We start from the raw sequence: 115,343 nt of genomic DNA on the forward strand, positions 1-115,343 counted from the left end.
GTGCGGTGGACCAGCTCCATGCCGGTGACCATCACCACCGCGGCAATCCCGGCCCCCAGGTAAGGTGAAAAACCGAAAATCACCGAGGCGGCAATGCCGGGAACGACGGCGTGGACGAACGCGTCGCCGAAGAAACTCATCCCGCGCAAGACCAGCCACACGCCAACCACGGCACTCATCACCGCAGCCAGCATGCCACCGATGAGAGCGCGTTGCTGGAATCCGAGCGCAAACGGGTCTAACAACCATTCCACGCCGTCGATCACCTCTCTTGAGTTACCACCTGAACACCGGCACGCAGTTGCGCGAGGAAGGCTACTGCTCGCCGTTCAATCCATCACGCAACTGTTCTGCGTTGTAGATCATGGCGTCCTGATAGGTAGATGCTTCCGAATCGGGCTCACCCAATCCACCTTCGTACAGGTGGATCAGCGGAACCTCGCCGTGGTCTTCAGCCAGTCCTTCCAACGTCGGATTGGGGCTAAGCTTATCGGTCACAGCGGCGTCGGCGTCTTCGTCTTCTAGCACCTGAGCAAGTTCACTCAATGCAGCGCTGGAAGGCTCCGCGTCGGTGGAACCACCAGGAATCACGATACCGCGAATCTCGAAACCATACGCATCAGCAAAGTACTGGTAGGCTGCGTGGTCGGTGACCAAGGAGGGCTCGTCAGTCTCGATCTCGTCGAGGATATCGCGAACCTCTTGATCGGTTTCCTCAAGGTCAGCCTTAACATCGCTGGCGCAACTGGTGTACTGCTCGGCCAGCTCCTGATCGTCAGTGTGCTCAGCCAGCTGATCACCGATCAGCTCGGCTGCGGTAGCCATCCGAGATACGTCCATCCACACGTGCGGATCTTCATCACCATGGTCATGGTCGTGATCATGGCCATGCTCTTCATCACCATGATCATGGTCGTGATCATGGCCATGCTCTTCATCACCATGATCATGGTCGTGATCATGGTCGTGCTCTTCATCACCATGGCCATGTTCGTGATCATGGTCATGGTCTTCATCACCATGATCATGATCGTGGCCGTCATTGTGCACATGATCATCGCCGATCGGTAGTGGCTCGAGCTCTTCACCCACCTCGTAGATGTCAGCACCATCGGATTCCGCGTTGTCCAGAGAATCCTGCATAGCGGCTTCGAGGCCCAAGCCGACGGAAACCACCAGGTCTGCATCGACAACATCGGTGACCTGCTTGGAAGATAGCGAGAACTGGTGCGGGTCATCACCGGGGCCCATCAGGACCTGGGTTTCACCACCGGCGCAATCAGTAATTTGTGAGGTAATGGAACCAACCTGGGTCGTGGTAGCAACGACCGACAGTCCCTCTTTCTGTTCTCCTTGCCCGGCGTTGGCCTCAGAATCGGCGTTGTCGTTGGAGCAGGCACTCAACCCGAGAGCAGCAATAATACCCAGTGAGCCGAGGGCCATAGCAGCCCGGCGATGAGGCGAGCGCAGGTTAATGTGATCGCGACGCATATGCTGTGTCCTCCTGAAATCACGTCAATCTGACAAATAAAACAGTCCCCGCACCATCTTCATGGAGGGGTTCGTATCCAGTCGTGAACACACTATCATATTGAAAACAGTTCTCATTATCAGAAAACAACCCTCGTCAAGCCCTCAAGAGGACTGTGACGTGTCAGTGGCGGACGTGGGCTGAGTAGCGTCGTGAATTTCACCCACCAGCACTTCCAGGACGTCCTCAAGGAACAGCACACCGATGGTTTCTCCTTGCGGCGAAATCACGCGCGCGACGTGCGAACCGGTGCGCTGCATCACTTCCAGAGCATCTTCGATCTCTTCGCTGGCTGCCACATTCGACATCGATCGGATCTTTGATAGAGGTAGCGGGTCCTCGTAGCGGAATTCTGGGACGGTCATCACGTCTTTCAGGTGCAAGTAGCCGAGATAGGCTCCGTCGTTGGTGTCTTCAATCAGGAACCGAGAGAACCCGGTGTGGCGCACCGCGTCGTCGAAATCCTCCGCCGAGGAACCCAGGGGCAGGGTGATGACATCGTCCAAAGGAAGCATGACTTGTTCCGCGGTGTAGTCAGAGAATTCCAGGGCGCCCGAGAGTAAACCGGTGTTGTCGTCTAAGAGCCCGGAACGCGTGGATTCTTCAACGATGGATTGGACCTCTTCCAAGGTATAGGTCGAGTTGACCTCGTCTTGGGGTTCGACTTTGAACAATTTCAGCACGACATTGGCCGCAAAGTTCAAAAACAACACCAGCGGACGTAATACTTTGTCCAGGGCCACCAGCGGTACAGCAAGCACCAGAATCGCCCGATCGGCCAGGGTCACAGCCGCATTTTTGGGCACCATCTCACCAAAAGTCACGTGCAAGAAGGTCACGATCAACAACGCCAAGATAAAGGCGGTGGTATCGGCGACCGGATCAGGGAGTCCAGTAGCCTGCAGCGGAATACTAAACAGATGGTGGATAGCCGGTTCGGAGACATTGAGGATCAGCAGCGAACAAACCGTAATGCCCAGCTGACAGACCGCCAGAATGTGGGTGACGTGTTCCATCGCATACAGGGCGGTATTGGCCAGCTTTGACCCGTTTTCGGCCTTAGGTTCAATCTGCGAGCGCCGGGCACCCATGACCGCAAACTCACCGGACACAAAGAAAGCGTTGCCCAGCAAGAGAACAACGAGCCAGATGATACCTGAGACGTGCTCATCCATCGTTAGCTCTCACCCGCCTCTACGGAAGGAGCGCCTGACATTGAGGTACCCGTCTTCGTTTTAGAGGTATCCGGAACCGCCGGGATATATTTCAAACGGTCGACTCGGCGACCGTCCATTTTGATGACTTCTACAGTGCCGTCATCGAGGGTCACCTGATCCCCGATATCGGGCACACGCCCCAGGGCGGCCATGATGAACCCGCCAACGGTTTCATAGGCGCCGTTTTCGGGAACTTTTAATTCTGGAATCTGAGCCATCAATTCGTCGGGACGCAACAGTGCAGGGAAGAACCAGTGCCCCGATGCTGTCTGCAACACTCCCGGACGAATTTTGTCGTGTTCGTCCGAAACCTCTCCAACGATTTCTTCCACGAGGTCTTCTAGTGTCACGATACCGGCGGTGCCACCGTATTCATCAACGACGACAACCATCTGCAGACTCACCGCGCGCAATTCAGTCAACAGCGAATCGAGGTGCATGGTTTCTGGAACCCGAGCCAAATCGGTCATGATATCGGCAGCCACCATGTCACCGCGTTGGTCTTTGGGAACGGCGATTGCTTTCTTCACGTGCAACACGCCACGAATCGTGTCGGCAGAATCCTCAATCACCGGGAACCGAGAGACGCCGGTTCGCCGGGCAGCATCGATGACTTCCAACAGCGATTGGTCGACCTCCACAGTTTCAACTCTCATGCGCGGTGTCATCACATCGGCGGCGGTGCGGTCAGCGAAACGCAATGTGCGGTCCACAAAGAGCGCGGTGTCCCCGTCGAGTGTGCCCATCTCCGCGGAGCGACGAACCAAGGAGGAAAGTTCCTCGGGGGTCCGGGCCCCGGAAATCTCCTCTTCAGCTTCCAGCCCCAGGGTTTTGAGCACGCGGTTCGCAAAGCCGTTGAGTAGCAGAATCACCGGCTTGAAAATCGCGGTGAAAATCAGCTGTGCCCGAGCCACCGTGAGCCCGACATCCAGAGCCTTCGCGATCGACAGGTTCTTGGGGACCAGCTCTCCCATCAGCATCGACAGGATTGTCGCGATCACCATAGAGATCAGCAGCGAGACCGAGGAAGAGATCGCATCGGGTAGTCCCAAGGCCTGCATCGGGGTTTCCAAAATGGTGCCCAGCGCCGGTTCCATAACGTAACCGGTCAATAGCGTGGTCAACGTGATCCCCAGCTGACAACTCGACAACTGGGTGGAGAGTGACTTCAGGCATTTCAGCAGGGGAATGGCTTTGCGGTTGCCGTTATCGACCATGCGTTGCACGGTCGGAACATCCAAGGAAATCATGGAGAACTCCACGGACACAAAAAAGCCGTTACCACCGATCAGCAGTAAGCCAAGTCCGAAAAGTAACCATTCCATCAAAAATCACCGCCAGCCTTGTAGGACGGTGGTCACCGACAGGATCAAAGCATGAGGCACGCACGGCCAACTAGAAGGCTCCGATCCTCGGGCGGACTGCTGCGTTGCCCGGTGAGAGTTTTTACGCGGGGATCTATGCATGATAAGTACAGTATAAGCATTGATTCTGGTTGCGGTGGCCCTGCCCGCAACCAACAGGGCCACCAGCCGGGACTACCAAGATTGAGCCACTGCCCGTCCTTCTTCGTACCCGGAGGCCGACTGCACTCCAAAGACCGCGCGCTCGTGGAATTCTTCCAGTGTTGAGGCGCCGGCATAGGTCATCGAAGATCGCACACCCGAGGTGATCCTATCCAGCAGGTCCTCCACCGAAGGGTGGTCGGGATCAATGTACATTTTCGACCCGGAAATACCCTCTTCAAACAACGCTTTACGAGCGCGCTCGTAGGCGGAATCTTCCCGGGTGCGTGCCGAGACGGCCCGGGACGAGGCCATCCCGAAGTTTTCCTTATATTTACGCCCCGAGGAGTCCACTACGATGTCGCCCGGAGATTCGTAGGTACCTGAAAACCAGGAGCCGATCATGACCTGCGAGGCGCCAGCCGCCAAAGCAAGAGCCACATCACGGGGATGCTTTACTCCTCCATCGGCCCAGACCGAGGCCCCGCGAGCCCGCGCGGCTGCTGCACATTCCAGTACCGCCGAGAGCTGAGGACGCCCCACTGCGGTCATCATCCGGGTGGTGCACATCGCCCCGGGACCCACACCGACCTTAATAATGTCGGCCCCAGCATCGATCAGGTCATTGGTGCCATCTGCGGTGACAACGTTTCCGGCGACCAGGGGCACCTTCAGGTGCGAAACCTGGCTCAAGGCATCAAGCATTTTCTGTTGGTGACCATGTGCGGTGTCCACCACGAGACAATCAACACCGGATTCCACCAATGCTTCGGCCTTGCCTTTAACATCACCATTGACGCCGATGGCGGCAGCGACGTGAAGGCGTTGCTGATCGTCAACGCCCGGAGCGTAGAGGCTGGAGCGAAGTACACCGGACAGTGTCATCACCCCGACAAGCCGGTCCCCATCCAGGACCGGGGCGTAGTCGACCTGGGCTTGGTGCATCCGCTGATATAGCTCACTGAGAACGTCAGCGCGTTCCGCCATGGGAGTGCTAATGGCAGGAAGCTCGTCAGCGCCTAAGGTCATCACCGGTGCACGCATCAGTTCAGATACTGAGGTGAAGTGGTCAACACCTTCGACGTCGGTCACCAGCACCACACCACGGAAGGTCCGGCTCTCGGGGTCATCAATGACAGCAACGGCCGGATGATTGCGTTTGGCCGACAAATGCAGCACGTCCAACACCCGATCCTGCGGGGTGACCCACAATGGGGTCTCGAAGATCGGGTGGCGAGATTTGATCCAGGACGTCACTGAGGCAACCTCATCCAGGGGCAGATCCTGTGGGAGCACGCCGAGCCCGCCGCGCCGGGCAATCGTCTCCGCCATCCGCCGACCAGTGACCGCGTTCATATTCGCTGCCACCACCGGTATCTGCGAGCCCGTGCCGTCCTGGGCCGAGATATCAACAGCGGTCCGAGACGTAATCTCAGACCGGGAGGGAACAAGGAAAACATCTGAATAAGTCAGATCAGTCCGAGGTTGGGTTAAAAACTGCATACCTCTATCATGATCTACCGCACATCATCTCTCCACCTCACCACACCGATAATCCCTGGGGCGAGCACCACGTTTTTCAGCTGCCCCGGTTTATCCCGCTATTCGGGCCCGTGAAACCGCCATTGTCTAGAACTTGCGCTGTTGGCAAACAGCCTGACTTCTTCGTCGGACAGTACCTCCTGGCTGTGGCTTACGTGACGCGATCACAGCTATGATGAAAGAACGTGCTTTCGGCACGGTGTCGCGGACGATGACATGTCCGCAGGCACCTGCGCAGAGAGCTGAACAATACACGTGGCGGACTGTTTCTCAGCCACCCGTTGAGAGCGTCTCGCCCCAACACAAACTGACTACGGAAGAGGCTTTCACCGTGCCAGAACTGACATCGGCCCAGCTGTCAGAAGAATTCCCCGGCAATGAGTGGCTAGTGGCGGATATATACGAAAAGTACAAGGCCGATCGTTCATCTGTGGACCCCAAGTGGGCCGAGATCTTCGCTCGCCTTGAAGGAACTGCAGCAACACAGCAGAAACGGCATGGTGGTGACAGCGATAAGGGCACCTCACGCTCTGCTCAACCACAGCAGAAAAACGCGTCGACGAAGTCGAGCGCAACGTCAACGACCAAGAAGGAATCGAACTCTCAATCCTCCGCATCGTCGTCCTCTTCTTCGTCTTCGCCTTCCTCCTCAAAGTCTTCCGGCCCGAAGGTTCGTCGGGCTGAGGGCTCCAGCGAAAAGGCCATCCCGTCTGAGCCCCCGAAGTCCAAGCAGAAAAAGGACGAGGAGTCCCACCAGGGTGAGGACACGTGGACCCAGCTCAAAGGTGCCACCAAGGCCATTGCTTCCAACATGAACGCCTCGCTGTCGATGCCGACAGCGACCACCGTGCGCGATGTGCCGGTCAAGGCGCTCATTGATAACCGCGTGGTGATCAACAACAGCCTGAAGCGTGCACGCGGTGGCAAGGTCTCGTTCACCCACCTGATCGGGTATGCCGTCATCAAGGCCCTGGTCAAAAACCCGGGCATGAACACGCTGTACCGCGAAGAAGGCAATAAGAAGTACGCAGTCCAGCCCGCACACATCAATTTCGGCCTGGCCATCGACCTGCCCCAGAACGACGGGTCGCGCGTGCTGGTTCAGCCCAGCATCAAAAAGGTCGAGTCGATGAACTTCCGCGAGTTCTGGGAAGCTTATGAAGAGCTCGTCTCCAAGGCTCGCAACAACAAGCTCACGCTGGACGACCACTCCGGGACCACCGTCTCGCTAACCAACCCCGGTGGTATCGGAACCGTACACTCGGTGCCCCGCCTGTCGGAGGGTCAGGCCGCCATCATTGGTGTTGGCGCTCTGAACTACCCGGCGGCCTTCCAGGGCACCTCGCAGGAAGTGTTGTCGAGGTGGGCGGTGTCTAAGACCTTGACTTTGACCTCGACCTACGATCACCGTGTCATCCAGGGCGCTGCCTCTGGAGCCTTCCTCAACGACGTGCACCAGTACTTGCTGGGCGCTGATGGCTTCTACGACGAGATCTTCAAGACCTTGCGTATTCCGTACGAGCCAGTGCGTTGGAAGCCCGACGTGCAGGTCAACCCCGGTGACGAAATCGGCAAGGTCGCCCGCATCCAGCAGCTGATCGCCGCTTACCGGACCCGCGGTCACTTGATGGCCGATGTGGACCCGCTCGAGTACCGGATGCGCACCCACCCGGACTTGGACATTATCCAGCACGGACTGACGCTGTGGGATCTGGATCGTTCTTGGGCAACCGGAAATTTCGGTGGCAAAAGCTCGATGCTGTTACGCGATATTCTGGGCGTTTTGCGCGATGCTTATTGTCGCAATACCGGTGTGGAGTACATGCACATTGACTCCCCCGAAGAGCGTGAGTGGTTCCAGGACAAGCTGGAGCACCCCTACTCCAAGCCCAGTCGGGAAGAGCAGCTACACATTCTCAGCCGTCTTAACGCCGCCGAAGCGTTTGAAACCTTCTTGCAGACCAAATTCGTCGGCCAGAAGCGGTTCTCCTTGGAGGGCAGTGAGTCACTGATCGCTCTGTTGGACGCTGCCATCGGTGATGCCGCCGATGATGGTCTCGACGAGGTCACTATTGCTATGGCGCACCGGGGCCGGTTGAACGTGCTAACCAATATCGCCGGTAAGACCTACACCCAGGTCTTCCGCGAGTTCACCGGCAATATCGATCCGGAAACCGTGCAGGGCTCTGGTGACGTGAAGTATCACCTCGGTACCGGAGGAACCTTCACCTCCTATAACGGCAACACCACCAAGGTGTCGCTGGCTGCTAACCCCTCCCACTTGGAGGCTGCTGACCCGGTACTGGAAGGTATCGTGCGCGCCAAGCAGGATCGTCTGGACCGCGGTTCTGACTCACCGACTTCCTACTCGGTGATGCCGATTTTGGTCCACGGTGACGCCGCAATGGCCGGCCAGGGCGTGGTGTACGAAACCTTCGCCCTCTCGCAATTGCGGGGATACCGTACGGGGGGTACCATCCACGTGGTCGTCAACAACCAGGTTGGTTTCACCACTCCTCCCTCCCAAGGACGTTCCTCCACCTACGCCACCGATGTGGCCAAGTCGGTCAACGCTCCGGTCTTCCACGTCAACGGTGACGATCCCGAATCCGTGGTGCACGTGGCCAAGCTGGCCTACGACTACCGCGAGCGGTTCCACAAGGACATTGTGATCGACCTGGTCAGCTACCGCCGTCGTGGTCACAACGAGGGTGACGACCCCTCGATGACTCAGCCGCGGATGTACAACCTGATCGAAAATAAGCGCTCGGTCCGTAAGCTCTACGTCGAGACGCTGGTCGGTCGTGGCGATATCACTCAGGAAGAAGCCGACTCGGCCATGCAGGACTATAAGGATCGTCTGGAGCGGGCCTTCGCCGAAATTGGCGAAGCCGAAACCTCCCCGATCCCGATCTTGGGTTCAGCGCACGGTTCTCACGAAACCAGCGAAGAATACGTTCCGGAAAAGACCGCTATTTCCGAAGAAGTGTTGCGCCGGATCGGAGAAGCCCACACGGAGTACCCCGAAGGATTCACCGTTCACAAGAAACTCAAGTCGATGCTGGAAAAGCGCGCGAAGATGTCGGTCGACGGCGACATCGACTGGGGCTTTGCCGAACTGCTGGCCTTCGGTTCTCTCCTCATGGAAGGTACACCGGTGCGCGTGACCGGTCAGGACACCCGACGCGGTACATTCGTACAGCGCCATGCCGTGTTCTACGACCGCGAAACCAACGACGAATGGACCCCGCTGGCCAACCTGTCTGAGGACCAGGCGAAGTTCTGGATCTACAACTCGCCACTGAGCGAGTTTGCCTGCGTTGGTTTTGAATATGGCTACTCCGTGGAGCGTCCCGACGCGCTGGTGGCGTGGGAAGCCCAGTTCGGTGACTTCGCCAACGGTGCTCAAACCGTTGTGGATGAGTTCATCTCCTCGTCCGAACAGAAGTGGAGTCAGCACTCCTCCTTGGTGATGTTGCTACCACACGGCTACGAAGGACAGGGTCCTGACCACTCCTCGGCGCGTATCGAGCGCTACCTACAGCTGTGCGCACAGCACAACATGCGTGTGGTCCAGCCTTCCTTTGGTGCCAACCACTTCCACCTGTTACGTGAGCAGGCTTACTCCACGCCACGGCGTCCGCTGATCGTGTTCACCCCGAAGCAGCTACTACGTCGCCGTGAAGCCAGCTCGGAGATCGCCGACTTCACTCAGCACGGTTTCCGTCCGGTCATGGGAGACGACAAGATTGGCTCCAACGCCCAACGCGTTCTGCTGGTCTCGGGTCGTCTCTACTACGATCTGCTGGATCGTCGCACCAAGAACGAGGATTATTCCACCGCGATCGTCCGCGTCGAGCAGCTGTACCCGTTGCCGACCCAGGAGATCCAGGAAGAACTGAAGAAATATCCCGAGGCAAATCTCACCTGGGTTCAGGATGAGCCGGAGAACCAGGGGCCGTGGCCGTTCATGGCCGTCAACCTGGCCCCCGAACTGGATCGCGAGATTAACGTCATCTCCCGTCCAGCCTCAGCCTCCCCGGCAGCCGGCAGCAAGCCGCGGCACGATCAGGCGCTGGAAGAACTGCTCGACGAGGTCTTCGGAAAGTAAGTTCTCCTGCTGACCAGCTACGGCACGTGTCTCACCTTCCCATCACCGGGTTGATTGGGCCACGTGCCGTAGCTGTATCCCTTGCCGTGACCGTGGCCTGATTCGTAGCATCGAAGATATGCCCTCCATACCATCGTTGCCCGAGCTGACCCTGACACGACCGCTCGTTGTTGCCCCCATGGCTGGAGGCCCCAGCACTGCCCAGCTTGCCATCGCCGTGGCGGCAACAGGTGGGTTTCCGTTCCTGGCCGGTGGCTATCTCAGTGCCGAGGCGCTCAAAGCGCAAGTGGACGCCTACACCGAGGCCACCGATGCACCCGCTGGTGTGAACCTGTTCGTCCCCGACCCCGCGGCCCAAGAGATCGACGAAGACGTGTACCTCAAGTACCGCCACCAGATCATCTCGAAACTGAAGCTAGACCCACAACTCCTGCCAGAAGCGCCGATCTACTCCGATGACGCTTTCAATGACAAGCTCAACGTGACGCTGAGCTCCTCGATCCCGGTCATCTCCTTTACCTTTGGTTACCCGACAGCTCAGGTCATCGATCGTGTCCACCAGGCCAGGCGCTGGGTGGCGCTCAATGCCACCAGCTGTGCTGGTATTGATGCAGCTGTGCGCCACGGGGCCGACCTGCTCATCGTCCAAGGTCCTGATGCCGGTGGGCATCGGGCCAGTGTCCCCGATGCCGATCACTTCGACGCCTCACCCAGCACCGGCGAACTACTCGCTTATGCGGCCCGACACCACCGGGTGCCCGTTATCGCCGCAGGTGGGATCGCCGGCCCCCACGATGTGGCCGAATTATTGGCCGAAGGCGCAACAGCGGTTCAGGTTGGCACCTTATTCTTGGACGCAGTAGAAGCTGGCACCAAGCAGACCCACCGTCTCGGACTGCGCAACCTGATCGATCGCGATACCGTGATCACCCGGGCATTCACCGGCCGTCCAGCCCGGGCCATCCGCAACCAATTCACGGATGCTTTGTCTGATCAGGCCCCCGACCTATACCCGCAGTTGCACTATCTCACCTCAGGGATTCGCAAGCAGGCTGATCAGCAGCACAATCCCGAACACCTAAATCTCTGGGCAGGAACTGGTTTCCGCAACATTCAGCATCTGCCCGCTGCCGAAATTGTGGAACATTTGCTGAGCGCGTCCACGCTCGCTGACCATCCACAGCGGCTGGCCGGTTTGCGCTCATCAGGCTGATCACGCGGCACATAGCAGTGCTCATCGATTCTGCGCGAATCCGCGGTAGCGTTGAGACAATAACGGATTGAGACAGAAAGATACCAACAGCATGGAATTTCGGCAGATACGACTGGCCTCAGTGGGTGGAGAACACCTCGCCGGGCTGGGCGATCCACGTGCCATGGGGTGGTTGGGCAGAGTTCTCGCCAAGAGTCATCACCCCGACGTTTTGGTAGAAAGCTACGTCCTGGCCGCCCCCCAAGAGCCCATCGAGGCGATGTCCTATCGTTGGGAAGAAGAAGCACTACCCCGGTTCAGCAACGACACTGAAAACCGGTTGCTCATCGCGTTGAATAGTTCCGACACGAAGTATGTGCCTACCTCGGCACGAGCTCGGCTGAACTTGGCCAACATCATCGATAAAGCGACTCAACAAGGCCTCGAGGTATTTGTTGTTGGTCCCTTGCCCGGTCTGGATCAGGATGCCAACCAGAAGTTACGCGAACTTAACGCTGCCTACCGGAATGTGGCCCAGCGCCGCAACGTATTCTATGTTGATGTCTTTGAAGCATTGGTCGACCATAACCAGTACCAGCAGGATCTCGCATCAAACCAGGGTCTGCCCGGCCAGTCTGCCTACGGGCTGGTGGCGTGGCTGGTGCTACACCGGGGGTGGTATCGCTGGATGAATCTACCCGAGAACCTCGGATCGCAATCCTAATCGCGTCAAAGCGCAACAGGCACGGGTGCTAAAATTTACCAAGAATTCATTCACCACCGTCTTGAGGCGCTAGAAAGGAGTTGCGCCATGGGTAAGCGTGGTCGTAAGCGCAAGGATCGTCGCAAGAATAAGGCCAATGGCGGAAAACGCCCTAATGCTGGCTAACGTGGCGTGAGGCCACACAAGATTTTCCCGAAGGTGGACGAATTTTTTCGTCCACCTTCGTTGTATTTCGAAGGGTTAGTGTGAACTTTCTGCCCGAATCTCACTGATACGCACCATGATTTTCGACTTCAGCGAATCCGGGGCCTTTTCAGTACAGGACCGACGGACCACCGAGCGAATAATGCATTCCAAGTCATATTCTGCACTACACTCTTCGCACTCATTCAGGTGCCCCTGTACATCTTCAATATCACTGTGGGAGAGCACCCCATCAAGATACTCATAAATTCGTTGGATACGGGAATCGGAAGGATTACCACTCTCCCGGCAGCCTGTCACATTGCAGTGTGCATCGTCTGGTGTCTGCCCCATGAGCGAACCTTCCTCCTTACTTTTTCGTCTTCTGTTTCGTTTGGTCTTCCACTGCTGCTCGGATCCCCCGGTCCGCGGCATAGTCCGTAAGCCGTTCCCGCAACATTTTCCGACCCCGGTGCAGTCGCGACATCACCGTTCCAATGGGAACATCGAGGATCTCAGAAATTTCCTTATAGGCAAATCCCTCAACATCGGCGAAATACACCGCCAGCCGGAACTCTTCCGGAATCTCTTGCAGAGCTTTTTTCACATCAGCATCCGGCAACCGATCCAGGGCCTCTGTCTCCGCCGACCGCAACCCTGTTGAGGAGTGCTCGGCGGCTTGGACCATATGCCAGTCCTCGACGTCCTCGGTGCCCGATTCCTGAGGCGAACGCTGACGCTTGCGGTACAAGTTGATGTAGGTATTGGTCAGAATCCGGTACAACCAGGCCCGCAAATTCGTGCCCGGCTTGTACTGGTGGAACGAGGAAAATGCCTTGGTAAAGGCTTCCTGGACGAGATCTTCAGCATCGGCGGGATTCCGTGTCATGCGCAAGGCGCCAGCATAAAGCTGGTCCACGTACTGCATGGCGTCCCGCTCGAAGCGTTCTTTGCGCTGTTCGAGAGACTCGGTTTTCGGATCGATGCGGTCGGTGTCTGGCGAGGAGTCTGCGGACGGGGCAGGATCTGTCGTACTCATTACAGCCCAGTCTAAGCGCTGTTGAGTCCGTCCCGTGCCATGTGGCCGTGCCGGTGTCTTCGCTACTGCCGTTGGCATCGAGCTCCTCCTCCACATTCTCTGTCCGTCAGGTCCGATACGCCCAGCGAGCGGTGACCGACACTGTTCTACTAACCCGTATAGCTCTCCGGCGGTCTCAGATATTCCTCAGCATTCGGTTCGCTATGCCACAGTCGCTAGGCTAGAACCTAGTTCATCAGACGTCACCGGCTGAAACGAGATATCGTTCGTGTCCTCACCTTCCCTTGCTGATCATCCCGCCGACAAGCTCTGGCAGGCCCCCCACGCCAGGGGCCCCGTACGGGCCACCGTAGAGATCCCCGGCTCCAAATCACTAAGCAATCGCTATCTGGTGCTAGCGGCTCTGGCTAAGGCCCCGAGCGAATTGACCGGGGTACTCGACTCCCGCGATACCGCGCTGATGAGGGACGCCTTGGAAGCCCTGGGTGCAACCATCACCCCCGGCGATGCACCGGGAAGCTATCGCATCACCCCACTGAAACCCGGCACCCACTTCGCGGAACCGCTCACCATTGAGGTGGGCCTGGCCGGGACGGTGATGCGCTTTATTCCCCCTGTTGCCGCCCTGATGCAGGCTGAGGTCCACTGCGTGGGTGACCCCGAAGCCAGTGCCCGCCCGATGGGCCCCTTGCTGGAGGGGCTGCGTCAGGCCGGAGTGCGCATCACCGCAGAGACTACCCCGGTGGCTCATCTGCCTTTCACGGTCTACGGCACCGGCTCCGTGCCCGGCGGCACTGTTTGTATCGACGCGAGCGGTTCCTCCCAGTTTGTATCCGGTCTTTTGCTCTGCGCGGCCCACTACGAGCGCGGACTGTCGATCCGTCACACCGGGTCCAGGGTTCCCAGCCCAGAACACGTTGGCATGACTCTCAAGGTCCTCGCCGAGGTCGGCGTCGAGACCGCGTCCCCGGAGCCCGGGCACTGGATCGTCTCCCCTGGCCCCATCCGAGCCCGCAACACCGCGGTCGAGCCCGACCTGTCTAACGCTGGCGTGTACTTGGCCGCCGCGGTGATCACCGGTGGAAGGGTCTCCATCCCCCACTGGCCCCGGGAGACCACCCAGATTGGTGACCGGTGGCAGCAGATCCTGCCACGGTTCGGCGCCGATGTGCAGTGGGCTCCAAACCCCGAGGATGACGCCTCTGGCACCCTGACAGTCACCGGTCAAACAGATTCGACTGGGAAACCGATCATCCTCGGTGCCGGGGAAATTGCCGGCGCCGCCGAGTTGGTGCCGACCATTGCGGCCCTAGCCCTTGTCGCAGATTCCGAGACCGCACTGACCGGGATCGGTCATTTGCGCGGCCACGAAACCGACCGATTGCACGCCATCGTCACCGAGGCCACGAAACTCGGCGCCCGGGTTCATGCCACCGACACCGCCCTGTACTTCAGCCCGTCGGAGCAGTTGCGCCCGGCGACCTTGGATTCCTGGGCCGACCACCGGATGGCAACCTTCGGCGCGCTGGCCGGTTTGCACATCCCCGGGGTCAGCGTCCGTGATATCACCACCACCTCCAAAACCATGCCACGGTTCCCGCTGGCTTGGTCGGAGCTCTTCGGCCTCGAGGCCACGGCAGAGAGGACGATGGTACAAGGATGAGCCGGTTCACCATTGATTACTCCGATTTTGACGAGTCGTCGGCCCGCACTCGCCCATCCAAGCGGGGCTCCCGGCCGCGCACTAAGCAACGCCCTGAGCACCACGACGCCGCGTTGGGACGAGTCATCGCCGTAGATCGCGGTCGCTATACGGTCTACCTGCCCGCACAACAACCCGGAGGACGTTCCTCCACCCTGCATCAGCCACGTACTGTGGTCGCGATGCGCGCCAAAGAGATGCGCCGAACCGCGATCGTGGTCGGTGACCGGGTGGCTGTGGTCGGCGATCTCTCCGGGGCCGACGGAACCCTGGCCCGCATCGTGCGCCTAGCAGACCGCCAGAGCGTACTGCGCCGCTCGGCCGATGACTCCGACACCTATGAGCGCATCGTGGTCGCCAACGTGGATCTGCTCGTGATCGTCGTCGCCGCCGCTGATCCGGAACCGCGCACCGGTTTTATCGATCGCGCCCTGGTTGCAGCCTTTGATGCCGGCATTACACCCCTGTTGTGTGTAACCAAAACCGATGTGGCTTCTGCCCAACCCCTCGTCGACCACTACGCCGATGTTGATCTGGAGATCATTACCACCTCAGGGGATCCACACACTGCCGATCACACTGAGCTGAATGCCGAGGACGTCCACCGGCTCGCTGAGCGTCTCACCGGACACCGTAGCGCACTTGTGGGGCCCTCCGGCGTCGGCAAGTCCACCTTGCTCAACGCGCTGACCGGCGCTGACCGCGCCACCGGTCACATCAATCCCACCACCGGACGCGGCCGACACACCTCCTCCTCGGCGGTAGCGGTCCCATTGCGTGGCGAGCACACCGATGACACCGAACCGTCCTGGCTCATCGATACCCCCGGAATCCGTTCCTTTGGGCTCGGACTGGTCGATCCTGATGACGTGGTGGCCGGATTCCAGGAACTTCTGCCTGCTATTGCCGATTGCCCACGCGGGTGCACCCACCGTGAGCAAGCCCGCGAGTGTGCCCTGGATGACTGGGTGGACTCCGGTCACGCTGGAAGTTCTGGGCCGGCCCGGTTGGCCTCGTTGCGCCGATTACTCGCCAACCGTGTTTCCAGCCCCGGCGACGAGGTAGCAAGAGGGTAATCTAATGAGCATGGCACTCGACAACAGCTGGCAAGGCTACCGTGATGACCTGAATCTCGCGCTGACCATTGCCGATAGCGTAGACGCCGTCACGACCGCTCGCTTTCACGCTCAAGACCTTCAGGTCTCCACCAAGCCAGACCTCACCCCGGTCACCGATGCCGATCGAGCCGCCGAGCAGCACATTCGCAACCAGCTAGCCCGTGCCCGCCCCCGCGATGCGATCTTGGGTGAAGAATTCGGTACCGAGGGCAATTCCTCCCGACGCTGGATCATCGATCCGATCGACGGAACCAAGAACTTTGTGCGAGGGGTGCCCGTGTGGGCCACGCTCATCGCCCTGGTCGAAGACGGGATCCCTGTCGTTGGCGTCGTTTCGGCCCCGGCACTACACCGGCGCTGGTGGGCCGCTCAAGGAAGTGGTGCCTTCACCGGTCGGTCGCTGGCTCGAGCAACCCAGCTTCATGCCTCCAACGTGAGCGTGATTGATGACGCGTCGCTGTCTTTCTCCTCGCTGGAGGGCTGGCGCCACCGCGGTAATATTCGCGAATTTTTGGAATTGACCTCAACAGTCTGGCGGGTGCGGGCCTACGGGGATTTTTGGTCCTACATGCTCGTGGCCGAAGGCGCAGTCGACATCGCCTGCGAGCCAGAACTCGAACTCTACGACATGGCCGCGCTCGTGCCGATCGTGACCGAAGCCGGTGGTCGGTTCACCTCACTGGACGGAGAACCCGGACCCTACGGCGGACATGCACTGGCCACCAATGACCTGCTGCACGATGAGGTCCTGGAGCGTCTCAACCCCAGCCTGCGCGGACAACAACGAGCCCAATGACGAAAACTATCGGCACCAGGGTCCGAGCTCGACTACACCCCGCCGTCCTCTTGGCCGTGGGGCTAGCCGGTGTGACCGGAGCCGTGGTGCGCTGGCTGGTCACCGTGGTCTTCCCCAACCCCAGTCTCACCCCCGGTGGCCTGACCACAGTCCCCCATGGACTCGGGTTTTCCTCGACCATCTGGGAACTGATCGTCATTAACCTCATCGGATCTTTTCTCCTCGGCATCGTCAGCGGCAGGCTGGCGACCTCACCCCGAGTGCAACGCCAACACCTGCCCAGCTGGCTACCACCAGCACTCACCACCGGTTTTCTCGGGTCCTTCACCACTGTCTCCGCCATGATGGTCTCCTACACCACCGGAGTCTGGGTATTAGGCTCAGTCGTCGGGCCCTCACCTGCCACCACTGTTGTCATCGCGATGCTCAGTGGCGCGCTACTGCTAGCCGGTGTGCTCGTGGCCGGCACCGCAGTCGCGCTGTGGGGCTACCGGCTGGGTTCCCGCCACTGTGCTTCAAGGCCAAGTCACCCGGCGCCCAGCACAGAGGAGTCGGCGTGATCGCCATCGCGTTCGTGGTAGCCGCTTTTTTCGGAGCCGTTACCCGCTACGTGGCGGATGTTTTGCTTCCGCGCTACGGTATTTTGCTCGCTAACATCGCTGGGTCGGCCATCGCCGGTGTGGTCGGTGGTTTGATGCTCGGTTATGCGGATCTGGCCGAACAGGCCAGGCTGATTTGGATTACGGCGTTAGCAGGTTCGCTCACCACATTCTCCACGGTCTCCATGTCCACCGCCCACCACGTCATGGCTGGAAACCTTGGGCGAGCGGTTGGCACCTGGACTCTTCACATCGTCGCCAGTCTGGCCGTGGCCACTCTGGGATTCACCCTGGCTATCACGTCGTTTAGCTGATTTCGCACCCCCAAAGATTCGCAACGTTGCCAAGCGCTACTGATCCAATAAATTCGAACGGATCAAGAACCGTTTGCCTTCCGGGGCTTCCACCGAGAAGCCTGCGCCACGGCCGTCGACAACATCTAAACACAGCCGAGTATGTTTCCAGACCTGAAACTGTTCAGCGGATATCCAGAACGGTAGCGTCTGACCTTCGCGGTCAGGTCGGTGGCCTTCACCTGGCGGGCCGGACATCTCGAACGTGCCCAGTAAAACGTCTGAGGCGCCCGTCTTAAAATCTCCGATCGGGAAACACATCGGCGAGGAGCCATCACAACATCCGCCTGACTGGTGAAACAGCAGGGGACCATGAAAAGCCCAAAGCTTTTGCAACAGCTCAAAGGCAGATCGAGTCATCGATACCCGGGAAAAATCTTCTCCGCTTATTTCTGGGCGGGCGACCAAAAATATCTCTGGGTCCGCGTTCTTCTCGGCAGTGTCGCTATGTGACGACATGGTGCCCTCCTTTCAGGGTATGCTTCACAGAAGCGTTGACCGGGCCCAGAACGCCACAGCATCCGCAGGCCCGGTCTTGTTCACTCAGTTGCTTTCGCTCGCGTTTAGAAGAAACCTAAAGCGGAATCGGAATAGGACACCAATAGGTTCTTCGTTTGTTGGTAATGCTCCAACATCATCAGGTGCGTTTCGCGTCCAATACCGGAGGACTTATACCCGCCAAAGGCCGAGTGGGCCGGATAACTGTGATAATTATTCACCCACACACGGCCCGCTTGAATATCTCGACCAGCCCGATAGGCTCTCGTACCATTCCGCGACCACACGCCAGCGCCCAAACCGTAGAGCGTGTTATTTGCAATCGAGATTGCCTCGTCGTAATCCGCGAAGGTCGTGACAGCGACGACAGGACCGAAGATCTCTTCCTGGAAGACACGCATATCATTCTTCCCTTTAAAGATAGTGGGTTGGACATAGAACCCCTCCGCGAGGTCTCCCTCCAGTTCAGCACGGCCACCGCCTGTCAGGACTTCCGCGCCTTCCTTAACTCCAATGTCCAGGTAAGACAGGATCTTCTCGAGCTGATCATTGGAAGCCTGTGCACCAATGACCGTGTCCGAATTGAGCGGGTCACCGTGACTAATGCGCTGAGTGCGAGCTACCGCCTGCTCCAAGAAGTCATCGGCGATCGATTCCTGCACGAGCGCTCGAGACGGGCAGGTGCAGACTTCGCCCTGATTGAGTGCAAAGAGCACAAACCCTTCTTGTGCTTTGTCGAAGAACGCATCATCGGCAGCCATCACGTCCTCGAAGAAAATATTTGGGGACTTACCACCTAGCTCCAGGGTTACGGGGATAATGTTTTCTGACGCATACTGCATGATGAGTCGACCTGTGGTGGTCTCGCCGGTAAAAGCAATCTTTCGAATCCGCGGATTCGAAGCCAATGGCTTACCGGCTTCCAGCCCAAATCCATTGACCACGTTGACGACCCCCGCAGGCAGCAGGTCCCCAATTAACTCCAACAGCACCAGAATCGAAGCCGGAGTTTGCTCAGCTGGCTTGAGCACGACAGCGTTTCCTGCTGCCAGCGCTGGAGCCAGTTTCCACACCGCCATCAACAGCGGGAAGTTCCAGGGAATGATTTGCCCGACAACGCCCAGCGGTTCGTGAAAATGATACGCGGTGGTGTCATCGTCAATTTGGGACAGCCGACCCTCTTGAGCGCGTATCGCCCCTGCGTAATAGCGGAAGTGGTCAATCGCCAAGGGAAGATCTGCGTTTAGGGGTTCTCGGATGGCTTTACCATTATCCCAGGTCTCAGCCACCGCAAGCTCTTCAAGATGTTGCTCCATCCGGTCCGCGATCTTCAACAGAACTCCGGCCCGTTCGGCCGCCGAGGCTTTGCCCCACGCTGATGCTGCAGCTTGTGCCGCATCGATCGCGACGTCAATGTCCTCCGCGGTTCCGCGAGCGACCTCGGTGAAGACTTTGCCGGTCACTGGAGTAATATTCTCGAAGTACTGACCTTTGACTGGTGCAACCCACTCGCCACCGATGTAATGGTCGTATCGTGATTTAAATTCCACCAGCGCGCCAGGCTGGCCGGGGTGTGCATATTGTGTCATCCTGACCTCCTAAAAACGGGAGTCCGTTGTTACGGTTACTCTTCAGAGACTCCTTGAATATGATCCTAATCACATGCCGGTTGCAGGCGGGTTGCAACGCATCCCGTCGATTTCACCAGTGCGCTCGAGGTTCAAGACAATTTCCGTTCGGCGCGGATGCTGCTCGGGCAGAATTTTGAGTGCAAGCATCATGACTTGCTCGTCTTCCTCGTCGTGACACGTATCGAGATACTTCAGCACTTGCTCGGCATTGGCTCTCTCCAGAACGAGCTCTCGTAACCACGTCGCCACTCGATGGCGCACCTCAAATACCCCCGGCGCGCCACTCTCTGGCAAGAACGATTGACTGCCGAAACCCAACGCCTGGTCAAGATCACCAGAGCGCAAGGCGTTCCATAGTTCCACGACATCAAGCTCCAGCGACGCCACAAGCCGATAGGGTCGAGACTCGACTTCAACAGCAAGCGCCGGTCGCGCAGCTAGGAATTTTCGCAAGCGGGTCATTTCAGCGCGCACCGTGACCACGTGCTCACCAGAGCCGAAAAGTTGCTCACTCAGCTCTTCCGCGCTCATGCCTCGACCGCGCTGATGTGCCTCCCAGCACAACAAGAAAAGAATTTCCGCATGACGTTGGCTCAGCTCTACGGCATTTCCCGCACCATCGACCAGCAAGGGCTTGGCTCGGCCGACCGCACTCAGTGTCGTGGGCCCAAGCCCCGCCTGCACCCCACCGTGATAGAGACACGTTGGCATGCGGTCCGCGTAGAGCTCTCGCAGGTATCCTTCGCAAGCTAATCCGGTGGCTTTCATCAACGCCAGCGCATGCCCGGCAACGGCACGATCACCGCCCGTAATGTCCAGGGCCCCTAAGATCTTTCCGGTAATCGGGTCGCGAACAGGGACTGCGGTGCACGAGAAGCATTGGATATGGAGGGCAAAATGTTGTGTTCGTGCCACTTGAACCGGACGTCCGGTGACTAAAGCAACCGCAGGGGCGGACGTGCCCATGCTTTGCTCCGCCCAATTGGCGCCAGGACCGAAGGATAGATCCTCCGCAAGAGTCCGCGTGTGGTGGTCGCCCTCCACCCAGAGTAAGGTGCCGGCGTAATCGACGACGGCCACAATTAACCCTGACTCAGCCACGGAGTCCGTCAACACACTCCGCACCATTGGTAACAAAGCAGCAAGGGGGTGGTTTCTTCGATAGTCATCCAACTTCAGCCCGTCGTAGAACAACGGGGCGTCAGTCGACTCGGCGTCAAGAGAATGAGCGCGAGAGCGACGCCACGAGGCTTCCAACTCCGGAGGTAGCCCGCGGTAACTCGGACCACCGCTTGCGACCAGTCCTTCTCTCATCTGAGACCCACCTCAAAGAAGAGCGCTTGAATGTGATCATCATCACATACTCTAGGTGAGCCAAATACCCCTTGACAAGACCAACTCCCAGATCGAGACAGGTGAAGCTAGTTGGCTGTACTGACCGGACACGTTATTCGATGGACACGTAGACCGACTCCTCCACTGACCCTCTAACCAATTCGAGACGTCGGGAAATCTAGCTACCAATATCAGTAGCGTGAGCCACCAGACATTATCCTAAGGTGAGTCACTGCACCTCAGACGCTCAAGGATGGCCCCATCTATGGCTTCACCGACCACATTGTCGTCGAAGAAAACCGTCACAACAGTCTTCGCCGTTGGTTTGATGTTGTTCTCGATGTTTTTTGGGGCCGGGAACCTGATTTTCCCGCCCATGCTCGGTATCGAGTCCGGCGATCGGTTTGCGCCTGCAATCACCGGCTTCCTGGTGGCCGGCGTGGTCCTACCGGTCATCACGATCATTGCTGTCGCAGTGTCTGGTTCCGGCGTCAGGGATATGGCCTCTCGAGCTGGCGTCATTTTCGGTGTCATCTTCTCAGTGGTTGTCTATCTCTCCATCGGTTCGTTTTACGCCATGCCACGCGTGGCAGCGATCGGTTACGAACTCGGCATTGAATCCACCTTTGGACTATCCGGTACAGGCTGGCGCGTGTTCTTTACCGGGCTCTTCTTTGCCGTCGCGTTCGTCATTGTGCTATTCCCAGGCAAGGTGGCCGACTCCTTGGGTAAAGTCCTCACCCCCGCCCTGCTCATTCTGTTGACCGTGATGACCATCGCCGTTATTGCGTCCATGAATAATCCCCCGGTAGCTCCCACCGAGGAATACGCTTCCAGCCCGCTGATCGCCGGAATTCTTCAGGGCTACTTCACCATGGATTCCATTGCCGCTCTGGCATTCGCCATCGTGGTGGTCTCCAGCTTCGGCGCTGCTGGCATAACCAACCACAAGAGAGTGGTAAAGCTCAGCGCAATCTCGGCCTGTATCGCCGGCTTCTTCCTCATGCTGGTTTACCTCGGTCTGGGCTTTATGGGCACGCGCATGCCGAATAAAGAAAGTTATTCCGATGGCGCAGAAATTCTGTCCAGCGCGTCGAAGCTGACTTTGGGATTGACCGGAGACATCATCTTCTCCGCTGTGGTTCTGCTGGCATGCCTGACCACCGCGGTTGGTCTGATTGCTGCCTCAGCGTCGTTCTTTGAAGAACTACTCCCCCAGCTGTCCTACCGTAGCTGGGCAATGATCTTCACCGTGATCGCATTCACTCTTGCTAATCTCGGCCTGGAACGCATCCTGACGTTCTCGACACCCATCATCGGACTGATCTACCCACCCGCAATAGCCTTAATCGTCACCAGCTTGGTCCACCTGCTGGTCCCGCGTCGCCAGTTACCACTGACCTACCGCACCGGTGTCTATGTCGCGCTGATCTTCTCGGCCCTTGATCTGATCGTGTCCAACAATCTGTTCGGTGCTGAGGTCCTGGCCGAGCCACTGGCGATCATCCCGTTGTTCTCAGCGGGACTGGGATGGATGGTCCCCACCGTCGTGGCAGCAACCATTGCCTTCATCTTCGATATGCAGCGCGGCCTGACCCGAGATGATGACCTCGTCTCAGGAGAAATCCGCGACCCTCTCCAAAGAGATGAGACGCCATCGTCCGACACGAGCCAGGCACTGAATCGCTCCTAGAGGCTCGCCTTTGACGCAAAGACCCTGTTCACAAATCGATGACATGAGCGGGGCTCGGTCGTCTTATTCCCAGTTAGCCCCCATCCTGCCGAGTTCTTCCCTGCAATCCGTGACATGTCGAACGTGGACCCTTTGTTTGAGGATGAGCGTGATTCCGCTACTTCCCTTTATGTGCAACGAAAAAGCCCGCCAACTCAACGAGTTAGCGGGCCTAGGGTGGAGACGCCGGGAATCGAACCCGGGTCCGATGTGAACTTCAGTAGGCTTCTCCGTGCGCAGTCTGTTCTGAAGTTTTATCGACCTCGATCGTCCCACAGACAGGCGATCGTTCAGGTCTAGTCGGCTTCAGGTCTTCGTTGATTCCCCCGACAGGGTCAACGAACAGTGGCTATCTAATCGACGCCAGACACCGGGCCGATAGCATTCCCGGGCTGACGGACTCGATCACTGATTAGGCAGCGAGAGCGAAGTCAGTGCGCTTAGATTCGGCACTTAATTGATTGCAAAGGGCGTTTACGAGATGACTTTGCGTCCTCGGCACGCTTCCCTTACCTCAACTCACATCGTCGAAACCGATCGTCCCCTCTTCGATTATGTTCCACGAAATCGTGGATACACCAGAATAACCCGTCGAAAGTCCGCCCGCAAGTCACGCGAGCTCCCTGATTGCCCGGGAGCTGTGTTCTTCTGCAAAGAGCTAAAACTCCAACGCGGAGACCCCGCGCCGGTTGGCTTGCCGCATCGCTCGTTGTGCCTCACGCGCATCTTGCTGCTCACGAAGTGCTTGGCGCTTGTCAAAGTCACGCTTACCCTCGGCAACGGCGATCTCTACCTTGGCGATACCATTCTTAAAATAGAGCTTAAGTGGCACAATGGTAACGCCTTTGTCCTGGACAGCGCGCTCAAGCCGATTCAATTCTGCACGGTGTAGTAGCAATTTTCTCCGGCGTCGCGATGCATGGTTCGTCCAAGAACCGTTGAGGTATTCAGGAATGTAGACCTGTTCGAGGTAGAGCTCACCATTGGTAAACTGGGCGAACCCATCACCAATCGAGGCTTGTCCCTCGCGTAGTGATTTAACCTCAGTTCCCATCAGAGACAGCCCGGCTTCATAGGTATCTTTGATCGTGTAGTTGTGACGAGCTTTCCGGTTCGAGGCAACAACCTGGCTATTGGGGTCAGGTGTTTTTTTCCCGTTCGATTTCTTCGCCATCGTCAGCCTCACCTCTTCCCCAAGATCTCGTTGAACATACCGGGCACATCTTGTCGATCAACCCAAAAATTATACACGTCGGCCCTCTCCGAAGTCATCTAACGGGTCAGAGAGGGTCGCGACGTGGAAATAGTTAGAGCAAGCCCTCGGGGTCAACCGCGGTCCCGTCTAACAGCGTTTCAAAGTGCAAATGGCACCCGGTGGAGTTACCGGTTGTGCCGGTATAACCGATGACGTCACCCTGGTTGACCTTCTGACCTGGACTGACGACGTAACGGGTCATGTGATGGTACTTTGTGGCCAATAGCCGACCGTTAACCTGCCCGTGCGAAATGACGACGCGACGACCCGAGGTCCACACGGCCCAGTCAGCGTTCATGACCGTGCCGGACGCGGCGGCCTTGATCGGTAGACCACAGCCACCGCCATAGTCGATTCCGGTGTGAACGTATCCGCCAGCTCCTCCATAGTCAAAAGTTCCGGCTGGGGTGGGACGCCACCCAAATCCAGAAGTCTGGTAGGTATTGAGGGGAGGAACCAGACCCCACGCCGAGGAACTGCTGGAAGGTTTCGAGGATCCCGAGGAGCCCGATGATTTGGACGACTCGTTGGCCGCAGCCTCTTCTGTGACTTTTTGGTCTGCGTCACGCGAGGCCTTAGAGGCTTCTTCGGCCTTTTTCCGTGCTTCTTCAGCCTCCTTGCGCTGACGTTCCGACGCCTTAGCGGCCGCTGCTCGTTCCTCTGCTTCACGAGCCTTACGTTCCGCTTCTTCTGCTTCCTTGCGTTTGCGTTCAGCCTCTTCGACTGCCTCTTGGTATTGGCCTTCTAAGTCCGAGGTTGCTGATTCTTGATCGAGCAACTCCCGCTGACGCTGAGCGATGTCTTCGTTCACCGAAGATTGCTCGGCGCGGTTCTCGTCGATCTGCTTCTGAATCTTCGGACGTTCGGCCTTCAGTTCTTCCGTGAGCCGCTCGGTGTCGGACACCATCGTGTCCAACTCCTTCTTTGCGGCTCGAGCCTCGTCACGGGCTTTTTCTTCAGCTTCGAGAGCTTCCTCGGCCTGTGCCTGTAGCTCTTCGATTTCTTGTTCCACACCGGCGAGACGTGCGTCCGTATTACGGTCGGTGGCTGCCTGCTGGGAGGCCTGGGAAGACCGTGAGGATTGGATGCGTAGCGCCTGCTGAGTCAGTCCCATAGTCTCGGGCAGGGAGGAATCAGAAACACCGAGCATAAACGACAGATCTTGCGAGACCCCGCCACGCCGGTAGGCCTGGTGGGCAATCTGGCCAACTTCCTCGCGCGCTTGTGCAACCTGTTGTTCCGAGTCATCGATCTCGGCCTGAATTTCCTGACGACGTTGCTGGGCTGAGGTCAATCGACTCTTGAGCGACTGCACTTCATCCACGGCAGCTTGCACTCGAGACTCTGCGTCTTCAACAGCCTGTTGCGCACCGGGCAACTGCTCTTGCAACTCGTTGAGCTCCGTGACCTTTTTCCGGATGTCCTCATCGAGCCCTTCCAGGTTGGCATTCAAGTCGCCCCGGTCAGACTCCAGTTTTTGCTTTTGGCTTTCCAAATCCGACAAGGAATCAGACAAGTCTGATTCCTGCTGACGCGATTCGTCCAGCTGCTGTTGCAACTCATCGACCTTGTCCTGCGCATGGGCTGGCGCGATACTGCTGACTGTCAGCACCGCCATCAAGCCAGTCGCAATAACACACAGAGGTAGCCGGTTACGGCTCATGAAAAGTACTCCTTCACGGAACGGGGGAAGACGAAGGACTCAAGCAGGCCACTGCCGAGCTAGACCTTGAGGTATCGCCGCAATGTCAACCAGGACGAGACCGCAGCCAGAACCACGGCAATCACTATCAACAATGGTATGAGAACGAGGGCATCTTGCCCGGATATAAAGCCAGTGTCTGGATATTGGGTGGCCAACCAGTTACCAACAAAGAACTCTGCCAGTGCCCACGTCGTCACCGATGCCAGCACCGCGCCAAGGACCGCCGCCAACACACCTTCTGCCAGAAACGGGAGTTGGATCATGGATTTGGAGGCGCCGACCAAGCGCATAATCCCGGTCTCGCGTCGGCGGGAGAAGGCGGAGAGCCGGATGGTGGTCGCGATCAAAAGCGTTGCTGTCACCAACATCACCACGGCCAGTCCGACCGCAACGACTGAGGCGATGTTCATGATTGCAAATAACGACTCCAGCAATTCTCGCTGATCTGAGACCTCCTCAACGCCCGGCATATTGGCGAACATCTCGTTGATCACTTCGTATTGTTCGGGGTCTACCAATTTCACCCGGAATGATTCCGGGAGCTGGTCAGCCGTGACTACCTCAGCCATTTCGGAGTTGGCAAACTGCTCTTGGAAAATCTCCAACGCCATCTCTTGAGACTCGTACTCGTAGCTGTCGACATACTCTGCTGCTTGCGGCGATTCGAGCTGGTCTTCAATGGCCTGGCGTTGTTCATCGGTCACCGCGCCCGCCGAACAGGCCGCCGACAGGGAATTTTCGGTACACAAGAAGATCGCCACTTCAACCCGGTCGTACCAATAGCCCTTCATCTGGTTAATTTGTTGCTGAAGGAGACCGGCGGCTCCGACGAAGGTCAGGGACACAAAAGTCACCAGAATGACCGAGATGACCATCGAGAGGTTTCGGCGAATACCAGAGAAAGTCTCGCCGAAAATAAACCTAACTCTCACTGCTGACCCTCCTGGACGATCTGTTCCTGAACTGCCTCACCGCGCCGTGTGGCACGACGTGGCATCGGCTGGTCATCTCCATAGGCCTGCAGCTGGCGCTCGTGTTCAGGACTAATGGAGGGAGAGTAACCGCCTTCGGCTTCATCACGCACAATACGACCATCCACAAGTTCCACCACACGCTTTTTCATCGAGTTAACGATGTCGTGATCGTGGGTCGCCATCACCACGGTAGTGCCGTTCTGGTTGATCTTGTCCAGAACTTCCATAATTCCCCAGGACGTTTCGGGGTCGAGGTTACCGGTGGGCTCATCGGCCAACAGAATCGCCGGGCGGTTCACAACCGCACGAGCAATCGCCACGCGCTGTTGCTCACCACCGGATAGCTCGTGTGGCATCCGCTTCTCTTTCCCCGCCAACCCCACGGTCTCGAGCACATCGGGCACGTTTTGGCTGATCAAGGCATTACGTTTGCCTAACACTTGCATTGCAAAGGCCACGTTGGCAAACACGGTTTTGTTCGGCAACAACCGAAAGTCCTGAAAGACCACGCCCAAACCGCGTCGCAGGTGAGGAACCCGCCAGCTCGGCAGTTTGGCGACGTTTTTTCCTGAGACGTAGACGGAACCGGAGCTTGCACGTTCTTCTCGCTGGACCAGTCGGATAAAAGTTGATTTACCGGATCCGGAGGCACCAACTAAGAAGACGAACTCACCGCGTTCTATTTCAACGGTCACGTCTTCGAGTGCTGGTCGCGAGGTACGGTGATAAACCTTCGTGACATCTTCGAATCGAATCATGTTCTACTCCGACCGGGCAGAATACCCGCCGGCGGTGTGGCCTAATCGGGGAAGTCTTCCAGCGCCGGCCCTTCAAGAATAGTCACGAATTGGTAACCGTTGTGGGAGGCTGAGCCATGAGAGATGCTGTGTCGCCGAAGTCGATTAGTTCTCGTCCTCGCCGTCATGCCGGTCACCGGCACGCCACCGGATGCCAGCATCGATAAAGTCATCAATTTCGCCGTTGAAGACCTTGTCGGGGTTACCTTCCTCGTGCCCGGTCCGCAGATCTTTCACCATCTGATAGGGATTGAGCACATAAGAGCGCATTTGATCACCCCAGCTGGCTTTTACGTCACCGGCGAGTTCTTTCTTCTTGGCATCTTCTTCCTGCTGGCGTAGCAACAGCAACCGCGACTGCAAGACCCGCAGGGCAGCAGCGCGGTTTTGAATCTGAGACTTCTCGTTCTGCATCGACACCACGATCCCGGTGGGAATATGGGTCATACGCACCGCAGAGTCGGTGGTGTTGACCGACTGACCACCAGGGCCTGAGGAACGGAACACATCGATCTTCAGCTCTGTCTCGGGAATCTCCAGCGAGTCATCGGATTCAATCACCGGCACGACTTCAACCGCGGCGAAGGAGGTCTGTCGACGTCCCTGGTTGTCGAAAGGAGAAATACGGACCAAACGGTGCGTTCCGGCTTCAACCGATAACGTTCCATATGCGTATTCAGCATTGACCTCAAAAGTTGCCGACTTCATCCCGGCTTCTTCTGCATAGGAGGTGTCCATCACCTTGGTCGGGTACCCGTGGCGTTCGGCCCAGCGCAAATACATTCGCATCAGCATTTCGGCGAAGTCGGCAGCATCCACACCACCGGCACCAGAGCGAATAGTCACCACCGCCTCGCGCTCATCATATTCACCGTTGAGTAGCGTGACAGTTTCTAGCTGGCTAAGTGCATCGCGGATGCTGGAGAGCTCACTGGCCGCGTCATCCAAAATGGCCGGTTCTGACTCTTCCCTGGCCAATTCCACCATGACTTCGAGATCGTCAATGCGTGATTCCATGGTGGTCAACCGTTCCAGTTCGTGCTGACGCCTCGAGAGCTTGGAGGTGATTTTTTGAGCCTCATCAGGGTTGTCCCATAGATCAGGTGCCGCAGCCTGACCGGATAGCTCCTCGACGTCAGCGCGAATCTGCGGCAAGTCGGAGACTTCCGCAATCGAGGCATAGGTAGAACGTAGACCCGCGATCTCAGCGGGGAAATCAATTTCAGCCATGACCCTCCAAGCCTACGTCATCTGAGCCGGAGGGCAGAAAACGACTCAGCGTTGCAGACTGGTGCGAGCGCTGGACTCTGCGTGAACCTCTACCCCATCGGGAAGAAACCAACTCACCACCGGGACCTCCGCCTGTGCAGTCAACTCCACCACCACTGTATCCCCGCCAAGGACTCGGACATCGACGACGTCAAGGTCGCCGAACCGCTGGTAGGCCCCCGAAGAATTGAGATAGTCTTCAACCCGCCCCCGGGCCGACCGGGCATTGAGTCTTGGCGTTTGGGTTACCACGCTGTTGCTATTGGGTTCTGAGATGGCAGGTGCATCAAGACGAAAGTCGGCGGCCGCCACGGATGCCACAGTGTCGGCGGTCGATAGGAGCTTGCGCGACTGGAGATTGACCTGTGTGATTGCCAAGATCGTGACCGCACAGGACAACAAGACGGCGCATATCCCCACCAGCAAAATGCTGGTCTGTCCTGAATCTTCGCACATTCGGACACGCCATCGAGCTAGTACCTTACTCAAATTCACCCACTTGATAGTCAGCGACTGAGTTCAACGTGGCCACGCTGGTCGGGTTACCTAAGATACTGGGAACCAGCGGAAGACCCACACTAGTGGATATTTCGATCTGCGCTAGTGAGCCCGGAGCGGTGCAACTGTCTGGTGAGCAGTGAATGGCGACGGTAATTTGGTCTGGATCAACGCCGTAATCCTCCACGGTTCGCTCAATGCTGGCTCTGGCTCGTTGCTCGCCCTGTTCATCGTCCGAAGCCTGCGCAAGCATTCTCACGCCCTGATCAGCCGCTGCAACGGTGGCGTAGCCGGCGGATTGGATCTGGGCGATGAGTACTAAGAAATAGATCACCGGCACCAGTAGTACGGCAGCAAGTACCGTGAATTCCACGGTCGAAGACCCCTCATCGGCGCGATGGTCGCATCTATTGGGTGAAGCTATACGCATGGCCACTCACCTCCCACGTGACAGGAGCGGCGACGAACCCAACCATGGGAATGCCGTGCTCGACGGTGATGGTAATCAACTCCGCTCCATCACCACCGGGTACTGCGGAAACCTGAGCACTCACCTGAGCCTGCGAAGCCCCCGGTATCGACTCGGTCAGTAGCGTCTCGGCCCGCTCCACGCCGTCGCTGACGGACTTATCAGCTAGCCCCGCATAACGGGCGCCTGCTGAGGCCGCGTCAATCATCGTATTGCGCGTGTGAATAATGACCGCTAGTTGCATGATCGAAACCATCAGCACCGCAATGACGGCGATGATCATGGTTGATTCCGCCACGGCGGAGCCACGCTCACGTCGCAACGAGCCGATGGATTCCCACATCTTAGTTTGTTGAAACTTGATCGATCGCCTGGTTGAAGAGGTCTGCCAGAGCCGGGCCGGCAAGTGCCAGCAGGCCAGCCACCAGCACAGCCGACATCAGGGTAATCATCACCCAGCCTGGAACATCTCCTCGTTCATCTCGTCCCAGGCGCTGGAGTGAATTGGACATCCAGATCATCAACGTGATCAGGCTCTTCATAGTGTGTCTCCTTCTTGTCGTGACTTACTCGTCGTGGATTTCTGGTCATTTGTTTTTTGGGGGGTGATCTAGTCTGTATTGCTCGAGACTCTCAAACACCGAGGTTCAATAGCGAGAGGCCCGGGTAGACGGCAAAGAGGACTGTCAGGGGCAGGATGCCGAAGATCAATGGGGCCATCATGCCGATCTCTTTCTTGCCCGCGACTTCCATCAAGTTTCGTTTCGACATCTCACGGACATCATGGGCTTGTGCCCTTAAGACCTGCGACAGCGGAGTACCGCGTTCCAAGGCCACCAAGAGCCCAGAGATGAATCGTTCGACGGCCGGTATCTGGACCCGGTGGTCACAGGACCGCAGGGCAGTAGCGAAGCTGGAACCGGCATGGAGATCTCGCATCACGCGATCAAATTCGGTAGCCAGCTCTCCCTCAGCGGAGTTGGCCACCCGTTCGATGGCACCCTGTGCAGTGTCTCCGGCCGATACTGACAAAGCAACTAGTTCGGTCACGGTGGGAAACTCCGCCAAGATACGGGCTTTGCGACGAGATACCTGGGAGCTGAGAACATTATCCCGCAAGAAGAAACCCAGGACGCCAAGACCAAGAACCACGATGACGCCTAGCAGGGGCGTGAGTGAGTAGTTCACGGCAAGCCCGATACTGACCACCATTCCGGCGGATGCTCCAAGTAGGGCATACATGAGTTGCTCTGTGCGATACTGTGCCACGGTCATCTCGAGGCCAGCGCTCCACAGTTTTCTCTGTAATTGGTCAGAACCGAGGTTCATCATATCCAGCAGTCTGGCCACTCGACCCAGCAACGGGGCGGCCAATTTGTAGATCGTACCGAGGACCCCACTGGGCCGAGCCGTCACCGGTGCCGTCGCAGGAGCAAATCCCCGGAGCTGAGGTTGGACGCGCTGGACTAGCGAGGGCGACCCACCTGTCCACACGACCAACATGATCAATACAAGACCGGTACCTAAAAGTGCCCCGCACCCTAAGGCCAACCAACTTGGCACGCTCATAAAACTCTCCTCTCAGCCGGAAGAGCCCCAATCCTGCGCATTAGCCAATAGCACAAGGCACTAACCACCACGCCGAACAGCAACACGAGCATGCCTGCCATCGTTTGATAAGCAGCCAACGCCTGCGGTTGTGTTGCCAAAAGTAGTAGCACGACCCACGGCGCGACCACAGCCAGACGCGCCCCGTTGATAGTCCAAGACTGTCGCGCTTCCAGTTCAGCTCGAGTTTGTGCCTCTTCACGCAAAAAGTCCGCCAAGGTCTCCAGTACTGCACCAATATCTGCGCTACCGACATCCCGGGTCATCATCAACGATGCCGCCAGCCGATCGGCTACTGGATCGGCCAGACGCTCCTTAAGGCGTGTTAGGGCACCAGAGAATCGCATTCCGGCCCGATAATCTGCGGTGAAATCTTCCAACGCGGGTCTGAGTTCTTCGGGACCGTGAATCGCCAATTGTGACAACGCCTCGGGCAACGTCAATCCGGCACGAATCGCGGACCGTAAATGGTCTACCGCCTCGGGCCATACCTCGCGCATCGTCGCTTGCCGTTTTCTGGCTGACGATTTCAAGATGCCAAATGGAAGCAGAGCTGCGAAGAGTCCAAAGCAGATCCCCAACGGAACCGCTCTCGTCAGGGCAATCATGACCAGCCCCACCACCAAAGCCAAAATGGCCGAACTAGCCACGACAGTGGGGACGGTAATGCGTTCGATCCCAGAACGAATAACCAGGTGCTGAAGTCCTGACACGCGAGAGGGCTTGCGACTCTCCTGGGCAGGCTGGGCCCACCATGACAGCCAAATCAGGAGTAGCCCGACCCCTAGGATGAGCCCGAGCAACACGCTCATGCGTTCGCGCCCATCAAAGCGCGGACGTCCATACCGTGGTCACGAAACTTTTTGCTATCCACCAAGCCGCTGGGGTTAAAAACTAGTTCGTGCTCTGGTCGATGAAAGACTGGAGCCGATTCGATCACACCGGCTTCGACACGTTGCCCGACCGCACGGATCTCAGCTATCCGTCGCTGTCCTCGGCGGTCTTTTTCACAGTGCACCACCAGGTCAAAACAACTGGTCACCGTCGGGACCACGAATTGTGAGGTGATATTGTCCCCTGCCAATAAAGGTAGCGTGCAGATTTTGGTGAGTGCATCCTGGGCACTGTTGGCGTGCACCGAGCACATTCCCGACAGTCCGGCGTTCATCGCAATGAGCATGTCCAAGCTTTCGGCCTCGCGGACCTCTCCGACAATAATCCGGTCCGGACGCATCCGCAGGGCTTCTTTTACCAGGCGACGCAACGAAATCTCACCATAACCTTCCAGATTGGCCTGCCGACACTGCATGCTCACCACGTCACGAACCGGTATCTGCAGTTCAAAGATCTCCTCAACGGTAATCACTCGCTCTCTGGCCCCGATGGCAGCGGATAGACAATTCAACAGAGTGGTTTTCCCGGCTTGAGTGGCACCGGACACCAGAATGTTCAGCCCGGCAGTCACGGCAGCCTCTAAAAACATGGCGGCTTGAGCGGTTAGCGAGCGGGTACGGACCAAATCCTGAAGGTTGTGCGCTCGAACAACGAATTTTCGAATGTTAACGGCCCAGTGTTGTGCCGTAATCTCCGGAATAACCACGTGGAGCCGTGATCCGTCGGGTAAGGCAGCGTCAACGAACGGTGAGGACAGGTCGAGTCGACGCCCCGAACTTTTCAGCATCTTCTCGACCAAGTCTCGAACCTGTTGCGCACTCAACGAGACATTGGTCAACTCTGTGGTGCCACCGCGAGCGCAGAAAACTTGGTCGGGAGAGTTGATCCAGATTTCTTCGACAGAATCATCGTCCAGCAGCCGTTGCAGCGGTCCGAAACCAGCGACAGCGTCTAGCACGGCTTTTTGAGCAACCTCACGATCGGCCAAAACCGGCACGCTGCCTGTCAGTGAACGCGCATCATAGTTCTGTGTGACGTGGTAGACGAGGTCTCGAACTGCAGTGAGATCTTTAGAAGGGTCAATATTGGATCGGCGTATCTCTTCGCGAACTTCTGTTTCCAGTATGCGCAAAGCGTCCATCGAATCATTGCTCCCCTTCAGCAACCAAAACTGTCGTCTGACATCACAAAACTGTGACCCCACTCACTGTAAACAATAAATTGAGCTGAGAAAACAGTGGTTCCTGAAATTTCTGGATAATTTATATTATCCACAGGTCTTACAAATACTCTCGACGCATTCGTACCCGGCGACGAAGATAGAACCGACCAGAAACCCATGACACACCGGATTGACGATGCTTCTTGAGCTCTTCGGACTAGCAACTCCGCAACCGCCCCGATGGGTGCTTGAAAACCTTCCCGCGGGTGGCGGTGCTGAATTGGAACAGCTGATCAGACAGCACGCAGAAGCCCAGCTACGGGACTACCAGTTGTGGTTCGAGCAACGTCGCTTGGCGGACCTCGATCACACTCAGCTCACCCAATGTTGCGAGCATGTGCCCTCGGCCGGTCATGTCCTGCGGCTGATTGCCCGGCCTGACCACGCAATACCAAAGGAACGGATAGATCATCCTGGGTTGAATCTCGTGACTACTACCGGACCTGACGCCGGGCGTCTTGTGCCGGTCACACGAGAACCATTGTCCGTGGGCCGACAGCACGCGCACTATCAAATCAACGATCCGTATCTGCTCGATCGTGATTTCAGCGTGCATCTGACGCAGCACACCACCCAGTTGACAACCTACAGCCCGCTAACACAACCTGCCGAAACGTCGCACGAGAGATCGGTTTCATCGCAGTGGCCGGCACAAGAGACTCTGTCCAGAGGGCAGACAAGTTTTCGTCTCGTCTCCCCGCACTATCCCCGGCTGCCAGAGTTAAGGGCCCCAGCCGTACTGGAGATTGATCCGGGCCCGGAGCCTCAGCCGCCGAATGTTGTGCTTCAACTGGTAATGGCAGCCAGTCCGATGATCATCGGACTGGTGATGATGGTTGTCACAGGAATGTGGTATTTCCTGCTCTTCAGCGCGATTTCGGTGATCGTCGCCGTGGTCATGATCAGTCAATATCGCGCGAAACGCCGGAAGTTTATCGCAACGATCACCCGACTATCTACCGAACAGGGACAACACCGACTGAATGAAACATACACTCCAGACCAACTGCGTTTCGCTCTGCGATCTATCGCCCCAGATCCGCTCGGGCTGCTCCGACCGCATTTAGCAACTCCAACCATCCGCTGGGGAGACGGGATCCTCGCGGTCAAGCTTGTGCGGAGTGACGCCGACGAGAAATGGGCGCAGCATACCCAAGTTCATACCGCTATCGCCCAACATCTGGCTCCAGGCTCAACCACCGTGGTCCGCGGGCTACCCGAACAGCTTGCCTCGGTCACACACTGGCTGCTGGCACAGTGCCACCATCACGCAGCGGCCACCCAACAACGTGTCTGGGTCCATACGAATTCCGAACGGGACAAGGAACTGATCGATTCCGTCCTACCATCAACAATCATTGATACGACCGGTACGCTCACTCGGGACGACCTGGACCAAAAATTCGCCCGTACTCCCCTGGTACGGATTGAACAGGTAGACGAGAACTGTCCCAGACCTCCGGCCAGCCAAGAGGTGGTGTTTGATGTTAGCGATGGCTCAGTATCAGGTCTGGGCCAAGATATCTCGCAGATCAACTTCTTTGGGATAAGTGTCACCACTTTAGATTTGGTTACTTCACGCCTACTCAGCCAATTACCGGCAACCAGGAGTCATAGCCCGCTGTTGAGCCTTCCGTCTACATTTTTTACCGCTCATAGCGCGGGAGATCTGCGGGTGGAGATCGATGCCAGAGATAGCGCCGACGCTTTAGATCTGGTCGCAGACGGACCACATGTGTTGATTACCGGCACGACCGGATCGGGAAAATCTGAGCTCTTACTGACTGTTCTAGCCCAACTAGCGATGAACTACCCTGCGGACCAGCTATCGATGGTACTCCTCGATTTTAAAGGTGGTTCCTCCTTCGCGGTCCTCGAGGACCTGCCACATGTGATGGCGGTGGAAACCAACCTCAGCGCCGGACTATCTTTGCGATCTTTGGGAGCTATCGAAGCCGAATTACACCGCAGAGAGAAGCTCTTTGCTGAGTATCGGGTCCCCGATTACTCATCGTTCCGACAGAACGTGCCCCATGTCGTCTTGCCACGGCTTGTGGTGGCCATCGATGAACTGAAAATGCTAATCGAAGACCACCGTCAAGCCCAAGATGTTCTGATCCGCCTCGCCTCCACGGGACGCTCACTGGGATTCCATTTGGTGTTGGCAACACAGCGGGCTCAGGGGACCGTGACCTCTGACGTGCGGGCGAATCTGGGCTCGGTACTCTGTCTTCGCACAGCAACAGAACAAGATTCCTGGGACCTGATCGGTGATGCCTCGGCCTATCGCATCAGCGCTTCTCAGCCAGGACGTGGGATTCTGCGTCGCGGACCGGCCGATTCCGAGATCTTTCAGACTCCTATTATGCGACTACCTTCTGAACCGGTCACGCTCACCCCAGTCTCCGCCGATCGCCCGGTGTCGACAAAGACTGTCGCCACCACGAAGTGGCCACGGGTGGTATCCATGATTACCCAAGCCCATGAACAGGCCGGTCTGTTATGTCCTGACCCCATTGTCTTGCCTTCGCTACCCGAGCACTGGAATCCTAGCACTCAGAGCACAGACCCGTTAACACCGACATCAGGCATGATCCTAGGGCTCGTCGACCACCCAACCGAACGGATGCAAGCTCCGATATGGTGGAACCCCAAGACAACTTCTTCCGAGGCAACGCCTCAGAGCGGACGAAAACCCTGGATCCTAACCGGTTCTTTAGCCGTCATCGGCGCCAGCGGATCTGGTGCCGAAAAACTGCTAGATCGGGCAGTCCCGGCGTTCTTCACCCAGCACCACCAAGGGGACCCTTCGCCAAGGATTGCCAACAAGGTGGCCCTCTTTGATGGTCGCCCCCATCGAGAAGAATCCTCAGTGGAACGAGCAATCCACATAACGGAGAGTTCTCAGAACAGATGGTCGTTCCATGCTGAGTGCACCGGTGAAGAACTCGAAGAGGCTCTAGCGACCTTGAGAGAAATCCTTCAAGCTGGCCAACAGCTCACCATCATTATTCGACATTTTTCGGCGTGGGCCTCAAGAATCCCTGGTCGAGGCTTCGAGAGTTTTGAAGACCGTTTAATGACGCTGATCCGCGACTTCCCCAACACACTGAAAATCCTGATACATGGTGGCCGAGAATTGGCCGCGGGGCGCACCGTGGGGCTGATTACCGACCGGATATATCTGGGGTTCGGCTCAACCGAGGAACACCGTATGGTCTGGCCACGGATACGTCAAGCCCCACATATTCCATATCGTGGTGTCCTCGTGGGACGAGGATGGCCTGTACAAGGCCTGGAAATTCAGCTTGCTGAATGATATTGCATGGCCGAGGCATACATGCACACGGTGGCGGCGGTAGCAACATTTAGAGACTCAGCCTGGCCATACATCGGCACCGCGATCGACTGGACGGCCAGGTGTCGCTCATCATCGCTAAGCCCTTGTGCCTCATTACCAAACATCCAGGCCGTCGGGTCGGCCAATTGTGCCTCGCTCAGCATGTCTAGTGTGGTCTGTCCGTACCCGTCAGCCGCCAATAATTTCATTCCGGTCGCGGACAGTTCGGGTGCCAGTTCTCCGATATCAAGGCGAGACAAGACGGGGAGATGAAATAAAGAACCAGCCGTGGAGCGGACGACCTTCGGACTGAAGGGGTCCACGCTACCGCTAGTCAGAAACACCCCATCAGCACCCACCGCATCGGCCACACGGATAATCGTGCCGACATTTCCAGGATCCTGTACTCGGCACAGCACCGCGACCAAATGCAACCCGGCTAAGTCAAGCTGCTCTGGCTGTTCAGGTATTGCGCAAACAGCCAAGATCGATTGCGGTGACTGAGTATCGGACATGGCTTCTAAGACGTCCTGAGAAATCTCTGCAGCATAGACATTACGTCGCCGGACGACGTCCTGGACAAGACCAAATAATGCCGGATCAGAGGATTCGAGCTCCGAGGTCCAGTAAAGTTGATCAATCACACATCCCGGTCTCCAGCTCGCACGACGCTGTGATGCCGACGGTGTCTTTGCCTGAAGTTGCCCGGTTTCTGCTTTGAGCGCTTCCCGGACGGTTTGCGGTCCTTCAGCCAGAAACAGCCCTTGGCGACGACGCACAGCAGAACGCCCCCCCAAACCTGCGACGTGTTTAACTCGATCGGATCGAGCGTTGTCCAGGAACGGGACGGGGCATTCAGTGCTCATCGGTATGCAGGTCGTTACGGTAGACGCAGAATACCAACGGACTAGCTGGCAGCCGGGGCGTTGACGTCCTCAGGCAGAGCGTTCTTAGCCTGCTCGACGATTTTGGCGAAAGTAGCTGCATCAGAAACAGCAATCTCAGCCAGCATACGACGGTCCAGCTCAAGGCCCGCCAAGCGTACGCCCTGGATGAAACGGTTGTAGGTCATTCCGTTCGCTCGAGCAGCAGCATTAATACGGGTAATCCATAGACGGCGGAAGTCACCCTTACGCTTGTGCCGGTGTTGGTAGTTGTATACATACGAGTGCAACAGCTGTTCTTTGGCCTTGCGGTACAGGCGAGAGCGCTGTCCGCGGTAGCCGGAAGCCCGCTCCAAGACGGTCCGGCGTTTCTTCTGGGCGTTAACCGCCCGCTTCACACGTGCCACGCGTATCTCCTTCAGTAGTCGATGATCGGCGGGGTCTTAGCTACACGGCCCCACCACAAAGTTGTGTGTAAAAAGAATGCTTAGATACCCAGCATTTTCCGGATACGACGAGTGTCACCCTTGGTCACCGCGACATCGCCCTTCAAACGACGAGTCAGTCGCGACGACTTGTGTTCCAGGTAGTGGCGACGGTTGGCACGCTGACGCATCAGCTTTCCGGTACCGGACACGCGGAAGCGCTTTGCGGCACCCTTGTGAGTTTTCATCTTCGGCATAGTTGCCGTTCTCCTTCGTGGTTGTGCTGACTCCCCCAGGAAGTCAGACTGAGCTCGGTGCCCTCCACCAAACTCTGTTGCCCTTCATCGCGTGATCGATGCGGGTACGGGTTCATCGTGACCGCTGAGCTAGCTCTTCCGAGGTGCCCGCGGCTTGGGCCCCGGCTTCGGAGCCTGGGAGGAAGACGTTGCTGAGGAACCCATCTTCTTCAGTTCCTCGGGCATGGCGTCTCCCACCAAATTCTTGACCTCGCGGTCCTTGGCCTGTTGCTCTCTGGCGGCCTTCGCTGCAGCAGCAGCCCGGTCGCGACGAGAGCCACCGCCAGAGCGTTGCGGTGACGACGGCTTCTTCGCGTCTTTCTTATCTCTGCGGTTACGCAACGGACCCACAACCATCACCATGTTGCGACCGTCCTGTCGCGGAGCAGATTCAACTTCGCCATACTCAGCTACGTCTTCAGCAAACTTCTCCAAGAGCTGGATCCCCAACTCTGGGCGCTGTTGTTCACGGCCACGGAACTGAATCATCGCCTTGACCTTGTCCCCAGATTTCAGGAACTTTTTGGCCCGGCCAGTCTTGGTCTCATAGTCGTGAGTATCAATCTTCAGACGGAACCGCACCTCTTTGAGTGTTGTTGAGGCTTGCTTCTTCTTCGATTGACGGGCCTTGACCGCAGCTTCGTATTTCCATTTGCCAAAGTCCATGAGTTTAGCCACAGGGGGTTTGGCTTTAGGAGCAACCTCAACAAGATCCAGATCCGCTTCGACCGCCAGACGCAAGGCGTCTTCAACACGCACGATTCCGACTTGTTCACCCTGCGGGCCGACAAGGCGGACCTCTGGCACGCGAATGCGTTCATTGATTCTAGGCTCGTTAATGCTGTTCTCCTCAAATAGTCTGTCGCAACGGCACAGGGCCACCGCGTTACCTCGCGGAATCGTGACACAAAAAATGCCTCCCTGTCAGACAGTGGAGGCTAAAACGTCACTCTGAGATGTTGAAAGCGTGACGTCTCTTCAAGGGACTGCTCAGCAATACCCTTGGCATAACCCGGAAACTCGGTATCGTCGCGATACTTCCTGCTAGCGCGGGTGGGAGCAAACCTCCACTTGTCTACCGACCTATGGTAGCAGGTCTCGCCTCGATATCCAACGCAGTCCCGGCGACCCGCGGGGTAAACCTTGAGCAATATCCATAGAGCTATGCCAAGCTTAGACCTATGACAGAACCACACTCCCACGACCACCTGTCCGACGAGCAACTCGACGACCTCCAGCACGGGGTCGAGGATCAGGTTCGCGAAATTCAGGACGTTCCTGCCGTGGAACTCATTAATACCACCGCAATCCACCTGATGACCGCAGCAGCGGTGAAATGCGGACTGGCGGACCTGCCCGATGCCGCAGAACAAACTGACCTCGATGAGGCCCGCAAGCTCATCACGGCCTTGGCCGGTCTGGTCACGGCAGCTGCCCCGGAAATCGGTGGGGCACACGCGGCTCCCCTACGTGATGGACTGCGCACCCTGCAACTCGCTTTCCGCGAGGCCTCAACCGTCCCAGATGAACACGGCAAAGGCCCTGGCGAGAAGTTTACCGGCCCCGTCTACGGTTGACTCACGCTACGAATCTATTCTCATCCCCGCTACCTACCCGGTATATACCAGGCCGGTAGTGGGCTTGAGCTAGCGTCAACTTGGCTACCGTTCAGGTTCTCGTCGGGTGATGTGGGCATTCACTGCCGGGCTAAACAATATGACTAACGCTACGGCCGCAGGGACAAGGAACGCGATGCCATACCACCAGTCAGCCGTGGAGAAGTAGTTAAAAGACAGGACAATGGCGAACAGCTCAATCACCATGACCGCTGCCCTGGTCCAGGCTTTACCTTTTACGACGCCATAGGCTGCTACGATCAACCAGATCGCTCCGATGGCTAAGAGAAAGGCGAGGAATAGCTCTGCCCCCAGGCCTAAGGTGCCATCTCCGATGTTCAGTACGGCCAGCACAGCCGAGACCGTAAGGACAAGCCCTTGGCAACCCACAATGAGGCTGAGCAACCACACCAGTGGTGCACGACTATCCACGCGATTGTCTTCGATGATGACCACCCCTGATTGTGCCCCTTTCCGGATCATTGTCTCATACCATCACGGGCCCACCGGCCTACTCTCCACCCCACGTAGGCAAACTTCAGGTGAACTAACAGGCTAAAAGGCGCACTGTCAAGAGCGCTCACTAAAAAGACGGAATGTTATGCCCCATGCCACAGTGGACGCAAATTGAGAGTGCTGTTGTGACAAATATCTCTTCAAATTTGACATTTCGGTGACTTTAGTCTCTTGCACGGAGCAAAACCACATGAAAACATTATTAACAACAGTCGACGAGCCGGTACAGGCCGGGCTCACAGCGTCGCACCCTCTCCGTTTTCTCGCGAGTTCTTCTCATTGTCTCCTCTGACAAGCTGAACTGTTTCTTACGGACAGCGGTCGCGAGCCATACCAGCAGCGAAAAGGAGCAATTCATTATGGATTGGCGTAGTAAGGCAGCGTGCCTGGATAAGGATCCAGAGCTCTTCTTCCCGGTGGGCAACACCGGTCCCGCGTTGTTGCAGATCGAAGAAGCTAAGGCAATCTGCAACCAGTGCCCTGTCATGGAACAGTGTTTGCAGTGGGCCATCAGCACCGGTCAGGATTACGGTGTCTGGGGCGGTATGAGCGAGGACGAGCGTCGCGCACTGAAGCGCCGTAAGGCTCGTGCCCGCCGGGCTTCCTAAGCCGAAGAGCCAGCACCCTTGAGAAAAGGCCCAGACCACACTTTTGAATCAGTGCCACCGAGACTGATCTTTGACCGGTCGTTTCACCGCCCTGAGCAATCTGCCAGAGCCTGAAACGACCGGTGTTTGTCTGCAGTACACGAAGGCCACGTAGGACAGGGCTCCGGAGCCCTGTTGGCCCACTTCGGTCTTTCTCACTCCTACTCAACCGGGATACTAACCCGAGCCAAGGTGCCACGACCGCCGGGGGTTGCCAGTTGCCATGAGATTGTTCCGTGCAGGTCCGAGGCCACCAACGTGCGGATAATTTGTGTGCCCAGCCCTCCGGCACTCGTCGCTGAGGTATGCTCCGGACGATCTGGACCGCGCGTGCCCTGGTAGCCGGGCCGGCCAGGACGACCCGAGTCTTCAATCTCGACGATCAGGTGCTCAACGGGTCGTGATGTGAGCTCGGTTCCGGGCAAATTTTCCGGGATTTGGGTGCTGTAGTAGGCCCGGAACCATACCGTTCCCCCCAGTTCGGAGTCGAGGCCGTGTTCCACCGCATTGGTGGCAAGCTCGTTGACGATCAATGCCAGCGGGGTGGCCAGTTCACTCGAGAGTTGCCCGAAGGCCGTGGAGATTTCGGTGTGGATGTCCCGCCCGGTGTTAGCGATGTCTACCGCCATCGTGAATTGTTGGGAGAGCAACTCGTCCATGTCGATGCGACGATCCACCGATTGTGACAGGGTTTCGTGAACCCGGGCAATGGTATCAACCCGCCCCATGGCTAGTAGCAACTCATGTTTGGCTTCCGGGGAGGTCATGCGACGTGATTGCATGCGTAACAGCGACCCGACGGTCTGCAGATTATTCTTCACCCGGTGGTGGATTTCCTTAATGGTCGCGTCCTTACCGATCAGCTGTCGATCACGATGGCGCAGTTCGGTGACGTCTCGAATGAGTAATACGGCGGCATAACGCTCTCGGTGTCGATCTCGTAGCGGGATCGACCGTATCGACAGAGACACTTTTCGAGTTTCGATCTCTGTGGTCTCCGTGCTGACACCATAAAGAACGCTAGGTAGCAGGTGGTCGGTGTGGCCTCGCGGGGGCAGGTAGTCGGTCACGACGCGGGAAAGTTGTCGGCCTTCCAGCGGTTGCCGGATTCCGAGTTTCCGGAGCCCGGACACTGCGTTCGGCGAGATGAAGTTAACGAGGCCTTGGGCGTCTAATCGAATCATCCCGTCACCGACCCTGAGATCTGACAACGATGGCCCATGGCGTTGATCGGGTTCTGGCCACAGTCCCCTGGAGATCATCATTAATAAATCTTGGGCCGACCGGTGGTAGGCCTGTTCCAGCCGGGAAGAATGACGTTGTCGCGCGAGGTTCTTGTGCACCGACAGCACGGCCAGTACCTCGTCGCCGTCGACCACCGGCCAGACCGTGACGCCAAGAGCTGCCGAGCCTTGCAGTTGTTCGGATCCGTTGACGGGGATGCCGGTGCGCAGCACCTGCATCAGCAACGGCTGAAGTCCGGTGCGTGGGGCGGAGCCGATCAGATCGCGGATCAGCGTGGTTTGGGCGGTGAAGGGGCGGGCTTGGGCTGCTGCCACAAAGTCTGCTTGGTCGGGTTTTCCCGTCGCATCCCGGGTGTTAATACTCGGGAGCCAGAGGACCAGGTCAGAGAAGGCGAGATCGGAGAGGATCTGCCAGTCCCGAGGTAGCCGGCTGACCGCGGGTGGCAGTCGCAGAGCCGCCGTATCCGGGCCAGCCGAGGCCGGTGGCTGGGCACGATCAGATCGGTCGGGGTACCGTTCGTGGTGCATGATGCCAGCCTAGCGGGACGCGACGACGCCCCGGGAACCAAGACCGAAACGCACACTGGTCAGCCCCACCGACGGGCGGGGCTGACCAGTGGTGGCGTGTCACACCGAACCGGGGCGGACTCGGGGAGTACTCCTAGACGATCAGGGTCCGCAAACGGTGCAGAACCACCGTGAGCATCGCCAGGTCGGTGTGCTCGCCTTCTTCGGGTTGCAACTGCGCTCTGATTTCGTCGAAGAAGCCCTTGACACGGTGCACACGCCGCTTGTGGTGGGCCCGCCAGTCTTCCACGGCAGCTGAGACCTCTTCGTGGGTGTCGTAGGTGAACGCCTCGGCGGTCTGTTCCACGATGACCGAGGCCAAATCTGACAGCCACCCGTAGAGGTCTTCACGGATGGAGACGCGGGCTAGGGCATCCCAGCGGGTCCGGCGGGACAGATCGGTGATCAACTCCAGTAGCTTCTCAGCGTCGAAGTAATCCTGACCGTGGAAGTAGACCCGTGCGATACCGGCAGGATCCTGATCGAACCGGTCGGCAATGCCGGCGATATCCAACAAACTGTAGGATTCGAACAGGGTTGCCACGGTCTCTGCCAATTCGTCGCCGACGCCAGCCTCGCGGAGTTTCGTAGCACGGCTGGTGGCCGCCTGATGCATATCGCCGGTGAGCAACTGCCCGATCTTTGGTTGGACGGCTGCCACGGTGTCCTGGAACCGTTCAATACGGGAGTGCATCGGCTCGGTGGTGAGCTGGTGGTGGATCAGCCAACGCATCAGCCGGTCGGTGAGCCGGCGGACATCTTGCAACATCTGCATCCGCACCCGGTGGTCCAGCGTGGCGGGAAGATCATTGATCTGTTGTTGCAGGGCCGGTAGCTGGTAGATTTCTTCGGCGACGATGAAGGCGCGTACCAGGGTCGACAGGTCCGCGGCGGTTTCTTCCTCGGCCCGGAAGATGACGGTGATGCCGCCGGAATCGATGACGTGGTTGGCTAGGCGGGTGGCGATGATCTGGGCACCCAGCGGGTGTTGCAGGATCGCATTCTCACCGGTTTCTTGTAGCCGTTCGGGGAAATAGCGCACCAGCCACCGGCTGAACCAGGGATCGGTGACGATATCGGTTTCCTGTAGCTGCCGTGCCAGGGTGTTCTTGGCGTACGCCAGCAGGATGGACAGTTCTGGAGTGTAGACCGGTTTGCCGTCCTTCAACCGCTGGTTCAGTGTGGCATGGGAGGGGATTGATTCCAGCTCGCGGTTGAGCCCACCGTGCTCTTCCAACCAGCTCACATACCGGATCAGTGCTGGCATCCAGTTCAGGCTGAGCGATTCTTCCACGCGAAGCAACCGGTTCTGGCTGGCGTTGGTGTCTAGCACCAGGTGCCCGACCTCATCAGTCATCGAGGCCAGCAACTCCTCGCGATCCTCAGCTGTCAAATCCCCGGAGGCGATCATGTTCTCCAGCAGGATCTTGATGTTCACCTCGTGATCGGAGGCATCCACACCCGCGGAGTTGTCTACCGCGTCAGTGTTGACGCGCACGCCGTGGGCGGCAGCTTCCACGCGGCCGGCCTGGGTTGCACCCAGGTTTCCGCCTTCACCGATGATGCGTGCCCGAACCTGGGAACCGTTGATACGGATCACGTCATTGGCACGGTCCCCGACGTCCTCACTGGTTTCGGACTCGGCCTTGATGTAGGTTCCGATACCGCCGTTGTAGAGCAGGTCAACCGGTGCCTGGAGGATATAGTGAATCAACTCCTCTCCGGACGCCGAGGTCACCGATTCCTCCAGGCCCAGGGCTTCACGCATCTGCTCGGTAATCTCAATGGACTTCGACCCGCGGTCGAAGACGCCACCACCGGCGGAAATCAGGTCGCGATCGTAATCAGCCCACGTCGAACGAGGGGTGTCATACAGCCGGCGACGCTCAGTGTAGGACGCCTCGGGGTCCGGGTTGGGGTCAATAAAGATGTGCAGGTGGTTGAACGCTGCGATGAGCTTCAGATGCTGCGATCGTAGCAGTCCGTTACCGAACACGTCACCGGACATATCACCGATTCCGACCACGGTGATCGGGTCGTGATCGGCATCTAGCTCCAGAGCAGCAGCATGGGAGCGTACGGACTCCCAGGCACCACGGGCGGTAATACCCATTTGCTTGTGGTCGTAGCCGACCGACCCGCCGGAGGCAAAGGCATCGGCCAGCCAGAATCCGTATTCCGCCGAAATGGCGTTCGCTGTATCGGAGAAGGATGCGGTGCCCTTATCGGCAGCCACCACCAGGTATGGGTCGGTGCCGTCGTGGCGGATCACCCGCTCTGGGGTGATCACCGTGGTCTCTTCGGCGCCTAACTGCTGGTTATCGGTAAGATCCAGCAGACCGCGGATGAAGGTCTGATAGGCATCACGACCGGCTTCGAACCAGGCATTACGGTTTTGGGACGGATCCGGCAGACCGTGGGCAAAGAACCCGCCCTTGGCGCCAGCCGGGACGATCACGCCGTTTTTGACCTGCTGAGTTTGCACCAGGCCGAGGACTTCGGTGCGGAAATCTTCAGCGCGGTCCGACCAGCGCAGACCACCGCGGGCAATCTTGTCGTAGCGCAGGTGGGTACCAGAAACCTGGGGGCTGTGGACCCAGATCTCGAAGGCCGGGCGCGGTTGTGGAGCGAAGTTGATCCGTTGCGGCAGGATCTTAAAGCTCAAGCGAGGGCCACCACGAGCCGCCGAGGAGTTGTGGGGATCCAAGTAGGCATTGGTCCGAACGGTAGCGTCGATCACGGTGATGAAGGCCCGCAAAATACGGTCGGCGTCCAGACTGGCGACATCGTCCAGGGATGCTAAGACCTTGTCCCGGGCCTGCTCGGTGGCCTCCACCCGGGCCTGACTGGCCTCCCCGTCGCTTTCTTCGCCTTCAGCTTCGGTTGCTTGCGGGTCGAACTTGGTGGCGAATAGTTCCACCAGACCGCTGGTTGCCACCGGGTTGTTCAGCAGGGTGGTGGCCACCAACTCGAGCGAGGAGGGGAATGACAGCTGACGCAGGTAGTGGGCGTAGGCGCGCAGGATGGCGACTTGGCCCAGTGGCAGTCCGAGTTCAATACCCAGTCGGTTGAACCCATCGGAAGAGTTGGTGCCGATCAGCGTGGCCGCTGCGGTTTCTTCCAGCAGGCTGGCCACCACGGTCAGGTCGAGTTCGTGTTCGGCCTGGACCCCCAAGTCGTAGAGGAAGAACTCGCGTTGATCACTCGGGCTGATCATGAACGGGTATTCGTCAATGACGCGTAGCCCCATATCGCGGAAGACCGGGAGCACATCCGAGAGGTCTTTAGACTCTTTGGAGTAGATCTTCACCCGCGCCTGCGAGCTATCGGAAGCATCCGGGATGGCATAGACCGTGGGTTCGTTATCGTTCAGGGCGGTGAACCGGGAGATGTCCTCCAGTGCGTCTTCGACCTCGTAGCGGACTCGGTATCCGGGAGGGAAGGCCTCGTCCCAGATCTGAGCTGCATCAACGCCGCTCTCTTCGCCGAAGACGGCCACGGCTTCTATATCAATGCCTTCTTTCCACGACCGGATGGCCTGAGCCAAGTCGTGGCGCAATTGGCTCATGTCCAGCGATTCCACGACGCCAGTGTCCTGGTACTGGCTGGCAATTTTGATTCGGAAGGTGACCCGAGCCAATACTGCCTCGCCGAGGAGCACCTGGTATTCAAGGGATTCACCGTGCAGGACATCCATCAAGATGTTCTGGATGCGCTTGCGCACTGAGGTGTTGTAGCGGTCTTTGGGCAAATACACCATAGCCCGGGCGTAGCGTCCGAAAGGATCCTGATGGACATAAACGGCACTACGACGTCGCTGGCCGATATGCAGAACAGATTCCAAAGTTGCCCAAACCTGTTCTGACCCGGACTGCAAGAGCTCTTCGCGAGGGTAGGTCTCCAGATGGTCCAGCAATTGCTGTTCCGAGTGGGAGTGGGGACCGAATCCTGAAAGCCGCACCACTGCCCGCGCTGTTTCACGAGCGACAGGTAGCTCCTGAACCGGGGTGGTACGAATTTTCGCGGTGAACAAACCAATAAACCGGTTCTCTCCGGTCACCTTACCGTTCTCGTCGTAGGTCTTGATGGCCACGTAGTCCATCGGAACCTGGTTCTGCACCCGCGAGACGGCGTTCGTTTTCGTCACGATCAGCGGATTGGGTACCTGGATCTGTTGCTGACCGGACTGGGTCAGCGGCCGCCTTCCCGTTCCTTGACGTCGCGACAGGACACCGAGGCTGTTGGCACTCTCCCCGGCCAGCACCACGTCGCCATCGGCGGTGTGTTCCAGATCGTAGCGACGGTATCCCTGGAAAATGAATCCGCCCTTGACCATCCATTCCAGCAGTGCTGCCGTCTCATCGACACCACTTGTTGAAGTCGGTGCCTGCTGACGGAGTTGGTCAGCAACCTGTAGCGCCTGGGTCCGCATTTTTTCCTGGTCCCGAGCGACCAGCGAGACGTCTTCCAGACTGTCCGACAACTGTTGCTCCAGCTCTGCAACTTCCTGTTCGTCAACCTTTTCGTAAAGCCGGATGCTCATCCAGGACTCGATACTGACCGTGGTTCCTTTCGGACCCAGCAATGCGTCGGATGCGATGTTTTCGGCTGTTTCACCGCTGAGGCGGGGACCGGTGCTAGGAACCGGGAACACGGACTGCAACTCAGCTGTCTCAGCGTCACGGTGCACGATGAACATTGGGTGGTTGATCAGCTCAATCCCGTGGCCGGAGCCACTGAGCACCGCGGTCACCGAATCCACCAGGAACTGCATATCCTGTTGGACCACGTACACTGTGGTGACGTGTCCCGCATTGTGAATGTCAACGCTGGCCTCGTGCGCGGGACGAGCCATAGCGAGCTCGAGGTGGTGGTCCAGAATCGAGCGGGCATCAGCATCGCCCAGTTTCTCTCGGTCCTCTGCTGAGAGATCATGAAAATAGGCTTGTGCGAGTTCTTCCGTTCCGGTGGACTCCTTTGTCCACAGCGGTTGTGTCCGAGTCATTCAGTCCTCTATCAATAGAACGGGTCTGGTCTTTCACCGGCTCTGACCGGTCGAGAAAGATGGTCACGCCTTTGCAACCATCTTCCACCCTAGAGAGTTCTCTCAGCCGATGAAAGACTCCATGGAAGGCATATCCCGGATGAGAAAGATTTCTCAGCTAACGGCGATGACGGGCCCGCCGGAGTTGCCGACGGGTCCGGGGTTGGTCTATATGGTCCTGGTTCTCCTGGTGTCTGCACTGCCCCGCTTCGGGAGCGTGGGAGTCCGAGGCAAACAGTACATGGTGTCTCCCCGCTTCCGGCGAGAACTGCTGTTGCCGATGCTGAGCTTGATGGTGAGTGTGTTGTCGCGAGCGCGAGTCAGGCGGTTGTGGCGACAGCCGACGCGCGAGTTCGTTTACCGCGCGTCGCAACGGCGACTTCGGAGCGACTTCGATCAGTGCCTGCCCCCGCAATAAGGCGGTACGACACTGCTGGGGTTGATCCGGCAAGAAAACCTCCAGCTTCAGCTGCGGCCCAAAACGTTGCCACACCTCGGTGATGCCTCGTTTCGGGTTGAATCCAGAACTGGCCGAACTGACCTGGTTGAGCACTGGAATCACCTCCCCGGAAATCTGCTTTTCGCCGATCTGCTCAATCCCGCCGATCAAGCGCGGTAGCCCAATTGGGTCGGCGGTCCCGACCGCGACGACGGTGTCGGCGGCGTGGATGGCACTCAGCGTGGCTGCATGACGTTGTGGGGCCGGAATGTCGAAGCTGAGCTCCTCATCTTCTTCCAGCCCGAATCCGGCATCGATCACTACCAGGTCCCAGCCGCTTCGGGCCTGGGCAAAGATTGTCTGCAAGGAGCTGGGGCGCAACTCTGCCCACCGGTCCGGTCGTGTCAGGCCGGTTAACACGTCGAGATACTGACCGCCCACACCGACCCTGTGGCAATGCGATCTGAGTTCCTCGACGCTCAGCCGGTGATGCTCAGCCGCTCGCGAGGCCTGAGCAATTCCGGCCGAGTCGTCTAATAACCCCAGCATGGTGGCCACACTGGCGCCGTGGGTGTCGGCATCGATCAGCAGCACGTGTTTGCCCCATGTCGTCAGTTCTACGGCCAAGTTGACCGCAACCGTGCTACGTCCCACGCCACCGTGTGGCCCCCACACGGCGATGACGTTCCCGGCCTGACACCTCGCCCCGTAACCCAGGTCCTCTGGGTGCTCCTGCTGGCCTGGATCCGTCTGGTGCGTTACACCACTGGTGGGATCCGTTTGCAATAAGGCTCGCAATGCGTGGTCGGTGGCATCGCGGGATTCATGAGGTCTCAAGGGTTCGGTATCGCGTGCCCGTGGCAAGGTGGGCTGGAGGTTCTGAATCCATTCGATCAGTTCTTCACCGGTGGTTTCGGCCCTGATGACCTGAATGTCTAAGGCTTGGAGCCGGTGACGCTCGGCGGGCATATCGCAAACCACTCCCCAGCGCAGATGTTCCATCCCCGACTCGGCGAAAGCGTCGGTGGTTTCCAGACCCACCTCGTGATAATCCTCGGCGATCAGTGCCACATCGATCATCCCACTACGGGCCAGGGCAATCAGTTCGGCCACCGATCGGCACCGGTGAGAGACCATCACCTCAGATTGCATTGACTCAATCGCGGCGATGTGATCGAAACGGGCTGAAAAAGTCGTGGCAACACGCACAGCAGTCATCGTGTTCCTACCGTTCGTTACCTGGGCTAGCCGGGACGATGCTGATCTTGGCTGAAGCTGCCTGGGCATCAATGATGGCTGGTAATTGCTCAGGAGTGAGCAAGACATAGACCGTCAGCGTGGAAGAGGCACCTAACCCACTGCGTTGGTCCTCGACAGCGACAACCTCGGCGGACTCAGCGGTGAGCTCGGCGTTGGTATACCCTTGGCGTTGGTCGTCTGGCTGGGACACCCATAAGTCGACTCGGGAGCCAGGTTGCACGGCATCGGGGACATCTTCCGCAGTCCGAATAGCGAACTGCTGGCGATCTTCCGGGTCGTGTTCCGAGACCGTAGCACGGGGTAAGAACTCGCCCTGACGAATCGTGGAGGTTACTGCAAAAGTCTCCGGTAACGGCTCATCGGCCGACCAGTAGTGTCCATCTGCTTCCGACAAATGCGCCTGCACCACGGTAAAATTCTCAGCGGTGATCGGTTCACCGGGTGCTGCGTCAGCCGAGGCGGCCCAGTACCCCTGCCGAGAGTCTGTCGCCTGCACCACAAACACCATGGCGACCACTGATAAGACCACCAAGAGGATGCCAATCACCAGTTTGGGGTCTTTGAATCCGGGACGTCGGATCCGCGCTGCGATGGGGCGAGGGTCTGTGGCCATGGGGGTCTTTCTGTGTCTCGTCTCTTTCGATGCTGAGTCATGAGTTGGTGGGAGCAAAGAACCATTGGCATCTACGAGTACGAAAAACGATCATGCCGGTGCCGGCCCCCTGTCCACCGTAGGGATTTATGTGACCGAATGCACTCAATGAGGGAAAAATGTGGACAATTCGCCTCGTCTATGACGCAACGTGTCACAATAGGAGCAACAGAGAGCGATCCTGTTTAGGGTCTTAAACCTCTAAAACGACTTCGCTGGAAAGGACGTGACATGCCACGCTTTCTGACCCTCCCAGATGTCGCTGAAGAGTTGCAGATTTCTGTCGGTGCCGCTCGCAACCTCGTCCAGAGTGGGGAACTCGAGGCATTTCAAATTGGGGGCCGCGGACAATGGCGGGTGGATTCAGAACGTTTTGAAGCGTTCATCCAGCGGTTACACGACGAACAGCACGCCAAGATCGAAGAACAAAAGTCAGCTCACCAGAACTAACTGTCTGAGGCAGTACGTAATTGTCCTCGGCCACTATCGGTCGTCGAGAGCCACAGCAGACGTGGCGATCATTTGTATCTGGTCCACGGGAATCAGCCGTAGTCCCCGCACTGCAGGTCGCCTGCGGAATTCGTCTCGGGCATGTATGGCTACCTCGCAGTAGTCCTGTCCCACCCGATCGACCGTTCCTTCCACATAAATTCTTCCCCACCCGGCCGTGATAGACACCGGCTCTCGTCGACGCGCTAGTTGACGCAACACGCTCGTGAGTCGCGGTCCGCTTCGTAAGGTCGATTCCGGCGGTCGAGCTGTTCGCGTTTCTGCTTCCAGGCCCGCTATGGCGCGTTGCGGTATAACGACTGCACCGGACTGCGTCCGACCACCAATCCAGTCTGGACCAACTGAAGAGACCAACAGCCGCTGATGTTCTCCATCGGCAAATGTCATCTGCACTGTCTCTCCCCGGTGTCCTCTCAACCGGTCCGCAAAAGAGGTTTCCGCCCAGTGACCGCGCGTAAAATCAGCGGCCTCAGCATCACGAACCTGCCGCAGTTCCACGCTCATTTGGTGTTCGAGATCAGCAAAAAATTCGTCCCAGCGCATGGTGCCTCATTATTCCTGCTTACCTCTTTCGTGGCAATCATCACCATTTTCCTTTCAGCACCATTGACCGCGTTTGATGATGTTTGATAATTTTTTGGGTACTTAGACAGTTTTCAAGCCCTAAGGAGAGCCCATGGCAGTGGTGAAAAGCTCATCGTCCTCCGGTCAATCGGGTCTTCGCGCCTCCGATGTTTGCTTGGTGCTGATGAGCGTGATCTCCGGCCCGCTGTTGTGGTGGTTCAGTACTGCGATCAGCCCCACCTCGGCGCAGACCGCATTGTCCACCCTGGAATACCTCATCGCCACAGCATGCTCGGTGATTGGGATCGGCATCTGTGCGCTCTGCGTCATCTATGCTGTGGTGAGTCTTCTTGGAGTCACCCTCTACCGTTGCGGTCACCGCATTCAAGGTGTCGCGACCTTGCAGGTCGTGCCCGTGGCTGGTCGGCGACTCATCGCGACGTTATGTGGGATCAATCTCCTCATCGCCTCGCCGGCCATCGCCGGCGAGACTACCCACGACGGTTTAGCCTTGTCTGATACAAGAGCAATTGAATCTTCTCAACGAGAGCACATTGCCGGCTGGGACGTGAGCGCCCGTGTCTCTCCCGACCGTGAACACACCGGACTGCACACTCCGACTGACGTTGTTCCTGGCTGGATTCCCAATCTCAACTACGACACGTCGGGAGACGACGCTAGCTCCGATGCAGTCCCTGATGTCCCCGGCAAAACCGTCATCGTCGGTACCGGTGAGTGTTTGTGGGATATCGCCCATGAAGAGCTCGGGGCAGATGCGACCATACATGAAATTGATCTCCGTTGGCGCCAGTGGTGGTCCCACAACCAAGATGTGCTCGGATCCGACCCCCACACTGTTAGTCCAGGAACGGTTTTGTCCTCCCCACCTTTTCACTCCTAAACCCGTTTTGTCCGCCCACGATCTGTTCTTCCCACCGCCTATCCTTATGAGGAGATAACCCCATCATGACGCTCCCCTCCGTCTCTGCGACTGCTGGCCCTCAGTCCGTCCAACAGCGCGCACTCCCCCGACAGTCCAATTCTCCGGTCAGTAAACCAGCTTCAGTCTCCGTCAGTCCCGTCCCGTCAGCGCTGACGGGATTTCACGACGAGAAACTAGCGGCGTGGACCAACACCCGCTCTCCGCTCATTCACTTCAAACCCGGTACGGTGTCCACCCCGGCCATTAGCACACCAGACCAAACTCCTGCAGACACGGAGCCTGTTTCGCACCGGACTCCCGCTCAGTTGCCCGACGCCACTCCCCAGGACGATCCGGTCGCCAACCGCCAACGGCAGATAGCCCAACGGGCCCTGGCAGAACAGCGTCGAGCCACCGAACGCCACCTGCAAACCATGACCCGAGTGCTCGGCCAAGCTTGTGTGGAGATTGAATATGGGTTGCGAAGCTACCACCAACTTCAAGGGTGGATGTCGCTGGAGATGATCGAGAAGATGAGGTTTCGGGCCCAACTCGCCCAGCAGGGTCGACCCCAGGAATCGGACGGTCAAAAACCGATGAATGTTCGGGTACACCGAATGCGACTACAGCGAACCCCTTCGCAGTGCTACGAATCCAGTGCCACCATTATTGTTGGCAACCGATTGCGGGCGATGGCACTTCGTTTTGAGAAGCACCGCGACAGGTGGAAAGTGTGTGATTTCGAGTTGGGGTAACCCTCACCTGGGTAACAGACACCGTTGCCCAAACCTAGCTACTCATCCCAAATGCGCCAGTGCCGAAACTTCTCACATGCTGAGGCCCGCAACCCTACCGGATCGCGGGCCTCAGCCAAGCCGTCAGAGGCGACACATGTTATTTTTTCTGGGCGCGGGCTTTCTTCGCGGCCTTCTTTTTCTCTCGTTCGGCAGCTTTGCGCTCCGCTCGAGATTGCGTCCTCTCACTACCGTCGTCTGTGCGACGAACCTCGGTTTTCGCAGTCCCGGTTCCTTCTGAGGACGGGGCCGTGTACTGCAACTTGCCGGGCTGTGTGTCAGTGTCCAGACCTTTAATTTTCAGCTGTGGCGCCATGGTCACCTCACGAGAATCGGTGACGCCTGGAAGGCTAGCCTTCTGTGGCTGGGTTTTGACGTCGAGAGTGAACAGATTGTGGACCGATTCCTGGCGAATTGCCTGCATCATGGCTTCAAACATCGTGTAGCCCTCACGCTGGTATTCGACCAGAGGATCACGTTGGGCCATGGCGCGCAACCCAATACCTTCTTTAAGGTAGTCCATCTCGTAGAGGTGCTCTTGCCATTTTCGCCCGATGGAATTGAGCACCACCTTGCGCTCTAGTTCACGCATATTATCGGAGCCGATCTCTTCTTCGCGGTCCTGATACAGCACTTTTGCATCGGAGACAAACTCACGCTTCAAATCCGCAGGCTTCGCCCGGTGCAATTCACCGAGCTGTTCCTCGAGTTCTTCGGGGGTCAACTCGACCGGATAGATCAAGCGCAGATCTTCCCACAACGTCTCTGGGGACCATTCGGAACTTCGTTCCCCGGCCGTGGCTTCATCAACGGCATCGCTAATGGAGTCCTCGATGAAGTGCTCGACCTTTTCGGCCAGATCTTGGCCTTCCAAAATCTGACGACGGTCAGCGTAGATGGCCTCACGCTGACGGTTCATCACGTCGTCGTATTTAAGGACATTCTTGCGCTGTTCGGTGTTGCGCGATTCCACGTTGGACTGCGCATTCTGAATCGCCTTCGTCACCAGACCGGATTCCAGGGCAAACTGGTCGTCATCACCGGTGCGTTGCAGAATCTTCCGCGCCATACCCGGGTTGAACAGTCGCATCAGATCATCGGTCAGGGACAAGTAGAACCGAGACTCGCCGGGGTCCCCTTGACGTCCGGAACGACCTCGTAGCTGGTTATCAATCCGTCGGGATTCGTGGCGTTCAGTTCCCAGCACATATAAGCCACCGGCCTCCACAACTTCTTCGCGCTCCGCCTGGGTCTTCACCTTTTGCTCAGCAAAGACTTCGTCCCAGATTTGCTCGTATTCTTCAGCATTTTCTTCGGGGTCGAGCCCGCGTGCCTGCATCTCCGCGACCGCATTAAATTCGGCGTTACCACCGAGCATGATGTCGGTACCACGTCCGGCCATGTTCGTTGCCACCGTCACCGCACCTTTACGACCGGCTTGAGCAACAATGGCAGCTTCTCGCGCATTGTTTTTCGCGTTAAGCACTTCGTGACGTACGCCTTTTTTGGCCAACAGCTTCGACAAATATTCAGATTTTTCAACCGAGGTGGTCCCGACCAAAACCGGCTGACCAGATTTATGACGGGCCTCGATATCATCCACGACAGCATTAAACTTCGCCTTCTCGCTGGCGTAGACAATGTCTTTTTTATCGATGCGCTGAACATCTTTATTTGTCGGAATCGGGACAACGCCGAGTTTATAGGTGCTCATAAACTCTGCAGCTTCAGTCTCAGCCGTACCGGTCATCCCCGACAGCTTGTCGTAGAGGCGGAAATAGTTCTGCAACGTCACCGTGGCCAAAGTCTGGTTCTCAGCCTTGATCTTCACACCTTCTTTGGCCTCAATCGCCTGGTGAACTCCCTCGGAGTAACGGCGTCCTGCCAACACGCGTCCGGTATGCTCATCGACGATTTGAACCTCGCCTTTGAGAACCACATAGTCCTTATCGCGGGTAAAGAGTTCCTTGGCTTTCAGCGCGTTATTCAGGTACTGAATCAGCGGGGTGTTGGCCGATTCGTACAGGTTGTCGATTCCGAGCCAGTCTTCGACCTTATCGATACCTTCTTCGGAGATCGAAACGGTCCTCTTTTTCTCGTCCACTTCGTAGTCAGTATTGCGCTTCAGCCGCGGAGCCAATTTGGCGAATTGTAAATACCACTTCGAGGCGTCGCCCTGAGCCGGTCCGGAGATAATCAACGGAGTACGTGCCTCGTCGATGAGGATTGAGTCGACTTCGTCGACGATGGCGAAGTTGTGTCCGCGTTGCACCAAATCGTCGAGCGACCAGGCCATATTGTCGCGCAGATAGTCGAACCCAAATTCGTTGTTAGTCCCGTAGGTGATGTCAGCTGCATACTGTTTTGCCCGTTGCGCAGGACGCTGGTTGGACAGAATGACGCCGGTTTCCATCCCAAGGAACCGGAAAACCCGTCCCATCAAGTCTGATTGGTACTCGGCCAGGTAGTCGTTAACCGTCACCACGTGGACGCCTTGACCACTCAACGCGTTCAGGTAGCTGGGAGCTGTGGCGACTAGAGTTTTACCTTCACCGGTTTTCATCTCAGCGATGTTTCCCAGGTGCAAGGCAGCAGCACCCATGAGTTGCACGTCAAAGTGGCGAAGTCCCAAGGTACGGGACGATGCTTCACGCACCGTGGCAAATGCTTCGGGTAAAAGTGCATCCAGCGATGTACCGTCTTCGATTTCAGCACGGAAGCGATCGGTTTCTGCCCGAAGTTCGGCATCAGACATGTCCCGATAGTCATCTTCGAGCTGGTTGACAGCATCGGTATAGGCCCTCAACCGTTTGAGAACTTTCTTCTCACCGGTCTTGAGGATCTTCTCGATGAAAGAGACCACAGTGTTGACTCCAAATTCACAAATCGTCTCAGACCCTCAACGACGAAGTCGTCACAGGTCCAGGAACAAAGCATTCAACCAGACTAGTCTACGTGGTTTAACCTGGAAGAATCCTTAGTATGGGCTTTGTCCATGAGTGACCAAGATCTACAGTTCAGGGATGAAAAAGTGGCCTTGTTGCGTGTGCAACAAGGCCACTTCGAGGTCTATCACAGACCCTCAGTGGGCCAAGACGTTTAAGCGCTAGCTTGCTGATCTCGGTAAGCCCGGATTTGTTCGTCGGAACCTTCAGGTTCAGTGTCTTCACCCAGGCTGATCACGCCGTAGGACCAGCCACGTCGCCGGTAGGCCACAGAGGGACGTCCCGACTCTGCATCAATGAACAAGTAGAAGTCGTGGCCCAGTAGCTCCATGTTGTCCACGGCATCGTCGAGCGACATGCTTTCTGGCGGAAAAACCTTCTGACGGATGGTCACCGGTGCCTCACCGTTTTCTGCCAGGTGCCGTTCCTGTTCTTCACGCTCAGCTTCCTCGCGCTGGGCTTCTAGCACCTGTTCCACCAACGACACAGAGTTGTCCACGGGCACCGAATCGGCGGTGATTTCGCGGACCGAAACACGTTTGCGGTGAGACTTGCGCCGTTCCCGTAGCCGGCGCAGTCGTTCCTGAATCTTATGGAATACCTTATCGAAGGCCACCATTTGGTCGTCGTCGGAAGCTTCAGCACGCACTACGTTTTTGGGGCTATGTACGGTTAGTTCCACGGTCATCGACCCGGAGGCGCCGGTGTGAGATGGCTGAGCACCGAGCTTGATTTCGACCCGTTGGGCTTCTTGAAGTAGGGACTCGATTTTCTCGAGGCGTTCTTCAACATAATCGCGGAACGATTCCTTAATGGAAGCGCCGCGGGCTACATAGGAGATGTCGATGGCCATAATGTCCTCCTTAGCTAAAACAAGCACGGTGGTAAGAGAAGTTTAACCTCCCTTCACCACCGTGCTCTGTTGGTAATGCCGAGTCTACCCATTGATTGCCAGCTGTTCACGTTGCCATCTCCGGTTTAGCTCAAATCGTCGTGCGAATGTTTCTCAACCGTAGCGATCACCGCTGCTGCGAGCACCTCCCATCCCGCGGCTTCCAGAACTCGTGTGGCCCCGGCCAGCGTCGCCCCGGTGGTGAGCACATCATCAACGATCATCACCGGATACCCGGTGAGTTGTTGCGCAATTCCGCGTCTGACCCAGAATTTTCGTTCTGCCGCGGTGACTCGTTGGGCCGCGGTGCGACCAGCGTGCGATGTGCGGGCGTTTAATCTCCAACGATGTCGTAAAAACTGTCGCTGGCGTATGATGCCGGGCACGGGCGCTCTGGTCACCAGTGTGTCAAGCGGGTCGAAACCCCGACGGCGCCAACTAGCCGCAGAGCTCGGGATCGGCACCGCCACGACCGGCAGCTGCGTTGCGCTGGTGCCATATTGTTGTGCCACAGCGTCCCACACCAGGTCCCGGGCTACCAGCATCGACCTAGCCAGTGCGGGTGCAAGAAGCCGATGCAACCCGGTCCGGGAGTGGTCTTTGAACGCCAGGATCATGCGGGCTAACTCACGGGTGTATTGTCCTGTTGCCACCACCGGCAAGGGGCGGTCGGTGCCGGGTATAAAGGGAAGGGATGGTGCCCAGGACTCAGCACGTTCCGGATGAAGGAGTTGTGGCATCACGGTCTGCCGACAGTGGTGACAGAGGTGCTCGGCGGTGGCGTCGCGGCGCTGACAGACGACGCAGATGCGAGGCATGAGGATTCCGGCCAATTCACGGCCTGCAGTGCTCACCCAGCGCGCGCCAGGGTGTTCGCGAAGTCGATCAAGACGGCCTGCCCATCGCGTCAGACGAGGCCTCGGCGCCGGTGGCCTGGGTGGTTCGTGCCTGAAAGATCTCATCTTCCCAGTCTCGCGCTTTGCTGGTTGCAACCCCAGCTACACTCAGAGACTGTGGAGAATGTTAGCCGGGGTAGGACAAGTCGTCGGCGTTATCCTCTTGGGCACGCCAATTGGTCCCGACGCGGATATACACCTCGTCGTCGGTTTCGGCGTACACCGTGGCGTTGCCGGCCCCGGTCGAAAAGCCACGCATACCGAGCATGGGTTTAAAGGTCACGCTGGTGCCAGCCAATCCAATCATTTCCAGCTCGACGCGTTCGCTACTGGAGACCTCGCCGATCAGGACCTCGTTCATGGAGTACCACTGCACCCGGTTGGCCGGGGCTGCGGTTTCAACCACGAGTGGTTCCACCAAACCCAACGGCTTACCCGAATCATCGCGGACGATACCGGAAATAAAGAGTTGCTGGGAGTTGTCCCGCTCTAAAATCATCGCGATCCGAGATCCTTCAGGAGAAACCCGTACGGCTTTAATCTCCCCATCCATCAACCACGGGACACTGATTTCCTGAACCTGTTCGCCGTCGAATTCGCTGGCGAGCAATGTCTGTTCGCCACCTGAGACAGCGGCTTCGGCGTTCTCTGACTCCCCAGCATCCTCGGAATGCTCATCTTCAACGCTGGAGACAGTCCAGGCCCATCCCCTGTTGTCAAGTGAAGGAGCCAACAGATCGGTTCCAGACGCCAGTTCCTGAACCGCCGACCCGTTGGTGGCCCCAACCATCTGGGTGGAGTCCTCATTCAAGAACACAAAGCGGTTGCCTTCCACGTTCATCGTCGGCTCGTGGGGCCCCAGACTACTGACGTCTGCAACGCCAGGGATCTCGGTGATGTTGGAGCCCTGGTAATAGACCAGTTGGTTGGTGTCATGGTTGATGGCAATTTGACGAGCTCCAACGGAATACGTCGTGGGGGTCTCCCGGAACTGCGGATCAGGCTCTCCTGTATCCACATCTTCCAGCCCCACGGTAAGTTTCACATCCGAAATCCGTGGCCGGGTGCCCAAGGTCATCTGCAATTGATGCTCAATGCGTTGACGCTGTAGGGCGCTGGTGCCCGCCAGCGAATCGGCCTTCACATCGATCGAGGCTGTGCCGGAACTGATCGGTACCGATGGGCGAGCAAGTTCGACCTGCTCCATTGGGTTGGCCACAGCACCCTCCAGATAGCTGGCTGGACCGGTAATCAAGGCCTCGACGATGGCCGTGGCTTGACCGGGACGGTCAAGGAACCACCGGGTATCCGGCACGGCATTGTGGTAGTCGAAGTCGTAGAAGTACAGAGTTTGGGAGACAAACAGTGCCGAGAACTGTGCGCTGTCTAAGGCAATGCCGTCGGGTAGCTCAGAAATCCGCCACTGGCCGTCGACCTCAGTCAGCTTGATTTCCAGGGCTTCAGTCGTCTCCGATGGGAGCGGGGACATCACCCCCTGTGCATCCACCGCCGAATCAACCTCAAGCTGCACCGTGTAGGTATCGGTGTCTTCAGTCGAGACCACCGCCGGAGATCCTTGATACACCAAGGTACGGGCCAGCGGGTCCCATTGCTCAGCCGCCGAGTCTGTCAGGTAGCTCCGCGCCACAGCGAAGTCATCTTGAACCCCGGTCGCTGCCACAATGAACCCATTAATGATGGACTCGGGTGAGGCATCCTCGGCCGGTCCGGCAGGGTTAAAGGTGTGGGTGACCGATTCCCCTGTCGTACCCAAGTCTTCAGATTCTCCGACCGGACCAGACTGCGGCAATCGGGAACACCCAGCCAGCACCAGCGCACACGCCACCAGCACGACCAGTGCTCTGAGTGTTCTAGTCATCAAGCCCCCTCCGAGATCGTGGCACCAAGGCTTGCTCATTCACCCGGTCTGGCATTTCGTGGCCGTTCGCAGGTTCGTCTGGGCCGGGGCCGATTTCGGAAGCGCTACGACGCTCCGAGCACTCATATTCGGGAGGCAGTTGCAGCGGGTAGGGCTTGACGAGTTCTCCACCAACCTGGCGGGGTAAGACAAGACGGAAGGCAGCGCCGCGGTGGGGTTCGCCCCAAACATCGAGTTCGCCGTGGTGCAAGCGCGTATCTTCCACGGCAATGGCCAGGCCCAGACCGGAGCCTCCGGTGGTGCGTGTCCGGGCCGGGTCAGCACGCCAGAACCGGTCGAAAACACGCTCGAGTTCATCTTCGCTCAAGCCCAGCCCGTGGTCACGCACCACGATCGCAATCTCTGTCTTATTTCCGGCCACGATGACATCGACCGGTTTCGATTCGCCGTGTTCAATGGCGTTATTGATGAGATTGCGCAGAATGCGTTCGATGCGACGGGAATCGACTTCTGCGGTGAATTGGTCCCCTTGGGGCACAATGGATAGTTCGGTCTGGTTATTATCGGCCAGTGGCTGGGCAGTCAGTAGTACGTCGGCGACCAAATGCAACAGGTCGGTGGACTCACTGGCCACCTGGGCTGCCCCGGCATCGAACCGCGAGATCTCCAAAAGATCAGCGAGCAACGCTTGGAAGCGCTCCACTTGGTGATAGAGCAACTCGGTGGAGCGACGATTAACAGCATCGAAATCATCACGTGAGTCATAGAGCACTTCTGCTGCCATCCGCACCGTGGTCAGCGGTGTCCGTAACTCGTGAGACACATCGGAGACGAACCGCTGTTGAATCTGAGACAGATGCGCCAGCTGGGTGATCTGGTCCTGAATATTGTCGGCCATCGAGTTGAACGACCGAGACAACGTCGCGACTTCATCTTCCCGGTTGACATTCATGCGCACCGAGAGGTCACCCGACGACAACCACTGGGCGGTTTCGGCCGCCTGCTGGATGGGGCGTACCACCGAGCGGGTCGTCACCACGGCAATCACGACATTGAGCAAGATCAAAATCGCACCGGCAATGAGGAGCACGCTCATCACGTAATCCAGCGTGCCTTGTACTTCAGAGATGTCGTAAATGAAATACAACGCATAGTAGTTACCCGGCGGCAACACGACCTGAGTACCGAAGGCCAGCCCCGGATCTGTTGCCCCGCCGGTGTCAGAGGGAATGGCCACCGACTGCCAGTAGATCCCATCGCCTTGTTCGACTTGGCTCGCCAAGTCATCGGTGATGATGTCTTCACTCACGCCGGCTGAGGACATCGAGCCAACGAATTGGTTCTCGTCATCATCGAGGGGAACCAACACGAAATCGCGGGCAATGGCCCCCGAGGTATTGCCACTTAACGCTGCCAGGGTGTCGTTGACCAAAGAGGCCGTGGATTCTTCGTCAGCGGTTGCCGCGGAGTCAAAGACTTCTCGTGCTTGGCTCAGCCCGTGATTAGCCTCGGCCTGCACTTGATTAAACCGGGACTGGAACAGACCCGTGGTCACCTGATGAGTCAAGAACAGCGCCAGGATCAGCACGGCAATCACCGAGAGCAAAGCGGTAATCATCACCGTGCGTAGCTGCAACGAGGACTGCCAACGTCGCCAAAAAGTTTTGAACGGCCGAGAAAGGAAGCGATTCTTGCGCGGTTTTTCTGCCCGCTGGGCCTCAGGCGCTGCCGGTCGGGCGGTGTTTGCTTCGGAGGTCGTTTCTTCTGACTCGACGGACAAGGCTGCGCTCAAATCTGGCCGGCTTTATAGCCCACGCCACGAACAGTGAGAACAACTTCGGGATTATCTGGATCCTTTTCGACCTTGGAGCGCAAGCGTTGCACGTGGACGTTGACCAACCGGGCATCGCCTTGATGCCGGTATCCCCAGATTTCCTCCAACAACGTTTCGCGGGTCAGCACTTGCCCGGGACGACGGGCTAACGCGGCCAAAAGATCGAATTCCAGCGGTGTCAGCGAAATGCGTTCACCGTTGCGGGAAACCTCATGACCAGAAATATCAATTGTCAGATCGCCAATAGTGAGGCTCTCCTGAGCACGGTGGTCGGTTTCGCGCAACCGGGCACGGACACGGGCCACCAACTCGGCGGGCTTAAAGGGCTTGGGCACATAGTCGTCGGCTCCAGCTTCTAGCCCACGAACCACGTCGGCGGTCTCAGATTTAGCGGTCAACATCACCACCGGCACGTCTGATTCCATGCGGATCTCGCGCAGAATGTCAATGCCGTCCTTGCCGGGAAGCATCAGGTCCAACAGCACCAGCTCCGGGCGGATCTGACGAAACATCTCGTTAGCTTGGTTGCCATCAGCGCAGAAATACGGTTCAAACCCGTCGTTGCGCAAAACAATACCAATCATTTCGGCTAGGGCTTCGTCATCATCGACGACCAAAATCTTGGGTGTAGCCACCGCTTCCCTCCCGGCTCGGACTATATGATCCCAGACCACCAGCATAACCGAGCCGGCCAATTTCGCCGCGGCGTGTTGCATGCGCGCGCCCCGCAACTCACCCTGTTTGCACCGCAAAGTTGTCCTATAACATATGAACTAGTCCGAGTCTGAGCGGGCCGAGTCCCCAGAAATGGAGAGATCGTGAGCTTCTATCCACCCCCGGGCCAAGGCCCCGGCACACCCTATGGAGGGTACCCACAACACCAGCAACCCTCGGGGTGGGGACCATACGCCACACCGCAACCACAATTGATGCTCACGGTGTCCCGTCCCGGCACGATCCCGCTGACTCCGTTGAGCATCGGCGATTTGTTTAGCGGGGTTTTCGCAACGTTGCGCACCGCACCTGGGGCCGTGTTGTTGCATGGGCTCGGCTACGGTCTCGTCACGTTTCTTTTGTACCTGATGGCAGTCGCCCCGGCTTTCGTCACCATGTACGTCGCGTTCACCACGGTGCTTGATGGGGGCCTACCCACCTCGGAACAGATCGCATCCGGAAGTGTGGCGATAATCGTCCTTCCAATGCTGGCATTGGTGTTGCTGTTCCTCGCGTCGGTATTTTTCCCGGGGCTGGTAGCCATCGTCACCATGCGCGGTACGATCGGTACCTGGACCGGATTCTTTCAATCCTTCCGCCTGTTGCACGGTAGCTACTGGAAGCTCATTGCTTTGTCGGTACTGATCAATATTGCCGTCATCGCGCTGTCGGTGCTCGCGTTCCTCTTGATCGTTTTCGCTGTTGCCGTCCTGGAGATCCCTGCGGAGCTCTTTGCCGTGATCATGATTATTGTCATCCTCACCGGGGGGATTCCCATAGTCTGGCTGACGATCAAGCTGATGCTGGCCCCGACGGTGATCGCGGTCGAACAAGTAGGCCCGTTGACCGCGCTTCGTCGTTCCTGGGTGCTGACCAATAATAATTTTTGGCGTTCTTTGGGGATGACCTTATTGGTCACTGTCTGCATCGTTATCGCCAGATGGGTGATTTCTATTCCCTTGGCTATGCTGGCTCCACTCTTTCTGGCTTCGGCCGGAAACGAAGCGGAAGCGCTGACCGGCTTCCTGCTGGCTCAGGTGGTCATCGTCGGGGTCAGCAGTGTGGTCTCCGGGGTACTGTATGCGCTGTTCACCATCTTCATTGCGTTGCTCTACACTGACTTGAGGATCCGACGTGAAGGCATTGGTGCCCAGCTAGCCCACGATGCTGAATCCATCTCGGGTCCCATCGATGAGTTCAGTATTGATCCGACCAAACGCCGTAGCGATTCTCAGTCGGCCGATCTCGTGCCGGGTCGCGACGTGCATTGGCAGCCCACACCGCCACCGGCAGGTGCACCATTCACCGGACCGGCGGGACCGAATGCTCCCTACTATCCGCCACATCCGCCCAATCCATCTAACCCACCCATGGGGCCGCCGACATGGTCATGATGTCCCCGCCACTGACCCCAGACGCTGAGCAAGCCCGCCAGTGGGCCGAAGAGGAGCTGTCCAAACCCGAATACGCGGAGGCAGATCCCGGCCCGATCATTGAGCTGATCGATAACCTGGTTGAGTGGTTTCAAGACCTGGCCGCCGTCGAATTCTCCGGTAGCGGCGAACTGGGTGTGATCGTGCTAGCCCTGGCGTTAGTCGCCCTGCTGATTGCCTTAGTGTTGTGGTTACGGCCGGGCCGTACCGGTCGGGTCAAGACAACATCAACCGACGAGGTTGAGGTCGCCGCTGACGTTACGGCCACGGAGTATCTCGACCGGGCCCGCCGACATGTGGCCGAGCAGGACTATGCCCACGCACTGGCCGATGCGTTACGGTCGATGATCCGCGACGGGCAACAACGGGATCTGGTCTCAGAACGTCCTTCCCTCACCGCGACGTTTGCCACGACGGAACTCGCCGAGGCCTTCCCCCCATTCACCGAACAATTGGAACAAGCCGCCGTTCGCTTCAATACCACGTTCTACGCCCACCAATCCCCCAGCGCCACAGATGCCACGCAGATGATCGAGTTGGCGGAAAAGCTCCACCAAGCCAAGCCGGCCCCTGCCACACCCCGCGATGACAGCGTCCCCGCTCAGCACGCCAAGGATCTGGTGCCCCGATGACCGCAGCATCCTCTCTACAGTCTTCGGCACGTACCTCACAGACCGGTTCCCGTAAAACCGGTATCATCGTGGTGTCGGTCATCGCCGGAATTCTGGTGCTCGCCGGCGTGGTGTTTTATGCCTTGCTCCCCAGCACCACTCAGGGGATCCCCTATTCCACCGACAATCCCGGCCGTTATGGTTCCCAGGCCATGACACGCATCCTGGAAGATCGCGGTGTCTCGGTCCACACCGCTGCAACGGTTGATCAGTTGGAAGGTCAACTCAACCAGCATCCGGACGCCACGGTGGTATTGATCGATGAGAACAACAACCTGGCTTCGGCGCCCCATGATTCACGGCAACGCGCCGCGGAGGCCATTCCACCATCCCAGCTGGTGATTTCAACCTCATCCCCGGAGCTACTCGAACACTTCACCGACGAGTTCTCGCGGGACTACGCCACCGTGTCCAGTCACGACGGCGGGATCACTGCGGGCACGACCGAGGACTGCCAGCTGAAGCACGGGCGGGTCGCCGGTGAGATTGATAGCTCTTCCTGGGCGGTATCGGTCCCCCGCACGCAGCGTGAGTCCGGCCAGATCTCCACGTGTTTTCCCGTACCCGAGAACGCATCCTCCGACCAAGCCACGGCGCTCCTGGCCGAAACAGCAACCGGGATCACGGTACTGACCTCTCCGAAGATCTTCACCAATGAACGGATCGACGAGCGAGGCAATGCCGCCTTGGCCTTACGCCTGGCCGGCTCGCGCGAGGACCTGATCTGGTATACCCCGGACTTCACCGAGCTCTTGGACTCCGATGCTCCGCTGTCTGAGGCGCAACTGCCTCGTTTCGTGGTCTTTGGAATCTGGTGGGCGGTCGTGCTGGCCGTGCTGGCCATGTTCTGGTTAGGACGTCGCCACGGCCCGATCGTGCGCGAGCCATTGCCCTCGGTCGTCAAGCCGGCCGAAACCACGGTGGGCCGAGCCCGCATGCACCGACGTGCCGGACACCACCTTCAAGCTCTCGAGGCCTTGGAACAGGCCACGTTGCGTCGCATCGCCCACAGCATGCGATTAGGGCGCAACACCGACCCGCAAACCATCATGCGCCAGGCTGCACTCCACACCAACCAGCCGGTCCAGGACATCCAGCAGCTCTTCAAGATCAGCTCCGGACTCGTCCCAGCCCACGGTAGCCACAACGTTTCCCCCGAGGAGATGGTGACCACTGCCCAAGAACTCACAGATTTTGAACATCTCATCGACCAGGTACTACGCCCCGATCACGGGAGGAGCACGTCATGATGCACCAGCCACCGGCTTTTCCGCCATCCCAGCCACCCCAGGGTCACCCCCCACAGGACCAGTCTGCGCGGGCACAGTCGGCAGACGACCTGCGGGAGGCACTCAACCAGGTGCGTGGCGAAGTGGCTAAAGCCGTCGTGGGCCAGGACCAGGCCGTGACTGCATTGCTCATCGGTATTTTGTGTCGGGGGCATGTGTTGCTCGAAGGGGTCCCCGGTGTAGCCAAGACGCTTTTGGTCCGGTCAGTGGCCAAATCGGTGCAACTAGACTCCCACCGAGTGCAATTCACCCCGGATTTGATGCCCGGCGACGTCACCGGCTCGCTGGTCTATGATTCCAAAACCGGGGAGTTTGAATTCCGCAAGGGCCCGGTGTTTACCCACGTGCTGCTCGCCGACGAAATCAACCGCACCCCACCGAAAACCCAAGCTGCCTTGTTGGAAGCCATGGCCGAATACCAAGTCTCTACCGACGGGGTAACCCGGCGGTTGCCGGACCCGTTTATGGTGGCAGCCACTCAAAATCCGGTCGAGCACGAGGGAACCTATCCCCTTCCGGAAGCCCAACTGGATCGGTTTTTGCTCAAGGTGGTGATGGATCTTCCCGAGCGCGATCAGGAACGAGAGATCCTGCGCCGTCATGCGGCGGGTTTCTCGGCCGCAGATCTCGACGCCGTGGGCATCCAGCCGGTGGCCGAGGAAACGACCTTGCTCAAAGCCCGCGCCTCGGTGCAACAAGTCGCCACCGGTCCAGAGATGCTCAGCTACATCACGGACATTGTCCGCGCCACGCGGCAATCCCCCTCTTTCCAGTTGGGTGCTTCCCCGCGCGGTGGTACCGCTCTGATGCACTGTGCCAAGGCTTGGGCTTGGCTATCGGGCCGCAACTTCGTCACCCCCGACGACGTGCAGTCGCTGTTGCTACCGACCCTACGCCACCGGGTGTTGCTGCGCCCGGAGGCCGAATTGGACGGTGTCGATACCGACCAAGTCTTGACCGGACTACTCTCCAGTGTGCCGGTCCCCCGCTAAACACCGTCTCTTTCCGTCCTCTCCCACCATCCTCGACACACCAAAGGCAGGTAGCTACGAGTTATGGTCATCTCCTGGCGCGCGATGATTCTGGCTATTATCGGCCTGTTTCCCATCCTGCTGTTTCCGCGCTGGTCAACGCTGGGGTTGTGTGTGCTCGGGCTGATCGTGGTGCTGTGTGCGGACGCACTGACCGCCGTTTCGCCTCGCCGGGTGTCCTTCTCCCGTTCCGCGCAAGGCAGTATTCGGCTGGGTGAAACGACTACCGTTCAGCTGGTGGTGACCAATCAGAGCTCCCGAACATTGCGCGGTTCGGTCCGGGATGGGTGGCAACCCACCGCTCAGGCCGACAGCCCGGAACAACCGGTCACGATTCCGGGCCAGGAGCCCCGCCGGCTTTCCATGCACCTGACCCCCACTAGGCGCGGCACACTGCGCTCCCGAATCGTCACGGTCCGTAGCTGGGGCTGGTTGGGGCTGGCGGGCAAACAATACACGCATCGCGCCGAGGGTGCGATCACGGTGATTCCACCGTTCAACTCCCGGCGTCACCTGCCCTCGAAGCTAGTCTCGCTGCGGGAAATGGCCGGGAGGTCGGCGGTCTTGACCCGCGGGGCCGGCCACGAATTTGATTCTTTGCGCGAATATGTCCGTGGCGATGACGTCCGCGATATTGATTGGCGGGCTACGGCCCGCGCCCAAGAACTGGTGGTACGCACCTGGCGACCGGAACGGGACCGTCGGGTGTTGATCCTCATCGATACCTCCCGCACCTCGGCCGTGCGGAGCGAAGACGGCACCCGACTGGATACCGGCATTGAGGCCGCGCTACTATTAGCGGCACTGGCTGATGCTGGCGGTGACCGTGTCGAAGTTATCGCCCTGGACCAGAAAGTTCAGGCCCGGGCCTCTTCCACCCGTCGTGGGAAACTCTTGCACCAGATTGTCACGGCGCTGACCGATGTATTCCCGCGGCTGGTGGCTGCCGATTTCACCCAGGTGTCCTCGCTCATCTCTCAGACCGTGAAACAACGAGCACTGGTGGTACTCATTACGGCCCTGGACACCGCAGCCATTCAGCAAGGTTTGCTCCCGGTGTTACCGACGATTGCGCGCAAACATCAGGTGGTGCTGGCCTCGGTCACCGATCCGGAGCTCGAGGCCATGGCGGCCGAACGCGAAGACCTCGAGACGGTCTTTCAGGCCGCCTCGGCAGAACAAGACGAACATCGTCGAGCCGGTCTGATTGCCCAGCTACGACGGTTTGGCGCCGAAGTGGTCGAAGCCGATCCGCAGGATCTCCCGCCCCGGTTAGCCGATACCTATCTGCATCTCAAAGCTGCGGGACGGTTGTAGTCGCGTCATGATGGGCCGGGCACCCGCTGGGAGAACTCATCGGCCACACCGCGTAATGCTTCGATGCAACGTCCCAGTCCTACTCCCGTCATCGGCCTGGTCGCTCGGGCTACCAGTACGCTCGAGGCCAGGTCCCAGGGGTCCAACCCGACGCGTTCAGTGGTTTCCACCAGCTCTACTCCAGCCCGGGGCGGGTCAATGCCGTCGAGTCGCTCGAGGTCGCATTCCAGGTGTAAGGGGATTTGGGAGTGGCGGAACCGTTCAATCCATTCCCACCGCCAGCTGGCCCAACGTCCCACCGGATCGGTTTCCAGGGCCGGAAAGCTGATGCTGACGCCAAGTGGTGGACTGTCTTGGTCGTTGGTGGCCAGGGTGTGCAATGAGGTGAGTAGCCTGTCGTCTTTCCCGAGGTGGTGGGTGTCTAGATCGACCTGGAAAACCAGCTCGGACCCGGTGGGACAAAGCTGGTCGGCAAGTAGTGCCCAGTACGTCTCGAGCTCGGCGATATCGAGGCTCCGTTCGGTCAAATACCCCGAGGCCGTGGCGATCGCTCCTCGTAGTCCGGCAACAACATCGGTGTCTCGAACCACCAAACGCAAGGTAGTCTCCGGCAGAATACGGGCACTGATCTGGACGAGCTCGGCCAGTGCCTCTGCCAACACGTGGGCAACATCGCGACGAGCGCCGTGATCTCGGATGATCTTCTGACCGCCGGGGCCCATCAGCACGGAGAACAGGGTCACCGGGCCGGGAACCTCGAGCATCAACTCTGGCAGGGGACGCTCTTGCTGGTAATCGGCCACCCGCTGGAACTGCTCACGCAGGGCTGTAGCATATCGGCGTTGTTCTTTGCCCGGGGTCGCTTCGGTGGCTTGTACTTGCCAGCCGTAGCTGCGACGATTGGCCACCAGAAACCCGGGTAATCCGACAGCAAGTTCGGACAGTGGTTGCCAGTACGGCAACTGAGGCAGGTGGGGACCGGGCAACTCATCAAGCAGGATGCCCAGAGTCTCACCCCACGCGGTTGGACCCCCGGGGCCAGGGTCCGGGGTGCTGAGACTAACGCGCAGAGCAGGGAGATCGGGTTTCTGTGCCTCACTGGACACGGTCGCCTCACCTGGTCGTCTCATGGTCCTCCGCGCCCTGGGCAGTGTCGCTCTTTTGGTCATCGGCGATGGCCTGATGGTGCCGGATCACTTCGGAGACGATGAAGTTCAAAAACTTCTCGGCAAATGCCGGGTCCAGATCCGCGTCCTCAGCCAGCCGACGCAACCGGGCAATCTGGGCTTTTTCCCGCTCCGGATCAGAGGGTGGCAGATTATTCTCAGCTTTGAGTTTGCCGACCCGCTGGGTGCATTTGAACCGCTCGGCCAGTAAATAAACCAGAGCAGCATCGAAGTTATCGATACTGCCACGAATGGCCAGGAGTTGCTCGAGAACTGCGGGTTCGGCCAGCTCGTGAGGTGAGGCATGCTCGGATGTGCTCATATCACTCACTGTAGTCAACGTATCGCGGATCTGTCGCCGACAGGTTATACCCAAGCACCCATACGCTCTGCATTGACCGCACGGTGGATGGTGGTTTGTCCCACCACGCGGGTGCCTTGATACACCACCGCCGTCTGACCTGGGGCTACCCCGGAGATGGTCTCATCCAGTTTCATCTGCCATACCGTGGCTTCAGCGCCATCGACCTCATCGCTGGCGACGCGGACGCGTCCAGGCACCGGGTCAGCGTGAGCACGGACCTGCACCTGGCAGTCGAACCACTCACCGGTGGCCTCTTCGTCGAGCGGTTGTCCCGCCCAGGATGGCCGGATTCCGGTAATCCGGTCGATGTTGAGCATCGCGCGGGGACCAACCACAACCTCATTTTCTTTCGGCCGGACTTCAAGGACGAACCGTGGCTTGCCGTCCGGGGCCGGCGTGCCAATTCCCAGGCCTTTGCGCTGTCCAACCGTAAAGGCCTGCGCACCGCGATGCTGGCCTAGCGCGGTCCCAGCGGTGTCGACAATCTGCCCCGGACGCATCTCAATGTGCTCTTCGAGCCACTCGCGGGTATCACCTTCGGGAATGAAGCAGATGTCATAGGAGTCTGGTTTCTGCGCCACCGACAGTCCGCGGTCGGCGGCTTCAGCGCGCACCAACGACTTCGAGGGGGTATCCCCCAGGGGGAACAGACAGTGTTCGAGCTGTTCTGCGGTGAGCACACCGAGCACATATGACTGGTCCTTGGCATCGTCAGCGGCACGGTGTAGCTCCAGGTGGCCTTGGTCGTTTTCGATCACCTTGGCGTAGTGTCCGGTACACACCGCATCAAATCCCAGGGCGAGGGCCTTTTCTAACAGGGCAGCGAATTTGATGCGTTCATTGCACCGCATGCACGGGTTTGGGGTTCGTCCGGCGGCATATTCGGCGATGAAATCATCGACCACATCCTCTTTGAACCGCTCGGAAAAATCCCACGTGTAGTACGGAATACCCAGCTTCTCACAGGCACGCCAGGCGTCACGGGAGTCTTCAATCGTGCAACAACCGCGAGACCCCGTTCTGAGGGTGCCTGGCATTCTTGACAGTGCCAGGTGTACGCCGACCACCTCGTGACCGGCATCGACCGCCCGGGCAGCAGCGACTGAGGAGTCGACACCGCCACTCATGGCTGCAAGCACTTTCACGATTCTTGCCCTTTCTCTCCCGTGGTGGAATGGTGCGGATCTTGCGTATGGTGTGGCACCGGGCCTCTACCATAACAGCTCGATGTAACACCACCAGCACCCTACCTATTCCCGGTCAGCCCCGATGGGAGTTGGCGGTCACAATATGAGAATCCTGCCCGGCCATTCCGGCCCGCTGAGCGGAGGCGTAGACGCCCGGTAGGACGGAGAGCACGGCCTGAATATCAGCCTCGGTGGTGGTGTAGCCGAGCGAAAACCGCTGGGTTGAGCGTGCCATCTGCTCATCGGCTCCTGTGGCGGACACAACATGAGAGGGACGGGACACACCAGCGGTACAGGCCGAACCAGTCGAGGACTCAATGCCGGCCATATCCAGTCCAAACAGCAACGAGTCTCCCTCACAACCGGGGAAACAAAAATGCACGTTGCCGGGCAGACGACGAGTCCCCACCGGCACGTGCTGCCCGGTCTCCGGGTCCCGGTCCTGGTCACCTTGCAACTGTGCCTCTGGAATGGCCTGCTGGATTCCGGCGATCAACCGATCCCGAAGTCCGCTGAGTCGTTCGCGCTCGACCTGTTGGTTGGCGGTGGCAACTTCGGCGGCTGCGGTGAAGGAAACGATCAGTGCCGAGGCCATGGTTCCGGAGCGGATATCGCGCTCTTGGCCCCCGCCAAAAAGTACTGGCGCTACCTGGGCGTCGCGACGCACCAGAAGCGCGCCGATACCGATGGGCGCCCCAATTTTGTGTCCGGAAATAGCCATGGTGGTCACCCCCGGGTGGTCGAAATGTAACTCCAGGGCACCAAACGCCTGCACCGCATCCACATGGAAGGGTAGCTCCGCGGCTGCGGTGGCCTCGGCCAATTCGGCAATCGGTTGGACGGTACCGATCTCGTTATTGGCATACATCATGGTTGCCAGCGCCAGCTGATCGGCATGCTGATCAATGGCGTCCTTCCATGCCTCGACCTCTACCCGGCCGGTGGCATCGACGGGGACTTGAATCAGCTCGGCGCCGTGGTGGGCCTCCAGGGCTTCGAGTGTGTCGATCACGGCGGCGTGCTCAATCCCGGTAAACAGAATCTGATGGCGTCGGGGATCTCGGCGGTGGCGAGCATGATAAAGGCCCTGCAGGCCCAGGTTGTCCGATTCGGTGCCCCCGGAAGTGTAGATGACCTCGGTGGGGTGAGCTCCCAACACGGCGGCCAGGCGGTCTCGGGCGTCTTCAACCCGAAGCTTGGTGCCACGCCCAGCGGTATGCAGTGACGAGGCATTGCCGATCCGTTGGGATTGATCCACAAACGCCTCGATCGCCTCGGGCCGGGTGGGCGAGGTGGCGGCATGGTCAAGGTAGACACGATCTGCGGAAGTATTCACAGTCTCCAGTCTAAAACTCCTGGACCATCACCCTCGATTGCCGTGGTGTGCAACAGAGCAACCTAGCGGGATAGCGCACCGGGTTTCGGTATGATTCTCACCGTGTCAACCTCTGATTTCCCGAATTCCCCCAACCCTTATGAGGTACTCGGGGTGTGTGCTGACGCAAGTCAGGACGAAATTAAGGCCGGGTACCGCAAGGCGCAACGTCAGGCCCACCCGGATCTGGGCGGTGATCCGGCACAGTTCGACCTCGTCACCCGTGCCTGGGAACTGATCGGAACCGCCGAAGCCCGGGCAGAGTTTCACCGCGATGCCCGGACGCGCTCGCCACGGTCAGCGGGTTCCTCACGGGCCACAGGCACCTCGGCGACATCGTCCACCACGAGGCAACAGTCCTCCCGCCAGACCCCGAAACCGGTCACCGTCGTACCGTCTTTGGCTCAGGGGCCGGTGACGGTTCAGCTGGGAAAGACCAGCGTGATCGTCGATGCCACCCTGGTCGAATCCTCGGTGATCGGCCGTGTTCCTACCGGTTTATTTTCCTCTGGTCGCAGCGGTGCCTACGTGCAGGTCGCCAGCACCGTGGCCCCCTCGCTACGTCAAGCACTACCGGCGGCCCGCATCGTGCTGGGCCTGAAAACCAAGGAACTCACCCGTCATTTGAAAAACCACCGTCGCGATAATGCTAGGTCCTTGCTCGGAACAAACCTTCCCCCGTCGACGCAGATCCCCATGGTAGTGTTGTGCGGTTATCGGCTGGCCTGTGTGTGGCTGATGAAAGCATCGCCGGGAGTCTACCAGTGGGACGGGGGACGATTATTCGCCGAGAATCGACCGGTCTCTCTGCCAGCTGATGCCACCCGGTCCCCTTCTGCCCTGGCTGAGCTAGCCACCTTGTTCCCGGAATTGACCGTGGGCCATTTTGTCGCACTCATCCCATCGGATCAGCACCCGTTTGCCCCGGACGTCACCAGTACCGGGCCGCACCAGACTTCCTGCGGGCTCGAAGATGTGCCGGCAAACCTGAATAACACCATCCGACATCTGAAAATGTTCCTCGGCGTCGACCACCAACACCATGTGCTCGATCGGAACCTGTTGGGATCGCTGGTGGCCATGTCGCCGTTCCCGAAAGACCGCTCCCATCCCGCGCGCTAGACAGCGACACCAGACTCCGTAGAGATGACACAGTAGTCATGACTCCATAGGAAGAAGAAACACCCGCCATGTCCGCTCCCGACCGGCACGACACCAACCCGCACACCCAGGCCAGTCTGCATCCCGACACCGCCAACCCGGGATTCCGGATCGTATTCGAAGCCCCCGAAATTCCCGGTAATACCGGTAATGCCATCCGGTTAGCGGCCATTACCGGTGCCGAGTTGCACCTGATCGAACCACTGGGATTCAACTTCGCCGATGCCCATCTCCGCCGGGCAGGCCTGGATTACCACGACTTGGCGGTCGTCACGATCCATCCGGATGTGGACACCGCCTTCCACGCACTGGCCCCCGAGCGGGTCTTTGCCTTCACCTCCCACGCCACCTGTCTGTACACCGAGATTCAATACCGTCGCGGGGATGTCTTACTCTTTGGCAAAGAATCCACCGGGCTGACCGAAACAACACTGCAACATCCTGGCATCACCGATCGGGTCCGGATCCCGATGCAGTCGGGACGACGCTCCCTGAATTTGGCCAATTCGGCCTCCATTGTCACCTATGAGGCCTGGCGCCAGTTCGGCTTCGCCGGTGGAGCCTAAACATCACGAATGAATTAAGGTTTCAGGGCGTGGCCTAGCGACGCAGGTGGCGAAATCTTTCTATGCTGGAATGACGATGCAGACTGAAACACCGGGTATTGCCCGACTCCTCCAGCTTTCCGGTGAAGGCGACCGTGCGGCCTTCGCAGCACTTTTTGATACCTCCGCACCCTCGGTTTATGGTTTTGCTCGCGCTCTGCTGACCACCCAAGAACAGGCCGGCGAAGCTACCGTCTCGGTGTTCACCACCTTATGGGAGCAAGCGCCCCACTTTAATCTCGATTTCACTCTGGACGCTAGCGATGAAACCGCCCGGAACCGTACTGCTGCCACCTGGATTATTTCACTCGCCCAGCGCACCTTCGCTGAGCTCATTCATGCCGGGCATTTCACCGAGATCAACGACGAAGCCGGGTTGCTCCCCCTGGCCGCCGAACTGCCGGAGTTGCACGGACTGTCTGAGGCCCAGTTGCGCGCGTTGACCATCATCTGGCTAGGAGCCCGCTCCTACCCGGAAGCAGCTCGGGAGCTAGGAGTGGGAGTTCCCACCCTAAAATCACGGTTACGTGATACCTGTTCGCGGTTGTCACAACGCTATATTGCAGCGGTCACCGGGGTCTCTGACACCACTCAAGATCCGATTCTGGCAAAACCGGTTACCCCGGAGGTCACCGCACGCACCGGCCAGAGTCCCACCTTTTCACAATCGATTACCACCGATTTGGAGTCTGGCCTGGTCGACGAATTGGCTGCTCTGGTGGCCACCAACTCAATCGATGAAGACGAGCGCATCGCCATTGATAGCCACGTTCACCGGCTGGGCCGGGAAAAAAAAGAACAGTGGCAACTACGCATCAGCCTTTTGCAACGCAGCCTAGCGTGGGGGTTCCGCCGACTGACTACCGAACCGGAGTCTTGGATGCTCGATCAGCTACTGGAATCCTTGCCAGAGCAGAATCTTGGGGTCGGCTTCGTCGAGCAGTTTGATACGCACGAACCCGAACCTGAGCCGGCCAGCGGTACTAAGCGTAGAATCATCTGGGCGGTGGTCATTGCCCTCTTGCTGGCTGCCGTCATTGCCATCTCGACGCTTCTGGCCTCCAGCGACGATATCGTTTCCACCGTCGATGACGCCCACGATACCCAGCTGACCTCGCCTCAAGATCTCAACGCCGGCGGTACCGTGCAAGCCCACCTCTCCCGGGATGAAGACGTGGCATACCTGTCCTTCTCCTCGGTGCCAGATCTGGGAGCTGACCAAACCTATCAGGTCTGGCTCTTTGCATCTGCCGGCGACTCTCCCTCTTCGCTCGGCCAGTACGATGCCACCCAAATGGAAGACCGCCATGTCCAATTCCGTGGGGTCAACGGCTACGAGCAGCTCTGGGTCACCATTGAGCCTGAGAACGGCTCAGACTACCCCACCACCGAGCCACTGGTCCAGATCGATTTGCATTAGTAGTCGCTAAAAGCCAGCGAAGGTCAGCTCCCCGTTGACGGTCACCAGGTGAAAGAGTTCAGCGGCTCGCGACGGATTTGGGTGATTTGCCTCGAGTTGCTCGGCGACCCGCTGATGCATCCACTCCGGATCCGGATGCTGTGATGCGTGGCAGTCCAAGGCCGCCAATTTTTGCCCCACAAAATCGGTGACATCCATGCGCACGGTATGTCGTGTAGCGGGTGCACCGTAGAGCATGAGATAACGGATCTTGACCGCGTCCCACCCGTGCTGAGCCAAACGCGGAAATGCGAAGGGGTTTTCGACCGCCGGATAGATGGCACGAGTGACCGCTTCTCCGGTGGCCAGATGATCCGGATGAGACTTCTGCAGGGACGACCAGTCGCGCTCCGGGTGCGGGGCCAGCACCAGATCCGGTCTCATCTCACGCATCAGATGCACCAGATCTTCTTCCAGGTCCGGGCCCGGGACCACTGCCCCGTCCCGATACCCTAAATAGTCCACCGTGCTGACCCCGATCGTCTCGGCAGCCACTCGTTGTTCGTGTTGGCGTTGAGTTGCCAGGGCACTGCGTTCCTGGTCGTGGAAGCCCCCGGCGTCGCCGTCGGTGACAATCCCATAACGAACCTGGACCCCGCAGGCTACCAAACCCGCTAGGGTTCCGGCTGCCCCGAAATCCAGGTCGTCGGGATGAGCTCCAATGGCCAACACCGATCTAATCGTGTGCTGTTGCACGAACGTGGCGGGATCAAGTGTCAACAAATCTGCGCTCACAGTGGCCTGTCTTCTACTCGTGTGTTCCGGTGCGCCGTCTCAGCGCAGATCTCAGACTAGCTTAGTTGCCCAGCTGGGATTCATCACCGAGGGTCACCTGAACTTCTTGCTGTTCGCCGTCACGGGTAACACCCAAGGTAATTTCCGACCCGGCGGCGTGCTCACGAACCGTGGCAGTCAGCGCCTGAGAATCCGCGGTGGGTTTACCGTCGGCGGAGGTAATGACATCACCTTCTTGAATACCGGCTTCATCGGCCGGCGATCCGTCGGCGACATCCACCACGCGAGCGCCAGCGGCGAAGGCTCCCCCACCGCCAGATCCGGGGGCCAACGGACCGGCGGATTCTGACCCGTCGGTGCGTGCAGCCTCAGGGGTGACCGACACACCGAGGGCACCGTGAGTGGCTTCACCGTTTTCGATCAGTTCACCGGCCACACGCTGGGCGTAATCGACCGGAATAGCAAAGCCCAAACCGATATTGCCTTGTTCACCACCGGATGAGCCACCGGCCGAGGCGATGGCGACGTTAATACCGATCAACCGTCCTTGAGAATCCACCAGCGCGCCACCGGAGTTACCCGGGTTAATGGCAGCATCGGACTGAATCACGTTGATGTGGATGACGCCCGAGGACTGCGACTGTTCTTGCTGTCCAGGAAAATGGAACTCGAACAGCCCATCGTCGTCACCTCCGGATCCCGGCCCACTGTCTGGTTCCGGAGCCGCCGAAGACTGGACCGCGATGGTGCGATCCATTTGGGAGACGATACCGTCAGTGACGGTCCCCGAAAGACCCAGCGGAGCACCGATCGCGATGGTTTGATCTCCGACGTTGAGATCGGAGGAGGATCCCATCTCAATCGGCGTGAGTCCCTCAGCATCGATCTTGATGACAGCCAGGTCGCTGAGCGGGTCGGTGCCCACGACTTCTGCGGTGTAAACACGGGAGTCTGCGGTTTGCACACTGAGCTCGGCATCACCGGTGGCACCCCCGAGGGTGACCACGTGGGTATTGGTCAGAATATGGCCTTGATCATCCAATATCACCCCGGAGCCACTCCCCGCCCCGGAGGAAGACGCCGCCGAAATCGTCACCACCGAAGGCGATGCCGTCGCTGCCGCGTCGGTGACCAGAGTGGTGTTTTCCTCACGGTTGACCCCGCCGGTGTTCCCGGAGCGATCCCCGCTGCGGTCCTCAGCGCTAAACACGCCTGAGGAATCATCGTTGAGCGCAGAAAACCCGTACAGTGCGCCTGCGCCGATCCCGCCGCCGAGTAAGCCGGCCAGTAACGCAATGGTCAGCACTGCCGGTAAACCGAAACTTTTTTTGTGCTGTTGCTCGGGCGCGTCGTGACCGTGTTGAGCTGAGCCAGTCTGGTCGGATGGGCCAAGCGCCGAAGCCCCGTCGAGGGGTGCAGTCGCATACGGTGGCTGTCCCGGGGACTGAGCGTTCTGCTCAGCACCAGCCGGTGGAAAGACCGGGCCGGTGGATTCATCGGCCTCGGATGGCGTGGCCGGGGCACCCGCAGGTCGTTGCGACGGAAACGGTGGCATGTTGCCACCAGGCTGGGAGGAACTGTTTTCCGGGTTCTGAGAGTTATTCAGATTGCCAGACTCGCTCATGGGTTGTTGATGTCCTTCCATTTCAGGGCCTTGACTCAGGTGAGCTGGAGATCATTCTCCCCTACGTTTCTGGAGGTTCTGAGAGTAGCAACTGGACGTTAGCTGGATGCTGTCTCGATACTGTGGAGCGTGCACTTTAGCAGCGCTACCCCGTACACTCTAAAGGGTCACCAGTCCACCCTGATGTCACAGTAGGCCAGGTGACGTCAGGTAACCTGTCCGGTCCGAAGGAGTGAATAATGTGACTCCAGTAATGCCCCTGGCTTCCTTCACCGTGTCGATGTTTAGCCTGATCGTTGTGGCGGTATTTCTGATCGTCGTGGTGGGAGGCTTGGTGCGAATCCTTCGCCGCCCGAAATTGTGGTCGGATCAACGTTTCGGCCAGGGTAGATCCGGCCAGCGGTCGCGTGAGCGCACTCGCCCAGAGAGTAAAGCTCGGATCCCACTAGACGACCTTTTTCAGCAGGCCAATCTCGAGCTACTCGAGGCCGATCACAGTATCCATCGCGCTGAAGAAGAGGTCGGTTTCGCGATGGCTTCCTATGGTGAAGAGGCGGTCGAGGAATTCCATCTGAAGGTCCAACAGGCCAAAGAATCACTCTTGCAAGCGTTTCGGACCAGTCAACAGGTGGAACGTCAGCTCACGGAGATCCCAGAGCACCAAGCCCGTCAGCAACTCGAAGAAGTTCTGGCCACCGCCAACCGAGTTGATGAGGTCTTGGAACAGCAAGAGGCGTTCTTCGACAAGTTGCGGGGCCTAGAGGATTCTGCCGAAGAGGGGCTACGCAAGCTCCGCTACGAGGCCGACGATATTGACCTGAAGATTGAACCAGGGCGCCTGGTATTAGAGCGACTGACCGAGCAGTATCAGGGGCCGAGTTTAGAAGAGGTCTCCAATAATCATCGTCATCTCATCAGCGGGATCGCTGAACTGCGTGGCACGATCGATCAGGCCGCCGAATTGTTGAACGCCGGGGATCGGTCTCAAGCAACACTGGCTATTCGGCAGGGCTGGGACCGTGCCGTGAATCTCCGTTCGCTTGCCGAAGGGATCCTGCACAAAGAGGTCCAACTTTCCACAGCGGTGGAGAATCTCAACGCCGGACTCGTCGACTCAGAACAAGATATCTTGGCTGCTGAGGCGCTGATGGAGCAGGGCGACTACAGCAATTTGCGCCCCCCGACGACAGGCCTACGTCAGGCGATCGATGAAGTGAAAGCTGGGCTCCAGCAGGACAAGATCGATCCGGAGAAGCTCTTGGACCGGTTGTCCCAGGCTCACCAGCGGCTCGCTGAGCGACTCGAGCTTATCCAGAACTACCACGATAAACTGGCCCGCGCCCGGACCGCGCTGGGTAAAGAGTTGCAACAAGCTCGAGCCAAAGTGCGCGGTAGCTCTGACTACATTGGCAGGCGTGGTCGATATATCGGCTATAGCGCTCGTGCCAAATTCAATGAAGCCCAGTCCGCACTCCAAACCGCCGAGCAACGGGCCGAGACAGATCCCATCGATGCCTTGAACAACGCCCGCCGCGCTTCTCAATTAGCTGATCAGGCCGCCGAGATCGCTCACAACGAGCCCGATGATGGCTTCGGTCCTACGTACCCGATCGGGATGGGGCGCACGAGATGGGACCGAAGCTCCACCGGGTCTATCAGCAGTGGCATCCCCTTCCCCATGAAACATCGGGCGGGTTCACGGAGTCGTCGAGCGTCGCGACGTCGTCGCTAGGCTGAGGCCCTCAGCTAAACCACGAGATTGGTTCTGGTCCTTTGTCGTCTGGCTTCGTAGAGTTAAAGCAATCATCAATATCGTATCCCTGACCCCGATACCCTAGAGAGGTTTCCTGTGGCACAGCAATCAATTTTCGGTCGTATCGCGACCCTAGCGAAGGCTAACATCAATGCGTTACTCGACCGAGCAGAGGACCCGCAAAAGATGTTGGACCAGATGGTGCGTGACTACACCGCCTCCATTAAAGAAGCTGAAGCCGCCGTGGCCCAGACCATCGGCAACCTGCGGATGCTGGAAGATGACCACCGGGAAGAGATTGACCAGGCAAAATCCTGGGGACAGAAGGCACTGGCTGCCTCGCAACGAGCTGATCAGTTCCGTCAAGACAGCGATGGCTCCTCAGCGGATAAATTCGATGACCTCGCCAAGATCGCTCTGGAACGTCAGATGCACGCTGAGAAAGCGGCCAAACGCTCGGAGCCGGCTATTGAGTCTCAGCGTGAAGTCGTTGATCGGCTCAAGTCCGGTTTGCAGCAGATGAATAAGAAGCTCAGCGAGATCACCTCCAAGCGTGATGAGCTGGTGGCTCGTGCGAAGTCGGCGCAGGCCCAGTCCAAGGTCCAGGAAGCCATTGGTTCGCTGAGCTCCTATGATGCCACCAGTGAGGTGGATCGCTTCGAAGAGAAGATCCGGCGCGAAGAAGCCCGCGTACGAGGCATGGAGGAACTGAATTCCTCCAGTCTGGACGCCCAGTTTGAAGCCTTGGAGGATTTAGGTGAGAAGAGCGAGGTGGAAGCCCGGCTGGCAGCGTTGAAGGCCGGTCAGTCCTCCAATGGTTCTCAGGCGTTGCAGGGTGGGGAATCCGAAGAGGAACTCTTCGCTCAGTTGGAATACACCCCGGACTCAGAGACGAAGAACGCCTAAGGTTCTCTTATCTGATCTCATCCTTTTCTCACGCTTCGGCCCCGAGAACAGCGCTGGTACTGTTCTCGGGGCCGTGGCGTGGCGAGCTCAGGAACTGAGCCCGACTCCGAAGCACGCCTGGGTCGTGCTCTTAAACCGTGGCAGCAGTGCTGGATTCGACACTGCGTGCTGTGGGCTTACGAGAGGCCAGCAATCGGCCCAGTAGTCCATGGTGTGGAGCCACGAGCCACAGCAAGAGGAAGACGGCGGTGGCCACCAAGACGATCGTTCCCCCGGTAGGCAAATCGGCGGCCCAGGACAGATAGAGTCCCAGAAAGGCACAGACTGCCCCGATCACCGGGGAAAGCACCATCATCACCACGAGACGGTCGGTCACCAGTCGTGAGCTGGCGGCCGGGATCACGAGCAGAGCGACCACGAGAATATTGCCGATCACCTGGACTGAGACCACCACAGCAACCGAGACCAGCACATAGAGAATCACGTCGAGTACCAGCACAGGCAAGCCTGCTGCCGCAGCCATTTCCCGGTCTAGGGATACCGCGACCAATTCTTTATGCAAGAGGAATAGGGTACCCAGAATCAGCACGGCGGCTCCGGCGACCACGTAGATATCAGAAGTCGGGATGCCGGTAATCGAGCCAAAGAGGAATGATTCCAGGGAGCCCGAGTACGCCGGTGAGAACGAGATGATCACAATCCCCAGGGCGAAAGCGGCCACGAAAAAAATACCGATCACCGAATCTTCTTTCAACCGCCGGTTCTGTGAGAACACGGCCACCAGGATCGCGGTGATCACCGCAGCGATCATGCCTCCCAAGACCAGTGATCCCTGCAGGATAAAGGCGATGGCCAGTCCGGGGAACACCGAGTGAGCCACGGCGTGCCCGATAAAGACCATGCCACGTAACACCACGTAGTTCCCGACAATCCCACAGACCAGCGCGGAGAGAACCGCGACGAGTAGGGCTTTGGGAAGAAATGACAACAAGGGGTTGGTGAGGTCCTGTAGAAACTCCGGAAAGCTGAGAAAGTCCATATGATGAAGGGTCCTTCAAGACGGTGTGCTACACGGCAGAACGGGCAGAGGCCTCGGAGTTGAGGCCGAGGGCTTGCAGCAATTGCGAATTCTCGCTGAACCCGAACGTGCAGCGCCAAATGTTCTCATCCCTGAGCTGTGCCGGAGTACCCGAGGCGGTCACCGTGCGGTTAATCAGGTAGAGACGATCAAACGTATGCAATGCGCTCGCGAGGTCGTGGGTGGTCATCAACAACGCTCTGCCTTCTTGGGCGAGCTCGCTAAACAAGTCCAGGAGGAGTTCCTGAGTGGGGATGTCCAGGCCGGTGAAGGGCTCATCCAATAACAACAGCTCGGGTTCCAGCGCGAGAGCTCTGGCCACTAGCACGCGCTGTCGTTGACCGCCCGAGAGCGCTCCGACGGGGCGGTGGGCCAGATCGCTAAGATCAACCCGGGCGATAGCCCGGTTGACCGCCCGAAAATCGTTGACTGTGGGGCGTTTGAACCACCCGATGGTCCCGACTCGTCCGGACAGCACCACGTCCTGAATGCTCAGCGGGAAGTCCCAGGAAAATTCATGACGTTGTGGCACATACCCCACCCGGTTGCGCAGTGTCGTGTTGCCGTGTGAGTCGGTGTAGTTCACCTGCCCTTGGCGTGTGGGAACCAGGCCGAGGATCGAGCGCATCAGGGTGGTCTTACCGGCCCCGTTGGGGCCAATGAGACCGACCTGCTCCCCGCCCTCGACACGCATCGAGATGTTGTTCAACACCGAACGTGAACCGAGATCCACCCAAAGATTCTCGACGGTGAGTCGCGTTGCGTCAGCCTTCTGTTTTGCCTCGGTCATGCCTCAGCGTCCTGTCGCTCAGCCTGGCGCCGTGCCCGGGAGGTGCGAACGACGGTGAGGATGATGGTTACGATCAGCACCAACACCACCACGCCAACCACGATGGCAATAAGTGTGGTCTGATCACCCTTACCCTCCTCGGAGGCATGAGCGCCGGCGGCAGTCTCCCCATCGGCTTCGGACTGTTCTGCTGCCTGCTGACCCTCACCGTCAGATGTGGTCGCTGGCTGGGCATCAAAGGCCTCTTGGGGATTGGTCTGACTGCCGACAGCGAAGCGCAACGTTCCTGCGGTGGTCACGGTCTCTCCGTCGGTTAAGGGGACGTCAATCTCAGCGTGCAACAGGTAGACGCCGGGCTCAGTGAAGACCCAGTTGGCATGCACGTGGGTATTGGTATCGGCCCAGATCTCTTGTTCTTCCTCGCCAATCGTGGTGGAGTCCCATAGCTTCTGCGGTGGATCGAAATTACCGTTCTGCAGGAACAAGACGAAATCCCCGGGACCCTCCACACCGGTCAGTCGCAAGGTCATGCCACGGGCCATCTGTGCCACGGCCGCCGGATCTTGGGTGTTCCAGCCCAGCCAGGGCACCTGGTGGTTCTCGGTTTGAGGAATCAGGTATACATCTTGGCCGGGCTCTGCGGGGACGAAGCTATAGTTCTCGTCCTCGGGCGCCGGTTGCCTTGCGTCGTCTGGGAGGTGATAGACGATATCGTCGAAGTACCGCCAGGTGGCCGGTTGGGCGGTATCGTCACGGGCCATCAACTGCCACTGCCCATCAATCACCCGGGGGCCGACGTCCACGTGGCCGGAGGTGATGACGGTTTGGTCCTCGCCAATATTTTCATCGGCGTCCACATGCTGTTCCAACGCCGCATCTTCGGTGGCCCCATGCGCCGGGACAGCCGGTACTGCACCGAAAGACACCAGGGTGCACAATCCCAGCACCACTGTCGCCAGGGATCGGCTGATGCCACGGACCGCGTGGAGGGCATGAGAAAAAGTGAGGTTCCCGTCGTGCGGGCTAGCAGGGGTCGGAAGGGTTATCACTGGTCGTGTTCTTTCGTCTCGTGCGGTGGAGCCCGGTTTAGCCCAGGCAGTCTTTCAGTGAGTCGGCGTTGAAGCGCATCATGTCCACGTAGGTGTTCACTTCCTCGTCGAAGGCGTCACCGTAGATCGTGCAGATCTCCACATCCAAGTCATGCGCTGTTTGGACCAGCACGTTGGACCGTGAAATGAGGCCGGGCTCGAGGAATACCGCCGGAATTTGAAGGTTCTGGATGGTTTCCACCAGCCGGCGACGTTGCTGAATAGAAGGCTCGGTCGAGGGCTGAGGGGTGACAAATCCCGCGATGTCTACGTCATAGGCATGTCCGAGGTATCCGAACGCGTCGTGTGTGGTCACCAGATGACGTTGAGCTTCCGGGATCTCCTCGATCGTGGTTGCTACCTGTTCGTCAAGCTCTTCGAGCTCGGCAATGTACTCTGCGGCGTGAGCGCGATAGTACTCAGCGTTGTCCGGATCGATCTCGACCACGGTATCGCGAATGACCTTGACGTAGGCGATGGCGTTGGACACGTCATGCCACAGGTGCGGATCAATCTCACCGTGGACGTGAGCACCCAGGACGGCTTGGGGCAACTGGTAGATCTGTTCTCCGGTCCGCCCCAGGAATCGGAAGGAGGGGTCCGGTGGAATTTCTTCCAGCGCTTGAGTGGGAACACTGATGACCACGTCTTCGGGGTCATAGGCTTGTTGTACGTGCTCGCCTCCCCCACTGGGGTCGTAGAGCACCTCAATCTCGCCGGTGTCGACATTGGCGGATATATCAGCGTGTCCCTCGTCCAACACCTGCGCGCTGTCATCGACCTCGTGCGGATTGACGCCGACAGCAAAAGTGACGGTCTTGTCCTCCGCCAGGGGCTGTGCCTCAGATGAGTCGTCGATGTTCACCGTAGCGTTGACGGTGAGCTGGTACACGCCAGGCTCGTTGAACGCCCACGACATATGCGTGTGGGCATCGAGAGGAAGCTGGGCGTGATCCTGGTGGTCAATTCCATCGGAGGTGTCGATGTAAAACCGCGGGTTGCCGAAAGACTCTGTCAGATAGGCAACGAGATCTCCTGGTCCTGAGAAATCGGTGGCCGTTAGTTCGACAGTGGAACTGCGCGTCACCCCGGACAGCTCGGGGTTCTGTAAGCCGTCGCCTTGAGCGCGCATGCCCAGCCAGATGGTGTCCAAGGAGACATTTTCCACCAGCGGAATAACCTCTGCGGAATATTTGATCGCCGATTCTGCCAGGGCCACGTTCGGGACATCCTCTCGGATCGTGGCGTCCAAGGTGCGGATCACCGATTGGTCCTCAAGCAACATGTAGTTCGAAAACGCCGCATCAGCGTAGGCAATCTGACGCACGTCTCGTAGCGTGGGCTCGTAGCTATGCGGGTCGGCGCCTTCAGGCACGATTTGTTCCACATCCATCCGGTCACCGACCACATTGCGGGTCAGATCAGCCAGGATACCGGTCGTGGTCACAACCGAAGGCTTTTCGGGCGTGGACAAACTGCCGGTCGATACACCGCCGCACCCGGTCAGTGCGAGTGCGGCGGTGATCGCCGTGGCAACCCAGGCTTTAGCTCTGGGCATGCTCGTCCACGGTACCGACAGCGTTCAGTGTTGCGCGTCGACGCGCGTAGAGCAACGCGGCGGTTCCGAGTGCCACAACACCCGCACCGATCCCGACCATGCTCAATACCTGTTCGTCAGCACCAGTCTTCGCCAAGGTGCACGGAGTTCCCTCCGGAGTCAGCCCCTGACCGGCGGTCAATTCCTGACCGTTAGGAGCCACAGAGGTAGCCGGCGCGGAGCTCTCGTCGCTCTTCTGCTCGGCGTCCTGTTGGTCACCCTGGGCGAGATCCTGGTCGGTATTCTCGTCCTTCGGGGTAGCTACCGACGCACTGCGAGCGGTCTCAGCTCCCACCTGGAAGGTGTAGGTGCCGGTAGCAGACTGGCCATTGGCCTCGAATTTCAGCGAGACCTTATAGGTACCCGGTTCGGTGAACACCCAGTTGCCATGTTGGTGGGTGTTGGCCGGAATCTGGTAGCTCTTGGGGCCACCAACAGTGTCGAACACCTTCTCACCAACCAGCTGCCCGAAGTTCCCGTTAAGGAACACCGCCAGCTCACCAGGGCCCTCCACATTCTCCAAACTCATGGTCACACCCTGAGAGCCAGGACCATTGACCACAGATTCGTGCTGAGTATTCCATCCCACCCACGGCACGCCGGGTTCTTGAACCTGCTGAATCATGTAGACGTCCTTGCCAGACTCTGCCACATATTCCAGATCGCCCGGAAGACTATCAGCTGAACGCAACGCAGCATCACCGAGAACAAACGTGAGGTCCTCAGCATTGCGCCATACCGGCGGAGCCGTCCGATCGTCCTTCATCTTGGCAACAAACTTGCCATCTTCGACAACCGGGCCCAGATCGAAGTGTCCTTCGCCGGCGCTCAGACCAGTAGCCTGCTCACCCTGTTCGGCCCTGGTAGCACCGTCCTTCGCAGTGCCATCCTGACTGCCACTGGCATCGCCCGGAGGCACGACCTCGCGGCCCTGACCGTATTGGCGGTTCCATTCTTCAACCGGCAAGCACTGAGGAGCCTGTTGCTGGGCCGAACCTGCCCCAGCACCGCCCGATCCTCCACCGTTACCGGCACTAGCTTCACCGCCAGTACCGGTTCCAGCGCCGTCAGCACCGGTTCCGGAAGAGTCCTGGTCGCCGGCATCGTCAGAGCCAGCCCCGTTGGAGCCACCATGGTCACCGTCGCTACCTCCGGCTGGGCCGGAATCCTCTCCGGAGCCGCCGCCGGAACCGTTTCCGGGCTTCTTCGAGCTGTCGTTGCCCTGGTCTGCCGGCTTGTTGTCAGGAGTGGTGCCCACCTTGTCGTCACGGTGCTTCGGGCACTTGTTATAACCCTCCGGAAGGTCCGCGCCAACGGTCACCAGATAGGTAGCGGCATTGGTCTTTTCGGACTGACCAGTTTTTTCGTTGTGGGCCTCAGCTGAGACGCGGAGGAAGTAGGCCCCGGGCTTGGTAAAGAACCAATTGGCGTGAACGTGCGCAAGGTAATCCTGGTGGATCGTACCCGGCAGCTTGTAGGAATCCCCGGTCAGAAGCGACTGGACTCCTCCCAGGCCCCCCGAGCTCCACAAGTAAACCTCGCCAGGACCGGTGACCTGTTCAATCTTGAAGTCCACTGAGCTGTAGTCGGTACCATTGAGTCCTTGGCTATCCCAGCCAGGCCAGATCAACGAATCGTCCTGAAGAAGAGGCAGATAGTATCCGGATTTGCCGGCAAGTTCAGCGGGGATGCCATCAGACTTGGGCAAGGTGGTCTGAGCCTTGTCCTTGACGTTGAGTTCGACATCTGCTGGGTCATGGATCACACCCGACCCAGTGACATCTTCTTTCAGCGTCAAGGTCGGCTTCTTGTCGATCATTTCCAAATTGAACATATCGACGTGGCCGTGGTCCAGTTTGAGTCCATCCCAGCAGATCTCGTCGTCAGCGGGCTTACCCTGACTCGGTGAGGGCTTGGGTTTGTCCGATGCAGACGGTGAGGGCTGCTGTGACTCGCTCGGCTGTTGCGATGGAGAGGTGTCCTGGCCGGGGGTACCGTCATCACCCGGAGTCTGCGAGTCTGTAGGTTGCGACGGTGTTTCCGGCTGAGTAGGCGCCTGGGTCGTCGGTTCCACCGTGGGAGTGTTTTCCGGGTCAGGGATTGGTTCAGGGGTAGACTCCTGGAAGTCCCCGACGCGGAAACGGTAGGTTTTTTCCTCGGTGGGGGCCCGCTCTCCAGTCTCGGAGTTGATCGCCACACCGCGGACCGTCAAGTCATAGTAGCCAGCCTTGGTGAACGCCCAGTTCGCATGCACGTGGGCGTGATAGTCCTGGTGAATGGTACCGGGAAGTTTATACCCATCGTCGGTCAGTAACGAATCCAGTTCGCCCAGGCCTTTTTGGGTCCACAGGTAAACCTCGCCCGGTCCCGACACGTCGAGAATTTCGATATCAGACTGGTCGTAGCCCGTTCCGCGCAGCCCTTGGTTGTCCCAGCCCGGCCATACAATCTGGGGGTTCTGGTTCAACGGCAGGTAGTACACCTCGGCTTCATGGAGGGCCTCCGGCACAGCTGGAACGGCGGGGAGAGTCATCTTCGCCTGTTCCACAACGTCCAACTGGACTGTCTCCGGGTCATGCATCACGCCATGACCGGTCACGTCTTCTTTCAACGAGAGTGTGGGTTTGCCATCTTTGGCGTGGAGGTAGAACGCGTCCACGTGCCCTTTATCGAGCACGACTGGACGAGATGTTTCCTCAGGCTGTGAGGGGGTAGCGGTCGCTGCCGAAACCGGGAGACTGGTGAGTCCCAGCAGCGCCATCAACAGACCTAGCACGCTCACAACGGCGGTTGTCGTGAGTGCTCGGTGCGAGCGCCCGGCCTGAGGCCGAGCCTGTAATGAGTGATTTTGCATAGTCTCATTCTTTTCTAGCGTTAAACGCCTCGGTGATCATGAGTACTCCGTCAGTATAGCTAATACGAATCATTACCATTAATTATGACTGATACATGACATCCTGACACCCCAAGGCGTGGTCCCCAGCCGCACAAATCACGTCACTTGGAGCACGAGCTGAATACAGTGGAAGGGCTCACAGGGCGCCACATGCAGGTACGTTGTGCGCAGGTATGTCGTGGATTTCATCCCCGTTTGAATCGGACCGTACTACCTGTCCTGAGGATTGGGCTCCCTGTAGCCAAGAAACTGCCTGGTAGAGATCAGTTGACCAGCGTCACCCCATTCTGACCAATACCACCAGACCAACAGACACAGGCGGTGTTCGCCTTTTACCGAAAAAACAACACGAAGAGTATCGCCCATTGCGACGGGAGGCTCGCAAGAGCTCACCGTACCGGCCGGCCACTCACCGCATGGCCGTCTTTGCGTGGATACACAAACGGCACCTGCCTAGGATCGTGCCTAGTCAGGTGCCGTTTTCTCGTTGCGGGGACAGGATTTGAACCTGTGACCTCCGGGTTATGAGCCCGGCGAGCTACCGAACTGCTCCACCCCGCGGCGACAGGTATCTACTATACGCCGGAGGGTGGAGCAGTTCAAATTAGCGTGGTGTACCGTTCACCACACGGTGGTGTGATGCTTACTCTGCCTCGGAGTTGTCCTCCTCTGCGGTGTTCTCATCCGAGTCCTCAGCATCGTCGGCGTTGGAATCCGAATCCACGCCTTCAGCCTCTAGAGCCCGGCTCAATGCGTCGTTGAGCTGGTCCTGTGCTTCGCCGTAGGCAGCCCAGTCACCATCCGCCATAGCCTCTTCTGAAGCCTGCATCGCATCCCGTGCGTCTTGCAGGGCCTTTTCTAACTGCTGTTGCGGGCTGGTTGCTTCAGGTGGCTGTGGCTGGTCGGAAGGTTCGGTTCCTTCTTCATCACCGGCTTCAGGTGGCGGAGTATCTCCGGCACCGGCCTGACCTTCCGCAGAGGTTTCAGCGCCGGAATCTCCACCGAAGATCTGGTCGAGCGCTTCAGCCAAGGTATCGGCGAAGCCAACCTCGTCACCGAAGGCCACCAGGACCTTCCGCAAGACCGGGTAGGAGGTTTCACCGGTGGACTGCACATAGACCGGCTGGACGTAGAGGATACCGTCCGCAGCAGGCAGGGTGATCATATTGCCGTTGATCACATCCGAAGCACCCTGACGGAGCAGGTTCAGCTCCTGCGACACGGTGTCATTGGAGTCGAAGTTAGCCTGGGCTTGACCGGGACCCGGTGTCGTGGTTTGACGCGGCAACTCCAGCAACTGGAGGTGACCGTAGTCCTCGGCCTTCTGGCCATCCTCGCCAGTACCGGCATCACCGTTGGCTGCCAAGAAGCCATACAGCACGTTGCGCTGTGCGGCACCTTCGGTGACCTGCGGGATGAACGGTGTGGTCAGTTGGAAGGCGGGTTCTTCCTTGCCCGGCAGCTGCATCGACATGTAATACGGCGGGATGGAAACATCCTGAGCACCCGTCTGCTGATCGTTATTCTCAGCGTTAGTCGAGATCGTGGGGTCGACCGGCACCGACCAGGCGTCGTTGTTTTCGTAGAAGTCATCCGGGTCGGTCACATGGTAGCGACCCAACAGCTCACGCTGAACCTTGAACATATCCGAGGGGTAACGCACGTGATCCATCAATTCCGCACTCATGTCAGAGTATGGCTTGATGTGACCGCCGTAGACCTTCTGCCAGGCCTGAAGCAACGGGTCCTCGGGCTCCCATGCATAGAGGTCGACCGAACCGTCATAGGCGTCCACGGTGGCCTTGACTGAGTTGCGAATGTAGTTCACCTGTCCCGATGGGTTGGTATTCGGGTTGGTGTTCAGCGAGTCGACGGTCACCGAGTCGAAGTCCTGAGAATCTGAGTACGGGAAGGCATCCGAGGTGGTGTAGGCATCGACAATCCACTTGACCCTCCCGTTCACAATGGCCGGGAACGCGTTGGAGTCAACCTCCAGGTACGGGGCAACCTTCTCCACACGATCGACTGGGTGGCGGTCGTAGAGGATCTGGGAATTCGAGGTCACGTTCTGCGAGAACATGATTTCGGTGGAACCGAAGCGGATCGCATACGATAACCGATTGAAGATATTACCCACCGAGGGGCCACCATCACCGGAGAAGGTGTAGGTAGTGTCTTCTTCCGATTCGGCATCCTGGGGACGGTCCAGTTCCTGGTCCGGATCGCCATCTTCCTTACCCACGATGGAGTACTGCGGTGAGTTCATCCCGAAGTAAATGCGTGGCTCGTAATCCTGGTCAGATGCCAGCTCACCGTCGGTGGGAATACCCGAGAGCAAGAAAGCCGGGCGTCCACCGCCTCCTACCTCCGAACTGTCCGCGGCGGTGAGGCCATACCCGTGGGTATAGGTAATGTGCTGGTTCACCCAGGAGGAGTCCGGGTTCACGTTGACCTCACGGGGTGCAATGATGGTGTCGCGCACTTCGCCGTCAACCTCATAACGGTCCACGTGCAACGTATTGGGGAACGAATAGTACGGACGGAACTGTTGCAACTGTCCGAAGGTCCGGGACAGCAGGTTTGGGTCCATCAAACGAATATTGGCCGTGGTGGCCGATTCGCCAGCCAGCGCTCCCGCGCTCGCTTCGGTCTCACCGGCATAGTTGGTGTATTCCATATCGGAGAGCCCATAGGCCTCACGGGTGTAGTTGATGTTGCGCTCAATGAACTCGCTTTCCAAGGCCCGCTCGGTCGGTTGCACCCGATACTGCTGGATCAGGTAGGGGTAGGCCACCCCGGCCACCAGAGCCGCCACAATGAACGCGGCTGCACCAATGATGCCGAACCGCCACCGACCGCGTAGCCCGGTAAGAATGAACAGCGCGATCACCAAAACGGCAGCCACAGCCAAAATGGTAGAGGTCGGAATCACCGCGTTGACATCGGTGTACATCGCACCGGCCCAGTTGCCTTCTTGGTTCTGCAAAGTGCGGTACCGATCCAGCCAGTAGTTGACACCCTGCAAGAGCATAAACAGCGACGCGAAGATCACGATGTGCCAGCGTGCGGTGCGCGAGATCTGAATACCACCGCGTTCTTGGATGGTGATCGCACCGAAGAGGTAGTGCACCACCAGTCCGACAATGCCAGCCACCAAGACCACCGACGTCGCAAAGCTGACAATCGTGCCGAGCATCGGCAGAGTGGCCATATAGAAGGTCAGATCCAGGCCGAACTCTGGATCAGTTTCACCATACGGCTCTTGGTTGAGGAACAATAGGACTTGTTGCCAGGAGTTCATCGCCGCCGCTCCGGCGAAGAAACCAATCAAGAGCGGAACACCGATGAGCACGAGCCGGCGGACCGATTCAATCTGCTTTCGAAACTGGTAGACGCCATCGCGCATCGAGGTTGCGTCCGCATCGGGGCGCTTCCGCCAGGCAAGCCACATTGCCAGCCAGGTGACGAATGCCATCACACCCCCGGCGATGACAAATAGTACACCGCGCGTCAGGTGTTCGATCCAAAACACCGAGGTGAAATCGAGCTGGCTGAACCACAGCACTTCGGTGTAGATCATCGCAAACAGTACGAACAGCGCCACCAGGGCAGCGAGAATAATGATCGTAATGATCAGCGCACCGGGACGACGTGAATTGTTCTGTTGCTGTCGGTTCGACGAGCCACCCGGTCCACCCGAAGAACCCGAGGAGGAATTGTTATTCCCCGACGAGCCACCGGATGAACCCGAGCCCGAGGAACGGCCTGAGAACAGGTCGCCAAAACTTTGCCCGAAACTCACGTTTGTTCCTTATCTGCAGGCGTTGGACGCCCGACTTGTGTCGAATGTTGGGTGATGTGTTGAGTAGTCCTGCTATCCGCAGGTGGTGACGTTTTCTGCCTCTGGTGTGTCGTGAGATTTCACGATCTCCACAGCCTGTTCCAGGCTCGACACCGAATACACGGTGATCCCGTCGGGGACCTTATCGTCAAGTTCTGGACAGTTAGCCTCTGGGGCCAGAAACACGGTGGCTCCAGAGCGTTGAGCACCATAGACTTTTTGGAGAATTCCGCCAATGGGGCCGACAGTACCATCGGGGTCGATGGTACCGGTGCCGGCAATATGGTCACCGTCGACCAGGTTCTCCTCGGTGAGTTTTTCAATAATGCCCAGCGCAAACATCATCCCCGCGCTGGCACCGCCAACATCACCGAGGGACACTTCAAAGTCGTAGGGGAAGTCGAACTCGGAATCTAAGTAGATCCCGATCTGGTAGCTACCGTCCTCAGCCTCAGTGACGGGTACGTCGATCTTGTGTTGCTCGCCGTCCCGCTCAATGGTGAGCGTCACCGGCTCCGGCGCGGAGTCGTCAACAGCATCCTTGAGTCCTTGCAGACCGGTAATGGGGTGACCGTTGGCAGCAATCACCTGATCTCCTCGACGCAACAGGTCAGTGGCCTCAGCGCCTTCTGCAAAGTCGTGGACGAACAGATGCTGGGTGTAATCGATCTCCAGATACTCCAACGCCGCAGCCATCGCCCACGACTGAGAAGTATTCATCGCCACCGTGTTGGTCTCTTGAACCTCAGAGGATGACACGTTCGAGGGATAAACTGTGGCCGAAGGAGTCAGAGAAACGTGGGGGAACATCCAGCCAAACAACACGTCGATAGCAAAAGTCGCTCCGGTGGGCGGACCTTGAACCGACACGGTTGTCATATCCAGCGCACCGTCGACGGGATAAGTCTCGGTACCCTCAATCGACAAAACCGGTTCTTCCCCCTCACCAAGATCAACGTCCCCGATGGTGTTGACGGTCGGGCCGGGGTGCTCGGCAACGTAGGACACCGGAAATACGACCCCAGCCAACAGTGCTGCAGCCAGCAGAAGACCTGAAATCCACACCATGCGGCGTCGCTTCACCTCGCGTGGCGATTCAGGGCGCACGTCGGCTGAGTCATTCACCCGCAAGGGGGTGAGATCATCCGGTGATAAAGACATGTTGTCCAAGCCTTCCTGACAGTGCGCGCTGGCGGAGAAGAGAGGTCTCCCAATCCCTTCTATTCTAGAAGAAGAAATAACATCTGTACGACAGCGTTGAGCCTCGTGACATCGGCACGAGACGCCGGTGTGCCTTCAGCGAACCTCAACGGCAACTACCGCGCGAAGCTGTCATGGTGCGACCGGAATCGGTAGTCTATAACTCATGACTACTCCCCCGGATGGACCACGGAATGACCACGGCGACGACGGTTCGGACAATAACGATCCGTTTTCCGAGATGTTGCGTCGCATGTTTGGCGAGCAGGCTCCTAACCCCGAAGAAATTCGTCGAGCCATGCAACAGATGTCCGGCCAGTCCGCGATGCCGTTGGATCCGGCCATGTTTAACCCCGCCATGATGCAACAGATGATGTCACAATTCCAGGCCATGATGTCCTCGGGTAATTCTGATGAACCGGTGAACTGGGCACTGGTACGCCAAACCGCCCGGCAGGCTGCCGCCGGCGACGACCCATCGGTGGGCACCTTCGCACGACGGGAAATCGAAGATGCCTTGCGCCTGGCGGAGCTATGGTTGGATCAGGCCACCACTATGGAATCCACCGGATATTCCGGCGTGGCGTGGTCCCGAGCCGAATGGGTCGAGAAGACTCTTGACCAGTGGAAAGAGATGACTGAGCCGGTTGCCACCTCGGTCTCACAGGCCCTGTCTCGGGCTTTGTCCGAACAGCTTCCCGGCCAGCTTCCCGAAGAGATGCGAGCTGCCATGGGCGACATCGGTCCGATGATGAAGAACATGGGTGGCACCATCTTCGGTCTGCAACTCGGCCAAGCCTTGGGCGAGCTCTCCCGCGAAGTTCTTTCGGGAACCGATTCCGGTTTCCCGGTGGCCGGCCACCGGCTGGTCATGCTTCCGGTCAACGTCGAAGAATTCGGTGATGGCCTGCAGGTTCCAGAAGATCAAATCCGAATTTATCTCGCCTTGCGGGAAGCGGCCCGAATGCGTCTGTTTGTCCATTCACCGTGGCTGGAGCGTGATTTGATGGCCGCCGTGCAACAGTACGCGGCCGGTTTAACCATTGATTTGAGCTCCATTGAAGATGCTGCCCAGTCGGTTGACCCCATGAACCCCGAGTCTATGCAAGAGGTCTTCTCCGGCCGAATGTTGGTCCCTGAACCCACCGGGACCCAGAAGGCTGCCCTGGAACAGCTGGAAACCACCTTGGCCGTCATCGAGGGTTGGGTCGATGTCGTCACCACTCAGGCAGCTCAGGCACTGGAATCAGAAGCTGCACTGCGCGAGATGATTAATCGTCGCCGTGCCACCGGTGGGCCAGCAGAACATGCTTTTGGCTCGTTGGTCGGCCTGGACCTTCGTCCTCGTCGATTGCGGGAGGCTGCTGCATTCTGGCAGAAGATTACCGACGAGAAGGGCACGGAATACCGCGATTCGATCTGGGAAGAACAGCTGTGGATTCCGACCGCTGAAGATCTTGACGATCCCGACGGATACGAAGCACGTCGCCAGGCTCAGGCCGAGCAGACCGAACAGATGGATGAGGAGCTCCGCAAGCTACTCGATGGTGGCTTCAACGACGACGGCCAAACACCGGGAAAGGATCGTTAATCCTCGTCACCGTCGTCCCCAGTCGTCCAACCCAGTTGCGGTGAGCACGCACTTGCGAAACGTCGTGCATGGCTGAAACCCTCCAGATAGGCCATCGCTTCATCCATCCGAGAATAGCGAGCAGCCATCCGGTGAAAATCTGCGTCATGCCCGCCGTGGGCTAAATGAACCAATTCGTGGACCAGCACACCGTCAATGACCCACTGAGGCATACCTTTCAGCTGGGTGGACAACCGAATCTCTCCGGTAGCCGAGGTGCACGACCCCCAGACTTTGGTCTGCCGGCTCGACCACCTGACACTCGCCGGCACAACCTCGGAATTCAACCATGTTTTGGCTAAAAACACCGCCCGGTCGTAGAGGTCCTGGTCGCTGGTTTTCATGCGGTTGTCGCGTTTTTTCTCCAGACGCTGGATCAGGTCAGCGCTGGCATGAAAGATTGCTTCCTGACTCAGCCGGCCCGGTGCAGCGATGTGCAACATTCCGTCTTCGTAAGAGGCTTGGAAGCTTCTCGTGCGCCGGAGCGAACGAATAATTCGTACGGTTCGACCGTGATACTCATAGACTTCGGCGACGCGGCCACGACCCAACCGGAAGGGACCGTCTAGGTGCCGAAAGCCGTGTAATGTTGAGGGCGAATGCTGGGTGCTGTGCTGTGGTAGTGATGTCATGGTGTCCATTCTTCGGTCACGGCAACCCTACCCCAACAAGGCGTGTTGGACTGTGGACAACAACACCTGAGCAAACCAGTTGTGGACAACCGTCTGCACGAGCTCACGGTCTTTGCGATGATGGCAGTCCGGACCCTTCCGGTCAGCCGGTACTGGCCCGAATCATCGTCGTCCCAGGAGCTACTTCATGCAAATCAACCCCGGCCTGTCTTTCGTGAAAATTTCAGCTGGCCTGGTCCAAATCGGTTCAGGTGAACGATCTCTGCAGATCTCTGGCGCCACACCGCAAATCACCGCGCTACTGGAGAAACTGCGTCGCGGAATTCCGGATGGTAGCGAACCACGTCACGGCAAACAGGCCGGGCTCAGCACTCAGGAAACCTGGCGACTGATCTCAACCCTCGACCCAGTCTTGTTGAACTCCCCGGCCGAGCCGTCCCCAGAACCAAGCACCGACTGTGACGTTGCCACGGCCACGGCCACCCTGCAGGCGGTAACCGTGGAGCCCAGCTCGCAGCATGACGCTGACGAGAAGACTTCGGTGCAGGTTTGTCCAGTTGATGCACCCACTTTGCACACTCGACGCGCTCAGTCCTCCGTGCAGATACTGGGGACTGGTCGCAGTGGGCGCGCCTTGGCACTCCTGCTTGCCAACGCCGGCGTCGCAAGGATGTGGGTGTGGGATCCCCAACCTGTCACAGTCAGTGATCTCGGCACCGGGTTCCTGCCCGAAGATCTTTCACGGTGCCGGGGTGTCGCCACCGCCGAACAGTTACGTCACCAGTTTCCTGACATCGAGATTTTGCCCCAGTCACACCCCGTCGCGCCCCAACCGTGCGGTGACCTGTCTGTCTGCATCACACGAGGCGGACTGGCCACGGAGTTTCTCGCCCAGGCCCAACGTCGAGCTCAACCAGTGCTACCAGTCACCCTTCACGACGATCGCGTCGTCATCGGCCCCTGGCTTTTGCCCCAAACCTCGCCGTGCCCTCACTGCTGGATGGCACGCGAAGCGGAGCTCGATCCCTCTTACGCGGATCGACAGCATGCGTTGCGAGCGCAAGCAGCAGGTCGTGAACCTCTAGGTTTGGCCTACGCTGTCGCTGGATTAGTGGGCATTCAAGTGCTGAATTGGATCGATGCCACACCGCTTCGAGATGTCCTGACGCTGACCGATGCCGGCGAAGTCCCCGGCGCTGTACCCGGTCAAGTACTCAGCGTCTCGGCCCGAACCGGTGCCGTATCAAGCTTCACGATCAGTGAGCATCCCCGCTGTTGTGGCGCGGTCGCCTACTCCTGACACGCAGCTAGCCATTCTGGTCTTCCTCCCTGGGGGCGGAACTGACGAGGTGGAGCACCGCATCCCCGTATTTCGACAATTTGGCATCCCCGATTCCGGGGACCTGGCGCAATGCGCTCGCTGTCTGTGGCACCTTTTCAGCGATGGCCACCAAGGTCGCGTCTGTAAACACCATCATCGCCGGCAACTTTTCTGACTTGGCGGTGGTGGAGCGCCACTCTTTGAGTGTGTCCAGAAGGTGCTGGTCATAGGTGGCTGGACAGTTTTGACAGCGGCCCAGTTTCCGGGCCACCGGTGTTTCCAGTGGCTGGCCACAGACCCGACACTGTGCCACCTGTGAGCGCCCGCGACGCTTACCGTGGAAGTCACCCGGAGAGGACCGCTGGGCCTGGTTCGATGCCGACACACCCGTGTGCGGTGAAGGAATCGTCTGCGTCGATGACGCTTGCGGGATCAGGGCCGAGAGGAACCGTGAGGGCTTGGACTTGTTGCCAGTTCTTCCGTTGCGGTGACGCGGCCAGCTGAAAAAAATTTCATTCCGTGCACGCGTAATACCCACATAGAACAGTCGTCGTTCTTCATCAATCTCGCTCTGGGTTTGAGCAAAACCAATCGGGACCATTCCCTCGGTGAGTCCGGCCAAGTAAACCGCGTCCCATTCCAATCCTTTAGCTGAGTGCAACGACGCCAAGGTCACCCCCGAAACGGTGGGCGGATGCTCATCGGTGTCTCGGTGCTGTAGTTCCTGGACCACCTGGTCGAGACTGAGCTGTGCACCGTGATCATCCAGCATTCGGCGACCCAAGGTAATTAGTGCGTCAAGGGACTCCCACTTCTGTCGCACTGCACCGGTGGCTTGGGGCGGATCAGTGCTGTATCCCAATGAGGTCAGGATCGCTTCCATCAGCTCCACCACCTGTTCGCCCCGCACCGCAGGTGAGGCCTGAGCGGCGGAGCGTAGTTGCAAGACAGCTTCCCGAACTTCAGTGCGTTGGAAGAACCCTTCGGCGCCTCGGAGCTGGTAGGGAACGCTGTGTCGGGTCAGAGCCTGTTCGAAATGCACCGATTGGGCGTTGGTACGGAACAGTACCGCAATATTTTCCGGGAGTTTTCCGTCGGTGATTTGCTGATGGATATGGCTGGCGATCTGGTCTGCTTCGGTCTGTTCATCCTCACATTCCCAAAACACCGGCGCCGGACCATTATCTCGCTGAGAGACCAACTCGAGCGGACGAGGCCAGGGAGGCATTCTTCCTCCGGCTTGTTGGCCCTGTTGGGTCCGTTGTTCCAAGAGTCGATTGGCCAAGGCCACAATGTGCGGGGTGGACCGATAATCCCGGATCAGCTCGATACGTTGAGCCTGCGGATAGGTCGTTGTGAACTCCAACAAGAACCGTGACGTGGCCCCGGTAAAAGAGTAGATGGTCTGCGAGGCATCACCCACCACGCATAATTCATGGCTGTCGCCCAGCCAGGCCTCTAGCAACCGCTGTTGGAGCGGGGAGACGTCCTGATACTCATCGACGATAAAGACCCGGTACTGACGACGTACTTCGGCTGCAATAGCTGGCTCAGATTCGAGGATCCCAACCATCAACAGCAACACATCGTGGAAGTCCATCAATCGCTGGTCGGCTTTGAGATCTTCATAGGCTTGAAAGAGCCGAGAGAACAACAACGGGTCCCACCCGCTAGGCAACGGGCGGTGACCTGCCTGATGTTGGTAAGTCTCCGGGGTGAGCATCGAGATCTTGGCCCATTCGATTTCTCCGGCAAGATCTCGGACCGTGGCTCGATCGGTACTCATCCGCAGCCGGTTAGCCGCATCAATAATCAGTCGGATCTTATGCTCTAATAGCCCAAACATTGGTCCACCAATTGCTTGGGGCCAGAAATAACTCAGCTGCTTCAACGCCGCGGCGTGAAATGTGCGTGCTTGTACTCCCCCAGCGCCTAGCACCCGGAGACGAGCTCGCATTTCCGCAGCGGCTTTGCTGGTGAAGGTCAGCGCCAACGTGTGAAACGGACTATAGGCTCCGGTGGCCACTCCGTAAGCAATCCGGTGGGTAATGGCTCGAGTTTTCCCGGTCCCGGCCCCGGCCAGAATGCACACGGGTCCGTGCAAGGCGGTGGCTGCCCGGCGTTGCTCCACGTCGAGGCCTTCAAGCATCTCCTCGGGTGAACTCACCGTGGCACCTCCTTGACTCGATAGATTGTGCAACGTCCGGCCCAACGTCGCTACGTGGCTTCAGCGGTCACCTCAGAAACGTAGCACGCTAAGGCGCTCAGTTTTGCAGTACGTGTGGGTCCGGAAGAGGCCCGCCATACCAGTGCTCGATCAGCATTCGTGCGATCGATGCGGACCCGGGTAGGTAGATCTCGCCACGCTCAGCCTGAGACCACATCTCGGCTTTGGTAAACCACGTCACCGACCGCATCTCCTTGTTATCCGCTCGAATTGTCTCCACGTTGGTGGCACGCGCCCGAAAACCTAGCATTAACGATTGCGGGAACGGCCACGGTTGCGAACCGAGATACTGTGGGTCAGCCACGTGCGCCCCGGCTTCTTCGTAGACTTCTCGGATCACCGCTGCCTCGAGGGATTCTCCGGGCTCAACGAACCCCGCCAGTGTGGAGTACCGGTTCGGGGCCCATGCCGTATTATTTCCCAGCAGTATTCTGTCATCGTCATCGGTGATGGCCACGATGATGGCCGGATCGGTGCGGGGGAAGTGCTCAATTCCTTCAGCGGGGCAGGTTTTAACCCAGCCGGATTGCTCAGTGACCAGCCGGTGTCCACAATGCGAGCAGAACCGGGTCCGGGAGTGCCAGTTGGCAATCGCCACCGCCTCCACGAAAAGGCCGGCTTCTTTGCCAGAAAGCCCCGCTGCGACTTCTCGAACCGAGAGCCATTGCACTCGCGCCGGATTAACCTCCGCCCCATCCCAGCGGTGCGGGTTGAGTAACTGTGGTGCAGTATCTTTTGACCCGGAAGGCACCAGGACAATGTCGTTGGGGCTGATCCCGTCTAGGTCCTCGGGGGACAGGTCTACTACTCGTTCACCGCGTCCCAGATAGACCGCTTCTTCTGGAAGCGGGCCTTGGGGGTGGTCGAACACGAGTGCGCCCCGATAGACCGGAACCTGACGGGCGTGAAGTCTGAGGACTTTGGTTTCAGGAGCTGACCAGAGGGTTGGCAACCAGGCAGGGTCCTCCCGTTGCAGGCACCCTCGGTCCAGGTCTTCACGAGCTAGTGGCAAAGCACCAAGAGGAGGGAAAGTCTGCTGATTGCTCATGGTTTCTACGGTACTGGAAACGCGCTCGCTTCTGGGGAGTCATTCCTCAGGGCATAACGGTGCGTCGCTGAACGCTGGCTGAGTATTCCAGCCAAATTGTGGACTCGCCAAATCACAAGCGGGCCGGTAAAGGTGGATATTCAGTAGGCTGGATGCTGTGAAACGCACACCCATGGAACTCGCCGCCCTCGCCTCCGCAGCTATGCCGGGACTAGATATTGTGGGTGTAGCTTCCACCGGCGAACAATCCCCAGAGTTCGACAATGCCCTGGTGACCGACCGAGATAACACCATCTGGCGGGTCCGCTCGCCGCGCACTGACCAAGCCGGCATGAGGTTGGAAACCGAATTGGAGGTGCTGTCTGGTTTTACTCCCACGATTCGGGCGAAGTTACCTTTCCGCGTGCCTTCTGTTGCCGGAGCTGTGCAACTGGATCGTCGTCGAACTTTTGTCTATCACCAGATCCCCGGCGAGGAACTGGACCTCGACACCATTGTCTGCCTGCCCGATATCGTTCGGGATGACCTCGGACGGATCACCGCAGCAATCCACGAATTACCACGTTCGGTTGTGGAAATTGCCGATCTGCCGGTGTATACCGCTGAGGAACATAGAACCCGTCGTCTCAACGAATTGGACCAAGTCGCGCTGACCGGAAAAATCCCCTCGATACTCTTGCGACGGTGGGAAAATGCTCTGGAAGAAACCCAAATGTGGGGGTTCACTCCCACGGTTGTTCACGGAGATCTGCACGAAGAACACTTGTTGTTCGACCGTGGTCGAGCAGTGGGTTTGATCGGCTGGACTGACCTTCATATTGGGGATCCTGCGGTCGATTTTTCCTGGTTAGCTTCAGTCGAGGATCCAGTCTTCGGTGAACAGATCATCGATGCCTATTACCGATATCTGGGCGCTGCCGCCGATGAGCGGGATTTCCACCTGATGCGACGGGCATCATTGAGCGCTGAATTTGCTCTGGCCCAATGGCTGATGCGTGGCATCAACAGTCATGATCAGCGTATGATCGATGATGCCGTGTCGATGCTGGACGATTTGGCCGCCGACGTTGCAGAAACCGGTGGCCAGGACGTGGGCTCGGAGCTGTCAAAGCCTCATCACTCCTCGGTCGCGGCGCCCGATGAAACTAATCCGGCACATTCCATGGCCAAAGCGGACGACGGCACCTCTGCTGAACAGGTCCAGCAGGTCAACGAGCCAGAAGAGGTCACTGCCCCTATCAGCACCATCAACGCTAACCTCAACGCTGAGGATGGTGCCGTGGTGACCGACGCCGATGTCGATGCTGACGACGATGACGCGACCGAAGACGAGAATCCAGTCCGAGATGATCCCAAAGCATCTGAGGCCTCGCCACCGGAAGCAGACAACGCAGACGACGGTGATCAGGTCGATGACGATGCCGGCGTTGTCACCGAACCGGTGTCGTTAGACGCCATTCGTCAGATGACAGAGGACCGCGAGTCAGACTCCGCGTCGCAGGCCGAGGATTCATCATCTCGCAACTAGTCCTCCTCCGTCGCATTGGCAGTGTTCCCTATCACCGCGACGATAGCCACTCAATCTGCTCCGTGGGGTTCGGTGGCTTCCAGCGCTTGAGCCAGCAACGCTTCCAGTTGCTCGGCGTCAGCAAGGTTGACCGGAGTTCGTTCTTCGCCATGTGCAAGGTACACAAAACGTCCCGAGATATTCGCCAGGGGAATATCATGTAGCCGTGACCAGGCCAAACGGTACAGCGCCAGCTGAAGTCCTTTATGTTCCAAGTCGTCTGGGGTCGACGGCACCATACCCGTTTTCCAGTCAACGAGCTCCCACTGCGCGGTGGGGTCGAATTCCTGATCCGGGTGGTCTCCCCCGTTCCGAAAAACAGCGTCAATACGGCCACGAATGGTCACCGACCCGACTGTCGTTTCCACCCCGGCTTCGATGAACGCTGGTGAGCGTTGCGCCCATCTGGTGTTCAGGAAGTTCTCTCGCAGGGTCGTCACACCGGTTTGTTCGTCCCAGACCTGGTCGGCATCCTCGACCGGGTCCTCGAAGTCGAGCATGCCCGTGATGCCAGAACGCTGACTGGCGAAATGTTCCTCAATCCATTGGTGGACGAGCGTACCTGTTCGGGCTGCTTTGATCGGTCGACGTGGCATCGGACGTTTCAGTGACTTCGCTACGGTGTGCGGGTCGTCTACCAAACTTATAAATGCTGAGGCCGAGAGGTGACTTGGCAAGTGAACCTCACTGCTCTGCGTCATATCTTCGTCGGGTTGGGCCCACTGCACGCGTTGAGCCAGCTCGTGGTCTTCAATATCCGTGACAGATGTTTCACGCGCATCGGTCACCCATTGTGCCGCTTGTGTCACCGCTTGGCGACGTGGGTAGTGGCGAACCAGAGGTTTTCCGGCCCGGTCATCGATCCAGTAAACGCCGTCATAGAAGTCCGTTGCATTGATTTGGTAAATCGATGCGCCATCGAGAGGATCGACAGGCCAGGTGGAGACCAGGATCTTCTCAGCCCGCGGGTTCTTATCTCCGACGACTTCGGGGTCTGTTGAATCAACCCAGTGTCCAGTTTCGACCCCGTCTAGTCCCTGAAAAATGGTCAAGAACTCGGACTGTTCAACGGCTTTCTTCTTTGTTCCCACCCAGTGGCTTCCTGAGAGCCACAACAAGTGCTTGGGGCGGGTGAAGGCAACATAAGCTAGTCGCTTTTCTTCGAATCCATTGCGGATCTTCACGTTCTCAGACAACCGATGATAGGTCACCCGATCCTGATCTTTCGTGGAGAACGTGGTGTTGCCTGCTCCTGCACTCCACTCTTTTAGGGTTTCGGCCTGGTCGAAAGGCCACTGATACTCGTCTGGAATATCGTGGCGAAGCCCCCAGGGTAATGCCCCGCTGGAGGTGGAAGTCCATCTCTCGGGTTTCTCCGACGGGAATTTTCCTGCGCTCAGTCCGGGAACGAACACGGCGTCCCACTCCAATCCTTTGGAAGAATGGACGGTGAGCAACTGGACGGCTCCGGGGCGTGGTTGAACGGCGGGTAGTGCCAGCCCTTTTTCTTCTGCCTCAGCGGTTTCTATCCATGCCAGAAAGCCCGACAAATCAGACGTCAGGGAGTCGTTCAACCCTTGTGAGAACTCGTCGACGACATCGTAAAGGGCTTCCAGGTGTTGCAGTGCCTCGGAGAGTTCGGTTCCTGGATGTGCCAGAACTTCTGCCTCAATCCCACTACGGCGGGCAATCATCCGGAAGAATTCCGGAAGATCCAGTGAACGCAACTCTTGGAGCGAGACTAATAGGTCCGCAACACGGTGCAGTCGTTGGAGCCCTTCCTCGGTGAATCCGTGATGGGCTGCCTCCTCAATCGGCGGTAACTTATAAAGTGCTTCGATCAGTGACACTTCTTCAGCATCTTCGGAGACGAGTGCCTCGGCGAGCTTCTCAGCATTCCAGATCTGTTCTGGGTCATCAGACCGGAGTTCCGACGGAGGTTGAGCGTCACGTCCATGACGCACGAGTCCTCGGGCATAACGGTTAAGTGCCCACAAGTCGGCTGTTCCGATTCTCCAGCGCGCATTACTCAAGATACGTACTAGAGCTTCGTTTTCCTGCGGAGCGGCAACCACACGAGCTAACGACAGCACCTCGACGACGGCGGGAACCTCGACAAGCCCCGTCATCCCCAGGATTTCATAGGGGACTCCTCGCGCTTCGAGTGCTTCAACCAGAGGCAGGAAGTCTGCCTTGCGACGACAAAGAATGGCAGCCGACTTCTCGGTGTGATGTGGCTGGTTCGAGCCGGGATCGGTAATCCCCAGGCAGTCTGCGACGGTGTCGGCCAGCGTGCGTGCTTCGTCTTCGGAGTCTTTGAACCAATTGATAACCACGCGTCCGGGTTCACCGGTCACTCCTGCCGAGAGTTCTTGGACCGGGACGGGCCTGCCGGTGGTCGGTTCTCCATCCAGTTGCCCGATAATGGCATTGGCACCGCGCAAAATGCGCTCTCTATTTCGCCATGCCACGCTCAGGGGCAAGATATCGGCTGGAGCCCGTGTGTCAACACGGTCGTCATCGGCACGCCTAACGGCTGGGAAATATTCGGGAAAAAGACCCAGCTGACCGGCGGAGGCACCTCGGAATCCATAGATCGACTGGTTGGGGTCCCCCACAGCTGTGACACAGTGACCTGCTCCCTGGGAGGATTGGGGGCCGAACAGCGAAGAGAACAGCATCATTTGGGCGTGCGAGGTGTCTTGGAATTCGTCGAGGAGGACGACCTTATACTTCTCGCGTTCGCTGGCGGCAGCTTCGGGAATCGTGGAGGCGATCAGTTGGGCATAATAAACCAGGTCCCCATAATCCATGAGGTTATGGTCCTTTTTCACCTGGGCGTAACGTGCAACGATATCGGCCATGGTCATTTTCACGCGGAGGCTGTTAAAGATCTCCGTGGCGTATTTGGGCCGTTTTGCCCCGGTGTCTAGACGCTGGCCGGACTCCAAAATTTCGATCACGTGCTCTTTGATCTCGTGTGGTTTCACAAGATGTTCGTTGGCTTCCGCGGCGAGTTTTTTGACCGCCGAGATCAACGAACTCTCGGTAAAGTCCAGTTCGGACACATCAGCTTCCCAGTTTGCCACGATCTCGGCGATGATCTGGAATGATCGGGCCTCTCCGATCATTTCTGAATCGGGTTCGACACCAATGCGTAGCCCGTAGTCTGCTACCAGCGCATTCGCATAGGAGTGGTAGGTGGAAACGCTGGCTTGTCCCGGGTCGTGGCGGTCGAGAGTCAAGCCTAGTGACTCGTGGCTCGCGAGGTTTTCAATGGCGGCGTTCACGCGTGCTGCTAATTCACCAGCGGCTTTGCGAGTAAAAGTGACGCCAAGAATTTCTTCGGGACGCACAAAACCGTTGGCAGTCAGCCAGATGACTCGGTCTGTCATGGTGCGCGTTTTGCCCGAGCCAGCACCAGCGACCACCAGGAGGGGGTCTGGACCGTATTCGATGACGGCGCGCTGTTGTTTCGTGGGATACATCCGCTGTTGGGGTGGCTTCGCGGACTGAAGGATATCGGCCAGTTCTTCAGCGCTAAACCGAACGTCTCCCCAGGTGTTTCGTTGCGGTTGAGCTGCTAAAGGTTCCACTCTGTGATCTGCCTTCCTTGCCGTGTGATGGGTGAGAGGATCTGGTAGGACGATTTCTGGAACTCCCCAGGGTCCCACCAGGTCAGATAGCTCGCTCCAGAGACGCGTCGCGCCGCGTCCCGGATCTGTTGGCTAGCCCAGTTTTCTTCCGGGTGCTTGGGATCCTCGGGAACAACCGGCTGTTGGTGTTGGACTTTTAGGTTCTGGTTGGTGGTGCCCAGCTGGACTAGCATGGCTCCACCTGGGGTGGTGGGCTGAGAAAACTCGGCCGACTCGAGCTTCGTTGCCTTCAAGACGCCGGAGATGATCAGGGCCTGATAGGTGGCCAATTGTGGCAGGCGGTCAACCTCTTCGCTTCGAGGCATCGACTTGCCGGTCTTGAGGTCTACCACGGTTGGACGTCCCTGTGGGTCTTTTTCCAGCCTGTCAATTTTTCCGTTAACTTTCACGTCGAGATCCTCAACCGTGAAGGTGGCGTTGACGCCCAATTCGGTAGCAACCAGACTCCGGCCGTCGTGACGCATGGCGATGACATACTCGCTGAAAAAGCTCAGCATATCTTTGATCCGCTGGCGTTCTCCCTCGGCCTGCCAGCTTTCGGGGTCAAGCTCCAGGGCGCGGAGTAAAACCGGGAACAATTCTTCCAGTCCGGCTTGCAGGTCTTCGGCTCGTCCCTGGTGGTATTTTTCAGCCAATGCGTGCACGAAGGTGCCGCGCTTCAAAGGCTCTGACGAGGAGGTTGAGGCTCCGATCTTATCGAAGTACCACTCGGCTGGGTTCTCCAGAGCGGTACCGAGGCTTGAAGGCGACAAGGAGATCATGGGCCGACCAGATTCGAGATCTTCGGCAACGGCTGCCGGGTGGGTACTGGACAACGGTGCCAGCCCCCACCAGAAGTTGGGGTTGGCGCTGGAGACGCCGTGGTCGCTTAGCACGGCCAACGCAGTTGCTGCATCACGTTGCCGGCTTTCATCGCGATGTTCTGGTTTCTGACGGGCTGAGTTCTCCAGTTCTCGACGCAGGGTGGCGACCAGCATCCTCCGCGTCAACGGTGTGGGCACCGAGGTTATCGGCCGTACTGGCTGGTCCTCAGTGACGTGCCAGGGCTGGATTCGATCAAGGAAAGCACTAGGTTGAGATTCTTCGGTAGCGACCGCTGAACCGATCACGATCTTGCGTGCCCGGGAGATGGCCGCGGCGAAGGTGCGCATTTCGTCGGTTCGAACTTCCGCGATCCGGTCTACCAGTCTGTCATGGGTCGTTCGACCACGCACGAGGTCGACGAGGTCCCCGGTTTTCAACAATTGTCCACGCACTCGGGTGTTGGGCCAGATGCCTTCTTGGACTCCCACAATGAGGACTGCGTCCCACTCACCGATGACCGCAGACGACGGGGTCAGCACCGAGACCGCCTCATCAAGGTGGTGAGTCTCCGATAGCGAGTCCATGGGGAGGTCTTGGTTTTCCAAGTATTCGACGAATCCGGCGGACGTTTCGCCGGGGAATTGATCTTCGTATCGTTCGGCGGCGTCAAAAACGGCGATCACGGCGTCAAGGTCGCGGTGGGCCTGAGCCGCCTGTTGCGCCTCACCTTCCAACGCGGTAGTTTCCCACGATGTCGCGACGCGAGCTGCCTGCCATCCGGCCCACAAAACCTGACTCGGTTCAGGTGAGTCTGACTCCACGGCACCACGCATAGCGTTGAGCATCGTGCCAATGCGCACCACGGAACGAGCATAATCCGGAAGGGCACGCTCAGGGTCCAGACTCAACATCTGGTATACCAGCTCCGGAGAGTCGACCAGTATATCCAGTAGCTCATGTGAGCCTCGGCTTCCGCCCTGGGCTTGCTCGGTTTGCAGTAAACGGCGTCGTAACTGGCGCACGTGTACCGCGGTGGCACCGCCGTAGCGACCGGTGAGTAACCAGCTCAACCGCTCCGGTGCAAGACCGGTCCCCCGCGGTGGTGCCGGACTGCTGGCAACGGCCACCAGGGTGAGCAGCGGTGAGACCGCTGCCTGCTGGTTGAGCATGACGTCGGCCATGCGTCGGTGCACTGGGATCCCCTCTAAGCTCAACGAACGGGCGATGGCATCGACCCGGCTCGCGGTGCGGGCAATGACGGCCATGTTCGAATAAGGAATCTTATGTTCTAAATGCAGTTGCAACAGTTGTTGGTGCACCAACAGTTTTTCTTGGCCAGCACTGGCCACCCAGCGTACTTCGGCACGCTCATCGTTGTGGTTTGTTGTGGTCTCGGCCTCTTCCGAGGTGGGAGTGGCAGGCACCGTTGAGGGCAACCCCATGGTGACGGGAATACGTTGAGCGGCCCGACGCCAGGCTTGGAAAACCGGTGCCGCCATGCGGTGCTGATGTGTCAGTTCGATGATCCGCTGGCGACGTTGCTCGCCGGAGAGATCGCCCCTGATCATCCGTTGCGGTAGCTCGGAGAGCAACTGCGGTGTCGCTCCGCGGAAGCCCTGCACCGTCGTGGTCGGGCTGGCCGTCATCACCACATCCAGGTCACTTGCCCAGATCTCTAGAAGGCGGTAGACCGCTGGGTTGGCGTCCTGGATGTCGTCGATGATCACCACCGGACGCCGTTGACGCTCTGCGTCGAGAAAAGAGCGGTGGGCTGGGTCAGCGAGATAATCGGCCGCCCGGGTAATCAGTCCCGCTGGGTCGAAGGCCGATGCTGAACGCAGATCAAGGTCATCGCGATAGTCCTGCAACAGCTCAGCAACAGCTACCCATTCGGGGTAATGATACTCTTCTCCCCACCGTTGGAGTTGGCCCGGTTCAATACCGTATTCGCTGCAACGATCGATCAGTTCGCGAACCTCACGCCGAAATCCAGCCAGCCCCACGGCCTGTTGCAATGACTCGGGCCATTGTGGCCCGGTGTTTTCTTCCCGGTAGGTCTCCAGAATCTCCGCGATCTTTCGGTCCTGTTCAGCACCAGCTAACAGCCGAGGTGGTTCCTCCACATGTTCCAGATAGCCTTCGGCACGCATCCGCCGAATCACATCAAAGGCAAATGATGCCACGCTGCGCACCGGTGTCTCTGCCCGTGTACCCAACCCTTCGGCCTGCAACCGCGCGGTCAAAGCGTTTCGAACCTGGCTGGCTGCTTGGCGCGAACCCGCCAGCATGACTACCTCGTCTGGCTGACAGTCGGTGATCATTCGCTGGACCGCGTATTCAATCGCGGTGGTTGTCCTCCCGGACCCGGGCGCGCCGATCACCAGGACGGGCCCGTGACCGGCTGGCAGCGTGACAACACGGCGTTGGTCAGCATCAAGTTCAACAGCGGAAGCGACGGGCTGGAGAGGCTGGAGGAGTTCAAACCCAGGCTGTGGCTCAGACATAGTGTCCATCTAACCGCACCACCAAGGACAAGTTAAGCCTTGGCAGAATTGTCGCGGTGTTGTTTCCACCACCGCAAGGCGGTGGGTTCCCCCGGAGGCGTCGACCACGTAGCGTAAGACAGGTGAACGAAGCTCTACAATCGATTGCCCCACGTCCCGATCAGCCGTGGCACTGCGGTGCGATGGTGGGGTTTGATCTGGAAACGACCGGTCGGGACCCGCGCCAAGCCCGGATTGTCACGGCCTCATTAGTCGTCGTGGATCCGCAGCGGGTCCAACGGGCCAATGCTGAGTGGTTACTCAATCCCGGTGTGGAGATTCCTGCTGAGGCAACCGCAGTGCATGGGATATCCACTGAATATGCCCACATGCACGGGACCGCTGCGCGGGAGGGAATTGACCAGATCGCCGGCACGCTGGCTGACTTCATGGCAGCAGGTTTCCCCGTGGTGGCCTATAACGGGGTTTATGATTTCACGGTATTAACCGCAGAAATTGCCCGCCACGGGCTAGAGACCTTGACGATCTCCGGGGTCGTTGATCCCTACGTCTTGGATAAACAGGTCGACACCTACCGCAAGGGTGGACGCACGTTGGGCAAAGTCGCTGAGATCTACCAGGTCCGGCTCGATAATGCGCACGCCTCAGCCGCCGATGCATTGGCTGGTGTGGAGATCGCCTACGCCATCGCCGAGAAGTACCCTAAGCTATCCGTACCTTTGTCCGAGCTCTTCGAATTGCAGAAACGGTGGAAATCCGCCCAGGCAGAAAGTTTTGAAGCCTACCTGCGCCGGAGTAAGGATCCTGAGGCGACAGTGTCGCGCCATTGGCCAGTCGAAGACCTCGACGGTTCTACTCGGTAGCGGCCGCGGCAGCCTTGGCTGCTGCCGGGAGCGCCTCGGCAATCCTGTCGATGGCCTGCTGGTCATGAGCCGCGGAGACAAACCAATCCTCAAACACGCTGGGCGCGATGTAGATACCTTGTTCGAGTAACGAGCGGAAGAACGGCGCGAATCGGAAGACCTCCTGGTTCTGCGCGTCGTGGTAGTTGCGCACCCCGTGGTCGCTGGTGCCAAAGGCCACGGAGAAAATCGTTCCCGCCACTTGCAGGGAATGGTCCACGCCTTCAGCATCCAAGGCCTCAGAGACCAGTTGCTGAATCTGCCGGGAGGCATGAGTCACCTGCTGGTAGACCTGCTCATCAGCATTGCTGAGAGTCGCGATACCGGCAGCCATAGCCACGGGGTTTCCCGACAGGGTTCCTGCTTGATAGACCGGCCCCAACGGGGACAACAGGCTCATGATCTCGGCGTTGCCGGCCACCGCTGCCACCGGCATACCCCCGCCGATCACTTTGCCAAAGGTCCACAAATCCGGAGTCCAGCCCTCGGGTTGACCGGTTAACCCCCAGCCTCCGGTAGGGGTAGCGCGGAATCCGGTGAGGACTTCATCCCAAATGAGTTTGGCCCCGTGGCGCTGGGTGATTTCACGTAAGAAGCCCATGAACCCTGGCTCAGGCGCCACAATGCCCATATTGGCCGGCACGGCTTCGGTGATCACCGCAGCAATCTGCTCGGGGTAGTCAGCGAAGACTTCTTCCAGGGCTTGCCGGTCATTGAAGGGCACCACCAGCGTTTGGGCGGCCACCGCAGCAGTCACACCGGCCGAGCCCGGAAGTGACTGGGTCGCCACACCCGATCCCGCCGAGGCCAGTAGCCCATCGGAGTGGCCATGGTATCCCCCGGCGAATTTCACGATCAGATCCCGTCCGGTGGCACCGCGCGCGATGCGTAGCGCGGTCATGGTCGCCTCGGTCCCGGTCGAGACAAACCGGATGCGATCGATCGGCAGAATGGATTTCACCAGTTCGGCTAAGTGTGTCTCGTCCGGGGTGGACGCACCGAAGGACAGGCCACGGTCGACCGCTGCATGCACGGCCTCCACCACCGCCGGATGCTGGTGCCCCAGGAGCATGGGCCCCCATGAGCCAACCAGATCAACGTACTCGTTACCTTCGACGTCGGTGAGGTAGGCACCCCGAGCACTGACGATGCTCGGCGGGGTCAGTCCGACGGATCCGAACGCGCGCACCGGAGAATTCACCCCGCCGGGCATGGCGGCTTCGGCAGCGCGGAAGGCCTGCTGGTTGCTGGTGAAAGACGTAGGCTGGTCGGTCATGGGATTCTCACAGTCCTGTTCTGAGCTGGACGGGGTCGGGCGGGTCTGGTTGGAACTCACTGGGCCTTAGATCAGGCCACGGTGGATCCAATCGGCGAGTTCTAGGGCGTAGTAGGTCAGCACCTGGTCAGCTCCAGCCCGACGGATGGACAGCACCGACTCGGCCACGGCGGCGTCGCGGTTGATCCACCCGTTAGCGGCAGCTGCTTCGATCATCGCGTACTCTCCGGAGATCTGGTAGGCCGCAACCGGTACGTCCGAGAAGTCGGCCACCTCGCGCAGGATATCCAGATAGCTCATCGCAGGTTTGACCATCACCATATCAGCGCCTTCTGCTAGGTCGAGCTCGGTCTCCAGCAGAGCTTCGCGCCGGTTCGCCGGGTCCATCTGGTAGGTTTTACGGTCGCCTGTCAGGCTGGAGTCTACCGCTTCGCGGAAGGGTCCGTAGAAAGCGGAGGCGTATTTGGCCGAGTAGGCCAGGATCCCGACGTGTTGGGCGGAGACCTCGTCGAGGGATTCACGGATGACCCGGACTTGGCCATCCATCATGCCAGACGGGCCGACCATGTGCACCCCGGCTTCGGCATGGGTTTGGGCCATTTTGCCGTAGAGCTCCAGGGTGGCGTCATTATCGACCCGTCCGGTCTCGTCGAGGACGCCGCAGTGGCCGTGCTCGGTGAATTCGTCCAGGCAGAGATCGGACATCACCACCAGATCGTCACCGACTGCCGAGACAACCGCGCGGATGCCACGGTTGAGGATGCCGTCGGGGTTGAGTGCTTCGGATCCGGTGGCGTCGAGTTTTTGCGGGATCCCGAAGATCATGATGCCACCCAGTCCGGCTGTGGCGGCCTGGGTGGCAACCTGTTTGAGAGAGTCTTCGGTGTGCTGGACGACGCCGGGCATCGAGACCAGCGGGTTCGGCTCGGTCAGGCCCTCTTTGATGAAGACGGGAAGAATGAGTTGGGAGGGATGAAGCCGAGTCTGTGCGACCATCCGACGCACGGCAGAATTTTGACGCAGGCGCCGGGGACGTTGGAGCGGAAAAGACATGGTCCTTCCTTCTCCCCTGCTATGGGGGGTCGGCAGTGTGGGTTCGGCGCTGGTGACAGGCTGATGACAGCTGGTCACCGCGTTCCTACGGTCCACTCTAGTCGTCATCTCGTCGTTATAGTTCAGCGGCCATGGCCCGGCCGGCGGTGCGTCCGGTGAATAAACACCCGCCGACAAAGGTGCCTTCTAGCGCCCGATAGCCGTGGGATCCACCTCCGCCGAATCCGGCGGCTTCGCCGGCAGCATAGAGCCCGGGGATCGGGGTTGCGGTGGCATCCAGGGCTTGGGAGTTTAAGTCGGTTTGGATCCCGCCCAGGGTTTTGCGGGTCAGGATGTTCAGTCTCACAGCAATCAGTGGCCCGTTGGCCGGGTCGGTAAGTTTGCCGGGGGGAGCGACTCGGATGAGCTTATCTCCCCACGAAGCCCGGTGGGAGCGGATAAAGGTGATTTGCGCGTCTTTGGAGAACGGGTTGTCCAGTTGCAGATCGCGGGCGCGGACTTCGGCCTGGACCTGTTCGGTATCCAGCGGCACCTCTGGTTCGAGTTCTTGCATCAGGGTCAGCAACTCATCCAACGTGTCGGCCACCACGAAGTCTTCGCCGTGGTTTTTGAACGCTTCCACCGGCCCTGGGGCACCGGGGCCCAGCCGTTTCAGTAACAGCTTCAGATCCTTGCCGGTCAGGTCGGGGTTTTGTTCACTGCCGGAGAGCGCGAATTCTTTTTCAATAATCTTCTGGTTCAGAATAAACCAGGAGTGGTCGTATCCGGTGGCCCGTAGCTCAGCCAGGGTGGCCAGCGTGTCAAAACCGGGCAGAGCCGGCGGGTTGAGCCGGTGTCCGGTCGCATCCAGCCACAGCGAGGAGGGGCCAGGCAGGATTCGGATACCGTGGCGCTCCCAGATCGGGTTCCAGTTTTTTATGCCTTCCACGTAGTGCCACATGCGGTCTTGGTTGACTAGTCGGGCTCCAGCATCACCGGCAATAGCCAGCATGCGCCCATCCACGTGGGCTGGGACCCCGCTGATCATTTGCTGCGGTGGGGTGCCCAACCGTTCGGGCCAGAAAGAACGCACCAGCTCGGGGTTGGCGCCGATCCCGCCGGTGGCGAGCAGGGTCGTTGCAGCCCGGAACTCAAAATCATCGATCACCTCACGATTGGTTGCCACGCCACGTTCGGCATCGTCAGTAGCTAAGACAGCGCCGCGGACACCGACAACCCGAGAGTTCTCGACGATCAGCTCGTCGACCCGGTGGCGATGGTAATACCGCACCAGGCCACGATCGACGTAGCGTTGCAGCTTGCGGGCGAAGGGCGCGACGAGCCCGGTTCCGGTGCCCCAGGGGATGTGGAATCGGGGGACAGAATTCCCATGGCCGGTGGCGGTACTGCCACCACGTTCAGCCCAGCCCACCACTGGAAAGAAGCTCACGCCGTGGCCGGTGATCCACTCGCGCAGTTCCTCGGCGGCGAAGTGCACGAAAGCCTCACCCCAGGCTTGGGCCCACTGATCTTCGGGATGGTGCCCTTCCAGCCGGTCCCAGCCGGCGCTGGCGCGCCAATCGAGCAGAGCGAGCTCGAGGGAGTCTTTGATCCGCATGCGACGCTGTTCGGCGCTGTCGACCATGAATAATCCACCAAAGCTCCAGTATGCCTGGCCTCCAATATTGCCTGCGTTCTCTTGGTCGATCACCGCCACGCGGTGTCCAGCCTCGGCCAGCTCGCAGGCGGCTACCAGACCGGCCAGACCGTGACCGACGACGAGGGCTTCGAATCCATCCGCAAAGTATGCCATAGGTCACATTTTAGGGCAGCTGGAAAGCACTGACACAGGACTTTAAAGGTTGCGTAAGATCTGCAGGATGCCCGCAGCGTTCGGGGCGGTCGCGGTGCCGGCCAAGGTGATGTCCAGTTCGGTGGCGGTACTGGCCGTTGGGCGCCCCAGGGCAATGAGTCGGTAGTGTGCTAGCGGCGCCGGAAGCTCACCTGCCCGCTCGGCCAGCTGGCGGACCGCTGAGGAGGCGGTGAGCACCACCGGGGTACGCGGGTTCAACGCGTGCAGGTCCACCAGACGCTGAGCGCTCTCGGGGTGTGGGGCGGCCAATAACCGTCGCCCTGCCGGTCCGGGATAGACCACCGTGTGATAGATCGGCACGTGATCGACCCGATAGCCGAGCCCACGCAGTCCCGTCACCAACGTCTCAGTGGCTGCAGCTGATTGGGGTAGTGCCACCGGCCGCGCCGGCTCGACCGGCAGTTTCCGGGACCCAGGCAGGTCGGTGAGAATGCCGTGCGCAGACGCTTCGGTGGTGGGGGTCCAGACCGTGCCCGGGTAACCATGCTCGCCCACCTTCCGGGCGGTGCCGGCCCCGGTAGCGACCACGACAGTGTCGCCGCCGGCCAGCCGGGCCCAATCAAGCCCCAGCAAGCTCAGCGCGCGGACGGTATTGGGGCTGGTCACCACCACGCCGGCGAACACGCCAGCGTGGAGCCCCGCTACGAGACGCTGGCCCGGCACGCGGTCCTCGGCCAGCACGAAATCGGTCAGGGGGCAGAACTGCACGCTGACACCGTGGTCACCCAGTCCGGCCTCTAATTGCGACGCTTGGGCCGGGTGCCGGGTGATCACCACCGTGTCGGTGACCACCTCGGTCATCACGACAGGCTACTCCCACCGTTTCCGCGCGGCGGTGCTTCGGGCAACAGCTCAGCCCCGGAATCCAGGAGTTCTTCGGCAACGGCCGTACCCAGTTGCCACGCATCGGCCCGGGAGTGGTCGTCATCGATCAGCTGGTCACCGTCGACACAGACCGGTACCGACCGATTGGCGCGGATCAGGTTAACCCCGTCCATCCCGGCGACCATGGCCTGTAATGCGAGCGTGCCGGAGTGGGCGTCCACGGTGGCCAGGGCCCCGATCGGGGCCGCACAGCCGGCTTCCAACCGGGCCAACACCGCGCGTTCGGCAGTGACTTGGAGCAGGGTGGCGGGGTCATTGAGTTGTGCCAAGGCGTCTTCGACCGCCGATCCGAGCAGGCGAGTGGTACTGACCTCGACCGCCAGCGCTGCTTGACCGGGGGCCGGTAGCATGACCGAGGGGTCGAGCCGTTCGGTAATGGCCCAGTCCATGTCCACTCGGTCGAGCCCGGCACAGGCTAGGATAACCGCGTCCAGATCGCCACGGTCCGATCCGGCAGCGGCCGGTGCGTTGTCGTGGTGGTGTTCGTAGCCGACCACCCGCGCCAAGCGGGTGGCGACATTGCCACGGATATCGACCGGTTGCAGATCGGGCCGGTAGTGGAGCAATTGCGCCACGCGCCGGGGTGAGCCGGTCCCAATACGGGCCCCTGCCGGGAGCTCATCCAGGCTCATGCCGTCTCGGGCGCACAGCGCATCGCGGGGATCAGCTCGGACGGGTACGGCCGCGATGCGCAAGGACTCGGGCTGGATCGCTGGCAGGTCCTTCAGCGAGTGCACGGCCAGATCCACCCGACCCTGCACCACAGCGGTCCGCACCGCTGCAGCGAACACTCCGGTGCCACCCAGTGAGGCCAGCGAGCCGGTGGTCACATCACCTTCGGTGCGGATGATCTGGGAGGTGATCTCCACCCCGGGTAGCCAGTCGCTGAGCTGATCGGCAACCTGCTGGGCCTGCGTGCGGGCCAGCGCGGAACCGCGAGTGCCCATCAACAACATCCGGCCGGGCACGGAGTCGGTAACGGTCATTTAGGCCAACACCTCGGCGACGTCATCGATCTCGATGTAGTGACCGGTGTAGAAG

At 58.7% G+C, this 115,343-nt stretch carries 93 protein-coding genes, 1 tRNA gene and 1 other RNA gene (2 of these 95 only partly in view); 31 read left to right on the forward strand and 64 right to left on the reverse strand.

Annotated features, from left to right (window positions below):
- The 5 genes from DYI20_RS01030 to guaB1 form a co-directional block, all read right to left on the reverse strand.
- Window positions 1–254: the 5' end (the start) of a metal ABC transporter permease gene (locus DYI20_RS01030; RefSeq protein ID WP_110100404.1), read on the reverse strand. Its footprint begins 709 nt before the window's first position; 254 of the gene's 963 nt are visible here — the first part of the coding sequence; its start codon is at window positions 252–254; its stop codon lies off the left edge, out of view.
- A gap of 61 nt (window positions 255–315) precedes the next feature.
- On the reverse strand, window positions 316–1,491 hold the full coding sequence (locus tag DYI20_RS01035) for a metal ABC transporter substrate-binding protein (RefSeq protein ID WP_110100280.1): 1,176 nt from the start codon (window positions 1,489–1,491) through the stop codon (window positions 316–318).
- Window positions 1,492–1,635: 144 nt separating this feature from the next.
- The gene (locus DYI20_RS01040; RefSeq protein ID WP_110100279.1) at window positions 1,636–2,706 is read right to left on the reverse strand and encodes a hemolysin family protein; all 1,071 of its coding nucleotides are present in this window, start codon (window positions 2,704–2,706) and stop codon (window positions 1,636–1,638) included.
- A gap of 2 nt (window positions 2,707–2,708) precedes the next feature.
- Window positions 2,709–4,073, reverse strand: coding sequence for a hemolysin family protein (locus tag DYI20_RS01045; RefSeq protein ID WP_110100278.1), 1,365 nt, complete (start codon window positions 4,071–4,073; stop codon window positions 2,709–2,711).
- A gap of 213 nt (window positions 4,074–4,286) precedes the next feature.
- Window positions 4,287–5,756 carry a GMP reductase gene (gene guaB1 / locus DYI20_RS01050; RefSeq protein WP_110100277.1) on the reverse strand — a complete coding sequence of 490 codons (1,470 nt, stop codon included), beginning with the start codon at window positions 5,754–5,756 and terminating at the stop codon, window positions 4,287–4,289.
- 370 nt (window positions 5,757–6,126) lie between these two features.
- Between guaB1 and DYI20_RS01055 the strand changes: the two genes are divergently transcribed.
- The 4 genes from DYI20_RS01055 to DYI20_RS12855 all read left to right on the forward strand — a co-directional run bounded on the left by DYI20_RS01055 (window position 6,127) and on the right by DYI20_RS12855 (window position 11,987).
- Window positions 6,127–9,906 (forward strand): multifunctional oxoglutarate decarboxylase/oxoglutarate dehydrogenase thiamine pyrophosphate-binding subunit/dihydrolipoyllysine-residue succinyltransferase subunit, encoded by a 3,780-nt coding sequence (locus DYI20_RS01055; RefSeq protein ID WP_122548693.1) that lies wholly within the window; start codon window positions 6,127–6,129, stop codon window positions 9,904–9,906.
- Between the two features lie 118 nt (window positions 9,907–10,024).
- On the forward strand, window positions 10,025–11,119 hold the full coding sequence (locus DYI20_RS01060) for an NAD(P)H-dependent flavin oxidoreductase (RefSeq protein WP_110100275.1): 1,095 nt from the start codon (window positions 10,025–10,027) through the stop codon (window positions 11,117–11,119).
- A 91-nt stretch (window positions 11,120–11,210) separates the two neighbouring features.
- A complete protein-coding gene (locus tag DYI20_RS01065) occupies window positions 11,211–11,822 on the forward strand; it encodes a DUF459 domain-containing protein (RefSeq protein WP_110098642.1) in 612 nt (203 codons plus the stop codon).
- 87 nt (window positions 11,823–11,909) lie between these two features.
- A complete protein-coding gene (locus tag DYI20_RS12855; RefSeq protein ID WP_369859877.1) occupies window positions 11,910–11,987 on the forward strand; it encodes a 50S ribosomal protein bL37 in 78 nt (25 codons plus the stop codon).
- Window positions 11,988–12,062: 75 nt separating this feature from the next.
- Here the strand turns inward: DYI20_RS12855 and rsrA are convergent, their stop codons facing one another.
- A complete protein-coding gene (rsrA, locus tag DYI20_RS01070) occupies window positions 12,063–12,326 on the reverse strand; it encodes a mycothiol system anti-sigma-R factor (RefSeq protein WP_110098691.1) in 264 nt (87 codons plus the stop codon).
- Window positions 12,327–12,375: 49 nt separating this feature from the next.
- On the reverse strand, window positions 12,376–13,044 hold the full coding sequence (locus DYI20_RS01075) for a sigma-70 family RNA polymerase sigma factor (RefSeq protein WP_233242779.1): 669 nt from the start codon (window positions 13,042–13,044) through the stop codon (window positions 12,376–12,378).
- Window positions 13,045–13,312: 268 nt separating this feature from the next.
- On the opposite strand from DYI20_RS01075, the gene aroA reads away from it, so the two are divergent.
- From aroA to DYI20_RS12240, 5 genes are read left to right on the forward strand one after another with little or no spacing between them, the layout of a single operon-like run.
- Window positions 13,313–14,707 carry a 3-phosphoshikimate 1-carboxyvinyltransferase gene (aroA, locus tag DYI20_RS01080; RefSeq protein ID WP_110100273.1) on the forward strand — a complete coding sequence of 465 codons (1,395 nt, stop codon included), beginning with the start codon at window positions 13,313–13,315 and terminating at the stop codon, window positions 14,705–14,707.
- Window positions 14,704–15,822: a ribosome small subunit-dependent GTPase A gene (gene rsgA, locus DYI20_RS01085; RefSeq protein WP_110100272.1), complete on the forward strand. Its 1,119-nt coding sequence runs from the start codon at window positions 14,704–14,706 to the stop codon at window positions 15,820–15,822. Before aroA ends, rsgA begins: the two co-directional genes overlap by 4 nt.
- A 4-nt stretch (window positions 15,823–15,826) precedes the next feature.
- Complete coding sequence (gene hisN, locus DYI20_RS01090) at window positions 15,827–16,660, forward strand: histidinol-phosphatase (protein WP_233242778.1); 834 nt, start codon at window positions 15,827–15,829, stop codon at window positions 16,658–16,660.
- Window positions 16,657–17,220, forward strand: a complete 564-nt coding sequence (locus tag DYI20_RS01095) for a fluoride efflux transporter FluC (protein ID WP_110098637.1) — start codon at window positions 16,657–16,659, stop codon at window positions 17,218–17,220. The genes hisN and DYI20_RS01095 overlap by 4 nt, the downstream gene beginning before the upstream one ends.
- Window positions 17,217–17,573 (forward strand): fluoride efflux transporter FluC, encoded by a 357-nt coding sequence (locus DYI20_RS12240; RefSeq protein WP_158278408.1) that lies wholly within the window; start codon window positions 17,217–17,219, stop codon window positions 17,571–17,573. Before DYI20_RS01095 ends, DYI20_RS12240 begins: the two co-directional genes overlap by 4 nt.
- A 36-nt stretch (window positions 17,574–17,609) precedes the next feature.
- Here the strand turns inward: DYI20_RS12240 and DYI20_RS01105 are convergent, their stop codons facing one another.
- The 3 genes from DYI20_RS01105 to DYI20_RS01115 form a co-directional block, all read right to left on the reverse strand.
- The gene (locus DYI20_RS01105) at window positions 17,610–18,071 is read right to left on the reverse strand and encodes a DUF779 domain-containing protein (RefSeq protein ID WP_110098635.1); all 462 of its coding nucleotides are present in this window, start codon (window positions 18,069–18,071) and stop codon (window positions 17,610–17,612) included.
- A gap of 104 nt (window positions 18,072–18,175) precedes the next feature.
- Window positions 18,176–19,699, reverse strand: coding sequence for an acetaldehyde dehydrogenase ExaC (gene exaC, locus DYI20_RS01110; protein ID WP_110100270.1), 1,524 nt, complete (start codon window positions 19,697–19,699; stop codon window positions 18,176–18,178).
- A 69-nt stretch (window positions 19,700–19,768) separates the two neighbouring features.
- The gene (locus tag DYI20_RS01115) at window positions 19,769–20,821 is read right to left on the reverse strand and encodes a helix-turn-helix domain-containing protein (protein ID WP_166769866.1); all 1,053 of its coding nucleotides are present in this window, start codon (window positions 20,819–20,821) and stop codon (window positions 19,769–19,771) included.
- A gap of 520 nt (window positions 20,822–21,341) precedes the next feature.
- Here DYI20_RS01115 and brnQ point away from each other — a divergent pair.
- Entirely contained in the window at window positions 21,342–22,769 is a 1,428-nt protein-coding gene (gene brnQ, locus DYI20_RS01120; protein ID WP_183145568.1) for a branched-chain amino acid transport system II carrier protein, read from the forward strand.
- Between the two features lie 214 nt (window positions 22,770–22,983).
- On the opposite strand, the gene ssrA is transcribed toward brnQ, so the two are convergent.
- The 14 genes from ssrA to DYI20_RS12245 all read right to left on the reverse strand — a co-directional run bounded on the left by ssrA (window position 22,984) and on the right by DYI20_RS12245 (window position 34,055).
- Window positions 22,984–23,353: a transfer-messenger RNA gene (gene ssrA, locus DYI20_RS01125) on the reverse strand.
- Window positions 23,354–23,466: 113 nt separating this feature from the next.
- Entirely contained in the window at window positions 23,467–23,982 is a 516-nt protein-coding gene (gene smpB, locus DYI20_RS01130; RefSeq protein WP_110098630.1) for an SsrA-binding protein SmpB, read from the reverse strand.
- 133 nt (window positions 23,983–24,115) lie between these two features.
- Window positions 24,116–25,726 carry a M23 family metallopeptidase gene (locus DYI20_RS01135; protein WP_110098629.1) on the reverse strand — a complete coding sequence of 537 codons (1,611 nt, stop codon included), beginning with the start codon at window positions 25,724–25,726 and terminating at the stop codon, window positions 24,116–24,118.
- A gap of 59 nt (window positions 25,727–25,785) precedes the next feature.
- Complete coding sequence (gene ftsX, locus DYI20_RS01140) at window positions 25,786–26,700, reverse strand: permease-like cell division protein FtsX (RefSeq protein WP_110098628.1); 915 nt, start codon at window positions 26,698–26,700, stop codon at window positions 25,786–25,788.
- Window positions 26,697–27,500 (reverse strand): cell division ATP-binding protein FtsE, encoded by an 804-nt coding sequence (gene ftsE / locus DYI20_RS01145; RefSeq protein WP_110100268.1) that lies wholly within the window; start codon window positions 27,498–27,500, stop codon window positions 26,697–26,699. The genes ftsX and ftsE overlap by 4 nt, the downstream gene beginning before the upstream one ends.
- Before the next feature lie 144 nt (window positions 27,501–27,644).
- The gene (gene prfB, locus DYI20_RS01150; RefSeq protein WP_110100267.1) at window positions 27,645–28,769 is read right to left on the reverse strand and encodes a peptide chain release factor 2; all 1,125 of its coding nucleotides are present in this window, start codon (window positions 28,767–28,769) and stop codon (window positions 27,645–27,647) included.
- 45 nt (window positions 28,770–28,814) lie between these two features.
- Window positions 28,815–29,186 carry a hypothetical protein gene (locus tag DYI20_RS01155; RefSeq protein WP_147472499.1) on the reverse strand — a complete coding sequence of 124 codons (372 nt, stop codon included), beginning with the start codon at window positions 29,184–29,186 and terminating at the stop codon, window positions 28,815–28,817.
- A 103-nt stretch (window positions 29,187–29,289) separates the two neighbouring features.
- A complete protein-coding gene (locus DYI20_RS01160; protein WP_146206276.1) occupies window positions 29,290–29,736 on the reverse strand; it encodes a TadE/TadG family type IV pilus assembly protein in 447 nt (148 codons plus the stop codon).
- Window positions 29,714–30,118 (reverse strand): TadE/TadG family type IV pilus assembly protein, encoded by a 405-nt coding sequence (locus tag DYI20_RS01165; protein ID WP_110100265.1) that lies wholly within the window; start codon window positions 30,116–30,118, stop codon window positions 29,714–29,716. The genes DYI20_RS01160 and DYI20_RS01165 overlap by 23 nt, the downstream gene beginning before the upstream one ends.
- Before the next feature lies 1 nt (window position 30,119).
- Window positions 30,120–30,317, reverse strand: coding sequence for a hypothetical protein (locus DYI20_RS01170; RefSeq protein ID WP_110098622.1), 198 nt, complete (start codon window positions 30,315–30,317; stop codon window positions 30,120–30,122).
- A gap of 91 nt (window positions 30,318–30,408) precedes the next feature.
- The gene (locus DYI20_RS01175; protein ID WP_110100264.1) at window positions 30,409–31,344 is read right to left on the reverse strand and encodes a type II secretion system F family protein; all 936 of its coding nucleotides are present in this window, start codon (window positions 31,342–31,344) and stop codon (window positions 30,409–30,411) included.
- On the reverse strand, window positions 31,341–32,195 hold the full coding sequence (locus DYI20_RS01180; RefSeq protein ID WP_110100263.1) for a type II secretion system F family protein: 855 nt from the start codon (window positions 32,193–32,195) through the stop codon (window positions 31,341–31,343). The genes DYI20_RS01175 and DYI20_RS01180 overlap by 4 nt, the downstream gene beginning before the upstream one ends.
- On the reverse strand, window positions 32,192–33,418 hold the full coding sequence (locus tag DYI20_RS01185) for a TadA family conjugal transfer-associated ATPase (protein ID WP_110098619.1): 1,227 nt from the start codon (window positions 33,416–33,418) through the stop codon (window positions 32,192–32,194). The genes DYI20_RS01180 and DYI20_RS01185 overlap by 4 nt, the downstream gene beginning before the upstream one ends.
- Window positions 33,419–33,755: 337 nt before the next feature.
- A complete protein-coding gene (locus DYI20_RS12245; protein WP_158278497.1) occupies window positions 33,756–34,055 on the reverse strand; it encodes a hypothetical protein in 300 nt (99 codons plus the stop codon).
- Between the two features lie 225 nt (window positions 34,056–34,280).
- Between DYI20_RS12245 and DYI20_RS01190 the strand changes: the two genes are divergently transcribed.
- The gene (locus tag DYI20_RS01190; protein WP_221040940.1) at window positions 34,281–36,818 is read left to right on the forward strand and encodes an FtsK/SpoIIIE domain-containing protein; all 2,538 of its coding nucleotides are present in this window, start codon (window positions 34,281–34,283) and stop codon (window positions 36,816–36,818) included.
- Here the strand turns inward: DYI20_RS01190 and DYI20_RS01195 are convergent.
- The 4 genes from DYI20_RS01195 to infC all read right to left on the reverse strand — a co-directional run bounded on the left by DYI20_RS01195 (window position 36,803) and on the right by infC (window position 39,251).
- Window positions 36,803–37,705, reverse strand: coding sequence for a TrmH family RNA methyltransferase (locus DYI20_RS01195; RefSeq protein WP_110100261.1), 903 nt, complete (start codon window positions 37,703–37,705; stop codon window positions 36,803–36,805). The genes DYI20_RS01190 and DYI20_RS01195 overlap by 16 nt on opposite strands.
- Window positions 37,706–37,746: 41 nt before the next feature.
- Window positions 37,747–38,130: a 50S ribosomal protein L20 gene (gene rplT / locus DYI20_RS01200; RefSeq protein ID WP_110098616.1), complete on the reverse strand. Its 384-nt coding sequence runs from the start codon at window positions 38,128–38,130 to the stop codon at window positions 37,747–37,749.
- A gap of 80 nt (window positions 38,131–38,210) precedes the next feature.
- The gene (gene rpmI, locus DYI20_RS01205) at window positions 38,211–38,405 is read right to left on the reverse strand and encodes a 50S ribosomal protein L35 (RefSeq protein ID WP_110098615.1); all 195 of its coding nucleotides are present in this window, start codon (window positions 38,403–38,405) and stop codon (window positions 38,211–38,213) included.
- Between the two features lie 129 nt (window positions 38,406–38,534).
- Window positions 38,535–39,251 (reverse strand): translation initiation factor IF-3, encoded by a 717-nt coding sequence (infC, locus tag DYI20_RS01210; protein WP_233487812.1) that lies wholly within the window; start codon window positions 39,249–39,251, stop codon window positions 38,535–38,537.
- Window positions 39,252–39,625: 374 nt separating this feature from the next.
- Here infC and DYI20_RS01215 point away from each other — a divergent pair, with 374 nt between their 5' ends.
- Window positions 39,626–40,021 carry a DUF1844 domain-containing protein gene (locus DYI20_RS01215; RefSeq protein WP_110123387.1) on the forward strand — a complete coding sequence of 132 codons (396 nt, stop codon included), beginning with the start codon at window positions 39,626–39,628 and terminating at the stop codon, window positions 40,019–40,021.
- An 84-nt stretch (window positions 40,022–40,105) separates the two neighbouring features.
- On the opposite strand, the gene DYI20_RS01220 is transcribed toward DYI20_RS01215, so the two are convergent.
- A complete protein-coding gene (locus DYI20_RS01220; protein ID WP_146206275.1) occupies window positions 40,106–40,492 on the reverse strand; it encodes a hypothetical protein in 387 nt (128 codons plus the stop codon).
- A 443-nt stretch (window positions 40,493–40,935) separates the two neighbouring features.
- Between DYI20_RS01220 and DYI20_RS01225 the strand changes: the two genes are divergently transcribed.
- Complete coding sequence (locus DYI20_RS01225; RefSeq protein WP_110098613.1) at window positions 40,936–41,184, forward strand: WhiB family transcriptional regulator; 249 nt, start codon at window positions 40,936–40,938, stop codon at window positions 41,182–41,184.
- A 200-nt stretch (window positions 41,185–41,384) separates the two neighbouring features.
- On the opposite strand, the gene DYI20_RS01230 is transcribed toward DYI20_RS01225, so the two are convergent.
- From DYI20_RS01230 to DYI20_RS01245, 4 genes are all read right to left on the reverse strand, one after another.
- On the reverse strand, window positions 41,385–42,995 hold the full coding sequence (locus DYI20_RS01230; RefSeq protein ID WP_110100260.1) for a sensor histidine kinase: 1,611 nt from the start codon (window positions 42,993–42,995) through the stop codon (window positions 41,385–41,387).
- A 133-nt stretch (window positions 42,996–43,128) separates the two neighbouring features.
- Window positions 43,129–48,039 (reverse strand): NAD-glutamate dehydrogenase, encoded by a 4,911-nt coding sequence (locus tag DYI20_RS01235; RefSeq protein WP_122548695.1) that lies wholly within the window; start codon window positions 48,037–48,039, stop codon window positions 43,129–43,131.
- Window positions 48,040–48,196: 157 nt separating this feature from the next.
- The gene (locus tag DYI20_RS01240; protein WP_166769864.1) at window positions 48,197–49,735 is read right to left on the reverse strand and encodes a CpaE/TadZ family protein; all 1,539 of its coding nucleotides are present in this window, start codon (window positions 49,733–49,735) and stop codon (window positions 48,197–48,199) included.
- 7 nt (window positions 49,736–49,742) lie between these two features.
- Complete coding sequence (locus tag DYI20_RS01245) at window positions 49,743–50,390, reverse strand: CpaB family protein (protein WP_122548697.1); 648 nt, start codon at window positions 50,388–50,390, stop codon at window positions 49,743–49,745.
- A 270-nt stretch (window positions 50,391–50,660) separates the two neighbouring features.
- Between DYI20_RS01245 and DYI20_RS01250 the strand changes: the two genes are divergently transcribed.
- From DYI20_RS01250 to DYI20_RS01265, 4 genes are all read left to right on the forward strand, one after another.
- Entirely contained in the window at window positions 50,661–50,879 is a 219-nt protein-coding gene (locus tag DYI20_RS01250; RefSeq protein ID WP_110098608.1) for a helix-turn-helix domain-containing protein, read from the forward strand.
- A 504-nt stretch (window positions 50,880–51,383) separates the two neighbouring features.
- Entirely contained in the window at window positions 51,384–51,569 is a 186-nt protein-coding gene (locus DYI20_RS01255; RefSeq protein WP_110098607.1) for a hypothetical protein, read from the forward strand.
- Between the two features lie 46 nt (window positions 51,570–51,615).
- Window positions 51,616–52,404 (forward strand): LysM peptidoglycan-binding domain-containing protein, encoded by a 789-nt coding sequence (locus DYI20_RS01260; protein WP_110100255.1) that lies wholly within the window; start codon window positions 51,616–51,618, stop codon window positions 52,402–52,404.
- A 65-nt stretch (window positions 52,405–52,469) separates the two neighbouring features.
- Entirely contained in the window at window positions 52,470–53,180 is a 711-nt protein-coding gene (locus tag DYI20_RS01265; protein WP_110098605.1) for an Rv3235 family protein, read from the forward strand.
- Window positions 53,181–53,319: 139 nt separating this feature from the next.
- On the opposite strand, the gene secA is transcribed toward DYI20_RS01265, so the two are convergent.
- From secA to mtrA, 6 genes are all read right to left on the reverse strand, one after another.
- Window positions 53,320–56,082 carry a preprotein translocase subunit SecA gene (gene secA, locus DYI20_RS01270; RefSeq protein ID WP_110100254.1) on the reverse strand — a complete coding sequence of 921 codons (2,763 nt, stop codon included), beginning with the start codon at window positions 56,080–56,082 and terminating at the stop codon, window positions 53,320–53,322.
- Between the two features lie 236 nt (window positions 56,083–56,318).
- Window positions 56,319–57,017 (reverse strand): ribosome hibernation-promoting factor, HPF/YfiA family, encoded by a 699-nt coding sequence (gene hpf / locus DYI20_RS01275; protein ID WP_110100253.1) that lies wholly within the window; start codon window positions 57,015–57,017, stop codon window positions 56,319–56,321.
- 125 nt (window positions 57,018–57,142) lie between these two features.
- Window positions 57,143–57,910, reverse strand: coding sequence for a ComF family protein (locus tag DYI20_RS01280; RefSeq protein ID WP_158524590.1), 768 nt, complete (start codon window positions 57,908–57,910; stop codon window positions 57,143–57,145).
- Between the two features lie 169 nt (window positions 57,911–58,079).
- Window positions 58,080–59,831, reverse strand: a complete 1,752-nt coding sequence (locus DYI20_RS01285; protein ID WP_158524693.1) for an LpqB family beta-propeller domain-containing protein — start codon at window positions 59,829–59,831, stop codon at window positions 58,080–58,082.
- Window positions 59,824–61,623, reverse strand: a complete 1,800-nt coding sequence (gene mtrB / locus DYI20_RS01290) for an MtrAB system histidine kinase MtrB (RefSeq protein ID WP_244924637.1) — start codon at window positions 61,621–61,623, stop codon at window positions 59,824–59,826. The genes DYI20_RS01285 and mtrB overlap by 8 nt, the downstream gene beginning before the upstream one ends.
- Window positions 61,620–62,300 carry an MtrAB system response regulator MtrA gene (gene mtrA / locus DYI20_RS01295; protein ID WP_255410730.1) on the reverse strand — a complete coding sequence of 227 codons (681 nt, stop codon included), beginning with the start codon at window positions 62,298–62,300 and terminating at the stop codon, window positions 61,620–61,622. The genes mtrB and mtrA overlap by 4 nt, the downstream gene beginning before the upstream one ends.
- Window positions 62,301–62,483: 183 nt before the next feature.
- Here mtrA and DYI20_RS01300 point away from each other — a divergent pair, with 183 nt between their 5' ends.
- From DYI20_RS01300 to DYI20_RS01320, 5 genes are all read left to right on the forward strand, one after another.
- Window positions 62,484–63,773 (forward strand): DUF7847 domain-containing protein, encoded by a 1,290-nt coding sequence (locus DYI20_RS01300; protein ID WP_146206394.1) that lies wholly within the window; start codon window positions 62,484–62,486, stop codon window positions 63,771–63,773.
- The gene (locus tag DYI20_RS01305) at window positions 63,770–64,444 is read left to right on the forward strand and encodes a hypothetical protein (RefSeq protein WP_146206393.1); all 675 of its coding nucleotides are present in this window, start codon (window positions 63,770–63,772) and stop codon (window positions 64,442–64,444) included. Before DYI20_RS01300 ends, DYI20_RS01305 begins: the two co-directional genes overlap by 4 nt.
- On the forward strand, window positions 64,441–65,733 hold the full coding sequence (locus tag DYI20_RS01310) for a DUF4350 domain-containing protein (RefSeq protein ID WP_110100250.1): 1,293 nt from the start codon (window positions 64,441–64,443) through the stop codon (window positions 65,731–65,733). Before DYI20_RS01305 ends, DYI20_RS01310 begins: the two co-directional genes overlap by 4 nt.
- Window positions 65,733–66,764, forward strand: a complete 1,032-nt coding sequence (locus tag DYI20_RS01315; protein ID WP_110100401.1) for an AAA family ATPase — start codon at window positions 65,733–65,735, stop codon at window positions 66,762–66,764. Before DYI20_RS01310 ends, DYI20_RS01315 begins: the two co-directional genes overlap by 1 nt.
- Window positions 66,765–66,827: 63 nt before the next feature.
- Complete coding sequence (locus DYI20_RS01320) at window positions 66,828–68,120, forward strand: DUF58 domain-containing protein (RefSeq protein ID WP_110100249.1); 1,293 nt, start codon at window positions 66,828–66,830, stop codon at window positions 68,118–68,120.
- A 5-nt stretch (window positions 68,121–68,125) separates the two neighbouring features.
- Here DYI20_RS01320 and DYI20_RS01325 read toward each other — a convergent pair whose 3' ends face one another.
- The 4 genes from DYI20_RS01325 to DYI20_RS01340 form a co-directional block, all read right to left on the reverse strand.
- Window positions 68,126–69,250: a hypothetical protein gene (locus DYI20_RS01325; RefSeq protein WP_110109978.1), complete on the reverse strand. Its 1,125-nt coding sequence runs from the start codon at window positions 69,248–69,250 to the stop codon at window positions 68,126–68,128.
- Window positions 69,234–69,608, reverse strand: coding sequence for a chorismate mutase (locus tag DYI20_RS01330; protein ID WP_110100247.1), 375 nt, complete (start codon window positions 69,606–69,608; stop codon window positions 69,234–69,236). The genes DYI20_RS01325 and DYI20_RS01330 overlap by 17 nt, the downstream gene beginning before the upstream one ends.
- A 44-nt stretch (window positions 69,609–69,652) precedes the next feature.
- Window positions 69,653–70,795 carry a tRNA 2-thiouridine(34) synthase MnmA gene (mnmA, locus tag DYI20_RS01335; RefSeq protein ID WP_110100246.1) on the reverse strand — a complete coding sequence of 381 codons (1,143 nt, stop codon included), beginning with the start codon at window positions 70,793–70,795 and terminating at the stop codon, window positions 69,653–69,655.
- A 115-nt stretch (window positions 70,796–70,910) separates the two neighbouring features.
- Entirely contained in the window at window positions 70,911–72,173 is a 1,263-nt protein-coding gene (locus DYI20_RS01340) for a cysteine desulfurase family protein (RefSeq protein ID WP_110100245.1), read from the reverse strand.
- Between the two features lie 102 nt (window positions 72,174–72,275).
- Here DYI20_RS01340 and DYI20_RS01345 point away from each other — a divergent pair, with 102 nt between their 5' ends.
- The 3 genes from DYI20_RS01345 to DYI20_RS01355 all read left to right on the forward strand — a co-directional run bounded on the left by DYI20_RS01345 (window position 72,276) and on the right by DYI20_RS01355 (window position 75,398).
- Complete coding sequence (locus tag DYI20_RS01345) at window positions 72,276–73,334, forward strand: J domain-containing protein (RefSeq protein WP_158278415.1); 1,059 nt, start codon at window positions 72,276–72,278, stop codon at window positions 73,332–73,334.
- Between the two features lie 68 nt (window positions 73,335–73,402).
- Complete coding sequence (locus tag DYI20_RS01350; protein ID WP_110098590.1) at window positions 73,403–73,939, forward strand: tRNA (cytidine(34)-2'-O)-methyltransferase; 537 nt, start codon at window positions 73,403–73,405, stop codon at window positions 73,937–73,939.
- A gap of 76 nt (window positions 73,940–74,015) precedes the next feature.
- The gene (locus tag DYI20_RS01355; RefSeq protein ID WP_166769863.1) at window positions 74,016–75,398 is read left to right on the forward strand and encodes an anti-sigma factor domain-containing protein; all 1,383 of its coding nucleotides are present in this window, start codon (window positions 74,016–74,018) and stop codon (window positions 75,396–75,398) included.
- A 6-nt stretch (window positions 75,399–75,404) separates the two neighbouring features.
- On the opposite strand, the gene DYI20_RS01360 is transcribed toward DYI20_RS01355, so the two are convergent.
- The gene (locus DYI20_RS01360) at window positions 75,405–76,172 is read right to left on the reverse strand and encodes a PIG-L deacetylase family protein (RefSeq protein ID WP_233242796.1); all 768 of its coding nucleotides are present in this window, start codon (window positions 76,170–76,172) and stop codon (window positions 75,405–75,407) included.
- Window positions 76,173–76,233: 61 nt separating this feature from the next.
- Entirely contained in the window at window positions 76,234–77,796 is a 1,563-nt protein-coding gene (locus tag DYI20_RS01365; protein ID WP_110100399.1) for a S1C family serine protease, read from the reverse strand.
- A gap of 241 nt (window positions 77,797–78,037) precedes the next feature.
- Here DYI20_RS01365 and DYI20_RS01370 point away from each other — a divergent pair, with 241 nt between their 5' ends.
- Window positions 78,038–79,528 carry a coiled-coil domain-containing protein gene (locus DYI20_RS01370; protein ID WP_146206725.1) on the forward strand — a complete coding sequence of 497 codons (1,491 nt, stop codon included), beginning with the start codon at window positions 78,038–78,040 and terminating at the stop codon, window positions 79,526–79,528.
- Window positions 79,529–79,645: 117 nt separating this feature from the next.
- Entirely contained in the window at window positions 79,646–80,455 is an 810-nt protein-coding gene (locus tag DYI20_RS01375; protein ID WP_110100240.1) for a PspA/IM30 family protein, read from the forward strand.
- A 130-nt stretch (window positions 80,456–80,585) separates the two neighbouring features.
- On the opposite strand, the gene DYI20_RS01380 is transcribed toward DYI20_RS01375, so the two are convergent.
- The 8 genes from DYI20_RS01380 to DYI20_RS01415 all read right to left on the reverse strand — a co-directional run bounded on the left by DYI20_RS01380 (window position 80,586) and on the right by DYI20_RS01415 (window position 92,906).
- Window positions 80,586–81,494 carry an anchored repeat-type ABC transporter permease subunit gene (locus DYI20_RS01380; RefSeq protein ID WP_110098585.1) on the reverse strand — a complete coding sequence of 303 codons (909 nt, stop codon included), beginning with the start codon at window positions 81,492–81,494 and terminating at the stop codon, window positions 80,586–80,588.
- Window positions 81,495–81,522: 28 nt separating this feature from the next.
- Window positions 81,523–82,323, reverse strand: a complete 801-nt coding sequence (locus DYI20_RS01385) for an anchored repeat-type ABC transporter ATP-binding subunit (RefSeq protein ID WP_110100239.1) — start codon at window positions 82,321–82,323, stop codon at window positions 81,523–81,525.
- A complete protein-coding gene (locus DYI20_RS01390) occupies window positions 82,320–83,372 on the reverse strand; it encodes a choice-of-anchor M domain-containing protein (protein WP_110098583.1) in 1,053 nt (350 codons plus the stop codon). The genes DYI20_RS01385 and DYI20_RS01390 overlap by 4 nt, the downstream gene beginning before the upstream one ends.
- Window positions 83,373–83,409: 37 nt before the next feature.
- Window positions 83,410–84,969 (reverse strand): anchored repeat ABC transporter, substrate-binding protein, encoded by a 1,560-nt coding sequence (locus tag DYI20_RS01395; RefSeq protein WP_110109976.1) that lies wholly within the window; start codon window positions 84,967–84,969, stop codon window positions 83,410–83,412.
- Window positions 84,956–87,862, reverse strand: a complete 2,907-nt coding sequence (locus DYI20_RS01400) for a TIGR03773 family transporter-associated surface protein (RefSeq protein ID WP_110100237.1) — start codon at window positions 87,860–87,862, stop codon at window positions 84,956–84,958. The genes DYI20_RS01395 and DYI20_RS01400 overlap by 14 nt, the downstream gene beginning before the upstream one ends.
- Before the next feature lie 529 nt (window positions 87,863–88,391).
- A tRNA-Met gene (locus tag DYI20_RS01405) sits at window positions 88,392–88,465 on the reverse strand.
- Window positions 88,466–88,547: 82 nt separating this feature from the next.
- The gene (locus DYI20_RS01410; protein ID WP_334228145.1) at window positions 88,548–91,706 is read right to left on the reverse strand and encodes a UPF0182 family membrane protein; all 3,159 of its coding nucleotides are present in this window, start codon (window positions 91,704–91,706) and stop codon (window positions 88,548–88,550) included.
- A 72-nt stretch (window positions 91,707–91,778) separates the two neighbouring features.
- Window positions 91,779–92,906: a YlbL family protein gene (locus DYI20_RS01415; protein ID WP_110098580.1), complete on the reverse strand. Its 1,128-nt coding sequence runs from the start codon at window positions 92,904–92,906 to the stop codon at window positions 91,779–91,781.
- A 205-nt stretch (window positions 92,907–93,111) separates the two neighbouring features.
- On the opposite strand from DYI20_RS01415, the gene DYI20_RS01420 reads away from it, so the two are divergent.
- Complete coding sequence (locus DYI20_RS01420; RefSeq protein ID WP_110100236.1) at window positions 93,112–94,536, forward strand: zinc-dependent metalloprotease; 1,425 nt, start codon at window positions 93,112–93,114, stop codon at window positions 94,534–94,536.
- Here the strand turns inward: DYI20_RS01420 and DYI20_RS01425 are convergent.
- Window positions 94,533–95,207: a SprT-like domain-containing protein gene (locus DYI20_RS01425; protein WP_158278510.1), complete on the reverse strand. Its 675-nt coding sequence runs from the start codon at window positions 95,205–95,207 to the stop codon at window positions 94,533–94,535. The genes DYI20_RS01420 and DYI20_RS01425 overlap by 4 nt on opposite strands.
- Before the next feature lie 187 nt (window positions 95,208–95,394).
- Between DYI20_RS01425 and DYI20_RS01430 the strand changes: the two genes are divergently transcribed.
- The gene (locus DYI20_RS01430) at window positions 95,395–96,507 is read left to right on the forward strand and encodes a ThiF family adenylyltransferase (RefSeq protein WP_110098577.1); all 1,113 of its coding nucleotides are present in this window, start codon (window positions 95,395–95,397) and stop codon (window positions 96,505–96,507) included.
- Window positions 96,508–96,514: 7 nt separating this feature from the next.
- Here DYI20_RS01430 and DYI20_RS01435 read toward each other — a convergent pair whose 3' ends face one another.
- Both DYI20_RS01435 and nudC read right to left on the reverse strand, forming a co-directional pair.
- A complete protein-coding gene (locus DYI20_RS01435) occupies window positions 96,515–98,695 on the reverse strand; it encodes an ATP-dependent DNA helicase UvrD2 (RefSeq protein ID WP_110100234.1) in 2,181 nt (726 codons plus the stop codon).
- A 97-nt stretch (window positions 98,696–98,792) separates the two neighbouring features.
- On the reverse strand, window positions 98,793–99,803 hold the full coding sequence (gene nudC / locus DYI20_RS01440) for an NAD(+) diphosphatase (protein ID WP_110098575.1): 1,011 nt from the start codon (window positions 99,801–99,803) through the stop codon (window positions 98,793–98,795).
- A 157-nt stretch (window positions 99,804–99,960) separates the two neighbouring features.
- Here nudC and DYI20_RS01445 point away from each other — a divergent pair, with 157 nt between their 5' ends.
- The gene (locus tag DYI20_RS01445; RefSeq protein ID WP_146206391.1) at window positions 99,961–101,331 is read left to right on the forward strand and encodes a phosphotransferase; all 1,371 of its coding nucleotides are present in this window, start codon (window positions 99,961–99,963) and stop codon (window positions 101,329–101,331) included.
- Between the two features lie 50 nt (window positions 101,332–101,381).
- Here the strand turns inward: DYI20_RS01445 and DYI20_RS01450 are convergent, their stop codons facing one another.
- Window positions 101,382–104,966: an ATP-dependent helicase gene (locus tag DYI20_RS01450; protein ID WP_110109974.1), complete on the reverse strand. Its 3,585-nt coding sequence runs from the start codon at window positions 104,964–104,966 to the stop codon at window positions 101,382–101,384.
- Window positions 104,954–108,334, reverse strand: coding sequence for an ATP-dependent DNA helicase (locus DYI20_RS01455; protein WP_158524692.1), 3,381 nt, complete (start codon window positions 108,332–108,334; stop codon window positions 104,954–104,956). The genes DYI20_RS01450 and DYI20_RS01455 overlap by 13 nt, the downstream gene beginning before the upstream one ends.
- Window positions 108,335–108,516: 182 nt before the next feature.
- Between DYI20_RS01455 and DYI20_RS01460 the strand changes: the two genes are divergently transcribed.
- Window positions 108,517–109,197, forward strand: coding sequence for an exonuclease domain-containing protein (locus tag DYI20_RS01460; protein ID WP_110100398.1), 681 nt, complete (start codon window positions 108,517–108,519; stop codon window positions 109,195–109,197).
- On the opposite strand, the gene hemL is transcribed toward DYI20_RS01460, so the two are convergent.
- The 6 genes from hemL to hemQ form a co-directional block, all read right to left on the reverse strand.
- Window positions 109,187–110,512 carry a glutamate-1-semialdehyde 2,1-aminomutase gene (gene hemL / locus DYI20_RS01465; RefSeq protein WP_110100230.1) on the reverse strand — a complete coding sequence of 442 codons (1,326 nt, stop codon included), beginning with the start codon at window positions 110,510–110,512 and terminating at the stop codon, window positions 109,187–109,189. The two genes, DYI20_RS01460 and hemL, sit on opposite strands and share 11 nt — an antisense overlap.
- Before the next feature lie 66 nt (window positions 110,513–110,578).
- Window positions 110,579–111,565: a porphobilinogen synthase gene (gene hemB, locus DYI20_RS01470; RefSeq protein WP_110098570.1), complete on the reverse strand. Its 987-nt coding sequence runs from the start codon at window positions 111,563–111,565 to the stop codon at window positions 110,579–110,581.
- Window positions 111,566–111,680: 115 nt separating this feature from the next.
- Window positions 111,681–113,357, reverse strand: a complete 1,677-nt coding sequence (locus tag DYI20_RS01475) for an FAD-binding dehydrogenase (RefSeq protein WP_110098569.1) — start codon at window positions 113,355–113,357, stop codon at window positions 111,681–111,683.
- A gap of 42 nt (window positions 113,358–113,399) precedes the next feature.
- The gene (locus DYI20_RS01480) at window positions 113,400–114,218 is read right to left on the reverse strand and encodes a uroporphyrinogen-III synthase (RefSeq protein WP_122548699.1); all 819 of its coding nucleotides are present in this window, start codon (window positions 114,216–114,218) and stop codon (window positions 113,400–113,402) included.
- On the reverse strand, window positions 114,218–115,288 hold the full coding sequence (gene hemC, locus DYI20_RS01485; protein ID WP_243857495.1) for a hydroxymethylbilane synthase: 1,071 nt from the start codon (window positions 115,286–115,288) through the stop codon (window positions 114,218–114,220). The genes DYI20_RS01480 and hemC overlap by 1 nt, the downstream gene beginning before the upstream one ends.
- On the reverse strand, window positions 115,289–115,343 hold the 3' portion of the coding sequence (gene hemQ / locus DYI20_RS01490) for a hydrogen peroxide-dependent heme synthase (RefSeq protein WP_110100227.1). 704 nt of this gene lie beyond the right edge of the window; the window shows 55 of its 759 coding nt (coding positions 705–759); its start codon lies beyond the right edge, outside the window; the stop codon is at window positions 115,289–115,291.

The sequence above is a fragment of the Auritidibacter ignavus genome (assembly GCF_003703835.1).
GTDB classification, from domain to species: Bacteria; Actinomycetota; Actinomycetes; order Actinomycetales; family Micrococcaceae; genus Auritidibacter; species Auritidibacter ignavus.

Bases quoted from the DNA above. Each gene is read 5' to 3' on its own strand.
- DYI20_RS01035 (WP_110100280.1), bottom strand. From the start codon at position 1,491: ATGCGTCGCGATCACATTAACCTGCGCTCGCCTCATCGCCGGGCTGCT.
- DYI20_RS01040 (WP_110100279.1), bottom strand. From the start codon at position 2,706: ATGGATGAGCACGTCTCAGGTATCATCTGGCTCGTTGTTCTCTTGCTG.
- DYI20_RS01045 (WP_110100278.1), bottom strand. From the start codon at position 4,073: ATGGAATGGTTACTTTTCGGACTTGGCTTACTGCTGATCGGTGGTAAC.
- guaB1 (WP_110100277.1), bottom strand. From the start codon at position 5,756: ATGCAGTTTTTAACCCAACCTCGGACTGATCTGACTTATTCAGATGTT.
- DYI20_RS01060 (WP_110100275.1), top strand. From the start codon at position 10,025: ATGCCCTCCATACCATCGTTGCCCGAGCTGACCCTGACACGACCGCTC.
- DYI20_RS01065 (WP_110098642.1), top strand. From the start codon at position 11,211: ATGGAATTTCGGCAGATACGACTGGCCTCAGTGGGTGGAGAACACCTC.
- DYI20_RS12855 (WP_369859877.1), top strand. From the start codon at position 11,910: ATGGGTAAGCGTGGTCGTAAGCGCAAGGATCGTCGCAAGAATAAGGCC.
- DYI20_RS01075 (WP_233242779.1), bottom strand. From the start codon at position 13,044: ATGAGTACGACAGATCCTGCCCCGTCCGCAGACTCCTCGCCAGACACC.
- rsgA (WP_110100272.1), top strand. From the start codon at position 14,704: ATGAGCCGGTTCACCATTGATTACTCCGATTTTGACGAGTCGTCGGCC.
- hisN (WP_233242778.1), top strand. From the start codon at position 15,827: ATGAGCATGGCACTCGACAACAGCTGGCAAGGCTACCGTGATGACCTG.
- DYI20_RS01095 (WP_110098637.1), top strand. From the start codon at position 16,657: ATGACGAAAACTATCGGCACCAGGGTCCGAGCTCGACTACACCCCGCC.
- DYI20_RS01105 (WP_110098635.1), bottom strand. From the start codon at position 18,071: ATGTCGTCACATAGCGACACTGCCGAGAAGAACGCGGACCCAGAGATA.
- exaC (WP_110100270.1), bottom strand. From the start codon at position 19,699: ATGACACAATATGCACACCCCGGCCAGCCTGGCGCGCTGGTGGAATTT.
- brnQ (WP_183145568.1), top strand. From the start codon at position 21,342: ATGGCTTCACCGACCACATTGTCGTCGAAGAAAACCGTCACAACAGTC.
- smpB (WP_110098630.1), bottom strand. From the start codon at position 23,982: ATGGCGAAGAAATCGAACGGGAAAAAAACACCTGACCCCAATAGCCAG.
- DYI20_RS01135 (WP_110098629.1), bottom strand. From the start codon at position 25,726: ATGAGCCGTAACCGGCTACCTCTGTGTGTTATTGCGACTGGCTTGATG.
- ftsE (WP_110100268.1), bottom strand. From the start codon at position 27,500: ATGATTCGATTCGAAGATGTCACGAAGGTTTATCACCGTACCTCGCGA.
- prfB (WP_110100267.1), bottom strand. From the start codon at position 28,769: ATGGCTGAAATTGATTTCCCCGCTGAGATCGCGGGTCTACGTTCTACC.
- DYI20_RS01160 (WP_146206276.1), bottom strand. From the start codon at position 29,736: ATGCGTATAGCTTCACCCAATAGATGCGACCATCGCGCCGATGAGGGG.
- DYI20_RS01165 (WP_110100265.1), bottom strand. From the start codon at position 30,118: ATGTGGGAATCCATCGGCTCGTTGCGACGTGAGCGTGGCTCCGCCGTG.
- DYI20_RS01170 (WP_110098622.1), bottom strand. From the start codon at position 30,317: ATGAAGAGCCTGATCACGTTGATGATCTGGATGTCCAATTCACTCCAG.
- DYI20_RS01175 (WP_110100264.1), bottom strand. From the start codon at position 31,344: ATGAGCGTGCCAAGTTGGTTGGCCTTAGGGTGCGGGGCACTTTTAGGT.
- DYI20_RS01180 (WP_110100263.1), bottom strand. From the start codon at position 32,195: ATGAGCGTGTTGCTCGGGCTCATCCTAGGGGTCGGGCTACTCCTGATT.
- DYI20_RS01185 (WP_110098619.1), bottom strand. From the start codon at position 33,418: ATGGACGCTTTGCGCATACTGGAAACAGAAGTTCGCGAAGAGATACGC.
- DYI20_RS12245 (WP_158278497.1), bottom strand. From the start codon at position 34,055: ATGCACGCTGAAATCACGATCGAGCAGATACGGATCGTTGATTTGATA.
- DYI20_RS01195 (WP_110100261.1), bottom strand. From the start codon at position 37,705: ATGAGCACTGAATGCCCCGTCCCGTTCCTGGACAACGCTCGATCCGAT.
- rpmI (WP_110098615.1), bottom strand. From the start codon at position 38,405: ATGCCGAAGATGAAAACTCACAAGGGTGCCGCAAAGCGCTTCCGCGTG.
- DYI20_RS01215 (WP_110123387.1), top strand. From the start codon at position 39,626: ATGACAGAACCACACTCCCACGACCACCTGTCCGACGAGCAACTCGAC.
- DYI20_RS01225 (WP_110098613.1), top strand. From the start codon at position 40,936: ATGGATTGGCGTAGTAAGGCAGCGTGCCTGGATAAGGATCCAGAGCTC.
- DYI20_RS01230 (WP_110100260.1), bottom strand. From the start codon at position 42,995: ATGCACCACGAACGGTACCCCGACCGATCTGATCGTGCCCAGCCACCG.
- DYI20_RS01235 (WP_122548695.1), bottom strand. From the start codon at position 48,039: ATGACTCGGACACAACCGCTGTGGACAAAGGAGTCCACCGGAACGGAA.
- DYI20_RS01240 (WP_166769864.1), bottom strand. From the start codon at position 49,735: ATGACTGCTGTGCGTGTTGCCACGACTTTTTCAGCCCGTTTCGATCAC.
- DYI20_RS01245 (WP_122548697.1), bottom strand. From the start codon at position 50,390: ATGGCCACAGACCCTCGCCCCATCGCAGCGCGGATCCGACGTCCCGGA.
- DYI20_RS01250 (WP_110098608.1), top strand. From the start codon at position 50,661: ATGCCACGCTTTCTGACCCTCCCAGATGTCGCTGAAGAGTTGCAGATT.
- DYI20_RS01260 (WP_110100255.1), top strand. From the start codon at position 51,616: ATGGCAGTGGTGAAAAGCTCATCGTCCTCCGGTCAATCGGGTCTTCGC.
- DYI20_RS01265 (WP_110098605.1), top strand. From the start codon at position 52,470: ATGACGCTCCCCTCCGTCTCTGCGACTGCTGGCCCTCAGTCCGTCCAA.
- hpf (WP_110100253.1), bottom strand. From the start codon at position 57,017: ATGGCCATCGACATCTCCTATGTAGCCCGCGGCGCTTCCATTAAGGAA.
- DYI20_RS01285 (WP_158524693.1), bottom strand. From the start codon at position 59,831: ATGACTAGAACACTCAGAGCACTGGTCGTGCTGGTGGCGTGTGCGCTG.
- DYI20_RS01305 (WP_146206393.1), top strand. From the start codon at position 63,770: ATGATGTCCCCGCCACTGACCCCAGACGCTGAGCAAGCCCGCCAGTGG.
- DYI20_RS01310 (WP_110100250.1), top strand. From the start codon at position 64,441: ATGACCGCAGCATCCTCTCTACAGTCTTCGGCACGTACCTCACAGACC.
- DYI20_RS01315 (WP_110100401.1), top strand. From the start codon at position 65,733: ATGCACCAGCCACCGGCTTTTCCGCCATCCCAGCCACCCCAGGGTCAC.
- DYI20_RS01320 (WP_110100249.1), top strand. From the start codon at position 66,828: ATGGTCATCTCCTGGCGCGCGATGATTCTGGCTATTATCGGCCTGTTT.
- DYI20_RS01325 (WP_110109978.1), bottom strand. From the start codon at position 69,250: ATGAGACGACCAGGTGAGGCGACCGTGTCCAGTGAGGCACAGAAACCC.
- DYI20_RS01330 (WP_110100247.1), bottom strand. From the start codon at position 69,608: ATGAGCACATCCGAGCATGCCTCACCTCACGAGCTGGCCGAACCCGCA.
- DYI20_RS01350 (WP_110098590.1), top strand. From the start codon at position 73,403: ATGTCCGCTCCCGACCGGCACGACACCAACCCGCACACCCAGGCCAGT.
- DYI20_RS01355 (WP_166769863.1), top strand. From the start codon at position 74,016: ATGCAGACTGAAACACCGGGTATTGCCCGACTCCTCCAGCTTTCCGGT.
- DYI20_RS01365 (WP_110100399.1), bottom strand. From the start codon at position 77,796: ATGAGCGAGTCTGGCAATCTGAATAACTCTCAGAACCCGGAAAACAGT.
- DYI20_RS01380 (WP_110098585.1), bottom strand. From the start codon at position 81,494: ATGGACTTTCTCAGCTTTCCGGAGTTTCTACAGGACCTCACCAACCCC.
- DYI20_RS01385 (WP_110100239.1), bottom strand. From the start codon at position 82,323: ATGACCGAGGCAAAACAGAAGGCTGACGCAACGCGACTCACCGTCGAG.
- DYI20_RS01395 (WP_110109976.1), bottom strand. From the start codon at position 84,969: ATGCCCAGAGCTAAAGCCTGGGTTGCCACGGCGATCACCGCCGCACTC.
- DYI20_RS01400 (WP_110100237.1), bottom strand. From the start codon at position 87,862: ATGCAAAATCACTCATTACAGGCTCGGCCTCAGGCCGGGCGCTCGCAC.
- DYI20_RS01415 (WP_110098580.1), bottom strand. From the start codon at position 92,906: ATGTCTTTATCACCGGATGATCTCACCCCCTTGCGGGTGAATGACTCA.
- DYI20_RS01420 (WP_110100236.1), top strand. From the start codon at position 93,112: ATGACTACTCCCCCGGATGGACCACGGAATGACCACGGCGACGACGGT.
- DYI20_RS01425 (WP_158278510.1), bottom strand. From the start codon at position 95,207: ATGACATCACTACCACAGCACAGCACCCAGCATTCGCCCTCAACATTA.
- DYI20_RS01430 (WP_110098577.1), top strand. From the start codon at position 95,395: ATGCAAATCAACCCCGGCCTGTCTTTCGTGAAAATTTCAGCTGGCCTG.
- nudC (WP_110098575.1), bottom strand. From the start codon at position 99,803: ATGAGCAATCAGCAGACTTTCCCTCCTCTTGGTGCTTTGCCACTAGCT.
- DYI20_RS01455 (WP_158524692.1), bottom strand. From the start codon at position 108,334: ATGTCTGAGCCACAGCCTGGGTTTGAACTCCTCCAGCCTCTCCAGCCC.
- DYI20_RS01460 (WP_110100398.1), top strand. From the start codon at position 108,517: ATGGTGGGGTTTGATCTGGAAACGACCGGTCGGGACCCGCGCCAAGCC.
- hemL (WP_110100230.1), bottom strand. From the start codon at position 110,512: ATGACCGACCAGCCTACGTCTTTCACCAGCAACCAGCAGGCCTTCCGC.
- hemB (WP_110098570.1), bottom strand. From the start codon at position 111,565: ATGTCTTTTCCGCTCCAACGTCCCCGGCGCCTGCGTCAAAATTCTGCC.
- DYI20_RS01475 (WP_110098569.1), bottom strand. From the start codon at position 113,357: ATGGCATACTTTGCGGATGGATTCGAAGCCCTCGTCGTCGGTCACGGT.
- DYI20_RS01480 (WP_122548699.1), bottom strand. From the start codon at position 114,218: ATGACCGAGGTGGTCACCGACACGGTGGTGATCACCCGGCACCCGGCC.
- hemC (WP_243857495.1), bottom strand. From the start codon at position 115,288: ATGACCGTTACCGACTCCGTGCCCGGCCGGATGTTGTTGATGGGCACT.